87 protein-coding genes and 1 pseudogene (1 of these 88 running past the window's edge) are annotated in these 95,484 nt (G+C 61.7%); 46 read left to right on the forward strand and 42 right to left on the reverse strand.

Annotation, left to right across the window (positions count from 1 at the left end; genetic code table 11):
• Positions 1 to 66, reverse strand: partial view of a response regulator gene (locus BM321_RS05545; RefSeq protein ID WP_092441815.1) — the beginning only. It extends 3,417 nt beyond the left edge of the window; only the first 66 of its 3,483 coding nucleotides appear in the window; it begins with the start codon at positions 64 to 66; the stop codon falls past the left edge of the window.
• A gap of 260 nt (positions 67 to 326) precedes the next feature.
• On the opposite strand from BM321_RS05545, the gene BM321_RS05550 reads away from it, so the two are divergent.
• From BM321_RS05550 to BM321_RS05595, 10 genes are all read left to right on the forward strand, one after another.
• Positions 327 to 698: a response regulator gene (locus BM321_RS05550; RefSeq protein ID WP_092441816.1), complete on the forward strand. Its 372-nt coding sequence runs from the start codon at positions 327 to 329 to the stop codon at positions 696 to 698.
• Positions 699 to 775: 77 nt separating this feature from the next.
• Positions 776 to 2,059: a glycosyltransferase gene (locus BM321_RS05555; RefSeq protein WP_092441817.1), complete on the forward strand. Its 1,284-nt coding sequence runs from the start codon at positions 776 to 778 to the stop codon at positions 2,057 to 2,059.
• Positions 2,060 to 2,129: 70 nt separating this feature from the next.
• Complete coding sequence (locus BM321_RS05560; protein ID WP_060742529.1) at positions 2,130 to 3,035, forward strand: AraC family transcriptional regulator; 906 nt, start codon at positions 2,130 to 2,132, stop codon at positions 3,033 to 3,035.
• A 345-nt stretch (positions 3,036 to 3,380) separates the two neighbouring features.
• Complete coding sequence (locus BM321_RS05565) at positions 3,381 to 4,691, forward strand: ABC transporter substrate-binding protein (protein WP_092200812.1); 1,311 nt, start codon at positions 3,381 to 3,383, stop codon at positions 4,689 to 4,691.
• 157 nt (positions 4,692 to 4,848) lie between these two features.
• The gene (locus BM321_RS05570; RefSeq protein WP_092257530.1) at positions 4,849 to 5,784 is read left to right on the forward strand and encodes a carbohydrate ABC transporter permease; all 936 of its coding nucleotides are present in this window, start codon (positions 4,849 to 4,851) and stop codon (positions 5,782 to 5,784) included.
• Between the two features lie 10 nt (positions 5,785 to 5,794).
• Positions 5,795 to 6,625: a carbohydrate ABC transporter permease gene (locus tag BM321_RS05575; protein ID WP_092257533.1), complete on the forward strand. Its 831-nt coding sequence runs from the start codon at positions 5,795 to 5,797 to the stop codon at positions 6,623 to 6,625.
• 39 nt (positions 6,626 to 6,664) lie between these two features.
• Complete coding sequence (locus BM321_RS05580; RefSeq protein WP_092326393.1) at positions 6,665 to 7,768, forward strand: ABC transporter ATP-binding protein; 1,104 nt, start codon at positions 6,665 to 6,667, stop codon at positions 7,766 to 7,768.
• A gap of 15 nt (positions 7,769 to 7,783) precedes the next feature.
• Positions 7,784 to 9,265, forward strand: a complete 1,482-nt coding sequence (locus BM321_RS05585; RefSeq protein ID WP_092441818.1) for a mannitol dehydrogenase family protein — start codon at positions 7,784 to 7,786, stop codon at positions 9,263 to 9,265.
• Positions 9,266 to 9,472: 207 nt separating this feature from the next.
• The gene (gene xylB / locus BM321_RS05590) at positions 9,473 to 10,960 is read left to right on the forward strand and encodes a xylulokinase (protein WP_092441819.1); all 1,488 of its coding nucleotides are present in this window, start codon (positions 9,473 to 9,475) and stop codon (positions 10,958 to 10,960) included.
• Between the two features lie 12 nt (positions 10,961 to 10,972).
• Complete coding sequence (locus BM321_RS05595; protein WP_092441820.1) at positions 10,973 to 11,911, forward strand: carbohydrate kinase family protein; 939 nt, start codon at positions 10,973 to 10,975, stop codon at positions 11,909 to 11,911.
• An 84-nt stretch (positions 11,912 to 11,995) separates the two neighbouring features.
• Here BM321_RS05595 and BM321_RS05600 read toward each other — a convergent pair whose 3' ends face one another.
• From BM321_RS05600 to BM321_RS05615, 4 genes are all read right to left on the reverse strand, one after another.
• Positions 11,996 to 12,277, reverse strand: a complete 282-nt coding sequence (locus BM321_RS05600) for a DUF1652 domain-containing protein (protein WP_060742536.1) — start codon at positions 12,275 to 12,277, stop codon at positions 11,996 to 11,998.
• A 383-nt stretch (positions 12,278 to 12,660) separates the two neighbouring features.
• Positions 12,661 to 13,668, reverse strand: coding sequence for a threonine ammonia-lyase, biosynthetic (gene ilvA, locus BM321_RS05605; protein WP_092441821.1), 1,008 nt, complete (start codon positions 13,666 to 13,668; stop codon positions 12,661 to 12,663).
• Between the two features lie 344 nt (positions 13,669 to 14,012).
• Entirely contained in the window at positions 14,013 to 15,161 is a 1,149-nt protein-coding gene (locus BM321_RS05610) for a PQQ-dependent sugar dehydrogenase (protein ID WP_092441822.1), read from the reverse strand.
• Between the two features lie 47 nt (positions 15,162 to 15,208).
• Positions 15,209 to 15,550 carry a hypothetical protein gene (locus tag BM321_RS05615; RefSeq protein WP_092441823.1) on the reverse strand — a complete coding sequence of 114 codons (342 nt, stop codon included), beginning with the start codon at positions 15,548 to 15,550 and terminating at the stop codon, positions 15,209 to 15,211.
• 199 nt (positions 15,551 to 15,749) lie between these two features.
• Here BM321_RS05615 and BM321_RS05620 point away from each other — a divergent pair, with 199 nt between their 5' ends.
• Positions 15,750 to 16,640, forward strand: a complete 891-nt coding sequence (locus BM321_RS05620; protein ID WP_092441824.1) for a non-homologous end joining protein Ku — start codon at positions 15,750 to 15,752, stop codon at positions 16,638 to 16,640.
• 33 nt (positions 16,641 to 16,673) lie between these two features.
• A complete protein-coding gene (gene ligD, locus BM321_RS05625; protein WP_092441825.1) occupies positions 16,674 to 18,662 on the forward strand; it encodes a DNA ligase D in 1,989 nt (662 codons plus the stop codon).
• A 14-nt stretch (positions 18,663 to 18,676) separates the two neighbouring features.
• On the opposite strand, the gene lpxO is transcribed toward ligD, so the two are convergent.
• Complete coding sequence (lpxO, locus tag BM321_RS05630) at positions 18,677 to 19,576, reverse strand: lipid A hydroxylase LpxO (protein ID WP_092441826.1); 900 nt, start codon at positions 19,574 to 19,576, stop codon at positions 18,677 to 18,679.
• A gap of 405 nt (positions 19,577 to 19,981) precedes the next feature.
• Between lpxO and BM321_RS05635 the strand changes: the two genes are divergently transcribed.
• Together BM321_RS05635 and BM321_RS05640 are read left to right on the forward strand one after the other, a co-directional pair.
• On the forward strand, positions 19,982 to 21,571 hold the full coding sequence (locus BM321_RS05635; RefSeq protein ID WP_003181279.1) for an ABC-F family ATPase: 1,590 nt from the start codon (positions 19,982 to 19,984) through the stop codon (positions 21,569 to 21,571).
• 360 nt (positions 21,572 to 21,931) lie between these two features.
• Positions 21,932 to 23,125: an MFS transporter gene (locus tag BM321_RS05640; protein ID WP_092441827.1), complete on the forward strand. Its 1,194-nt coding sequence runs from the start codon at positions 21,932 to 21,934 to the stop codon at positions 23,123 to 23,125.
• On the opposite strand, the gene BM321_RS05645 is transcribed toward BM321_RS05640, so the two are convergent.
• Together BM321_RS05645 and BM321_RS05650 are read right to left on the reverse strand one after the other, a co-directional pair.
• Positions 23,119 to 24,156 (reverse strand): alpha/beta hydrolase family protein, encoded by a 1,038-nt coding sequence (locus tag BM321_RS05645; protein WP_092441828.1) that lies wholly within the window; start codon positions 24,154 to 24,156, stop codon positions 23,119 to 23,121. The two genes, BM321_RS05640 and BM321_RS05645, sit on opposite strands and share 7 nt — an antisense overlap.
• Before the next feature lie 184 nt (positions 24,157 to 24,340).
• Positions 24,341 to 24,949 carry an FMN-dependent NADH-azoreductase gene (locus BM321_RS05650; RefSeq protein ID WP_092441829.1) on the reverse strand — a complete coding sequence of 203 codons (609 nt, stop codon included), beginning with the start codon at positions 24,947 to 24,949 and terminating at the stop codon, positions 24,341 to 24,343.
• A 129-nt stretch (positions 24,950 to 25,078) separates the two neighbouring features.
• On the opposite strand from BM321_RS05650, the gene BM321_RS05655 reads away from it, so the two are divergent.
• Both BM321_RS05655 and BM321_RS05660 read left to right on the forward strand, forming a co-directional pair.
• Positions 25,079 to 25,987 (forward strand): LysR substrate-binding domain-containing protein, encoded by a 909-nt coding sequence (locus BM321_RS05655; RefSeq protein ID WP_092326373.1) that lies wholly within the window; start codon positions 25,079 to 25,081, stop codon positions 25,985 to 25,987.
• Positions 25,984 to 26,334 (forward strand): MmcQ/YjbR family DNA-binding protein, encoded by a 351-nt coding sequence (locus tag BM321_RS05660; RefSeq protein WP_060742546.1) that lies wholly within the window; start codon positions 25,984 to 25,986, stop codon positions 26,332 to 26,334. Before BM321_RS05655 ends, BM321_RS05660 begins: the two co-directional genes overlap by 4 nt.
• 4 nt (positions 26,335 to 26,338) lie before the next feature.
• Here BM321_RS05660 and BM321_RS05665 read toward each other — a convergent pair whose 3' ends face one another.
• Together BM321_RS05665 and BM321_RS05670 are read right to left on the reverse strand one after the other, a co-directional pair.
• A complete protein-coding gene (locus tag BM321_RS05665) occupies positions 26,339 to 26,758 on the reverse strand; it encodes a DUF1294 domain-containing protein (RefSeq protein ID WP_092441830.1) in 420 nt (139 codons plus the stop codon).
• Positions 26,755 to 27,585 (reverse strand): undecaprenyl-diphosphate phosphatase, encoded by an 831-nt coding sequence (locus BM321_RS05670; protein ID WP_092326370.1) that lies wholly within the window; start codon positions 27,583 to 27,585, stop codon positions 26,755 to 26,757. The genes BM321_RS05665 and BM321_RS05670 overlap by 4 nt, the downstream gene beginning before the upstream one ends.
• Before the next feature lie 272 nt (positions 27,586 to 27,857).
• Here BM321_RS05670 and BM321_RS05675 point away from each other — a divergent pair, with 272 nt between their 5' ends.
• The 9 genes from BM321_RS05675 (at position 27,858) to BM321_RS05715 (ending at position 36,212) form a co-directional block, all read left to right on the forward strand.
• Entirely contained in the window at positions 27,858 to 29,492 is a 1,635-nt protein-coding gene (locus BM321_RS05675) for a methyl-accepting chemotaxis protein (RefSeq protein ID WP_092441831.1), read from the forward strand.
• Positions 29,493 to 29,742: 250 nt separating this feature from the next.
• Positions 29,743 to 30,306, forward strand: a complete 564-nt coding sequence (pnuC, locus tag BM321_RS05680) for a nicotinamide riboside transporter PnuC (protein ID WP_092441832.1) — start codon at positions 29,743 to 29,745, stop codon at positions 30,304 to 30,306.
• Positions 30,303 to 30,827, forward strand: a complete 525-nt coding sequence (locus tag BM321_RS05685; RefSeq protein WP_092441885.1) for an AAA family ATPase — start codon at positions 30,303 to 30,305, stop codon at positions 30,825 to 30,827. Before pnuC ends, BM321_RS05685 begins: the two co-directional genes overlap by 4 nt.
• Before the next feature lie 321 nt (positions 30,828 to 31,148).
• Positions 31,149 to 31,595 carry a hypothetical protein gene (locus BM321_RS05690; protein ID WP_092326363.1) on the forward strand — a complete coding sequence of 149 codons (447 nt, stop codon included), beginning with the start codon at positions 31,149 to 31,151 and terminating at the stop codon, positions 31,593 to 31,595.
• Position 31,596: 1 nt separating this feature from the next.
• The gene (locus BM321_RS05695) at positions 31,597 to 32,190 is read left to right on the forward strand and encodes an adhesin (RefSeq protein ID WP_092441833.1); all 594 of its coding nucleotides are present in this window, start codon (positions 31,597 to 31,599) and stop codon (positions 32,188 to 32,190) included.
• Positions 32,191 to 32,249: 59 nt separating this feature from the next.
• Positions 32,250 to 33,227, forward strand: coding sequence for a heme utilization protein (locus tag BM321_RS05700; RefSeq protein ID WP_092441834.1), 978 nt, complete (start codon positions 32,250 to 32,252; stop codon positions 33,225 to 33,227).
• Between the two features lie 171 nt (positions 33,228 to 33,398).
• On the forward strand, positions 33,399 to 34,079 hold the full coding sequence (locus tag BM321_RS05705; RefSeq protein WP_092441835.1) for a C39 family peptidase: 681 nt from the start codon (positions 33,399 to 33,401) through the stop codon (positions 34,077 to 34,079).
• Between the two features lie 59 nt (positions 34,080 to 34,138).
• On the forward strand, positions 34,139 to 34,885 hold the full coding sequence (locus BM321_RS05710) for a hypothetical protein (protein WP_092441836.1): 747 nt from the start codon (positions 34,139 to 34,141) through the stop codon (positions 34,883 to 34,885).
• A 46-nt stretch (positions 34,886 to 34,931) separates the two neighbouring features.
• The gene (locus tag BM321_RS05715) at positions 34,932 to 36,212 is read left to right on the forward strand and encodes a transporter (protein WP_092441837.1); all 1,281 of its coding nucleotides are present in this window, start codon (positions 34,932 to 34,934) and stop codon (positions 36,210 to 36,212) included.
• A 161-nt stretch (positions 36,213 to 36,373) separates the two neighbouring features.
• On the opposite strand, the gene BM321_RS05720 is transcribed toward BM321_RS05715, so the two are convergent.
• Complete coding sequence (locus tag BM321_RS05720; protein WP_092441838.1) at positions 36,374 to 37,699, reverse strand: sigma-54 dependent transcriptional regulator; 1,326 nt, start codon at positions 37,697 to 37,699, stop codon at positions 36,374 to 36,376.
• A gap of 341 nt (positions 37,700 to 38,040) precedes the next feature.
• Here BM321_RS05720 and BM321_RS05725 point away from each other — a divergent pair, with 341 nt between their 5' ends.
• The 3 genes from BM321_RS05725 to nhaB all read left to right on the forward strand — a co-directional run bounded on the left by BM321_RS05725 (position 38,041) and on the right by nhaB (position 41,379).
• Positions 38,041 to 38,307: a hypothetical protein gene (locus BM321_RS05725; RefSeq protein WP_013693488.1), complete on the forward strand. Its 267-nt coding sequence runs from the start codon at positions 38,041 to 38,043 to the stop codon at positions 38,305 to 38,307.
• A gap of 184 nt (positions 38,308 to 38,491) precedes the next feature.
• Positions 38,492 to 39,781 carry a hypothetical protein gene (locus BM321_RS05730; RefSeq protein ID WP_092441839.1) on the forward strand — a complete coding sequence of 430 codons (1,290 nt, stop codon included), beginning with the start codon at positions 38,492 to 38,494 and terminating at the stop codon, positions 39,779 to 39,781.
• A 95-nt stretch (positions 39,782 to 39,876) separates the two neighbouring features.
• Positions 39,877 to 41,379 carry a sodium/proton antiporter NhaB gene (nhaB, locus tag BM321_RS05735; protein WP_092441840.1) on the forward strand — a complete coding sequence of 501 codons (1,503 nt, stop codon included), beginning with the start codon at positions 39,877 to 39,879 and terminating at the stop codon, positions 41,377 to 41,379.
• 105 nt (positions 41,380 to 41,484) lie between these two features.
• On the opposite strand, the gene BM321_RS05740 is transcribed toward nhaB, so the two are convergent.
• From BM321_RS05740 to gnd, 3 genes are read right to left on the reverse strand one after another with little or no spacing between them, the layout of a single operon-like run.
• Positions 41,485 to 42,306, reverse strand: a complete 822-nt coding sequence (locus BM321_RS05740) for an HAD family hydrolase (protein WP_092441841.1) — start codon at positions 42,304 to 42,306, stop codon at positions 41,485 to 41,487.
• Positions 42,303 to 43,823 carry a glucose-6-phosphate dehydrogenase gene (gene zwf, locus BM321_RS05745; protein ID WP_092441842.1) on the reverse strand — a complete coding sequence of 507 codons (1,521 nt, stop codon included), beginning with the start codon at positions 43,821 to 43,823 and terminating at the stop codon, positions 42,303 to 42,305. The genes BM321_RS05740 and zwf overlap by 4 nt, the downstream gene beginning before the upstream one ends.
• Entirely contained in the window at positions 43,820 to 44,824 is a 1,005-nt protein-coding gene (gene gnd / locus BM321_RS05750) for a phosphogluconate dehydrogenase (NAD(+)-dependent, decarboxylating) (protein ID WP_256573378.1), read from the reverse strand. Before gnd ends, zwf begins: the two co-directional genes overlap by 4 nt.
• 251 nt (positions 44,825 to 45,075) lie before the next feature.
• Between gnd and BM321_RS30445 the strand changes: the two genes are divergently transcribed.
• Positions 45,076 to 45,249, forward strand: coding sequence for a DUF6026 family protein (locus tag BM321_RS30445; protein WP_013693491.1), 174 nt, complete (start codon positions 45,076 to 45,078; stop codon positions 45,247 to 45,249).
• A 341-nt stretch (positions 45,250 to 45,590) separates the two neighbouring features.
• On the forward strand, positions 45,591 to 47,330 hold the full coding sequence (locus BM321_RS05755) for a phosphoethanolamine transferase CptA (protein ID WP_092441844.1): 1,740 nt from the start codon (positions 45,591 to 45,593) through the stop codon (positions 47,328 to 47,330).
• A 24-nt stretch (positions 47,331 to 47,354) separates the two neighbouring features.
• On the opposite strand, the gene BM321_RS05760 is transcribed toward BM321_RS05755, so the two are convergent.
• The 4 genes from BM321_RS05760 to BM321_RS05775 all read right to left on the reverse strand — a co-directional run bounded on the left by BM321_RS05760 (position 47,355) and on the right by BM321_RS05775 (position 50,338).
• Complete coding sequence (locus BM321_RS05760) at positions 47,355 to 47,849, reverse strand: GNAT family N-acetyltransferase (RefSeq protein WP_092441845.1); 495 nt, start codon at positions 47,847 to 47,849, stop codon at positions 47,355 to 47,357.
• A gap of 57 nt (positions 47,850 to 47,906) precedes the next feature.
• Positions 47,907 to 49,028, reverse strand: a complete 1,122-nt coding sequence (gene zapE, locus BM321_RS05765) for a cell division protein ZapE (RefSeq protein ID WP_092441846.1) — start codon at positions 49,026 to 49,028, stop codon at positions 47,907 to 47,909.
• A gap of 200 nt (positions 49,029 to 49,228) precedes the next feature.
• Positions 49,229 to 49,570: a nuclear transport factor 2 family protein gene (locus tag BM321_RS05770; protein ID WP_092441847.1), complete on the reverse strand. Its 342-nt coding sequence runs from the start codon at positions 49,568 to 49,570 to the stop codon at positions 49,229 to 49,231.
• Between the two features lie 51 nt (positions 49,571 to 49,621).
• On the reverse strand, positions 49,622 to 50,338 hold the full coding sequence (locus BM321_RS05775; protein ID WP_060742566.1) for a helix-turn-helix transcriptional regulator: 717 nt from the start codon (positions 50,336 to 50,338) through the stop codon (positions 49,622 to 49,624).
• A 164-nt stretch (positions 50,339 to 50,502) separates the two neighbouring features.
• Here BM321_RS05775 and BM321_RS05780 point away from each other — a divergent pair, with 164 nt between their 5' ends.
• A complete protein-coding gene (locus BM321_RS05780) occupies positions 50,503 to 50,973 on the forward strand; it encodes an LEA/WHy family protein (RefSeq protein WP_092441848.1) in 471 nt (156 codons plus the stop codon).
• Position 50,974: 1 nt separating this feature from the next.
• Here BM321_RS05780 and BM321_RS05785 read toward each other — a convergent pair whose 3' ends face one another.
• Positions 50,975 to 51,898 carry a carbon-nitrogen hydrolase family protein gene (locus tag BM321_RS05785; RefSeq protein ID WP_092441849.1) on the reverse strand — a complete coding sequence of 308 codons (924 nt, stop codon included), beginning with the start codon at positions 51,896 to 51,898 and terminating at the stop codon, positions 50,975 to 50,977.
• Between the two features lie 84 nt (positions 51,899 to 51,982).
• Between BM321_RS05785 and BM321_RS05790 the strand changes: the two genes are divergently transcribed.
• The gene (locus BM321_RS05790) at positions 51,983 to 52,891 is read left to right on the forward strand and encodes a LysR family transcriptional regulator (RefSeq protein ID WP_092441886.1); all 909 of its coding nucleotides are present in this window, start codon (positions 51,983 to 51,985) and stop codon (positions 52,889 to 52,891) included.
• Positions 52,892 to 52,894: 3 nt separating this feature from the next.
• On the opposite strand, the gene BM321_RS05795 is transcribed toward BM321_RS05790, so the two are convergent.
• Complete coding sequence (locus tag BM321_RS05795) at positions 52,895 to 53,149, reverse strand: hypothetical protein (protein WP_003181187.1); 255 nt, start codon at positions 53,147 to 53,149, stop codon at positions 52,895 to 52,897.
• 163 nt (positions 53,150 to 53,312) lie between these two features.
• Here BM321_RS05795 and BM321_RS05800 point away from each other — a divergent pair, with 163 nt between their 5' ends.
• Positions 53,313 to 53,630 carry an ElaB/YgaM/YqjD family protein gene (locus BM321_RS05800; RefSeq protein ID WP_092326335.1) on the forward strand — a complete coding sequence of 106 codons (318 nt, stop codon included), beginning with the start codon at positions 53,313 to 53,315 and terminating at the stop codon, positions 53,628 to 53,630.
• Positions 53,631 to 53,762: 132 nt separating this feature from the next.
• Here the strand turns inward: BM321_RS05800 and BM321_RS05805 are convergent, their stop codons facing one another.
• The 3 genes from BM321_RS05805 to BM321_RS05815 form a co-directional block, all read right to left on the reverse strand.
• Positions 53,763 to 55,640, reverse strand: coding sequence for a feruloyl-CoA synthase (locus BM321_RS05805; protein WP_092441887.1), 1,878 nt, complete (start codon positions 55,638 to 55,640; stop codon positions 53,763 to 53,765).
• A gap of 141 nt (positions 55,641 to 55,781) precedes the next feature.
• Positions 55,782 to 57,230, reverse strand: a complete 1,449-nt coding sequence (locus tag BM321_RS05810) for an aldehyde dehydrogenase (RefSeq protein WP_092441850.1) — start codon at positions 57,228 to 57,230, stop codon at positions 55,782 to 55,784.
• A gap of 105 nt (positions 57,231 to 57,335) precedes the next feature.
• Complete coding sequence (locus BM321_RS05815; protein ID WP_092200692.1) at positions 57,336 to 58,166, reverse strand: p-hydroxycinnamoyl CoA hydratase/lyase; 831 nt, start codon at positions 58,164 to 58,166, stop codon at positions 57,336 to 57,338.
• Positions 58,167 to 58,379: 213 nt separating this feature from the next.
• Here BM321_RS05815 and BM321_RS05820 point away from each other — a divergent pair, with 213 nt between their 5' ends.
• Positions 58,380 to 58,865 carry a MarR family winged helix-turn-helix transcriptional regulator gene (locus BM321_RS05820; RefSeq protein WP_092441851.1) on the forward strand — a complete coding sequence of 162 codons (486 nt, stop codon included), beginning with the start codon at positions 58,380 to 58,382 and terminating at the stop codon, positions 58,863 to 58,865.
• An 81-nt stretch (positions 58,866 to 58,946) separates the two neighbouring features.
• Here the strand turns inward: BM321_RS05820 and BM321_RS05825 are convergent, their stop codons facing one another.
• On the reverse strand, positions 58,947 to 60,254 hold the full coding sequence (locus BM321_RS05825) for an OprD family porin (protein WP_092441852.1): 1,308 nt from the start codon (positions 60,252 to 60,254) through the stop codon (positions 58,947 to 58,949).
• A gap of 311 nt (positions 60,255 to 60,565) precedes the next feature.
• Between BM321_RS05825 and mhpT the strand changes: the two genes are divergently transcribed.
• Complete coding sequence (gene mhpT / locus BM321_RS05830; protein WP_092441853.1) at positions 60,566 to 61,792, forward strand: 3-(3-hydroxy-phenyl)propionate transporter MhpT; 1,227 nt, start codon at positions 60,566 to 60,568, stop codon at positions 61,790 to 61,792.
• Between the two features lie 123 nt (positions 61,793 to 61,915).
• On the opposite strand, the gene BM321_RS05835 is transcribed toward mhpT, so the two are convergent.
• From BM321_RS05835 to BM321_RS05845, 3 genes are all read right to left on the reverse strand, one after another.
• Entirely contained in the window at positions 61,916 to 62,863 is a 948-nt protein-coding gene (locus BM321_RS05835) for a SphA family protein (protein ID WP_092441854.1), read from the reverse strand.
• Positions 62,864 to 62,942: 79 nt separating this feature from the next.
• Positions 62,943 to 63,710 carry a coniferyl-alcohol dehydrogenase gene (locus BM321_RS05840; protein ID WP_092441855.1) on the reverse strand — a complete coding sequence of 256 codons (768 nt, stop codon included), beginning with the start codon at positions 63,708 to 63,710 and terminating at the stop codon, positions 62,943 to 62,945.
• 45 nt (positions 63,711 to 63,755) lie between these two features.
• On the reverse strand, positions 63,756 to 65,228 hold the full coding sequence (locus BM321_RS05845; RefSeq protein WP_092441856.1) for a benzaldehyde dehydrogenase: 1,473 nt from the start codon (positions 65,226 to 65,228) through the stop codon (positions 63,756 to 63,758).
• A gap of 287 nt (positions 65,229 to 65,515) precedes the next feature.
• Here BM321_RS05845 and BM321_RS05850 point away from each other — a divergent pair, with 287 nt between their 5' ends.
• The gene (locus BM321_RS05850) at positions 65,516 to 67,291 is read left to right on the forward strand and encodes a sigma-54-dependent Fis family transcriptional regulator (protein ID WP_092441857.1); all 1,776 of its coding nucleotides are present in this window, start codon (positions 65,516 to 65,518) and stop codon (positions 67,289 to 67,291) included.
• A 611-nt stretch (positions 67,292 to 67,902) separates the two neighbouring features.
• On the opposite strand, the gene BM321_RS05860 is transcribed toward BM321_RS05850, so the two are convergent.
• Entirely contained in the window at positions 67,903 to 68,823 is a 921-nt protein-coding gene (locus tag BM321_RS05860) for an AraC family transcriptional regulator (protein ID WP_092441859.1), read from the reverse strand.
• Between the two features lie 254 nt (positions 68,824 to 69,077).
• On the opposite strand from BM321_RS05860, the gene BM321_RS05865 reads away from it, so the two are divergent.
• A complete protein-coding gene (locus BM321_RS05865) occupies positions 69,078 to 69,851 on the forward strand; it encodes an L-iditol 2-dehydrogenase (protein ID WP_092441860.1) in 774 nt (257 codons plus the stop codon).
• Positions 69,852 to 70,045: 194 nt separating this feature from the next.
• Positions 70,046 to 70,897 (forward strand): CAP domain-containing protein, encoded by an 852-nt coding sequence (locus tag BM321_RS05870; RefSeq protein ID WP_092441861.1) that lies wholly within the window; start codon positions 70,046 to 70,048, stop codon positions 70,895 to 70,897.
• A 242-nt stretch (positions 70,898 to 71,139) separates the two neighbouring features.
• On the opposite strand, the gene mqo is transcribed toward BM321_RS05870, so the two are convergent.
• The 11 genes from mqo to pedF form a co-directional block, all read right to left on the reverse strand.
• Positions 71,140 to 72,783, reverse strand: coding sequence for a malate dehydrogenase (quinone) (gene mqo, locus BM321_RS05875; protein ID WP_092441862.1), 1,644 nt, complete (start codon positions 72,781 to 72,783; stop codon positions 71,140 to 71,142).
• A 404-nt stretch (positions 72,784 to 73,187) separates the two neighbouring features.
• Entirely contained in the window at positions 73,188 to 74,579 is a 1,392-nt protein-coding gene (locus BM321_RS05880; protein ID WP_092326315.1) for a hybrid sensor histidine kinase/response regulator, read from the reverse strand.
• Positions 74,563 to 75,720, reverse strand: coding sequence for an alcohol dehydrogenase-like regulatory protein ErcA (gene ercA, locus BM321_RS05885; protein ID WP_092164851.1), 1,158 nt, complete (start codon positions 75,718 to 75,720; stop codon positions 74,563 to 74,565). The genes BM321_RS05880 and ercA overlap by 17 nt, the downstream gene beginning before the upstream one ends.
• 132 nt (positions 75,721 to 75,852) lie before the next feature.
• Complete coding sequence (gene pqqA / locus BM321_RS05890; RefSeq protein WP_003243383.1) at positions 75,853 to 75,924, reverse strand: pyrroloquinoline quinone precursor peptide PqqA; 72 nt, start codon at positions 75,922 to 75,924, stop codon at positions 75,853 to 75,855.
• Between the two features lie 256 nt (positions 75,925 to 76,180).
• Positions 76,181 to 77,701 (reverse strand): acetaldehyde dehydrogenase ExaC, encoded by a 1,521-nt coding sequence (locus BM321_RS05895; RefSeq protein WP_092441863.1) that lies wholly within the window; start codon positions 77,699 to 77,701, stop codon positions 76,181 to 76,183.
• A 268-nt stretch (positions 77,702 to 77,969) separates the two neighbouring features.
• Positions 77,970 to 79,745, reverse strand: coding sequence for a PQQ-dependent methanol/ethanol family dehydrogenase (locus BM321_RS05900; RefSeq protein WP_092200638.1), 1,776 nt, complete (start codon positions 79,743 to 79,745; stop codon positions 77,970 to 77,972).
• A 236-nt stretch (positions 79,746 to 79,981) separates the two neighbouring features.
• Positions 79,982 to 81,067: an RHS repeat-associated core domain-containing protein gene (locus tag BM321_RS05905; protein WP_092441864.1), complete on the reverse strand. Its 1,086-nt coding sequence runs from the start codon at positions 81,065 to 81,067 to the stop codon at positions 79,982 to 79,984.
• Positions 81,068 to 81,320: 253 nt separating this feature from the next.
• Positions 81,321 to 82,259, reverse strand: coding sequence for a quinoprotein relay system zinc metallohydrolase 1 (locus BM321_RS05910; RefSeq protein ID WP_092441865.1), 939 nt, complete (start codon positions 82,257 to 82,259; stop codon positions 81,321 to 81,323).
• Positions 82,260 to 82,275: 16 nt separating this feature from the next.
• Complete coding sequence (locus BM321_RS05915; protein WP_092441866.1) at positions 82,276 to 83,046, reverse strand: quinoprotein dehydrogenase-associated SoxYZ-like carrier; 771 nt, start codon at positions 83,044 to 83,046, stop codon at positions 82,276 to 82,278.
• A 10-nt stretch (positions 83,047 to 83,056) separates the two neighbouring features.
• Complete coding sequence (locus BM321_RS05920; RefSeq protein WP_092441867.1) at positions 83,057 to 83,932, reverse strand: substrate-binding periplasmic protein; 876 nt, start codon at positions 83,930 to 83,932, stop codon at positions 83,057 to 83,059.
• A gap of 5 nt (positions 83,933 to 83,937) precedes the next feature.
• A complete protein-coding gene (pedF, locus tag BM321_RS05925; RefSeq protein ID WP_092441868.1) occupies positions 83,938 to 84,399 on the reverse strand; it encodes a cytochrome c-550 PedF in 462 nt (153 codons plus the stop codon).
• 253 nt (positions 84,400 to 84,652) lie between these two features.
• Here pedF and exaA point away from each other — a divergent pair, with 253 nt between their 5' ends.
• Positions 84,653 to 86,518, forward strand: coding sequence for a quinoprotein ethanol dehydrogenase (gene exaA / locus BM321_RS05930; RefSeq protein WP_092441869.1), 1,866 nt, complete (start codon positions 84,653 to 84,655; stop codon positions 86,516 to 86,518).
• 243 nt (positions 86,519 to 86,761) lie between these two features.
• Positions 86,762 to 87,406, forward strand: coding sequence for a pentapeptide repeat-containing protein (locus BM321_RS05935; RefSeq protein WP_092441870.1), 645 nt, complete (start codon positions 86,762 to 86,764; stop codon positions 87,404 to 87,406).
• A gap of 182 nt (positions 87,407 to 87,588) precedes the next feature.
• On the opposite strand, the gene BM321_RS05940 is transcribed toward BM321_RS05935, so the two are convergent.
• Together BM321_RS05940 and BM321_RS05945 are read right to left on the reverse strand one after the other, a co-directional pair.
• Entirely contained in the window at positions 87,589 to 88,227 is a 639-nt protein-coding gene (locus tag BM321_RS05940; RefSeq protein ID WP_092441871.1) for a response regulator, read from the reverse strand.
• The gene (locus BM321_RS05945; RefSeq protein WP_092441872.1) at positions 88,205 to 89,479 is read right to left on the reverse strand and encodes a HAMP domain-containing sensor histidine kinase; all 1,275 of its coding nucleotides are present in this window, start codon (positions 89,477 to 89,479) and stop codon (positions 88,205 to 88,207) included. Before BM321_RS05945 ends, BM321_RS05940 begins: the two co-directional genes overlap by 23 nt.
• 377 nt (positions 89,480 to 89,856) lie before the next feature.
• On the opposite strand from BM321_RS05945, the gene BM321_RS05955 reads away from it, so the two are divergent.
• The 6 genes from BM321_RS05955 (at position 89,857) to BM321_RS05980 (ending at position 95,066) form a co-directional block, all read left to right on the forward strand.
• Positions 89,857 to 91,023, forward strand: a complete 1,167-nt coding sequence (locus BM321_RS05955; protein WP_092441874.1) for an ABC transporter substrate-binding protein — start codon at positions 89,857 to 89,859, stop codon at positions 91,021 to 91,023.
• 27 nt (positions 91,024 to 91,050) lie between these two features.
• On the forward strand, positions 91,051 to 92,040 hold the full coding sequence (locus BM321_RS05960) for a YVTN family beta-propeller repeat protein (RefSeq protein ID WP_092441875.1): 990 nt from the start codon (positions 91,051 to 91,053) through the stop codon (positions 92,038 to 92,040).
• Positions 92,037 to 92,768 (forward strand): ABC transporter ATP-binding protein, encoded by a 732-nt coding sequence (locus BM321_RS05965; protein ID WP_092441876.1) that lies wholly within the window; start codon positions 92,037 to 92,039, stop codon positions 92,766 to 92,768. Before BM321_RS05960 ends, BM321_RS05965 begins: the two co-directional genes overlap by 4 nt.
• On the forward strand, positions 92,765 to 93,556 hold the full coding sequence (locus BM321_RS05970; RefSeq protein ID WP_092441877.1) for an ABC transporter permease: 792 nt from the start codon (positions 92,765 to 92,767) through the stop codon (positions 93,554 to 93,556). Before BM321_RS05965 ends, BM321_RS05970 begins: the two co-directional genes overlap by 4 nt.
• Positions 93,557 to 93,806: 250 nt before the next feature.
• The gene (locus BM321_RS05975) at positions 93,807 to 94,340 is read left to right on the forward strand and encodes a PQQ-dependent catabolism-associated CXXCW motif protein (RefSeq protein WP_092441878.1); all 534 of its coding nucleotides are present in this window, start codon (positions 93,807 to 93,809) and stop codon (positions 94,338 to 94,340) included.
• A 60-nt stretch (positions 94,341 to 94,400) separates the two neighbouring features.
• Positions 94,401 to 95,066: a response regulator transcription factor gene (locus tag BM321_RS05980; RefSeq protein WP_072405723.1), complete on the forward strand. Its 666-nt coding sequence runs from the start codon at positions 94,401 to 94,403 to the stop codon at positions 95,064 to 95,066.
• Between the two features lie 137 nt (positions 95,067 to 95,203).
• Here the strand turns inward: BM321_RS05980 and BM321_RS30660 are convergent.
• Positions 95,204 to 95,484: pseudogene (locus BM321_RS30660) on the reverse strand (IS110 family transposase); the annotation flags it as partial.

Genomic DNA, 95,484 nt, shown 5'->3' on the forward strand with positions numbered 1-95,484 from the left:
CAGGCTGATGTTGCGGCTCAGGAGCTTGCGAAAACTTTGCTCGTCGACCGAAGACGAAGGAGTCATGGAAAGGGGCCTTGGTGGACAGTTGAAATCGGTGGAGTTTGCCCGAAAAACCGCGCTTGGATCCACATTTTCTGACAAGTCAACGAGGCAAATCCCACAACAATCCGTCTTATAGCAGGGAAGCGACTATCCTTGTCAGCTCTTGTACTATAGATCCTTTCTTGTACATCCCAGGGAACTTGTGCCGCCTTGGCACTTACTCATGAATGAGGCCATTTTTTCCGTGCCCCTCCCGCTCCCATCTTTCGAGAATGTCGATTATGCCCACCACCCCTGCCGCCACCCAGCCCACCATCCTGGTAGTCGAAGACGATGACATCGTGCGGATGTTGATCGTCGACGTGCTGGAGGAACTGGAGTACCAGGTGCTGGAGGCGGACGGTTGTGAGCAGGCGCTGAGTTTTTTGCGTGACCGCCAACAGGACATCGCCCTGATGATGACCGATGTCGGCCTGCCGGTAATGGACGGACGTGAATTGGCCAAGCAGGCTCGACTCGAGCGGCCACAGCTGCCGGTGCTGTTTGCCAGCGGATATGCCGAAAGTATCGATGTGCCTGAAGGCATGTCGGTAATCGGCAAACCCTTCTCCATCGATCAATTGCGGGACAAGGTCAAAAGCATTCTTGCTTGAGCCGGATCGCATTCTTGGTCACTATCGGCGCCCCGCGCGCCGGTAGCGCCTGATTCGCTCCGAGGAACCCCTTGCTCATGACTGCCACCAAAGTCCTGGTTATCGGCTATGTCTGGCCCGAGCCGCGCTCATCGGCTGCCAGTGGGCACGTCATGCAGATCCTCGATACCTTCCTGGGCCAAGGCTGGGACATCACCTTCAGCAGCCCGGCCGGCCCGGGCGAGCAACGCGCCGACCTGGTCGCGCTGGGTATCCGCGAAGTGCCCATCGAACTCAACAGCAGCAGTTTCGACACATTCATTCGTGAACTGGCGCCGGACATCGTGCTGTTCGACCAGTTCATGATGGAAGAACAGTTCGGCTGGCGCGTCGAAAAGCACTGCCCCGGCGCCCTGCGGGTGCTGGAAACCTCCGATCTGCAAAGCCTGCGTCACGCCCGGCATCAACGCTTGAAAGAGCGCCTGAAGCGCGATGAAGCAAGCGAGGACTTCAGCGATCTCTTCGCCCCGGCCCTGGGCGAGGAATTCCAAAGAATGGCCGACACCGACCTGGCCAAGCGGGAAATCGCCGCCCTGTACCGCTGCGACCTCAACCTGATGGTGTCCGAGGTTGAAATCGAACTGCTGGTGCAGCACTTCAAGCTGCCCCGCAACCTGCTGCACTGGTGCCCGTTGATGCTGGACCTGCCCAGTGAACCGTCGGTACCGTTCGAAGACCGGGCGCATTTCCTGAGTATCGGCAACTTTCGCCACGCGCCGAACTGGGACGCCGTGCTCTGGATGAAAAACGCCATCTGGCCACTGATCCGCCAGCAATTGCCCGGCGCGCAACTGCACCTGTACGGCGCCTATACCCCGCCCAAGGCCGCCGCACTGCACAATCCGGCCCAGGGCTTTCACATCATGAACTGGGCCGAGGACGCCTTGCAGGTCATGTCGGCGGCGCGCATCTGCCTGGCACCGTTGCGTTTCGGCGCCGGGATCAAGGGCAAGCTGATCGACGCCATGCTCTGCGGTACCCCCAACGTCACCACGCCCGTGGGAGCCGAAGCCATGCACGGCGACATGCCCTGGCCCGGGTCGATTGCCCAAAGCGCCGAAGGCATCGCCGGCGCGGCGGTGCAGTTGTATAGCGACCAGGCGCGCTGGACCCAGGCCCAGCACGCAGGCCTGGCGCTGCTGGCGAGCCGCTACCGGCAACAGGTGCATGGGCCGGCGCTGATCGACAGCATCAACGCTTGCCGAGCGGACCTGGCACAACGACGCCGGGACAATTTCACCGGCAGCATGCTGCGTCACCACCAGCACAAAAGCACCCAATACATGTCCCAGTGGATCGAAGAAAAAAACCGCAACAGTTAGACGTCAGGGTGGCACCTGCCTGGCGAAGGGGGCATTATCCAGTGGCGATAACAATAAAAGCGCCAGGCCCATGACCCGAACAGCCAGAGTCACCGACCCCTCCTACGAGTTGATGGACGACCATAACGGGCTGTCCATCATCTACCGCCAGCACGGTTTTCCCTGCCCGCTGGTGCGCTGGCATTTCCATAAGGAATACGAGCTGCACTTGATCGTCGCCAGTTCCGGCAAGGTGTTCATTGGCGACTACATCGGCAACTTCTACCCCCAGTCGCTGTTTCTCACCGGGCCCAACCTGCCCCACAACTGGATCAGCCAAGTGGCCGAGGACGAAGTGGTGCCCAAGCGCGACATGTTGGTGAACTTCACCGACGAGTTGTTCGAGAGCGGCCACCAGGTATTCGCCGAACTCAAGACGGTCGCACCGCTGCTCGAACGCGCCCAATACGGCATCGAGTTCCGTTGCAAGCGCACCATCCGCCAGGCCATGAGCCTGATGCAGCGCATCGCCGATTCCCAGGGCATGAGCCGCCTGGGACACTTTTTCATCCTGATGGAGCTGCTGGCCGCCACGGATGACTACCAGCTGCTGTCCGGCGCGACCGCCCCGCAAACGGCGGACGAACACAGCATCGACCGCACCAACCGCGCGGTGGACTACATCTTTGCCCATTACGCCCGGGAGCTGCCCCTGGAAGAAGTCGCCGAACACCTGGGCATGAAACCCACCTACTTCAGCCGGGTGTTCAAACAGGCCACTGGCCGCTGCTTCATCGAATTCGTCAATCGCCTGCGCATCAGCAAATCCTGCGAATTGCTGGCCGACGGCGACAAACCGGTGACGGACGTGTGTTTTGAGTCCGGCTTCAACAACATCTCCAATTTCAACCGGCGTTTCCAGCAGCTCAAGGGCATGACGCCTTCCCACTACCGGCGGCTGGCGGTGCAGCGGTTGACCGAGCAGAACCAGGGCTGAGACTTTTCGCCCTGACAGAGATTCCCTGTGGCGAGGGAGCTTGCTCCCGCTGGGCTGCGAAGCAGCCCCCTAGATCAGCCTTTCGCACCGAGTTGTCAGGGGAATTATTGAGGGCCGCTGCGCGCCCCAGCGGGAGCAAGCTCCCTCGCCACGGGTCCTGTGTTCGGCCTGAAGTGGCAGGCATTAATCCCTCCAGTGCAAAAAAGTATCAGTACAAGTGCGACGAATGATTTGTCACACCGTCCATTGAAGGCTGTAATCAGCGCACATTCTTCCCTTCATCCGGAAGACACAAAAACAATAACTGTCCTTCCGCAGCTTTCGGGCGCGGAAAAGGAGTGCGCGATGAAACCTTCGGTAAAAGCTCTGCTTGTCTCCACCTGCATGACCCTCAGTAGCGTCAGCTTCGGCGCACAGACCCTCACCATTGCCACCGTCAACAACAGCGACATGATCCGCATGCAAAAGCTCTCGAAAACCTTCGAGGCCGAGCACCCGGACATCAAGCTGAACTGGGTGGTGCTCGAAGAAAACGTCCTGCGCCAGCGCCTGACCACCGACATCGCCACCCAAGGCGGACAGTTCGACGTGCTGACCATTGGCATGTACGAAGCTGCACTCTGGGGCGCCAAGGGCTGGCTGGAGCCGATGAAGGATTTGCCGGCCTCCTACGACCTGGACGACGTCTTCCCTTCCGTGCGCGATGGCTTGTCGGTCAAAGGCTCGCTGTACGCCCTGCCGTTCTATGCCGAAAGCTCGATCACCTATTACCGCACGGACCTGTTCAAGGACGCCGGGCTGACCATGCCCGAACACCCGACCTGGACCCAGATCGGTGAGTTCGCGGAAAAACTCACCGACAAATCCAAGGAGCAATATGGCCTGTGCCTGCGGGGCAAGGCCGGTTGGGGCGAGAACATGGCGCTCATCACCACCCTGGCCAACGGCTATGGCGCGCGCTGGTTCGATGAGAAGTGGCAGCCGCAATTCAATGGCCCCGAGTGGAAAGACGCACTCAACTTCTATGTCGACAACATGAAGAAATCCGGCCCGCCGGGCGCCTCCAGCAACGGTTTCAACGAAAACCTGGCGCTGTTCAACAGCGGCAAATGCGCGATCTGGGTGGATGCCAGCGTCGCCGGCTCGTTCGTCACCGACAAGACCCAGAGCAAGGTGTCCGATCACGTTGGATTCACCTTCGCCCCCCACGAAAAAACCGACAAAGGCACCTCGTGGATGTACTCCTGGTCGCTGGCCATCCCGACCAGCTCCAAAGCCAAGGAAGCCGCCACGGTCTTTACCACGTGGGCGACGTCCAAGGAGTACAGCCAATTGGTCGCCAAGACCGACGGCATTGCCAACGTACCGCCAGGCACCCGCACCTCGACCTACAGCGACGAGTACATGAAGGCCGCGCCGTTTGCCAAGGTGACCCTGGAATCGTTGAAAGTCGCCGATCCGAAAGCGCCAACCCTCAAACCTGTGCCCTACATCGGTATCCAGCTGGTGACCATTCCTGAATTCCAGGCCATCGGCACCCAGGTGGGCAAGTTCTTTTCGGGCGCGCTGACCGGCCAGCAGACCGTGGACCAGGCGTTGACCGCCGCGCAGTCCACCACCGAACGCGAGATGAAGCGCGCTGGGTATCCCAAGTAGTCAGCTTATCGAGGCCCGCTCCCGATACCTGTGGGAGCGAGCTCGCTCGCGATGAGGGCCTCCCGGCCAATATCACGAGTGACTGACACGACGCCATCGCGAGCAAGCTCGCTCCCACAGTGGATCTTCATAGGCCCGCAAAAATCGGTTCAATGCCATGAATAGCTCAACTACAACCGCCAAAGCCCCCATCGAGATTGCCCCGCCGCCGGCGCGCAAGATCCGCCTGGCCAACCCCGGCTGGTTCCTGGTCAGCCCTTCGGTGGCCTTGTTGCTGCTGTGGATGATCGTGCCCCTGGGCATGACCGTCTACTTCTCGATGATCCGCTACAACCTGCTCTACCCCGGCGAAAACGAATTCGTCGGGCTGGAGAACTTCACCTATTTCCTGACCGACTCGGGTTTCATGCCCGGCGCCACCAATACCTTGTTGCTGGTGGGCAGCGTGCTGTTTATCAGTATCGTCCTCGGGGTATTGATCAGCGCGCTGCTGGAGGCCAGTGAGTTTTTCGGTCGCGGCATCGTCCGCGTGCTGCTGATCTCACCGTTCTTCATCATGCCCACCGTCGGTGCGCTGATCTGGAAGAACCTGATCTTCCACCCGGTCTCGGGCATCCTCGCCTCGGTGTGGAAGCTGTTCGGCGCCCAGCCGGTGGACTGGCTGGCCCACTACCCGCTGCTGTCGATCATCATCATCGTGAGCTGGCAATGGCTGCCCTTTGCGATTCTGATCCTGATGACCGCCATGCAGTCGCTGGACCAGGAACAGAAAGAAGCCGCTCGCCTGGACGGTGCCGGCCCCATTGCGATCTTCTGGCACCTGACCCTGCCGCACCTGGCCCGCCCGATTGCCGTGGTGCTGATGATCGAAACCATCTTCCTGCTGTCGGTGTTCGCCGAGATCTTCACCACCACCAACGGTGGCCCCGGCTATGCCTCCACCAACCTTGCCTACCTGATCTACAACCAGGCGCTGGTGCAGTTCGACGTCGGCATGGCTTCGGCCGGTGGCCTGATTGCCGTGGTCATTGCCAACATCGCCGCCATCATCCTGGTCCGGATGATCGGCAAAAACCTCACCGATAAGCAATGAGGCCGTCGCCATGACTCTTCAACAATCCCGTCGCCTGCAAAGCCTGCTGCTGGGCACGCTGGCCTGGGCCATCGCGATCCTGATCTTTTTCCCGATCTTCTGGATGGTGCTGACCAGCTTCAAGACCGAAATCGACGCGTTCGCCACGCCGCCGCAGTTCATCTTCACGCCGACCCTGGAGAACTACCTGCACATCAACGAGCGCAGCAACTACTTCAGCTTCGCCTGGAACTCGGTGGTGATTTCCTTCAGCGCCACCGCCCTGTGCCTACTGATTGCGGTACCGGCGGCCTACTCCATGGCGTTCTATGAAACCCAGCGCACCAAAGGCACGTTGTTGTGGATGCTCTCCACCAAAATGCTGCCACCGGTGGGCGTGCTGATGCCGATCTACCTGCTGGCCAAGCAATTTGGCCTGCTGGACACGCGTGTCGCGTTGATCATCATCTACACGCTGATCAACCTGCCCATCGTGGTCTGGATGATTTACACCTACTTCAAGGACATTCCTCGCGACATCCTCGAGGCCGCGCGCCTGGATGGCGCCACGCTCTGGCAGGAAATGGTCCGCGTGCTGCTGCCGATTGCCAAGGGCGGCCTGGCGTCCACCGTGCTGTTGTCGCTGATCCTGTGCTGGAACGAGGCGTTCTGGTCGCTGAACCTCACCTCCTCCAAGGCCGCGCCCCTGACGGCGTTGATCGCTTCCTACTCCAGCCCGGAAGGTTTGTTCTGGGCCAAATTGTCGGCCGTCTCGACCCTGGCCTGCGCGCCGATCCTGATCTTTGGCTGGATCAGCCAGAAACAGCTGGTGCGCGGTTTGTCCTTCGGCGCGGTGAAATAACGCGCCCTACACCATTATCCGAAGTGGAGGCCCATCATCATGGCCAACCTGAAAATAAAGAATTTGCAAAAGGGTTTCGAAGGCTTCTCCATCATCAAAGGCATCGACCTTGAGGTGAACGATCGCGAGTTCGTGGTCTTCGTCGGCCCGTCGGGCTGTGGCAAATCCACGCTGCTGCGACTGATCGCCGGTCTGGAAGAGGTCAGCGACGGCACCATCGAACTCGATGGCCGGGACATTACCGAAGTCAGCCCGGCCAAGCGCGACCTGGCCATGGTGTTCCAGACCTACGCCTTGTATCCGCACATGAGCGTGCGCAAGAACATGTCCTTCGCCCTCGACCTGGCCGGTGTGCCCAAGGCCGAAGTCGAGAAGAAGGTCAACGAAGCGGCGCGCATCCTTGAGCTGGGGCCGATGCTCGAGCGCAAGCCCAAGCAACTGTCCGGCGGCCAGCGCCAGCGCGTGGCGATCGGCCGGGCCATCGTGCGCAACCCGAAAATCTTCCTGTTCGACGAACCGCTGTCCAACCTCGACGCCGCCCTGCGGGTGCAGATGCGCCTGGAACTGGCACGCCTGCACAAGGAGCTGCAGGCGACCATGATCTATGTGACTCACGACCAGGTCGAAGCCATGACCCTGGCCGACAAGGTGGTGGTGCTCAATGGCGGGCGCATCGAACAGGTCGGCTCGCCACTGGAGCTGTATCACCAGCCGGCCAACCTGTTTGTCGCCGGGTTCCTCGGCACACCGAAAATGGGCTTCCTCAAAGGCAAGGTCACCGCCCTGGATAGCCAAGGCTGTGAGGTGCTGCTGGATGCCGGCACCCGTATCAGCCTGCCCTTGAGCGGTGCCAGCCTGAGCGTCGGCGGCGCGGTGACCCTGGGGATTCGTCCGGAACACCTGAACCTGGCGCAACCGGGCGATTGCACGTTGCAAGTCACCGCCGACGTCAGCGAGCGGCTGGGCAGCGACACCTTCTGCCATGTCGTCACGACATCCGGCGAAGCCTTGACCATGCGGGTTCGCGGCGACCTGGCGAGCCGTTTCGGCGAACAACTGAACCTGCACCTGGACGCCGAACACTGCCACTTATTCGATGCCGAGGGCGTGGCGGTGAGCCGCGCGCTGCGCGCCGCCGCCTGATTGCCGAGAATTGCGATGAAACTCAACCGACAAAACCTGCACAACCTCAACCCTGACGTAGCCCTGCCCGCCTACCCTTTGGGCGACATCCGCCAGGGCATCGCCCATATCGGTGTCGGCGGTTTCCACCGGGCTCACCAGGCCTACTACACCGACGCGCTGATGAACACCGGCGCCGACCTGGACTGGGCCATCTGCGGCGTGGGCCTGCGGGCCGAGGACCGCCGTGCCCGGGATGACTTGGCCAGCCAGGATTACCTGTTCACCCTGTACGAACTGGGCGACACCGATGACACCGAAGTGCGGGTGATTGGCGCGATCAATGACATGTTGCTGGCCGAAGACGGCGCCCAGGCGCTGATCGACAAGCTGGCAGATCCGCAGATCCGCATCGTTTCGCTGACCATTACCGAAGGTGGCTATTGCATCGACGACAGCAATGGCGAATTCATGGCTCACCTGCCGCAGATCCAGCACGACCTGACCCATCCCGAGACACCGAAAACCGTCTTCGGCTTCCTCTGCGCCGCCCTGGCCAAGCGTCGCGCGGCCGGTATCCCGGCGTTCACGTTGATGTCTTGCGATAACCTGCCCCACAACGGCGCCGTGACCCGCAAGGCGTTGCTGGCCTTCGCCGCGTTGCGCGACGCGGAACTGGGGCAGTGGATCGACCGCAACGTCAGCTTCCCCAACGCCATGGTCGATCGCATCACGCCCATGACCAGCGTGGCCCATCGCCTGCAACTGCATGACGAACACGGCATCGACGACGCTTGGCCGGTGGTCTGCGAACCGTTCGTGCAATGGGTGCTGGAAGACAAGTTCGTCAACGGTCGCCCGGCCTGGGAAAAGGTCGGCGTGCAGTTCACCGATGACGTTTCTCCCTATGAAGAGATGAAAATCAAGTTGCTCAACGGCAGCCATCTGGCGTTGACCTACCTGGGCTTTCTCAAGGGTTATCGCTTCGTCCACGAAACCATGAACGACCCGCTGTTCGTGCGTTACATACGCGCCTACATGGACCTGGACGTGACACCGCAACTGGCACCGGTACCGGGCATCGACCTGACCGACTACAAGAACACCCTGGTGGAACGCTTTTCCAACCAGGCGATTGCCGACCAGTTGGAGCGGGTCTGTTCGGACGGCTCGTCGAAGTTTCCAAAATTCACCGTCCCGACCCTCAACCGCTTGATTGCCGATGGCGGCGAAACCCGCCGTGCGGCACTGGTCGTGGCAGCCTGGGCCGTGTATCTGAAGGGCGTGGACGAGAATGGCGTGACGTATGCGATCCCGGACCCAAGGGCAGCGTTCTGCCAGGCATTGGTGGCTGACGATGCGCTGGTGACCCAGCGGATGCTGGAAGTCGAAGAAATCTTTGGCACGGCGATCCCCCGCTCGCCGGAGTTCGTGGCAGCATTCGAATGGTGCTGCAACAGCTTGCGCGAGCACGGGGTAACACGAACACTTGAGCGGGTATTGGCTGACGCTGACTAACGGTCCGCTTTTGTGGCGAGGGAGCTTGCTCCCGCTGGGCTGCGAAGCGGCCCCCAAGACAGGCGACGCGGTGAGCCTGTTAGACCGAGTGGCTGGTTTTGGGGCCGCTTCGCAGCCCAACGGGAGCAAGCTCCCTCGCCACGGGTGTATGTTTGCTGAGCGAGCGGCTATTCCCTGCGGATATTGATCTGACGACCAAGGATTTCTATGGCAAACCAACAACTGTTCCTGGGCATCGACTGTGGCACCCAAGGCACCAAGGCGCTGATCCTGGATGCAATCAGCGGCCAGGTACTCGGTCAGGGCGCCGCTGCCCACAGCATGATCAGCGGGGCCAACGGTCGTCGTGAACAAGACACCCAACAATGGCTCGATGCATTCACCCAGGCGACTCATCAGGCCTTGGCCGCCGCCGGGGTCGATGGCCAGGCGATCCTCGGCATCGGCGTGTCCGGCCAGCAGCACGGCTTGGTGCTGCTTGACGATCAGGGCCAAGTCTTGCGCCCGGCCAAGCTGTGGTGCGACACCGAGACGACGCCGGAAAACGATCGGCTCCTGGCGTACCTGGGCGGTGAAGGCGGTAGCCTCGAACGCCTCGGCGTGGTGATCGCGCCGGGCTACACGGTTTCCAAACTGCTCTGGACGCGTGAGCAGCATCCCCAGGTATTCGAACGCATCGCCAGCGTCCTGCTGCCCCACGATTTCCTCAACTACTGGCTCACCGGCCGCCATTGCAGCGAATATGGCGATGCCTCGGGGACCGGCTATTTCAACGTGCGCACCCGCCAATGGGACGTGCAACTATTGCAACACATCGATCCCAGCGCACGCTTGCAAACGGCGCTACCGGAACTGATCGAGGCCCATCAGCCCGTCGGACGCCTCCTGCCGGCCATTGCCGCGCACCTGGGCATCAACCCCGACGCGGTGGTGGCCAGTGGTGGCGGCGACAACATGATGGGCGCCATCGGTACCGGCAACATCCAGCCCGGCGTGATCACCATGAGTCTCGGTTCCTCCGGCACGGTCTATGCCTTTGCCGCCGAACCCGCGGTCAGCCCGCAACCGTCAGTGGCGACGTTCTGCTCCTCCAGCGGTGGCTGGCTGCCATTGATTTGCACCATGAACCTGACCAACGCCACCGGGGCGATTCGCGAGCTGCTGGACCTGGACATCGACGCCTTCAACGCCCTGGTCGTCCAGGCCCCGATTGGCGCCGAGGGGGTCTGTATGCTGCCGTTCCTCAATGGCGAGCGGGTGCCTGCCCTGCCCCATGCCACCGCTAGCCTGCTGGGCCTGACCACCACCAACCTGACCCGGGCCAACCTGTGCCGCGCCGTGGTCGAAGGCACGACCTTCGGTTTGCGCTATGGCTTGGACCTGTTGCGGGCCAACGGGCTCAAGGCCCAGAGCATTCGCCTGATCGGCGGCGGCTCGAAGAGCCCGGTGTGGCGGCAGATCGTCGCCGATATCATGGACACCACGGTCATTTGCACCGAACAAAGCGAAGCGGCTGCGTTGGGTGCGGCAATCCAGGCGGCGTGGTGCCATTCAGGCGCGCAAGACAGCCTCGCCGAACTGTGCGAGCGCTGCGTCAAGCTCGACCCGGCCAGCGAAACCCGGCCAGTCGCCGCACATGTCACGGCGTCCCAGCAGGCCTATGAACGTTATCGACAACACGTCGCAACCCTTTGAGAGCGGGCAACTATGTATCTGGTGTGTGGTGAAGCGCTGTTTGATTTCTTCAGTGAAACCGAGGCGGATGGCCCTGCCTCGCAGGTGAACTACAAGGCGATTGCCGGTGGCTCGCCATTCAACGTGGCGGTGGGATTGCGCCGCCTGGGTATCGAATCGGCGCTGTTCACCGGCTTGTCCACCGACTACCTGGGCCGTCGCTTGCAGCAGGTGCTGCTCAACGAAGGGGTCAGCCCTCGATACCTGCTGGACTTCGACGCGCCGACCACCCTGGCGATGGTCGCTGTAGGCGCCAATGGTTCGCCCCACTACAGCTTTCGCGGCGAAGGGTGTGCCGACCGGCAACTGAGCCTGGCCCATCTACCGGAGCTGGGCCCTGAAGTGCGTGGCTTGCATGTCGGCTCGTTCTCGCTGGTGGTCCAGCCCGTTGCCGACACGCTCCTGGCCCTGGTGCAACGGGAAAGCGGCCGGCGCCTGATCAGTCTCGACCCGAACGTGCGGCTTAACCCGCAGCCGGATATCGAACTATGGCGTTCGCGGATCGCGACACTGGTGCAATATGCCGACCTGATCAAGGTCAGTGACGAGGACCTGGGCCTGCTCTACCCAGGGATCGAGCCCCAGGCGGTCATCGAAGGTTGGCTGAAGCACCGTTGCCAAGTGGTCTTCCTGACCCGTGGCGGCCAGGGGGCTACGGTCTTCAGTCGCCAGCACGGCACATGGTCGCTGCCAGCGTGCCCGGTGAACATCGCCGACACCGTGGGTGCGGGCGATACCTTCCAGGCCGCGCTGATTGCGTGGCTGACTGAACAACAATTGGATTCGATCGAGGGCCTGCAGACACTGACCCTCGAGCAGGTCAATGCCATGCTTGAGTTCGCCATTCGCGCCGCGGCACTGACGTGCGGCAAAACCGGGCCGGATCTGCCCTATCGGCAGCAACTGGCCTGATTTTGCGCGTTACAACTGAAAAGCTGGACGCCGGGTTCGGACATCACCGGACCCGAGCGTCAGAGGAAAATGACAAGGCCGTAATCAGCGCCCGGTCATTCGATGGTGTTGCTGATGAAAGTGATTGCCAGCGGCGGGGTTGTGGTCAAGCTCCGTACGCAACTCGGCAATCAGGTCGTTGATGGCTCGGCACCCGGTGAGTTTCCTGGCATCGATGTTCGTTTTGAGCAAGGCCACATGGTCGGTCCTGTGGTCATCGAAGATCTTGATCGTCATCGTCAGTTCAGGTGACAACGTGCATTGCGAGCGCTTGGGCAGCAAGCTGCTTTCAATGATGTTTCGCATTTCGAGGGCAGATAAAAACATGGCGACTCTCTCCTGTTGAGGCGGCCAATTTATGTTCACGACGGCGGTACTTTCGTCCGTTTTCTTCCCTGCGGACTGGGACTCTGGATACCGTGCCGTTCGTTCTTTTCTTGGCGTTTTCAGTTAACGAGTTCGCTCAAGCGAACTCCTGAACCATCCCGCAAAAAATATGCCTGTGTTGACGAACTTCCAGATTGATATGAATCAAGCGCTTAGCTTCGTCCCGCGCCGGAGAGCTCGTGCAATATGCAAGAAAAGGTTGTTTTTTCCATGCAAACTGCAATCACTTTTATCCTGTTCGCAACCTAGATTAGTCCCTATTGCGAAGAAGGAAGTGGGCATCCGTCGCCTGGTATGAAAAAAGTGTGACGTAGCGTAAAAACTCAAAGAGCTGCCACCGCCGCCCGCTCCGCCACATGGCCCAAACTGTCGAAATTGATGTTGGCACCCGAATCGATCGCGACCAAGGTCTCGCCTCGCGCCCCCGTGTGCGCCACGTATTGCTTGATGCCCGCCACCGCCAAGGCCCCTGACGGTTCGGTGATCGAACGGGTGTCGTCATAGATGTCCTTGATCGCGGCGCACAGTTGGTCGTTGGTCACGGTCATCACCTCATCGACACAGAAACGGCAGATATCCAGGCCATGGGCGCCGATCTGCGCCACGGCCACGCCGTCGGCGAAGGTTCCCACCTCGGGCAAGGTCACCCGCTCTCCGGCGATCAACGCAGCCTGGAGACAGGCAGAGTGCTGCGACTCGACGCCAATGATACGAACTTCCGGGCGCAGGTACTTGACGTAGGCCGCGATCCCGGCAATCAACCCCCCGCCTCCCACCGGAACGAAAATCGCGTCCAGCCGGCCGGGGTGCTGGCGCAGGATTTCCATGGCAACGGTGCCTTGCCCGGCAATCACGTCCGGGTCGTCGAATGGCGAGACGAACTCCCGCCCGGTCTGCTCGGCCAATTCCAGCGCATGGGCCAAGGCAAACGGAAAACTGTCGCCATACAGCAGCGCCTCGACGCCGCGGTTGCGCACGCCCAGCACTTTCAGTTGCGGGGTGGTCACGGGCATGACGATGCTGGCCGAAATACCCAGTTCCCGTGCCGCCAGCGCAACGCCCTGGGCGTGATTGCCGGCTGACGCGGTGATGACGCCCCGGGCCCGCCGCTCTGGGGTCAGGTGCACGAGCTTGTTGTAGGCACCACGGATCTTGAAGGAAAAAGTCGGTTGCAAGTCTTCGCGCTTGAGCAGGATCCGGTTGCCCAGGGCCTCGGACAGCGCGGGCGCCACTTGCAGTGGCGTGCGCACGGCCAATTCGTAGACCGGCGCGGCGAGGATTTTCTTTACATAGTGCTCGAGCAGGGTTTGCTCGGTGTGGGCAGCGGTCATGGCGATCTCCTGGTTCGCTCGGAGCCCAGGAGACAGAAAGAAAAAACCCGCCTCGAGGGCGGGTTCGGTGCAGCCGTCAGCTAGCCCGCCAAATAAGGAATGGCGGTAATAATGCTTGGCTGGCTGCGCAATACGGGTGAGTTCATGCCTGGAAATTAGCGGTGCGTTGGTGGCAAGTCAATGGGCAATATCAAGTGCCAGCCGATATTCGCTGCAATGACCTTAAGTGAACAGCATCATTACCTGTGGGAGCGAGCTTGCTCGCGATAGCGGAGTATCAGTCAGCATCAATGTCAGCTGACCCATAGCAATCGCGAGCAAGCTCGCTCCCACAGTTTTTCCAATTATTTGAGGCCGACTTTGTACAAGGCTCCGTCGTCCTCATCCGTCAACACATAGAGATACCCATCCGGGCCCTGGCGGACATCCCGGATTCGCGCCTTGAGCTCGCCCAACAGGCGCTCTTCATGGACGACCTTGTCGCCTTGCAATTGCAGGCGGATCAGCTCCCCCGACACCAAGGCACCGATGAACACGTTGTGTTGCCAGGCCTTGAAACGCCCCTGGTCGTAGAACGCCATGCCGCTGAGCCCCGGTGAGACCTGCCAGACGTGGTGAGGGTCAAGGGCACCTTCGACGGTCTTGCCCTGGGCCTCGGGAATCGGAGCACCGGAGTAATTGATGCCGTGGGTCGCCAGTGGCCAGCCATAGTTCTTGCCGCGCTCGATGATGTTCAATTCATCGCCGCCCCGGGGCCCGTGCTCGTTCTCCCAGAGGGTGCCACTCCAAGGGTTCAGGGCGGCGCCCTGGGGGTTACGCATGCCGTAGGACCAGATCTCGGGACGCACGCCTTTCTGGCCGACGAAAGGGTTATCGTCGGGCACCTTGCCATCGGGGTAGATGCGCACGATCTTGCCTTGCAGTTTGTCCAGGTCCTGGGCGGTGGGCCGGTCGTTGTTTTCCCCCAGGGTAATGAACAGATAACCATCGCGGTCGAAGACCAGTCGCGAGCCAAAGTGGTTGCCCGTGGACAGCTTGGGTTGCTGGCGGAAGACCACGTCGAAGTTCTTCAGGCTCTTGAGGTCTTCGGCCAGTTGCCCCCGCCCCACGGCGGTGCCAGCCTTGCCATCTGCGCCCGCCTCGGCATAAGACAGGTAGACGGTGCGATCCTGCTTGAAGTCCGGCGACAGCACCACGTCCAGCAGGCCGCCCTGGCCCTTGGCCCACACTTCAGGCACGCCGCTCAAGGGGGCGGACAATTGGCCGTCGGGGCTGACCACCCGCAGGTTGCCCCCTCGCTCCGTCACCAGCATGCCCTGTTGGCCAGGCAGGAACGCAACGGACCAAGGGTGCTCCAGCCCCTTGACCACGGTGGTCACTTCCAGCGTGCCCTCCTCGCTCTTGAATGACTGGGTTGGCGCGGCACTGGCCGGGGTGGTGAGGGTCAGGACAGCGCTGGCGCAGAACGCGGCCAGAAGTGTTTTACGCAACATGCACATTTCCTTCTGCGGTGTTGAAAGAGAACAACGGGCGCCAGCGCCTAGCGGTTGCCATTCTGGCTGTTGCGCGATGGCGTAGGCGACTCGATGGTCGGTCGCGGCGAACCCGGCGGCTGGCCGGAACGGGGATAACCATTGCCGATGCCGCCATTTTCCAGGGTCGGTGGCCGTGGTACCGGCACTGTCGGGTTGTTATGAATCGTCGGCACGTTGGGCCGGGTGCCCTGCATGCTGTTGGGATTGGCCCGGCGCGTCGGGCTGTTATAGGGATTGTCGTTGCCCGGCAGGTTTTGGGCCAGGACCGTCGGGCCTGCGCTGGGCGTGGCGGCCTGGGCAGCGGCAGTCAGTAATAGCGTCATGATGACGAGCATCAGCCTGTTCATTGGGACACCTCTTGGGTTCAGGCATATCGAAAGCACGCTACGCCGCAGGTTCGCCCTTGTTAAGCGAAATATCCCGGTGAAGATGTAACGAAGCGTCTCCGAACACAGCTGGCAGCAAGCTTGCTCGCCCCACAGTGGAAACTTTTCCCGAGGCGCGAAGGTCACCAGAGAGACATCCACCGGCAAGGAAAACACCACCATGGCTCGGGCAATCTGGAAAGGCGCAATCAGTTTCGGGCTGGTCCACATCCCCGTCGCGCTGGTGTCGGCCACCTCTTCCCAGGGTGTGGATTTCGACTGGCTGGACAAACGCAGCATGGACCCGGTGGGCTACAAACGGATCAACAAGACCACGGGCAAGGAAGTGACCAAGGAAGACATCGTCAAGGGCGTCCAGTACCAGAAAGGCCAGTACGTGCTGCTCAGCGAAGAGGAAATCCGCTCCGCCCACCCCAAGTCCACCCAGACCATCGATATCTTTTCCTTTGTCGACAGCGAGAAGATCCCCCTGCAAAACATCGACACGCCCTACTTTCTCGCCCCCGACAAGCGTGGCGGCAAAGTCTACGCCCTGCTGCGCGAAACCCTGGTCAAGACCCACAAGGTGGCCCTGGCCCACGTCGTGCTGCATACCCGCCAGCACCTGGCCGCCCTCATGCCCCTTGAATCGGCCCTGGTACTGGTGCTGCTGCGCTGGCCCGCGGAGGTGCGCGAGCTGGATATCCTGGAATTGGGCGACGAGGTCACGAACCCGACCCTGGCCAAGGGCGAACTGGAAATGGCCAAGCGTCTTGTGGAAGACATGAGCGCCGACTGGGAGCCGCAAGAATACCGGGACAGTTTTGCAGACAAGATCATGGAGCTGGTGGAGAAAAAGGCCAACGAAGGCCGCCTCGAAGCCGTGGAGACCGATCCGGGCGAAGAACAACGCAAGACCGCCGATGTCATCGACCTGACCGAGTTGCTCAAGCGCAGCCTGGGCGGCAAGGGCAAGGCCACCGACAAATCCGCCGGCAAGCCCCCGGCAAAACCTGCGAAAACCAGTAAATCCGCTCCTGCCAAAAAAGCCACCAAGGCCTCCCGGGGCTAAAACCCTGGCGTGTGCAATACAAGGGAATCTGTCATGGCCAACGCCGAGAGTGAATCTGCTCGTTTGTCCAATGCCGAGTCGGGCGCAACGACGCCCCGCAACCCTGGCCAAGGGGGCAAGCCGGCCCCGGGCACCCGCCTGCCCGAGCGCCTGTCGCCGCAGTTGGCCACGCCCGTGGAGGAGCCACCCACCGGTGAATGGCGCTATGAAGTCCAGTTCCACGGTTATCGCCTGCTGACCCGCATCGAACACGGCGAAGTGCGGTTATACAACCGCAATCACCAGGACTGGACCGATCGGCTGAAGCTGCATGCCGACGCCCTGGCCGGGTTGGGCCTGGGAGACAGTTGGCTGGACGGCGAACTGGTCCTGCTCGATGAAACCGGCCACTCCGATTTCGCCGCCCTGCGCGAGGCCTTCGAAATCAGCCGCACCGTTGACATGGTGTATTTCCTGTTCGATGCGCCCTTTCTCAATGGCGTCGACCTGCGCCAGGCGCCCGTGGAAGAACGCCGTGCGGCGCTGAAAAAAGCCCTCGGCAACAACGCCAGCAAGCGCCTGCGCTTTTCCGAGTCGTTTTCCGCCAGCCAGCACGACATGTTCGAAAGCGCCATCGCGCTCTCACTGGACAGCGTGGTCGGCAAGCGCCTGGGCAGCCCTTATATGTCCCGCCGAAGCGCCGACTGGGTAAAACTCAAGTGCCGGTTGCGCCAGGCCTTCGTCATCGTCGGCTTCACCCGCCCCCAAGGCAAGCGCAGCGGTTTCGGCGCGCTGCTGCTGGCCGTCAACGGAGCAACGGGGCTGGTGTATGCCGGCCGGGTCGGCACAGGGTTCAGCCAAGTACAGATCAAGCAATTGCATGAGCAACTGTGTACCCAGCAACGCGAGACCTCGCCGCTGGCTGAGCCGCTCAACGGTACGCAGGGACGCGGCGTGCAATGGGTCGAGCCGACCCTGACCTGTGAAGTGGAATTCACCGAGTGGACCCGCGATAACCAGGTGCGGCAGGCTATTTTCCTGGGCTTGCCGCCCCATACGCTCGCCAGCACAGTGGTTCGGGAGCAGCCCCTGCCGATAAAGCCCTCCACGCCAAAACCCCAGCGTCGCAAAAAAGCCAGCACCGCCAAAGTCGACGGGGTGACGATCACCCACCCCGAGCGGGTCATCGACAGTGTCAGCGGCGTGCAAAAGGCCGAGCTGGCGCAGTATTACCTGGACATCGCCCCCTGGATCCTGCCGCACCTCAAGTTGCGCCCGGTCGCGCTGCTGCGGGCACCGGACGGTGTCGGCGAAGAACTGTTCTTTCAAAAACACGCCGATCGCCTGGAGATTCCCCACATCAAGCAGCTGGATCCGCAACTGGACCCGGGCCATGCCGCCCTGATGGAGATCGATGATATCCACGCGCTGGTCGGCGCGGCGCAGATGGGCACGGTGGAATTGCACACCTGGGCCGCGACCCACGACCGGATCGAGACGCCTGACCTGTTTGTCCTGGACTTGGACCCGGACCCGTCACTGCCTTGGAGCGCCATGATCGAGGCGACCCGCATGACCTTGGCGGTGCTCGACGAGCTGGGCTTGCAGGCCTTCCTCAAGACCAGCGGTGGCAAAGGCATGCATGTGATCGTGCCATTGGCGAGAAATGAAGGCTGGGACACCACCAAAGCGTTCGCCAAAGCCATCTCTCAGTTCCTGACCCGACAAATGCCCGAGCGCATCACCGCCACCATGGGACCGAAGAACCGCGTCGGGAAAATATTCGTCGACTACCTGCGCAACGCCCGTGGAGCCAGCACAGTAGCCGCCTATTCGGTACGTGCCAGGCCAGGCCTGCCGGTCTCGGTGCCGATTGCCCGGGCCGAGCTGTCGACCCTGCGCAACGCCCAGCAATGGGACATGTATACCGCGCTGGAGCGGGCCAGAGGCCTGGGCGCCGATCCTTGGGAGGGCTACAACCACCGCCAGCGGATCACCGCCAGGATGTGGGAGCAACTGGATGCGCAAAAACCCGAGGCATGAGGACAATCCAGCGTTCAAATCCAGACGAAGATCGCTAGTAAGCCACCGAAAAAAGCCCACTTCTGCAGGTAATACAGCGTGCGGTTGCGCTTCTTCAGGGCCTTGCCTTGCAACCGGATCTTGTAGAGCCTGGAGAACGCCCGGTTCAGGCCGCCCGTCTTGTCGCCCGCGTCGTTGGGCGCACCGGCGGCCGCCATCACGGTACGGCTGAACCAGCGGTTGAAGGCGGTGGCCCAGCGAAACCTCATCGGCCGTTCCACGTCGCAGAACAGGATGATGCGGTTATGGGCGGTGGTGTTCTCGGCGTAATGGATGAACGTTTCGTCGAAAACCACCGCTTCGCCATCACGCCAATGATAAGGCTCGCCATCGACATTGATGTAGCAGCCGGCATCGTTGGGCGTTTCCAGGCCCAGGTGATACCGATAGGACCCGGCGTAAGGGTCGCGGTGGCGGACCAGCTTCGACCCCGGCGGCAACTCGGCAAACATCGCCGCCTTGATCGAGCCGATGCTTTGCACCAGTTCAGTGGTGCGCGGGCACAGCTTCATGGCCGAGGGATGGCTGTCGCCGTACCACTTCAGGTAGAAACGCTTCCAGCCGGTCTTGAAGAATGAATTGAAGCCCACGTCGTCATACCGATTGGAACGCTTGATCTCCCCGGCGCGCAGCAGGCCCTGGCCTTCGGCCCGGATCTCCTCCCAATGGGCCTGCAACGGGCTCAGGTCGGGAAACTGCGCCGGGCTCAGGAAAGGCTTGTTCGGCAATTTCGAGCACAGGTAAAGCAGGCAATTGATCGGCGCCAGAAAAGACGAATGATCGCTCAACTGGCGCCCGATCTTATGCCGCACGCGTCCGCGCAGGTGAACGTAGCCAATGGAGAGGAGGTAAATCGCGACAATGATGAGCTTCACGAAAGTCCGTCACAATGCAGGAGTGAACAGGTTGCGTCTCCAGGCCAGCCAAGCGGCAAGGGAGATGGCATCGGGTGAGATGGCATTTTAGCCACAGGTTGTAAGCAAAAGTTATCCCAAAGTTGTGAAAAACTGTCTTGCCCGGGCAATCCCCTATCGTTTATGCGGCCAGATCAGTACAATCGCCGCCAATTATCACGCGCCCCCTTTGGCCGATACCGCAAACCGCGGCTTCGGCGTACGTCTACCCGGGCCAGGCGCTCCGTATGCTGCTGTCCTCTTATGCCGGATGGACCCTTGCGCTTGCGACCTCGACGCCTTTGCGCGGTCGGAACGTGCGCAAACAGGTACTGAACAGGTACTGCCGCACCCTTAGCTACTCTGAATGTTCCGCAGGATAAACCTTTGATCTCTACAGCTAACATCACGATGCAGTTCGGCGCCAAGCCACTGTTCGAAAACGTCTCTGTCAAGTTCGGCGCGGGTAACCGCTACGGCCTGATCGGTGCCAACGGTTGCGGCAAGTCGACCTTCATGAAAATCCTCGGTGGCGACCTCGAGCCGTCCGGCGGCCAGGTCATGCTCGAACCGAACGTGCGCCTGGGTAAACTTCGCCAGGATCAGTTCGCCTACGAAGAATTCACCGTGATCGACACCGTGATCATGGGTCACGAAGAGCTGTGGAAGGTCAAGGCCGAGCGCGACCGCATCTATTCGCTGCCGGAAATGACCGAAGAAGACGGCATGGCCGTGGCCGAGCTGGAAACCGAATTTGCCGAAATGGACGGCTACACCGCCGAATCCCGCGCCGGTGAACTGCTGTTGGGCCTGGGGATTGGCATCGAGCAGCATTTCGGCCCGATGAGCGAAGTGTCGCCAGGCTGGAAACTGCGTGTGCTGCTGGCCCAGGCGCTGTTCTCCGACCCGGAAGTGCTGCTGCTCGACGAGCCGACCAACCACCTGGACATCAACACCATCCGCTGGCTGGAAAACGTGCTGACCCAGCGTTCGAGCCTGATGATCATCATCTCCCACGACCGTCACTTCCTGAACAGTGTCTGCACCCACATGGCGGACCTGGACTACGGCGAACTGCGCCTGTTCCCGGGCAACTATGACGAGTACATGACCGTGGCGACCCAGTCCCGCGAGCAGTTGCTGTCGGACAACGCCAAGAAGAAAGCACAGATTTCCGAATTGCAGTCGTTCGTCAGCCGCTTCTCGGCCAACGCCTCGAAAGCCAAGCAGGCCACCTCCCGCGCCAAGCAGATCGACAAGATCCAGCTGGCCGAGGTCAAGCCATCGAGCCGCGTCAGCCCGTTCATCCGTTTCGAGCAGACCAAGAAGCTGCACCGCCAGGCGGTCATTGTCGAACGCATGGCCAAGGGCTTCGACGGCAAGCCGCTGTTCAAGGACTTCAGCTTCACCGTCGAAGCCGGTGAGCGCGTAGCGATCATTGGCCCGAACGGTATCGGCAAGACCACCTTGCTGCGCACCCTGGTCAATGAACTGGAACCGGATGCCGGTACCGTGAAGTGGACCGACGCCGCGGAACTGGGCTACTACGCCCAGGACCACGCCCATGACTTCGAAGACGACGTCAACCTGTTCGACTGGATGGGCCAGTGGACCCAGGGTGGCGAACAGCTGGTGCGTGGCACCTTGGGCCGCATGCTGTTTTCCAACGACGAGATCCTCAAGTCGGTCAAGGTCATTTCCGGTGGTGAACAGGGCCGGATGCTGTTCGGCAAGTTGATCCTGCAGAAGCCAAACGTGCTGGTCATGGACGAACCGACCAACCACTTGGACATGGAGTCCATCGAAGCGCTGAACCTGGCGCTGGAAAACTACCCGGGCACCTTGATCTTCGTCAGCCATGACCGGGAGTTCGTATCGTCCCTGGCCACCCGCATCATCGAACTGAGCGCCGACGGCGTGGTCGATTTCAGCGGCACCTATGACGACTACCTGCGTAGTCAGGGTGTAGTGTTCTAAGGCCAGCTCCGGGCTCTAAGCCTCAAGTGGCAAGTGAAAAGCCCTGTCCACTGTGACGGGGCTTTTCGTATTTCAGAGGTAAAAACCTGTGGGAGCGAGCTTGCTCGCGATGAGGCCCTGACAGTCGCATCGTATTACCTGATCCACCGCCATCGCGAGCAAGCTCGCTCCCACATTGGATCTGTGGCGCTCCTCCATTTATGTTCGAGCCCAACCTCCTTGCTCGCGATGGCGGCAGCACATGCCACATCAATCCAGTCTGGACGCCCAGCCTCCCAACACACTTAGTTAGCCTGCTTTCTTTTACGCCCACCTCGCGCCATGATGGGGCTCTCTTACCGCCGCCCGCGAACGAGCCCCATGCCCACGCCCTCCTCTGCCCCCAGTTCCCTGTCGATTACCCTGCAGATCGTCTCCATCGTGTTCTATACCTTCATCGCCTTCCTCTGCATCGGCCTGCCGATTGCCGTGCTGCCTGGGTATGTCCATGAACAGTTGGGCTTCAGCGCGGTGGTGGCCGGGCTGACCATCGGTTCACAGTATCTGGCGACCTTGCTCAGCCGCCCCATGGCCGGGCGGTTGTCGGACAGCGTCGGCACCAAGCGGGCGATCGTCTACGGGCTGTCGGGGATTGTGCTCAGCGGCGTGCTGACGCTGATTTCGACCTTGCTGCAGAGCTTTCCCCTACCCAGCCTGTTGATACTGATCGCCGGCCGCTTGCTGCTCGGCGTGGCCCAGGGGCTTATTGGCGTGGGCACCATCAGTTGGTGCATGGGCCAGGTGGGGGTGGAGCACACGGCCCGCTCGATTTCCTGGAACGGCATCGCTTCGTACGGGGCCATCGCTATTGGCGCGCCGTTGGGGGTGGTGATGGTCGATGGACTGGGTTTCGCCAGCCTGGGCATTGCATTGTCGTTGCTGGCGGGCGCTGCGCTGTTGATGATTCGCAACAAGCCGTCGGTGCCGGTCATTCGCGGCGAGCGCTTGCCATTCTGGGCGGTGTTCGCGCGCATTGCGCCGTACGGAGCGAGCCTGAGCCTGGCGTCGATCGGCTACGGCACGCTCACCACGTTCATCACCCTGTTTTACATCAGCCGCGGCTGGACCGGCGCGGCATGGTGCCTGACGGTATTCGGCGTCTGCTTCATCCTCGCGCGGTTACTGTTCATTTCCAGCATCGCCCGCTTCGGTGGCTTCAACTCGGCCATTGCCTGCATGAGCATCGAAACCCTCGGGCTGGCATTGCTGTGGCTCGCGCCGTCCACCCCGTTCGCCCTGGTCGGCGCCGGATTGGCCGGCGTCGGGTTGTCGCTGGTGTATCCGGCGCTGGGGGTGGAGGCCATCAAGCAAGTGCCCAACACCAGCCGTGGCGCGGGCCTGAGCGCCTACGCGGTGTTCTTTGACCTGGCACTGGCGATTGCCGGCCCGCTGATGGGCGCGGTGGCATTGAACCTGGGTTATTCGTCGATATTCTTCTGTGCCGCCTTGCTGTCGGTCACCGGCCTGGGCCTGACCCTGCTGCTGCGTCGCCGAGCGACAAACGCCCTTTATTGATCGGCCGTCTTCATCCCTGCCCGGGTCGGCTTGCCCAAGGCCTCGCCGAAGAAGCGGCTGGCCTCGGAAATCATGGTGCGGTGGATGTCCTTGCGATCGACACCGTCGGCATCCGTGCAGAGCGCTGGCATCGCGGCAATCTGCTCCTCGGTGCACGGCGCCAGGAAGACAAAATGGCCCGCGCCGGCCAAGGTCTTGAAATCCGGTGCGGTGGGCAGCTTACGGGCCAAGGCGGCGGCATTCTTGTCGAAAGCCACCAGTTTGTCGCCATCGCCGCTGTACAGCAGCACCGGCACATGGACATCGGCCAACGTATGACGACCGAATTTCAGGCTCAACGGCGCCATCAGCAGCAACGCTCGGACCCTGGGGTCGGCCACGGGTTGTAGGTCATCGCGGTCGGCGATCAGTTCGCCCTGGGTGTTACAGGCGTCATGGTCGTCCGGCCGCTCCACGCAGTAGCGGCGCAGACGATTGAGGTCCGGCGTCGCACCGGACAGGATCAGCGCGGTTTCGCCACCGGCCGAATAGCCGATCACCCCGACCTGCCCGGCGTTGACGAACGGCGACAGCATCGGATCATTGAGCGTTGCGGTGATGGCTTCGGAAATCTGGATCGGCCGCCCGTACAGGTTGCTCAGGGTGCCAAGCCGGCTGTGATCCTGGGCATTGTCGCCGGGATGAATCACCGCCACCACGACAAACCCCTTGCGCGCCAGCGAGGTGGCCAGGTCATGCAGGGCCAACGGCGTGCCGGTGTTGCCATGGGACAACATCAATAGCGGGAAGCGGCCGATGGCGATCTGGGCGTCCGGCGCGGCATCGATCTGGTAGCCGCCCAACAGGCTGGATTGTTCCCGGTCGGTGGACGGATAGAAGGCGATGGCGTGCATCGGCTGCCGGTCCAGCGGATCGAGAAAGCTCAGCTCATGGAAACCAGCGCTCCAATGCGGATGGGGCCCCGGTGCGGCCTGCACGGAACCGAGACTGGCTAACCAGCAAAGCAGCAGCGCTGCACCAAAACGTGTCATCGAATCTTCCACCTTCACCAGCGCCCGGGAAGGCCCCGTCGCTCGTACGCTTGGCCGTGCATAACCTGCGCCAGAATCCTCGGCGCCGAATGCAGCAAAACCCTGCATCCCAGCCATCCAATGACGACGAGAATACAGGGTTTTGCGAAGGTTGCCCGAAGCGCTTGCTGCCTTTACGCAGGTTTTACGCAGCGGCGAACTGCTGGCCGATCTGCAACGAGGCTTCGCTCATGGCTTTGGTCCGCATGTCGTCACCGTAGGCCAGACCTTCGGCACGGACGAATTCGATATCGGTGATGCCAAGGAAACCGAACACCAGCTTGAGATATTCCTCGTGGCCCACGCCGCTCGGTTGGCCGGCATGCAAGCCGCCCGCGGTGGAGACGATCACCAGTTTCTTGCCGCCACACAGGCCTTCCGGACCGGCTTCGGTGTAGCGGAACGTCTGGCCGGCGACGGCAATGCGGTCAATCCAGGCCTTGAGTTGGGTCGGAATGCTGAAGTTATACATTGGAGCGGCGATGACCACCGCATCAGCGGCCAGGAACTCGGCCATCGCCGACGCGCTGAGATCCGCCTCGTGCTTCAGGGCAGCATCACGCAGTTCGGCGCTGGTACCGGCGGCGATCAGGGTCTGGGCGGAAAAATGGCTGATGGCATCGGCGGCCAGGTCACGGTAAGTGACGGTGATGCCTGGCTCGGCGGCTTTCCAGGCTTCAACCACTTCACGGCTCAATTGGCGGGAAGCGGAGTTGTCACCGAGGATGCTCGAATCGATGTGCAATAGTTTCATATCAATGCTCTCCAAATGAGGACCGCGACCAGGCGATCAATTGGCGACCATCCTACAGATGAAGCCAATGATCGATAAGTCAGCATAAATGCGATAGTTTGTCCCACTCACAGGACAATCGAGCTCACCATGCAAGACCTCAATGACTTGTACTATTTCGCCAAAGTCGTCGAAGCCGGTGGTTTCGCGGCGGCCGGGCGCTTGCTGGGCATTCCCAAGTCGCGGTTGTCGCGGCGTATCGCCGAGCTGGAAGAGCGCCTGGGCGCCCGGCTGCTCCAGCGCACCACCCGCCAGTTGAAACTGACGGCGGTCGGGGAACGTTATCTGCGCCATTGCCAGGCCATGTTGCTGGAGGCCGAGATGGCCGACGAAGCGGTGGCGAGCATGTCCAGCGAGCCCCGCGGCCGGTTGCGGGTATCCAGCCCCATGGGCCTGGCCCACCAGTTCCTGCCGGTGGTGATCGAAACCTTCCTGGTGAAATACCCCTTGGTGCAACTGGACATGACCCTGCTCAACCGGCGGGTGGACCTGATCGGCGAAGGCATCGACGTGGCGTTGCGCGTGCGTGACCTGGGGGACGAAGACCCGCTGTTGATGACCCGGCGTTTGCGCCGGGCACGACTGATGCTGGTGGCCAGCCCGGCCTTCGTTGAAGGGCGGCGGATCGAGACCCCGGACGATCTGGAGGCGTTGCCGGTGCTGGGGGCCCTGGAAGCCGATCGCCTGGTGCATCTGCGCCTGGTCAAGACCGATGGACAGCGTGTGGAACTGAGCCTGGAGGCCCGCCTGGGTATCGATGACTTCATTGTGCGCCGGGCCTGCACCCTCGCCGGCCTGGGCTTCACTTTATTGCCGAGCATGTATTGCGAGCAGGAATTGCGGGACGGCACACTGGTGGAACTGCTGCCGGGATGGTCGTTGCCCGACGGCTGGCTACAGGCGGTCTACCCGCATCGGCGCGGCATGTTGCCAGCGGTGCGCGCCTGGATCGATCATTTGGTGGAAGCCTTCGAGGGCTGTGGAGATAGAACGCTATGAGTTTGAGCGAAGAGGATGTCGCGCAGTTTTGCCTGGGCTTGCCCGGTGCCAGGGAAGACTACAAATGGGGCGGCGTGCGGGTGTTTTCCATCGCCGGGAACAAGATGTTCGCCCTTCAGGGCCTGCGGGGCGACTCGTTGGCGTTCAAGGTCGACAAGGATCTGTTCCTGGGTCACTGCGATCGGCCAGGCATTCACCCCGCGCCTTACCTGGCACGGGCCCAGTGGGTCATCATGCAGGTGCCCTACCCGCTGGGGGCCGAAGAGCTGCGTGGCCTGCTGCAACGCTCGCACCAATTGGTGGTTGGCAAATTGCCCAAGCGCACCCAGGTGGGCTTGTTGCTCTAGTCATTCAGAACAGATAACTGCCCAGAAACAACTGGTCGATCCAGAACACCTGGTGCAACAGTACGATGAACCAGAACACCACTTGAAACGAGACTTTGCGGGTCTTGTGGCGAAACAGCTGCTGGGCCAGCAAGGCTCCAGGCCAACCGCCAGCCAGCTCCAGTGCATGCAGCACGTTCTCCGGGGTGCGCCAGGCGTCGGCGCGCGCCTTGCGCTTGTCGCTCCAGTACAGCAGGAACGCCACCACACTGACGACGCCGTAGGCTGCCATCGGCACCCACGACACTGCCCGCAGCCCGAACAGCAGCGAACCGAACAGCGGCAAGGCGCAGACCAGCGCAAAGACCATCAGCTTGAGCCGCAGGTGCTGCACGACGCCGCCGCCATTGCCCCCTGCGCGTTTACGGGCGCCTGAATCGTTCATGGCTTGGCGGCGGTCCAGTCCACCCAGCCGAACTGCCAGGTGGCCAGAATCAACAGGCCAAAGGCGATGCGATACCAGGCGAACACGGCGTAGCTGTGACTGGCGATGAACCGCAACAGGCCCTTGACCGCGATCATGGCGAAAATGAACGCCGTGACGAAACCAATGGCGAACACCGGGAAATCCGCCGGGACGAACAGTTCGCGGTACTTGTAGCCCGAGTAGACGGCCGCGCCGACCATGGTGGGCATCGCCAGGAAGAACGAGAACTCGGTAGCGGTCTTACGCGACAGGCCAAACAGCAAGCCACCGATGATGGTCGCACCGGAACGGGAGGTGCCCGGGATCATCGCAATGCATTGGGCCAGACCGACCTTCAACGCATCCTTCCAGGAGATCTCGTCCACCGTTTCGGCGTGCACCCGGTGCTGGCGCTTCTCGGCCCAGAGCATCACCACGCCGCCCACCACCAGCGCGGCAGCTACGGTGACCGGGTTGAATAGATAGTGATGGATCCAGTCGGCAAGCAGCACGCCCAGGACCACCGCGGGCAGGAAAGCGATCAGCAGGTTGGCGGTAAACCGGCGGGCGCCCGGTTGCGTCGGCAGGCCCAGCACCACGTCGAAGATCTTGCGCCGAAACTCCCAGACCACCGCGAGGATCGCGCCAAGCTGGATGATGATGTTGAATGCCATCGCTCGTTCGCCACCGAACTCGAGCAAGTCGGCGACAATGATCTGGTGCCCCGTGCTGGAAATCGGCAGAAATTCCGTCAAACCTTCCACTACACCAAGAATCAGTGCCGAAAAGGCGGTCCACAAATCCATTCATCCCCCAAAAAAGACGCTGTCATGCAGGTCTTATCAATATTCAAGTGTCATGCAGATACACGCAGCGGCTGCACGATAACCGCGACCTTTCAAAAAAAACCAATGAAAAATCAGAACAGGCTCAGGTTTTGCGCTGCGGGGCCGAAATCCTATCAGACAAGCCCTGATAACGCTGCCGCGTTATGACCCAGATCAATCATGGATAGCCGCCGGGCGCTAAAGTGCCGGCCGTCGTTGATGACAAGAATAAGAAACCGGAGTGACAGCGTATGAATAGCTTGCGCAGTGTGTCGATCAGCCGACGCTTGTGGCTCATCCTGATCGTGGCCATCGTGATGTTATTCACGCTCGGCGCGTTGATGCTCAAACAGATCCACACCGACCTCTATCAGGCAAAAGTGCAAAAAACCCAGCACGTGGTGCAGACCGCCAGCGGTGTGCTGACCTACTACCATGGCCTGGAAGCCGCTGGCACCTTGACCCGCGACGTCGCGCAGAAGCAGGCCCTCAGCGCCGTGCGTGGCCTGCGCTATAACCAGAGCGACTATTTCTGGATCAACGACCTGACACCGGTCATGGTCATGCACCCGACCAATCCGAAGCTTGAAGGCCAGAACCTCTCGGCCATCCGTGACCCGAACGGTTATGCGCTGTTCAACGAGATGGTTGCCATCGCCAAGTCCAAGGGCGCCGGCATGATCAACTATCTCTGGCCGAAACCGGGCGCCGATGCCCCGGTGGGCAAGACCTCCTACGTCCAATTGTTCGAGCCCTGGGGCTGGGTCATCGGATCGGGTGTGTACATCGATGACGTCCAGGCCGAGTTCCAATCCCAATTGATCAAGGCCTCGGTGGTCGGCCTGGTCATCACCCTGCTCATGGGCCTGCTGTTGACCCTGATCGTACGCAGCATCGTCGGGCCGTTGCAGGAAACGGTGAACGCCATGGCCAATATCGCCAGTGGCGAGAGCGACTTGACCCGCACTCTCGACACCCACGGCCAGGACGAAGTCACCCAACTGGCCCGGCACTTCAACGCCTTTACCGCCAAATTGCGCCAGGTAGTGAGCCAGTTGCAGGAGTCGGCCAGTGCACTGGGACAGTCTTCCAGCGAATTGGGCAACGACGCGGCTCAAGCCCAGGAACGCAGCCAACAGCAGTCGCAACAAATGGAACTGGTGGCCACCGCGATCAATGAAGTGACCTATGGCGTGCAGGATGTGGCCAAGAATGCCGAGCACGCGGCCAGTGAGATGCGCGACGCCGAATCCCAGGCCCAGCAAGGCCAGGTCAACATCGATGGCAGCTTGCAGCAGATCGACCGACTGTCCCAGACCATCGATCAAGCCGTGGAAGTGATTCGTACCCTGGCGAGTGAAAGCACCCAGATCGGCAGTGTACTGGAGGTGATTCGCTCCATCGCCGAACAAACCAACCTGTTGGCCCTCAACGCCGCGATCGAGGCCGCCCGCGCCGGCGAGCAAGGTCGAGGCTTTGCGGTGGTCGCCGATGAAGTGCGGCTGCTGGCCCAGCGTACACAGAAATCCACCGCTGAGATCCAGGCGATGATCGAGCGCCTGCAAACCCATTCCGAAGCCGCCGTGAAAGTCATCGGCGACAGCAGCCGTGCCTCGCAACTGACCATCGAACAGGCCGGCCTCGCCGGTGCCAGCCTCAACGCCATCGGCCAGGCCCTGCGCAACCTCAACAGCCTGAACGCCTCCATCGCCAGCGCCACCCTGCAACAGGCCCATGTGGTGGAAGACATCAACCAAAACGTCACCCAGGCCGCCGGACTGTCCCACAGCACCGCCATGGCCGCCGAACAATCCAGCCAGGCAAGCAGCCGCCTCAAGGCACTGAGTGAACAGTTGAACGGGTTGCTCAAGCAATTCCGAGTCTAAAGACCGGTGGATTATCCCTGTGGGAGCGGGCTTGCTCGCGAATGCGGTGTCTCAGTCGGCAGATGTATCACTGACAGATAGCATTCGCGAGCAAGCCCGCTCCCACATGGGTGTTGTGCTGGTCTCAGGTTGGGTGTGCACCGCAAATCCCTTGCTCGCGATGGCGGCAATCCATTCAACATTGCTATTGGAGCTCTCCACGCCATAGCGTTTACAATCGCCGCCCTCTCCTCTTTCCCAAGGAATTGCCATGTCCGGGCTTGAACTGTTTGCCGCAGCCCTCGGCGTGATCGCCGTCTGGTTGACCGTCAAGCAGAACCCCTGGTGCTGGCCGATCGGCCTGGTCATGGTGCTGCTGTACAGCTGGATTTTTTTCGAGGTGAAGTTGTACTCGGACATGCTGCTGCAGGTTGTCTACGCGGCGCTGCAACTCTACGGCTGGTGGCAATGGACCCGTGCCGGGCGCAATCATGATGGGCGCCAGGTCAGCCGCCTCGGTGGGCCATCGGTGTTGCTCGGCCTGGCCATCGGCGCGGCGGGCAGCTTGTTGTTGGGTGCCGCCATGGCCCACTGGACCGACGCCGCCCAGCCCTGGCTCGATGCCGCGCTCACGGGGTTCAGCCTCGTGGCCCAGTGGTGGATGGCGCAAAAACGCGTGCAATGCTGGCCGCTGTGGATCGCCCTGGACGTGATCTTCGTTGGCTTGTTCATCTACAAGGGCTTGCACCTGACCGCCGCACTCTACGCCCTGTTCACTCTGCTGGCCGTGCAAGGCTGGCGCGAATGGCGCGCCGACCCGGCCCTGCGCGCATGAAGGTGGTGGTCCTGACCGGCCCGGAATCCAGCGGCAAGAGCTGGCTGGCGGCGCAATTGCAGGAACACTTCGGTGGAATGCGGGTGGATGAGTACGTGCGCCATTTCATGGAGCAGACCCAACGCGATACCTGCCTGGCCGACATCACCGATATCGCCTCCGGCCAACTGGCCTGGGAAGACGAGGCGCGTGCCCATCGGCCGGCGCTGCTGATCCTCGACACTCACCTGTTGAGTAATATCCTCTGGAGCCAGACCCTGTTCGGCGATTGCCCGGAGTGGCTCGAACCGGCGCTGCTGGCCCGTCATTACGACCTGCACCTGTTGTTGAGCCCGGAGCAGGTCGAATGGACGGGCGACGGTTTGCGTTGCCAACCCGATCTGATGGAACGGCTGACGTTTTTCCAGGCGATCGAGACCTGGCTGAGCCGACATCGACAACCTTTCCAGGTCATTCAGGGCAACTGGATGCAACGCCGCCAGCACGTGTTTGCAGCCGTGACCCAACTGCTTGAAGCCTGAGCGCCGCTTGATTTGTTTCACTTTTGAAACAGCGTACTCGCACCAAACCCTGACTCAACCCCGTTTCATGCCCTTGTCATCAAGACTGTCAAGCTGCTGAAACACTCCCCTGAAAGCCTGGATCCAGAGCCCTGGAGCGGCTGATGGCCATTTGGCCGTCATGCACCTGTCTCAACGCTGAAACAGGATCCCTCCCCGAACCTCCATGCCTGAATCCAACCCATTGAATTGGCGGGCATTTCAAAACACGGCACAACACCTGCTCTTCCCCACTTCGCAACGCTGGACCAGGGCCAGCCCACCGAAGAAGGAATCGATGCCGTGGGGACTTTCGAAAGAAGTTTGACCTGTCTGCTAGTGATCGGCTGCGCCGCCAGCGCGACGCTCAGCCTGCCAGTACAGGCCGAGGGCAACGGCGTCATCGTGCTCAGCCGTGACGTACAACCCATCGCAATCGGTCGCAACGGCGGCAAAGATCCCTACCCGACCACCGTCAATGCCAACCCCTCCGCACGAATCAACCAAGCCACCGCCAGCACCGAGCTGAGCGATGGCGAGTTCGCCAGCGTGGCCAGCGGCTCGTCGATCCGCAACATTGTCACCCCCAATACCGGTGTGCAGGGTTTGAACGTGGTCACCAACCCCAACGGCATGCCGGGCATGAATGCCGGTCACGGTGGCGGCAGTGGTGGCGCGATCTCGGGCACCATCAACCGCTCGTTGAGTTCCGGCCTGGCCCCGCTGGGTCGGCTGGCGGGAGGGCAGTGACATGAAGCCCGTGCTGTTCCTACTCGCCCTGATCGTGCTTTCCCTGCTCAGCTCTTTCACCGTATTCGCCGATTCGGGTGCCGCGGTGGTCAGCAACGCCAACCTGCAGGACTCCGGCAGCCATTACACCGGCAACTTCAACGTCAACCAGGCGGCCGGCGACCAGATCCAGCAAACCAACACCCGGGCCATCGCCATTGGCAGCCACGCCCAGGCAAGCACCCACGTGCAGCAACGTGTCGACACCCAGGCCGCCCCTTCCATGAACGCCACCGCCCGCATCGGTGGCCACTCCTTCAGCAACGGCAACGGCGTGCTGGGTGTCAACCAGTCCGCCGGGGCCAACAACCAGATGGCCAATGTCATGCGAGTGGGCATCAGTGCTCATCCGCAGAGCATGGACGACAGCGCCCTGTCCCAACAGAACGTGGCGTTGTTACCGAACTCAGGAGCAACTGGCGCCCCAACCGGCAGTCGCCAGGTCGTTACCAGCGACCAGGCCTTCACCGGCAGCCGAGGGGTAATCCAGGTGAACCAGAGCGCCGGGGTGGGGAACCGCATGGCTAACACCCTGAGCATCCGGGTCGCTGATTGACCCGGGGGCTACATAAGAAAGTACCGACACTTAACCAACGACACGCAAGGAGAAACACCATGAAACCTACAATGGCACTCAAACCATTGGTTTTCGCTCTCGCCGCTGTCATGGCAATGGCCGCACAGGCTGGAGGAAACGATAACCATAATGGCCATGGCAATGGTCACGGGCATCAGCAAGGGCCGACGCTGGACCAGTTGCTCTCCATCAATGCCGGGGCTGGGGCCGCGGTGCTGGATGAGCAGAACAGCGACGGCAACGTGGTGACCAACCAGGCCACCAAAAACACCGCCGAAGCCAAAGACTCGCTCAATGGCAGCAACGGCAACATGGGCGCCAACATTGCCGGCGGCGACGGCAACCAGCAGGACAACGCCGCCGCCCTGGCCACCGCCGACGAAAGCTTCATCTTCGGCTCGGCGGTCGCCGCCTCCAGCGCCACCCAGGTCAATAACAACAACTACGTCAAGAACAACTCCACGCAAAACAACGCCTCGCTCACCAATGCGGGCAACAACGGCTCCGGCAACATCGGTATCAACGTGACCGCCGGGAATTTCAACCAGCAGAAAAACAACCTGGCCATCGCCGTATCCGGGGGCCGTGTCGCACAGGCCTCGGCCTCGGCCGACCAGTCCTCCACCGGCCTTGTGGTCGACAACAAAGGCGTGCGGACCTACAAGACCGACACGCTCACCAGCACCTACAGCGCCTCAGGCACATTCAAGGCCAAAGGTACCGGTACCGCCGAAGACAACGATCATGGCGGCTGGGACAACAGAGGCGGCTACGGCGGCGGTCACGATGACGACAAGTTCAAGTTCTCCGCCGTGGGGACTTTCGAACTGGCCGGCAGCAACACCCAGCAGGTGCTGACCCGCGACGGTTGGAAAAACCCTGTGATCAACAACGCCACCATGACCAACTCCATGAACGGCTTCTCCGGTAACGGCGGCGCCAACGTGTCGGCAGGCGTGGGCAACCAGCAAAGCAACTCGCTGTCCATCGCGGCCGGCTGCAAGGCTTGCATGTAAAAAAGTACCACTGTGGGGGTAGTAGTTCTGTGGGAGCACAGCTTGCTCACGATCGAGGTCGTCACGTACGGCCCCTCTGCTGGCTTTAAAACCGCTATCGCAAGCAAGCTTTGCTCCCACAGCTAGCCCCCACAGGGGCTTTTTCCTGGACGTCCACTAGGCGTATTGATCATGCGTGTCTCTGCCGTTTCCCTGCTGCTCTGCCTGGCTTGTATGGCCGAAGCGGCGCAGATGCCAGTCGCCGCCCTGCCTGGCGGCATGCTGGTCTACAAACCGGTGCAAAGCGTACGCGAACGTAAATTCAGCGACATCGTCGAGCAGAAAACCGATTTCAGTTGCGGCGCCGCCGCGCTGGCCACGGTGCTGCGCCAGGCCTATTGGCTTGACGTCGATGAAGAACACGTCATCAAAGGCATGCTGGTCAATGCCGACCAGAACCTGGTTCGCACCCAGGGGTTTTCCATGCTGGACATGAAGCGCTACGTGGAGACCATCGGCATGCGTGCCCGAGGCTACCGCATACCGCCAGAGAAACTCGAAGCGGTGACGATTCCGGTGGTCGTCCTGATGGAAATACGCGGCTACAAGCACTTCGTGGTGTTGCAGCGGGCCGATAAGCAATGGGTCTACATCGGCGACCCGGTGCTGGGGCACAAGCGCTACGCCCACGATGAGTTCGTCAAAGGCTGGAACGGCATCGTCTTTGCGATCGTCGGCCCGGGCTACGACAAGGCCAATGCACTGCGCAGCCCTCCTCAACCCCTGACAGCCCGTAACAAGCTGGACGGTTTCAACCCGGTCAGGGATGCGGAACTGATGGATTTCGGCTTCATACAGAGCGACTTTTTCTAATCGCCGACCACTGCCAACAATAAGTACAAAAAAGGAGCAGGACGCTCCGGGAGCAGCACATGAAAACGTCACACTGGCTGTCGCTGGCCTGCCTGCTCGCGACCGCCTCGGGCTATGCCCATGCCGGCTTCAAACCCATCGAAGTCAAGGACCAGGAGCTTGCCGAGCTACGCGGTCGTTATGTCATGCCCGGCCGAGTCATCAGTTTCGGCATCGTCATGAGCAGTACCTGGCGCAACGCCAGCGGCGACTTGATCGGTGCCACCAGCACCATGCAGATCCAGGCCGCCACCGTCAAACCCGAGTTCTATGTCTCCACCATCAAGCAGACCGGCAATGGCAGCGTCCCGGAACAGGGCAGCGGCAACATTACCGGCGGCGCCGGCCTTGGCACGGGCCAGGGCGTGACCCAGAGCGTACGTGCCGCCGGCGACGGCAACACGGCCTACAACAACGTCAACATCAATGTGAAAGAGAGCAACCAGGCACCGGCGCTCGTGCCTTCCCAGGGGCAACTGCTGACCAAGGGCCAGACCATCAGCGGCAGCAACGCCGCCGGCAGCGTCGCGGTCACCGCCACCGGCAACGGCGTGCAAATGGCGATCCAGGCCAGCCACAACCAGGGCGGCACCCTGCAACAGGTGGCCCAGGGCGGCTTGCTGCAAAACACTCGCCTGCTGGGCAATAGCAACCTGGTCAACAACATGACCCAGCTCAACGTGGTGCTGAACAATAACGGCCCCAGTGCCGGGGCACTGGACTGCAACCTGACCCAACTGCGCGGCCTCCGTAACCTCGGTTACTGAACTACGCTGTTTTCCGACCACTGGGCAAATAGGGACGGCATATTTCATGTATCGATCCGTATCGTTGCGCGCTGTGATGTGTTTAAGCACGTTGTTCCCGGCGGCCATGTTGCAGGCGGCCCCGGACGCCGACATCGAGGCCCTGAAACAGGAACTTCTTGAGCTCAAGCAACGATACGAGGTCCAGCAGAAGGCCCTGGCGGTGCTCGAACAGCGGGTCCGCCAAGTAGAGGACCAACCCACCACGCCGCAGCCCAAGCGCCTGGCCAAATCCCCGGCCGACATGAAAGGCAACCAGACCGTGGCCGGTGGCGCGACAACAGCCGGCGGCAGTGGCTATGGGCAATCCCTGGCCGATGATTCCCAGCCGGCCCAGAGTGTCTCCAATCTCTATGACGAGGCCAGCGGCTTCTTCGGCGGCGGCAAGTTCAGTTTCGAGACCGGCGTGACCTATTCGCGCTACGACACGCGGCAACTGATCCTCAATGGCTTCCTGGCCCTGGATTCGATTTTCCTGGGCAACATCAACCTCGACCGGATCAAGGCCGACACCTGGACGCTGGACCTCACCGGCCGCTATAACTTCGATAATCGCTGGCAGTTCGACCTTAACGTGCCAGTGGTCTACCGCGAATCCACGTATCAGTCAGGCGGCGCGAACAACGGCGCGGCCGGGGTCACCAGCGAAGAAACCGTAACCCGCGACCCGACCATCGGCGACGTCAACTTCGGCATCGCCTACAAGTTCATGGATGAATCGATCAACTCTCCGGACGCGGTGGTCACCCTGCGGGTCAAGGCGCCCACCGGCAAGGACCCGTTTGGCATCAAACTGCGCCAATCCCAGGCCAACACCAACCTGTTCGTACCTGACGACCTGCCCACCGGCAACGGCGTGTGGTCGATCACGCCCGGACTCTCGCTGGTCAAGACCTTCGACCCGGCGGTCTTGTTCGGCACCCTGTCCTACACCCACAACTTCGAAGAGTCGTTCGACGACATCAGCTCCACCGTCAACCAGAAGGTGCCGGGCAAAGTGCGGATCGGCGACAGCTTCCAGCTCGGTGCGGGCATTGCCTTCGCCTTGAACGAGAAGATGAGCATGTCGTTCTCGGTCTCTGACCTGATCCAAAAGAAAAGCAAGCTCAAACAGGACGGCGGCGACTGGGAGTCGGTGACCTCCAGCGACGCCAACGCCGGCTACTTCAATATCGGCATGACCGTCGCCGCGTCCGACAACCTGACCATCGTGCCCAACCTGTCCATCGGGCTGACCGACGATGCGCCGGATTTCACCTTCAGCCTGAAATTCCCGTATTACTTCTGATGCCCTCAGGGATATGTGATGGACACCTGTCCCAAGGGCATTGCAAAACTACTGTGGGAGCGGGCTTGCTCGCGAAGGCGGTGTGTCAGTGACATGAATCAACCTGACACACCGCCTTCGCGAGCAAGCCCGCTCCCACAATGGGCTCTATGTAGGCTGTTCTAGCGAATCTGATGCTTGTGCAGCAAACGATAGAACGTCGGTCGGGAGACGCCCAGTACCCGGGCGGCCACACTCAGGTTGTCGCTGTGACGGTTGAGCACATCGCTCAGGGCCTGGCGCTCGGCGCGGGTCTTGTAATCCTCCAGTGTGCCCATCGGCGCCGCGACGCCCTGGTGGCTGGCCAGCCCGAGGTCCCGGGCTTCGATTTGCCGCCCTTCGGCCAGGACCAACCCGCGACGGACGCGGTTGGCCAACTCCCGCACATTCCCGGGCCAGTCGTGCATGCCCATCGCCACCAATGCGTCCTCGCTGAAGCTGCGGGGGCGACGGCCGGTTTCCTGGCTGTAGAAATGGGAAAAGTGACTGGCGAGCATCGCCAGGTCGCCATGGCGTTCGCGCAAGGGCGCCATCGCCACTTGCAGCACGTTCAGGCGATAGTAGAGATCCTCGCGAAAACGCTTTTGCTCGATGGCCGCCTCGAGGTCCACATGGGTGGCCGCCAAGATCCGCACATCGACCGCAATCGGCTGGCTACCACCGACCCGTTCAATGTGTTTTTCCTGCAGGAAACGCAGCAGGTTGGCCTGCAGCTCCAACGGCAAGTCGCCAATTTCATCGAGAAACAGCGTGCCCCCGTGGGCCGCCTCGATCCGTCCGATCTTGCGTTGGTGAGCGCCGGTAAACGCGCCCTTTTCATGCCCGAACAGTTCGGATTGGATCAGGTGTTCCGGAATGGCGCCGCAGTTGATGGCGATGAACGGCTTGTTGCGCCGGTGGGACTGACAATGCAGGGTGCGCGCCACCAGTTCCTTGCCGGTGCCGCTCTCGCCACGAATCAACACCGGCGACTCGGCAGGCGCCAACTTGCTCAATAACTTGCGCAGTTCGCGGATCGGCTTGCTGTCGCCCAGCAGTTCATGTTCGGGCTGATCGATGTGAATCGAGCCCTGCCCCCGCAAGCGCGCCATGCCAAACGCCCGGCCCAGTGTCACCTGGACCCTGGACACGTCGAACGGCAAGGTATGAAAGTCAAAAAACCATTCGCAGACAAAATCACCGACGTTTTGCAGGCGCAATACTTCCTGGCTGAGCACGGCGATCCATTCGGTGCCGCTACGGCTGATCAATTCCTTGACCGCTTCCGGACGCTCCAGGTGAAAAGGCTGCAAGCGCAACAGGCCGACGTCACAGGTCCGATCGCCGGCATGTTCAAGGGCGCAACTGTCCACGTCCCAACCAATGCTGCGCAGACCTGGCAACAGGCGATGGCAATCGTCGCAGGGATCAACCACGAGCAGACGACGTGACGTACTGGCTTCGATCATGACTGATCCTTGGCGCCAAAATAAAGAAATATGATTAGAAACAGTCGTTTGGCAAACCTGCATGTAACAGTAGCAAGAACTTGACGCGCCCTTGTATCAATTGATTATCGAGAACACGTCAAAGTGGTTATAAGCGAGCGTTTCGTTAGTTATCGCGGGGGCTTTTCTTTCAGGGTGCTTTCAAACAAAAGACCAACAGCCTGGTCTGAAAGAAAATCGAAATTTATTTAAATAATGTGTGACCCGCCTACGGGTTCGGGACATCAGTACAAGTAACCAGCCGCACGGTACGCCCAACCGACGGCACATCATTTGTTTGGGCACACTTAAGAGAAAATGCCATGAACGCCCCGCTCCGTATCAACGAAGCTCTTTTGATTGCCGACCGCGCATTCCGTCCTTTCCAATGCGTGGCCTGGGCTCCACAAGACGGTAACGGCGAACTTAGCCTGACCGTCATCGACCGCACCAATACCCATATTGGCCGCACTCAGATCCCAAGCAGCGCCTATACCGACCCGGTCCAACTGGCCGATCTATTGAAACAGGCCCGTGCCGAGCTGAGCCAGGAAGGCTATACCTTGCAGTCCTGGTCGATGCCTGAATAAAACGCCGCTGGAGCCTGTTATCGATTGCAGGCTTGGCATTGGGTTGTAAAGCCATTGTTATGGCACGCATCGCCCCTGTAACTGTAGTACCTGACAGTTGTGCATTATCACATTCAGGGATTGAATGTTGCCCTCATGCAGTCATCGCCCGTTCGGGCCGGTCGACACGCAAGGAGAGGCAGGCATGCTCGATCAGTTCGCGGTTGAACTCCCCCCGGCCATGGCCCACGCCGGGAAACTTGACCCAGGCTTTGCCGCCAACGGCAAAGCCTGGGTTCATTTCGAAGGCAGCACTTCGAGCCTGATCACCGGATTGGCCCTCGACCGTGCCGACCGCATCCTGGTCGCGGCCAGGATCGAGACCGCCCATGGCAGCCGATTCGGGCTGGCGCGACTCAACCATGACGGTTCGACCGATCCGGGTTTCGGCAGCCATGGCTGCGTGATCGGTGCGTTCGAACAAGGCTTCGAAGCGACGGCGGGCAAAGTGATCGAGTTACCCGACGGGCATATCCTGCTGTCCGGCCTGCACTACGAAAACAACGAGCACACCCTGCCCGCACTGGCACTGTTTGATCAACAGGGCCATGCCGTCCAGAACTTCGGCAACGCTGGCCGACACATCATCCGGCTCTGCGGCCACCTCTCCCAAGGCCTGCGCGATCCCTGGCTGCCGCCCGGCGTGCCGGGGCTCGAGGCCTGCGACATGCAAGTACAGGCCGATGGCCGGATCCTCTTGCTCGCCAACCATCACTACCAATTGTCCGACCATGTCGGCGTACTGATCCGGCTCCTGCCGGACGGGGCCCTGGATACCTCGTTCAACGGGCGCGGTTTCGTGATGGTCCGACGCGCGCTGAAAAATACCTGGCTCGGCTGCCTGATGCTCCAGGCCGACGGCCATATTGTCGTCGGCGGCGCCATTGACTTGCCCCAGCATGGCTTGATCGCCCGTTATGACAGCAGCGGCAAGCTCGATGACAGCTTCGGCGAAGAGGGCTTCCTGTCCATCCTGGCGCAGGGTCATAGCGTGATGGTCAGCCAGATCGTTCAGGACGCGAACGGCGATCTACAAGCCTTCGGCAGCAGCCGCGATCCGATGCACAGCCTGTCCCTGAAAGTGCGCCTGGACGGCACGCCGGACCGTCATTGCAACCAGGGCCAGTGCCAACTCATGGCGATCGGGCGCAACGCCAGCCAGTGGACCGCGGCCCGGCTTCAACCGGATGGCAAGCTGGTGACCGCTGGCGCCACCATCGGCGGTATCGAAGCCGACTTCGTACTCGCCCGGCATTTGCCGGATGCCAGCCTCGATCCGGATTTCGGTGAAGGCAAAGGCTGGGTCCGTACTCGACTCGGCTACAGCCTGGACACCGCCACCACCCTTGCGGTGCAGTCTGACGGCAGAATTCTGGTGGGCGGCTACTCGCTCCAGGGGCATTATCGAGCGGTGGTTGCGCGGTATTGGGCCTGAGTCAGTTCGTCGTAGGCGAACGGTATTCATGCCTACGCTTGATATTCCCCATTTGTTACGGCAAGTTGCGCGCTTCTAATTAAAAGGAGCAGCCAATGTCCGGTTCGATGGCTCAAGCTTTCGCGCACAACTTTCTTGGGCAATCCCCGCGCTGGTACAAGGCGTGCATCATCACCTTCCTGATTCTCAATGCCGTGGTGCTGTGGACCCTCGGCCCGGTGGTCGCCGGCTGGATGCTGGTCGTGGAGTTCATCTTCACCCTCGCCATGGCCCTCAAATGCTACCCGCTGATGCCCGGTGGGCTGCTGCTGGTCGAAGCCCTGCTGTTGGGCATGACCACACCCAAGGCGCTGTACGATGAATTGCTGCATAACTTCCCGGTCATCCTGCTGCTGATGTTCATGGTAGCCGGAATCTACTTCATGAAGGACCTGCTGCTGTTCCTGTTCTCGCGCCTGCTCCTGGGTGTGCGCTCCAAGGCGCTGTTGGCCTTGATGTTCTGCTTTCTCTCGGCATTTCTGTCGGCGTTCCTCGATGCCTTGACCGTCACGGCGGTGATCATCAGCGCCGCGGTGGGCTTTTATTCGGTGTACCACCGCGTGGCATCGGGCAATGATCCACGCCAGGACAGCAGCATCGATGAAGACCACGACATGCCGTCACTGCACCATGGCGACCTGGACCAGTTCCGGGCATTCCTGCGCAGCCTGCTGATGCATGGTGCCGTCGGCACGGCGCTGGGCGGCGTCTGCACCCTGGTGGGCGAACCGCAGAACCTGCTGATCGGCCATGAGATGGGCTGGCATTTCGCTGATTTCTTCGTGAAAGTCGCTCCTGTGTCGCTGCCAGTGCTGGTGGCCGGGCTGCTGACCTGCGTGGCCCTGGAAAAGCTGCGCTGGTTCGGTTATGGCGCGCTGCTGCCGGACAACGTCCGCACCGTGCTGGCCGATTACGCTGAGCAGGACAATCGCGAACGCACCGCACGCCAGCGCGCAGCCCTGATCGTCCAGGGTCTTGCCGCACTTATCCTGATCGTCTGCCTGGCCTTGCACATTGCCGAAGTCGGCCTGATCGGCTTGATGGTCATCGTGTTGATTACCGCCTTCACCGGCATCACCGACGAGCATCGACTGGGCAATGCGTTCAAGGACGCCATGCCGTTCACGTCGTTGCTGGTGGTGTTCTTTGCAGTGGTGGCGGTCATTCACGACCAGCAGTTGTTCACGCCGCTGATCCAGTGGGTCCTGGCTCTGCCCGCCGATCAGCAGCCCGGCATGCTGTTCATTGCCAACGGCCTGCTCTCGGCCATCAGTGACAACGTGTTCGTGGCCACCATCTACATCACCGAGGTCAAGCAGGCCTTCATCTCCGGGCACATGAGCCGCGAACAGTTCGAGACCCTGGCGGTGGCCATCAACACCGGCACCAACCTGCCGAGCGTCGCGACGCCGAACGGCCAGGCTGCCTTCCTGTTCCTGCTGACCTCGGCGATCGCACCGCTGATACGCCTGTCTTATGGCCAGATGGTCTGGATGGCCCTGCCCTATACCGTGGTGATGGGCGGTTTGGGCTGGTATGCGGTGACTTACTGGCTGTAACCCTGGTGGGAGCGAGCTTGCTCGCGATGAGGTTTCAGCCAGCGTTCATGTTGAATGACAGACCGCTATCGCGAGCAAGCTCGCTCCCACAGAGATTTGGGCGGTCTATCGCGGCAGGATGTATCGCTCGATCGCCAGGGCTGCGCCGTCTTCGGTCACGGCGGCGGTCACCACATCCGCCTGGCGCCTGATCGCTTCCTCCGCCTGGCCCATGGCAATCGATAATCCCGCCCGGTGAAACATCGCCGGGTCGTTGCCGCCGTCGCCCATGGCCGCGGTCTGCTCCAGCGGCACGTCGAGGAAGGCGGCCAGGGTCGACAGCGCTTCCCCTTTGTTCGCCTTCATCGCCGTCACATCCAGGTAGATCGGTTGTGAACGCGACACCTGGGCCTGGCCCTTGAGCAGCGGATGCAGCCGAGCCTCCAGCTCCACCAGCAAGTCGGTGTTGGCACTGGTGGCGACAATCTTGTCGATCCGCTCCAGGTAAGGCTCGAAACTCTCGACTTCGACCGGCGGGTAGCCCAGGCCACGCGTCTCCACCGGCACCATCGGCCCGTGGGCGTCGCGCACCAGCCAGTCGCCATCGGCGAATACCCAGACTTCGATGCCCGGCTGATCGGCGTACAGCGCCAGGGTGGTCAGTGCAGCCTCGGGCGGCAGGTAATGGACAGCGAGGAAACTGCCGTCGGGATGAACCAGCGTGCCGCCATTGAACGCCGCCGTGGGCAGGTCGACGCCCAGGGCCTCGATCTGCTGCAACATCGCCCGCGGCGGCCGCCCGGTGGCGAGGCTGAACAGCACACCGGCCTCACGCAATGCGCGAACCGCGGCGATGGTGCGCTGGTTGATGCTGTGATCAGGCAGCAGCAGTGTGCCGTCCATGTCACTGAGTAAAAATCGGATGGGGCCCTTCACCAGATCGCTCATCCCAGGCCATGCCAGACGCGATTGTCGCGGGTCAGCAAGTCATCGGCGACCGCCGGGCCATCTTCGCCGGCCTTGTAGGGCTGGACCGTTGCGTCCTGCTGCCAGGCATCGAGGAACGGCTGCACGGCGCGCCAGCCGTTTTCGATGTTGTCGGCGCGCTGGAACAGAGTCTGGTCACCGGTCAGGCAATCGTAGATCAGGGTTTCGTAACCCGTGGACGGCTGCATTTCGAAGAAGTCCTTATAGGCAAAGCCCAATTCGATATTGGCCATGTCGAGCGCCGGCCCCGGCCGCTTGGCCAGCAGGTCGAACCACATGCCTTCATTGGGCTGAATCTGGATTCTCAAGTACGTGGGTTGCAGTTCGTCGACTTCAGTGTCGCGAAACTGCGCGTAAGGCGCCGGCTTGAAGCAGATGACGATCTCCGTGTCGCGCACGCTCATGCGCTTACCGGTACGCAAGTAGAACGGTACGCCCACCCAACGCCAGTTATCGATCATGACCTTGAGGGCCACGTACGTCTCGGTGGTGCTGTCGGCGGCGACGTTGGCTTCCTGGCGATAACCGGTCACCGCCTTGCCAGCGACTTCACCGGCGGTGTACTGGCCGCGGATCGAGTTGGCGCGGGCCTGTTCCACCGACCAGGGCCGGATCGCCCCGACGACCTTGGCCTTTTCCCCACGCACCGCGTCGGCCCCAAACGCTGCTGGCGGCTCCATGGCCACCATCGCCAGCAGTTGGAACAGGTGGTTGGGCACCATGTCCCGCAGGGCGCCGGTGTGTTCATAAAAACTGCCACGGGTTTCCACGCCAACGGTTTCGGCGGCGGTGATTTGTACGTGGTCGATGTAGTGGTTGTTCCAGAACGCCTCGAACAGACTGTTGGAAAAACGGCTGACCAGAATGTTCTGCACCGTCTCCTTGCCCAGGTAATGGTCAATGCGATAGATCTGTTTCTCGCTCATGACCTTGAGCAGGCAGGCGTTCAGCGCTTCGGCGGTTTGCAGGTCGGAACCGAACGGTTTTTCGATCACCACCCGCCGGAAAGCCCCCTCCTGCTCCTGAAGCAGCCCGGCCGCACCGAGGCGGCTGACCACTTCACTGAAAAAGCGCGGCGCGGTCGCCAGGTAGAAGACCGCGTTGCCGGTGCCGCTGGCGGCGATTTTCGCCGCCAGCGCCTGGTAGGTGTCGTCATCGAGGAAATCACCCTGGACGTAGCTGATGCCCTGGGCCAGCTTGGCCCACAGCGCCGGGTCGAGCGCGCGGTCGGCATCACCGCCCTTGCTCGCCGCTTCGTTACGGATGAAGTCTTCGAGTTTCTTGGCAAAATCCACATCGCTGATGGCGTTGTGGTCAACCCCGACGATGCGCAGCCCATCATCCAGCAGACCGTCGCGACTGAGGTGGTAAAGCGCCGGCATGAGCAGGCGCTTGACCAGATCGCCATGGGCGCCGAACAGGAACAACGTGGTCGGCGGCGCGGGTTCTGCCTTGGATTTGCTGGCGATCGAGGTCATTTTTTCGGCGTCTCCACGTGGCCGCCAAAGCCGAAGCGCATGGCCGAGAGCATTTTGTCGCCGTAGGTACTTTGCTGGCGCGAGCGGAAACGGGCGAACAGCGAACTGGACAGGACCGGAACCGGCACTGCTTGCTCGATGGCGGCCTCGATGGTCCAGCGCCCTTCCCCACTGTCGGCGACTTCACCGGAAAAGCCGTCCAGTTTCGGATCGCTGGCCAACGCGTCGGCGGTCAAGTCCAGCAACCAGGACGATACCACGCTGCCGCGACGCCAGACTTCGGCGATATCGGCCACGTTCAGGTCGAAACGTTCCTCCGGTGGCAGGCTTTCGCTGGATTTGGTCTTGAGGATATCGAAGCCCTCGGCGAAGGCCTGCATCATGCCGTATTCGATGCCGTTGTGGATCATCTTCACGAAATGCCCCGCACCGGCCGGGCCCGCGTGGATGTAGCCATGTTCGGCACGGTCATCGTCGGATTTGCGGTCACGGGTGCGCGGGATATCGCCCATGCCCGGCGCCAGGCTGTCGAACAGCGGGTCCAGGCGCTTCACCACCTCGGCCTCGCCGCCAATCATCATGCAGTAACCGCGCTCCAGGCCCCAAACACCGCCGGAGGTGCCGACATCGATGTAGCTCAGGCCTTTTTCCGACAGGGCCTGGGCGCGACGGATGTCGTCCTTGTAATACGTGTTACCGCCGTCAATGATCACGTCGCCCGGCTCGAGCAGTTCGCTGAGGACGTTGATGGTGTCTTCGGTGGGGGCGCCGGCCGGCAGCATGACCCAGACTGCCCGTGGTTTTTCCAGGCCGGCGACCAGCGCCGGCAGGTCCGCGACGCCCGTGGCGCCTTCCTGGCGCAGGTTTTCGACAAAAGCGGCATTGCGGTCATAGACGACGGTGGCGTGCCCATTGAGCATCAGGCGCCGCGCAATATTGCCGCCCATGCGGCCCAGTCCAATGATCCCGAGTTGCATGTGCTGATGCTCCCTACTACAAATAAAGGTGTGTCAAAGATTTAACACTATCGACTAATGGAGGTTAGTCCAGAGCATTGCTGCATAGTTTCCGGGTAATTCGAGCGACCACAAGGGATAACGCTCAAGATCCGCCCCAAGACACAGCCGACCATGAAAAATAAAAAAGTTCCAATCACAAGCAAAAGAAATCAGAATCGGCGCCGATAGTAGAGGTGTCGACCAATTCATGGCGACATCTCTATAGTTGATGTACGCCATTTGCGAGGTGAGCAATGGGCCCTGTCGTTACCGCACGTCCTCCCCAAACCCTTTATGTGACCATTCGTCGCGATGAATTGCGCCTACTCAAGGAAGAACGCGATCTGCTGCTCGATGAAGTGACGCAGTTGCGCATGCAGCTGCAACACGCACAGCTGTCCCACCAGAGCCAGTCCTTGGCTCGGTAACCGCTCCAGAGGCACAGTCGAAGAAGTGACGCTGGTCAAACAGTGTCACTTCCATGTAAGCCCTGCCGTGCCCACTTGCGGCGAGCATTCTATCTGTGGGAGCAAGGCTTGCCCGCGATGAACGATAACGCGGGCAAGCCATGCTCCCACAGGTCCCGCCTGTAGAGACAAATCCCCTTGCCACAAGTGTATTCGCACCTCACGTGCATTTTGTATCCGAAAAACTCACAAAGTTTTCACAACCGGCTCGTAATACTCCCCGCCTTTAGGGTTGCTCGGCGCAGGCCTGCGGTCACCCATCCGGTGCCGGCAGCTTCGTCGATACAAAGCTGGAGCGATTGATGAGCTTGTTCAAACGCAGCAAAACGACTGCGAAAGGTTTCGACTGGGCCGGACTCGGCTGGCTGTTTCTGTTCTTCTGGTACTTCTCGGGCATCACCCAACTGCTTATCCTGCTGAGCGACACCTCCGGTTTCACCGGCTTTCGCCAAGCGTTCGTGATGAGTGCGGTGTGGCTGGCCCCCCTGCTGCTCTTCCCCGCCCGTACGCGCTTGCTCGCGGCATTGATCGGCGTGGTGCTGTGGGCTTGCTCCATGGCCAGCCTGGGCTACTTCTTCATTTACCAGCAGGAATTTTCCCAGAGCGTCATTTTCATCATGTTCGAATCGAACGTGTCTGAAGCCGGCGAGTACCTGACCCAGTATTTTGCCTGGTGGATGGTGGCGGCGTTCCTGGCCCACACCGCCGTTGGCTATTGGCTCTGGACCCGCCTGCGTCCAGTGTACCTGCCCCGGGGACAAGCCTGGGTGGCGGCCGCGGTCATCGTGCTCGCGGTGGTCGGTTATCCGCTGGTCAAGCAGACCCAGCGCACCGGCAGTTTCGCCGGTGGCCTGGAGAAGTTCGAAGATCGCATCGAGCCGGCCGTGCCGTGGCAGATGCTGGTGGCCTATCGTCGCTACTGTGAACAGCTGGAAAACATGCAAGGCATGCTCCACAGCGCCAGCAAGATTGCGCCCCTGAGCAATCTCAAGGATGCCATGGCGGAACAGCCGGCTACCCTGGTGCTGGTGATCGGCGAATCCACCAACCGCCAGCGCATGAGCCTGTACGGTTACCCGCGGGAAACCACGCCGGAGCTGGACAAGCTCAAGGACCAGCTTTCGGTGTTCGACAATGTCATCACCCCGCGCCCCTACACCATCGAAGCGCTGCAGCAGGTACTGACGTTCGCCGACGAGGAGAATCCAGACCTGTACCTGAGTACGCCATCGTTGGTCAGCATGATGAAGCAGGCCGGCTACAAGACCTTCTGGATCACCAACCAGCAGACCATGACCAAGCGCAACACCATGCTCACGACCTTTTCCCAACAGGCCGACGAACAGGTGTACCTGAACAACAACCGCAACCAGAATGCCGCGCAATACGATGGCGACGTGATCGAGCCGTTCAACAAGGCCCTGGCCGACAGCGCCCCGCGCAAGTTGATTGTGGTGCACCTGCTCGGCACCCACATGAGCTATCAGTACCGCTATCCACCGACGTTCAATAAATTCACTGACCGCCAGGGCGTACCGGCGGGCCTGCGTGATGATCAGGTCCCGACCTACAACAGCTACGATAACGCCGTGCTGTACAACGACTTTGTCGTGTCCAGCCTGATCAAGGATTACGCCAAGACCGATCCCAACGGCTTCCTGCTGTACCTCTCGGACCACGGCGAAGACGTGTTCGATTCGCAGGGGCACGGCACGCTGGGTCGTAACGAAGGCAAACCGACCGCTCCGATGTACACCATCCCTTTCATGGCCTGGGCTTCGCCCAAGTGGCGCGAAAACCATGACTGGAACTTTGCCGGCGACCTGTCACGGCCCTACAGCAGTTCACACCTGATCCACACCTGGGCGGACCTGGCCGGCTTGAGTTTTGACGAGCTGGACCGCAGCAAGAGCCTGGTCAGCGATGACTTCAAGGCCCGCCCGCTGCTGATCGGCGACCCGTATCAAACCTCACGCAAGGCCCTAATCGACTTCAGCCTGATGCAGCCCAAGGCGCCACTGGCCGAAATCGTGCAGAAATAACCGAAACCGACCGGATGCCCGCTTTTACAGGGGCTTGATCCAGAACTGCATAGGGCCGTGGACGGGGTCGAACATGCCGGGGGCAAAGCCGAACTTGGCGTAGCTGCCCCGCGCCACGGCATTTTCCTGGAGCACTTCCAGGGTAATCTTGCAGCAACCGCGCTGGCGGGAAATATCCTCGACCTTCTGCAGCATCTTCTGGCTCAACCCGAGGCCGCGAAATTCCGGCATCACCGCCACGTCGTGGATATTCACCAAAGGCCGGCAGGCAAAGGTTGAAAAACCTTCGAAACAATTGACCAGCCCCGCCGGTTCGCCATTGACGAAAGCCAGCACGCTGAAAGCATGAGGACGCTTGGCCAGCTCCTCGGGCAGATGCAACAGCACTTCGGCCGGCAACGGATGTCCTCCGCCCATCGGGTCCTGCGCATAGCCGTTGAGCACATGACAGATCGCTTCGGCGTGGATCGGGTTGGTGTAGCTGGCTTGCAGGACAAGGATGTCCTTGGCTTCTTCCATGACCTTCCATCTCACTTCGGTAGTACCGGCGGCTCGACGCCGTCGGCGGGATACAGGTCAGGCTGGCTGACCAAAACGTTGCATTTGCATTTCCTGGAGGCGACTGAGCGTACGGCGAAACGGGAATTGCAGATAGCCCTCGGTGTACAACTCATCCATCGGCACCGCAGCCGAAAGGTACAACGGAACCTTGCGGTCGTAGCATTCGTCGACCAGGGCGATGAACCGTCGCACGCCGTCGTCGTGGACCGATAACTGCGGCAACTCACGGTCACCGGCCACGACCCGCTCGACGCCGTCCTCGGTGCCACGGGCAATGCGCCCCTCGCGCTGTTCGGCGCTCAGGCAGGGCACATCACTGAGCAGGATGACGCTGAAGCGGTCGCACAGCGCCATGAAATCCAGCGCCGAGAACGGTTGCTCACACAGGTCGGAGTAACGGCTCCAGAGCACCGTATCGCTGGCCTGGACCGGCTCAAGCAGACGATGGCCCACGTCAATCGGCGCATGGCTGGGCACCTGCCCGGCGGTCAACAGGTTGAAGACATCACCCAGCGGATCGGGTTGCCCGGGATCGCGCAGCCAGTAACGCTGCTGCAATTGGCCTGGGTGCTGGCGATGGTCTTGCCAGCCGTTCACCGGCACGATCTGCATGTGCTGCTTGATCGCGGCGATGGTCGGCAGGAAACGCTCACGGTTGTGGCCGTTGGCATAGAGTTCTTCCGGTGGCAGGTTGGAGGTGCTCACCATCACCATGCCCAGCTCGAACATCACCTGGAACAAGCGCCCGAGAATGATCGCGTCACCGATGTCGTTGACGAACAGCTCGTCGAAACACAGCACCCGCACTTCTGCGCTCAACTCCCGGGCCAGGGCCTGCAAAGGATCCGGCGTGCCGGTGAGCTGGAACGAACGCTGGTGCACCCACGCCATGAAATGATGGAAGTGCTGACGGCGGGCCGGCACCTTGAGGCTTTCATAAAAGCGGTCCATCAGCCAGGTCTTGCCACGCCCCACCGGGCCCCAGAGATAAACGCCCTTGATCGACTTGCGCCCTTCGTGCAACGCCTGGTGGCATTGCTCCAGCGCCATGATGGCCAATTCCTGGGCCTCGTCCTGGACGAAGCCGTGGTGTTCGATGGCATGCTGCCAGGCAGTCAAGGGGGAGTCGAAAGTCATACGGCCCGGGTCCGGAAAACGAAGGTGGGGAGTATGCCATGCGAAACGCTCAGAAGAACCGTGCAGACTGTGGCGAGGGGATATATCCCCGCTCGGCTGCGAAGCAGACGCCAGGCCTCAAACCGTATGTGCCTGCTTCGCAGTCCAGCGGGGATAAATCCCCTCGCCACAATAGTGTTCACATAACAGGGTGCAGACTGCTAAATCGAGATGTCCAGCCGACTGATCTTGCCCTGCTCATCGAGTCGAAAGGTATATCGCAACTCCAGCGGGCTGCCGGGGAATGTTCCGGAAATCAGGTTCTGCACCAGCACCTTGCCAGTGCGTTGCTGCACATTGAGGACTTCCACCCGCGGCTGGAATCGCTGAGCGGTGTCTTCCATCCATTGGGCGATGGCCTGGGTGCCAACGCGGTGCTGGCCTTCATCGAACACGTTGGCATCCTCGGTGAAAAAACGCGTCACCGCCGAACTGTCACGGGCATTGGCAGCCGCGATGTAGCCGGCGATGGCCGGGGCCAGGGAAGAGACGGGATTGGACATGGTACGGCTCCTTGTTTTATCGATCTGACACCATGCTAGAACAGCGTTGTGTCAGTTTTTGTCAGGAGTGAAACGCCCGGTTTCGTCCAACTTCATCAACGCAAACCAGTCCCGCAACAAATCGCTGCGCCGGCCCGGATACCGCTCGCCCTGCTCGGTGGCCGAGGCGATCCGGTCGGTGCGAAAGGTGCGGTAGGCGCCGCGCAATTCGCACCAGGCCACCACCACCCGCGCCTCGTTGAAAAAGCCTAGGGCCAGCGGCCAGATCAGGCGTTGGCTCGGGGTCTTGTTCACGTCGGCGTAGTCGATATGCAGCTTGGCCTGGGCACGAATGGCCTGGCGATAGACATTCAGCTCCACGGTGTTCTGCGGATAGCCATAACCCGGCGGGCCAGGCAGTACCGTAGGGTTGCGCAACGCGTCCCGCACATCCGGGGCCAGCACGGCGGCGACTTTCGCCAGGGCGTCGGCGGCCGCCTTGCCCAGCACCTCGTCGGCGCGCTGATCCACGTAGCGCAAGCCCAGCACGATGGCTTCGATTTCATCGGCGGTGAACATCAGTGGCGGCAGGAACAGGCCGCTGCGCAATACATAACCAATGCCCGCCTCGCCCTGGATCGGCGCGCCGAGGGCCGTGAGTTCAGCAATGTCGCGGTACAAGGTGCGCTCGGATACATTCAGTTCACCCGCCAACGTCGCAGCGGTGACCGGGCAACGCTTGCCCCGCAAGACTTGCAGCAAAGTGAGCAGCCGAGTGGTACGCGACACGATGGACTGTCCGCAAAGAAAAGATGGCGCAGATTAGCAGAGGCTGGTGTCAGAAACTGTCAGGAGCCTCTGTCTATGAGCCAGGGTTCGTTGGTTGCCGTGGGGCACCTGTGGGGTATCGTGCTCAATCGCTTCCGGTTTTTTCATTCTTTGAGAGTCAATCCATGCGCAGAATCCTCGGCCTTTCCGTATTCCTGATCCTGCTCAGCCTCAGCGCCTGCGCCCTCTTCCCGAACCGTGACCCGCTGAACATCAACGTGGTCGGCATCGAACCGTTGCTCAACCAGGGCCTGGAGGTGCGCTTCGCCGTGAAACTGCGCGTGCAGAACCCCAACGAAACCGCCATCGACTACAACGGCGTGGCGCTGGACCTGGAGGTCAATGGCCGTACGCTGGCGACAGGGGTCAGTGACCAGACCGGCTCGATCCCGCGCTTTTCCGAAGCGATCCTGAGCGTCCCGGTGAGCATTTCGGCGTTTTCCGTGCTGCGCCAGACTCTGGGCCTGAGCCAGACCCAAAGCCTGGACCACCTACCCTATGTGCTCAAGGGCAAACTCGCCGGCGGCGTGTTCGGCACCATGCGCTTCGTCGACCGCGGGACCCTCGAACTGCCGGGCTCCGCGGCGACGTGGTGAATCACGCCATGAAGCGCACGCCAGGCTTGGCGCGCTCGTCCACCACCAGTTCGAACACATCCGGCCTGGCGTAGTGCCCGACCACGTCATAGTCGTAGCGCGCCCGCACCAAGTCATCGGTATCGATTTCGGCGGTCAGTAGCCCGGCGGTGTCTTTCAGCGGCCCGGCGAGCACATCGCCCATGGGCCCGACAATCACGCTGCCACCGGCAATCAGCGGCCGCTCGGCCGGCCAGTGCGCGACATCGATACCCAGCGCCTGCGGCGAGGCCTGGACCTGACAGGCACTGACCACAAAACAACGCCCTTCGTGGGCGATATGCCGCATGGTCACTTGCCACATCTCCCGCTCATCCACCGTGGGCGCACACCAGACCTGCACCCCCTTGGCGTACATCGCGGTGCGCAACAGCGGCATCATGTTTTCCCAGCACACCGCCGCGCCGACCCGGCCAACCTGGCTGTCGATCACCGGCAAGGTCGAACCGTCGCCTTTGCCCCAGATCAGCCGCTCGGTACCGGTGGGCATCAACTTGCGGTGCCGGGCCACCAGGCCCGCATCGGGTTCGAAATACAGCGCGGTGCAATAGAGGGTGCTGCCGACACGCTCGATGACGCCCAGCACCAGGCTCGCCCCGGTACGCGCCGACAATCCGGCCAGCGCTTCGGTTTCCACGCTGGGCACATCAATGGCGTTGGCAAAATAGCGGGCGAACGCTTCACGCCCCTCCGGCAGCCGGTAACCCAGTTGCGTCCCGAACCCCTCGCCCTTGGGATAGCCACCGAGCAACGCTTCAGGCATCACCACCAGGCGTGCGCCGGCCTGGCGAATGGCGTCTTCGTAGGAAAGGATCTGCGCCAGGGTCTCGCCCTTGCCGCCAGGTAACGAACCGATCTGCAGGGCAGCCACAATGGATTTGGGCATGGTTTCAACTCCTTGATCATCAGGTGTTGCTGATTCTCAAGGAGCGGCCGATCATGAATAAAGCCCCGAATGCTGCTAAATGATATGAGCCTCATGAATATCGCCGACATCGACCTCAATCTGCTCAAGACTTTCGAAGCCCTGCATGACGAATCCAGCGCCAGCCGCGCCGCCGTGCGCCTGGGCGTGACCCAGTCGGCCATCAGCGCCGCATTGCGCAGGCTCCGGGGGTTGTATGACGATCAATTATTCGTGCGCACAGGCCGCGGTCTGGCACCGACGCTGCGGGCCAACCAACTGAAGCCGGTGATCAGCGAAGCCCTGGACAAATGTCGCCAGAGCCTGGCGATGGTCGACCCGGATGCCAGCCACTATGACGGCCGCTCGGTCATCATCGGCCTGTCGGACGATTTCGAGATTGCCCATGGGCGGCGCCTGATCGACGAAGTGGCCCGACGTGCGCCGGGCCTGCGCTTGATTTTCCGTCAGACCCACAGCCAGATCGTCGGCCGGGCCTTGATGGAGCGCGATCTCGACCTGGCGATCACGGCGGGTGGTTTCGCGCAGCGGTTGCTCAGCCGCCAGGTATTGGGTGAAGGCGATTACGCCTGCCTGTTGGACCCGGCGAGCCTGACGCATGGCCAACAATCCCTCAGTCTGGAGGCATTCGTGGCCCGCGAGCATCTGCTAGTGTCTTCGGGGGGTTTCATCGGCATCACCGACGAAGGATTGGCCGGGCTTGGCCTGAGTCGGCGAGTCTGTGCCTCGACCACCCACTTTGCCGCGCTGCCATTCCTGCTCAAGGGCAGCCAGGCCGTAGCGACGATTCCGGCCCACGCCGCCTGGGCCATCGCCGACCTCAGCGGCCTGGCCTTGCTGCCCTGCCCCCTGGCCTTGCCCCGCTACCCCATCGAACTGGGCTGGCGGACCCACACGCAAATGGATCCGGCAGTGCTCAAGGTGCGCGAGGCCATTAGCGCGACGTTTGCCTGAGGTTTACTTGTTGGCGGCCATCAGTCGATTGACTTCGCTGCGCACCATGTTGGCGTATTCCGGCGGCGACATGCCGTCCAGTTCGGCACGCACCCACTCGGCCCACTTGCCCTTGCGTTTGGAGCGCTCGCCGAACAGGCGGGCGGCATCGCCCTTGGCCTTGCCCAGGTTGTTTTGCCACAGTTCAAAGAGTCGGGATTTTTCGTCTTCCAGCGCAGCGCGCTCGGCCAGGGGCTTGTCAGCCAGATTGAAGCTCATGGGAATTACCTGTTGCGTAAATAGGCGCCATCTTACACCTTGCAGGGAAACGTCTTAACCACGATTTGCGATGGATTGCCCTGCCAAGGCCGAGCGCTGCAACTTTTTAACCCGCGCGGCACTCCACTGTTCAATGCCATTCATCCACACAAGGAGTACTTCCATGGCCCGTAAAGGCACCGTGCAAGCGAACGGAGAACAAATCAAGGATCAAGCCTTCAGCGAATTGACGGCGCTGATTGAAGAATCGGAAAAGCTGCTCAAAAGCAGCGCCTCGCTGGTAGGCGAAGAGGCCGAAAACCTGCGAGACCAGATAGCCCAGAAACTGCAACAGGCGCGCGACTCGGTCACCAGCGCCCGGGAACGTACCCGTCCCATAGTCGATGCCACTGAGGTCTATATTGGCGGCCACCCCTGGCAGACCGTGGCGATTTCCGCGGGGTTCGGGCTGGTGGTGGGTTTGCTGCTGGGTCGGCGTTAAACAATAGCAAGCAGCCCCTGGGCCTGATGTGGGAATGAGCCTGCTCGCGATAGCGGTGTGCCAGACAATATCTCTGCTGCCGGACCTTCGCCATCGCGAGCAAGCTCGCTCCCACAGGGGCTTTTGATTGCCTCAAGCGGCGGGGCCAGCCCGCAGGATCGACGCATCCTCCCCGCGATATAAAGCCTCCACCTTCCCCGCCCGCCACTGCAACACCGCCCGTTGGTTGATCGACCCCTTGTCGGTGATTTCACCACGGTCGATGGACGCCGGTTCATCGAGCAAGGCTATCCACTCCAAGCGACTGGCGTTGCCGCTGGCGTCGCGGTTCAGGCGTTGCAGCCAGTCGGCGAACCATTGGCGTACCGGCGGGCTGGCGAGTACCTGGGCGTCGCTGGCATCCGCGCCCAGGCCTGACAGGCGCCGGCATTCAGCAAGTCGTGGAAACACCAGCGCACCCAGGCACTCGCGATCCGGTGCGGTGATCACCAGGTCCTGGACGTAGGGTGTGCCTTCCAACACCGCCCGGTTACGCAACGGCCCGACGCTGACAAAGACACCGGAAGACAATTTGAAGTCCTCGGCGATCCGCCCGTCGAACATCAGCCCCAGTTGCGGATTGCTGGCATCGGCCAGTTTGATCGCATCCCCCGAGCAATAGAAACCGTCCTCGTCGAACACTTCGGCAGTCTGCTGCGGCGAACGCCAGTAGCCAGGCATGATGTGCGGCCCGCGAAAACGCCCTTCGAACTTGCCGTCCACCGGCACCAGCCGGACCTCGCAGCCGGGCGCCGGAAGACCGATGTAGCCGGCCATGGACAAGGGCCCGGTGGTGAAGGTGCAGGACGGCGACGCTTCGGTCATGCCCAGGCCCGCCATCATGCGGATACGTTCGCCACAATGCTGCTCGGCGACCTTGTCGAGCCGGTCCCAGGTACTTTGGGACAAGCCCGCCGCGGCAAAGAAGAACAGGCTGATGCGCTTGAAGAAACGCTCGCGCAATTCACCGTCCTGCTCCAAGGCGCTGACCAATTCTTCCCAGCCCTTGGGCACGGTCAGGTAGGCGGTGGGCGAAATTTCCTTGAGGTTGCGCAGGGTCTCGGCGAAGCCCTGGGCGGTGGGTTTGCCGTCGTCCAGGTAGAACGTGCCGCCGTTGTACAGCACGATGCCGAGGTTGTGGCTGCCGCCGAACGTGTGGTTCCACGGCAGCCAGTCCACCAGCACCGGCGGCGCCTCGCCGAACACCGGAAAGGTTTGCAGCAGCATCTGCTGATTGGCGCACAACATACGCTGGGTGGTGATCACGGCCTTGGGCAGCCTGGTGGAGCCCGAGGTGAACAGGAACTTGGCGATGCTGTCCGGGCCGGTGGCGGCGAACGCCTGCTCGGCCTCCGCGCCGCCGGGTTGAGCCAACAGGCTGGCGAAGCTGGTCCTGGACCGACCCGCCATCTCGCCGCGCACCGTGATCAAGGGAACGTTCGCCGGCAGTACGGCATTGACCGCACGCTCGAACGGGGCGGCTTCGCTGACAAACACCAACCCCGGCTGTAACAGATCGCAGACATGGCGCAGCTTGGCGAAATCCTGGGACAGCAATGAATAAGCCGGCGACACCGGGCAATAGGGAATGCCGGCGTACATCGCACCGAGGGCCATTTGCAGGTGTTCGATGTCGTTGCCGGAGAGCAGCGCCAAGGGTTTTTCCGCTGACAAACCGTAACCGAGCAGGCTTTGGGCGATGGCCCGGACACTGTCGAGCATCTGCGCATAGCTGACCCGACGCCAGTCGCCGCCCGCTTCACGGGCCGCGATAAACGTCTGCTGCGGGCGCACCTCGGCCCAGTGCACCAGGCGTTCGAGCAAACGCGCCGGCAGCGGAGCCAGGGGTTCCTGGGAGCGCATGTGCAAAATGCCGCGCTCTTCCCGAACTTCAACGGCAGGATGACCAATCGACACCTGGCGATAACGCCCGGCCTCGGGTCGGGAGGACGATCTGGACTCGGAACTCACGTACATTTCCTCCACCAAGGCACGCTCGGGTCGCGATGCGAGCGGAGCGTGGCAGCGCGGGGCTGCGGCCTTGTCATTGTTATTCTGGCCTGCATCCGGGCGGCAGCGTTCGAGGCTCGACCACCCATGATGCGATGGGTTTCAGATCGGGTAATGCCGGGGACCGTTCTGCAAGGTCACCCAGCGCAACTGGGTGAAATGCTCGATGGACGCCTTGCCGCCGAAGCTGCCGTAACCACTGGACTTGACCCCGCCGAAGGGCATCTGCGCCTCGTCGTGCACGGTCGGCCCGTTGATGTGGCAAATGCCCGACTCGACCCGCTGGGCCAAGGCCAACGCGCGGGCGGTATCGCGGCTGAAGATGGCAGCCGACAGGCCGAACTCGGAATCGTTGGCCAGGCGCAACAGCGCTTCATCGCCTTCACCGCGCAACAGCACCGCCACTGGCCCGAAGGACTCTTCGCGGTACAGGCGCATCTGCGCAGTGACGCCGTCGAGCAAGGTCGGCTGCAGGATGCTGCCTTCCAACTGGCCACCGGTGACCAGCGTTGCGCCTTTGGCCAAGGCATCGTCGATCAGTCCCTTGATGCGCTGGCCGGCACTGGCATCGACCAACGAGCCCAGCACCGAATCGCCAGCCGCCGGATCACCGGCACGCAAGGTGGCGATCTTGGCGGTCAGCTTGGCGATGAACGCATCCGCCACGCGGGCGTCGACGATCAATCGCTCGGTGGACATGCAGATCTGGCCCTGGTTGAAGTAGGCCCCGAAGGCCGCCGCTTGCACGGCGGCGTCCAGGTCGGCGTCGTCCAGTACCAGCAACGGCGCCTTGCCGCCCAGCTCCAGCAACGCTGGTTTGAGGTGGCGCGCCGACAGTTCGCCGACGATGCGTCCAACGTGGGTCGAACCGGTGAAATTGACCCGGCGCACCGCCGGGTTGGCGATCAACCGTTCGACAATGGCCGGCGCATCCGCTGGTGCGTTACAGATCACGTTGACCACACCGTCACCCAGCCCGGCGTCCTGCAATACCTGGCCGATCAGCCGGTGCACTGCCGGGCTGATCTCGGATGCCTTGAGCACCACGGTGTTGCCGCAAGCCAGGGGCATGGCGATGGCGCGGGTGGCGAGAATCACCGGGGCGTTCCAGGGCGCGATGCCCAGCACCACGCCGCAGGGCTGACGCAGGGCCATGGCGAAACTGCCTGGCACGTCGGAGGGAATGATTTCGCCATTGATCTGGGTGGTCATGGACGCGGCTTCGCGCAGCATGTTCGCCGCCAGGTGCACGTTGAAACCGTACCAGTTGGCCATGGCGCCAGTCTCGCCGGCCGCGGCGATGAACTCGCCACTGCGGGCCTGCAATTGCTCGGCTGCCCGCAGCAGACGCGTGCGGCGTTCGTTGGGTGCCAGCGCGGCCCAGGCGGGAAACGCCGCCTGGGCCGCGGCCACGGCGGCATCGGCATCTTCCAGGGTGGCGGCGGCCACGCGAGACACCACGTCACCGGTCACCGGGTTGCAGCGCTCGAAGGTCCGGCCGTCGCGGGCCGGGCACGACTGGCCGCCAATCAACAGGGGCACGTCCAGCATGGTGATTCCTCTTTATTGTCTTTATCGGGAACACGTTCACAGTAGCGCCGAGGGCCTGGGACGAACAGCCCGCGGGCGCACGATGGCGCCCGCCGCGCGGTTGGCTCAGCGCTTGTAGGTCTGCAGGCCCGGCTTGATGGTCTTGTCGTCCAGGAATTGCTTCATCCCCTGCTCGCGGCCACCCTCGGTATCGAGCAGGCGCGACTGGTCGAGCTTGGCGTACAGGTAATCTTCGTTCTGCTCCCAGGTCAGTTCGCGGCAACGCTTGAAGCCATGCTTGGCCGCCCGCAGCACCACCGGGTTCTTTTCCAACAGGTTGCGGGCCAGTTCCACAGTGACTTCACGCAACTGCGCCAAGGGCACGCTCTCATTGACCAGGCCCATTTCGGCCGCTTTCTGCCCACCGAAGGTCTTGCCGGTCATGATGTAGTACAGCGATTGGCGATGGCCCACGGTGTCGGCCATTGCCTTGCTGACGAGGTTGCCCGGCGGGATGCCCCAGTTGATCTCCGAGAGACCGAAAGTCGCTTCGTCGGCGCAGATCGCCAGGTCGCACGCCACCAGCGGGCTGAAACCGCCACCGAAACACCAGCCATTGACCATGGCGATGGTCGGCTTGGCGTACATGCGCAGTAATTTCCACTGCCATTGCGACGCTTCGCGACGGATTTTTTCCTGGAGGATTTCCGGCCCGGCATCCACTTCGCGAAAGTATTCCTTGAGGTCCATGCCAGCGGTCCAGGCGTCACCGGCCCCGGTCAGCACCAATACCCCTGCGGCCGGATCCTGCTCCAGGGTCTCGAGCACGTCGATCATCTCGCGGTTGAGGGTCGGGCTCATGGCGTTACGTTTTTCCGGGCGATTGAGGGTGACCCAGGCGATGCCTTCCTCGATGTCGACCTTGACCGTTTTCCAGCGACCTTCGTAATTGCTCATGATGCGTGCACTCTTGTTCTTGGCTGAAGATGATCAAAAACTAAACCGGAAATTTAGTTATGTCAATTAACTATTAACCGGTTTATCTGTATTTTTCAGAGGCTGGATCGAAGGTTTAAAAATTCGAATATGCACAAGCCCGTAGCCAGGGCGCTGCAACCCCGGCAAACTGGATAGCCTTGTTAATCACTTATCTTGAGGACACTCACTTCGATGGCCAAGTCTTCCAAGCTTGCCGAACCCGCCGAGCCCCTGGTCGCCTGTACCGACGCTCAGGTGCCGCTGGACTCCGCGTTGGATGACCTGATCGGTTATGCCCTGCGCCGCGCCCAGTTGAAACTGTTCCAGAACCTGATTGGCCGGCTCGCCGTCCATGATCTGCGGCCCGCCCAGTTCTCGGCCCTGGCAATCATCGACCAGAATCCAGGCCTGATGCAGGCCGACCTGGCCAAGGCCCTGGCGATCGAACCGCCGCAAGTGGTGCCGCTGCTCAATAAGCTGGAAAGCCGGGCTTTGGCGGTGCGCGTGCGCTGCAAGCCAGACAAGCGCTCCTATGGGATCTTCCTGAGCAAGACCGGCGAAACCCTGCTCAAGGAACTCAAGCAAATCGCCGCCCAGAGCGACCTTGACTCCACCACTGCCCTCTCGGGGACTGAGCGCGAGGAGTTGCTGCGGTTGTTGAAGAAGGTTTACCAGTAGCGAGCCTGGCGCGGGTCCCTGCGGCACCGCTATGTGGGAGCAAAGCTTGCTCCCACAAGCGCTAGCCAGCCGACTTGAAACTCACCAGATCGGCACGCTGTAAGTCACCAGGAACCGGGTCTGGTTCTCGTCGCGAAACGCCGCCGTACCCGGGAAGTTGTTGCGATAGATCGATTTGCGGGCCAGCAACCCGACATTCTTCAGTGGGCCGCCCTGGATCACGTATCCCAACTCCATCTGGAACTCACGCTCCTTGCGATCTTCGGCATTGAGGGCCGCCAGTTCGATGTGATCGCCACGCACATAACGCAGTCGAGTCCTCAGGCCCGGCACGCCCACGGCGGCGAAATCGTAGTCATGGATCGCCTGCCAGGTGCGTTCCTTGGCATTGAGGAAGTCCGAGCTCATGGTCATTTCACTCAAGCCCATCAACTCGGTGCCGGACACATAAGGCGTGGCCGTATCGCCACTGGCGTGCATGTAGCCCAGGCTCACGCGATGCCCGCCCAAGCGATAGCCGACCAGCGCCGAAACATTGCGGTTATCCACCTTTCCGGCCTTGGCCGCGCCGTCTTCGTCGCTGAAAAAACTGCGCAGGTCGGTGGTCAGGACACCATCGCCCAGGGGCAGGTTATGCAACAACGCCAGGGTGTCCTGCCGGTACAGGTCCGCCACTTCAGCGTGGTAGGCCCGCAGGCTGAGGTCTTTGTTGACCTGGTAGTCACCGCCCACATACGCCATATGGGAAGCGGTCGCCGCGCCGTTGAATCGGCGGTTGGGCGAAGCGATGCTCATCGGTTGGTAATCGGTGGAATCGCGGCGGGCGATGCGATCGATATACCCGGTGTTCAACGTCAAACCGTCGAGATCCTTGGAACTGAGCGTCGTCCCGCGAAAGGTCTGCGGCAGCAGCCTCGACGGGCTGGCAAAGGCAAACGGCAGGAAGATCGAGACATCGCTGGTCTTCACCGTGGTTTGAGCGAAACGCAGCTTGCCGGTCACGCCCAGGCGCGAATATTCGTCCGCCGCGCGCTTGTCGCTGGCGGACACCGGCAACAGCTCAGTGCCACTGCGATCCGGCGACGAATCAAGCTTGATGCCCAGCAACCCCCTGACATCCAGGCCGAACCCGACCGTGCCCGGGGTGAACCCCGACTCCATGTTCATGAACACACCCTGGGCCCATTCCCGCGCTGCGGTCTTGGCGCCGTCGTCCTTGTAGTCGCGGTCCATGTAGTAGTTGCGCAGGGTCAGCGTACCGTGGCTGTCCTCAATGAAGCCTTCCGCCCACGATACGGGAGAACCGAGGCTCAGCCCGAGACAGGCCAGCAGAGGGACGAGGGATGAAACAGGGCACGCCGTCAGCGTGTCCCGAGCAAGGTTTGGCATGTTCGGTGTCCATTTATTGTTGTTGTTTTGATCGGCCCGAGCCTGGCGACGGGGGCCGTGCGGACAAAGAATGGAAACGGCACGGGCGCTTCGTCAATCACCGACGTCCGATAATCGAACATTAATATAACTAACTAATTTACCCATTCGTCCATGAATCCTCTCCAAACCACTGATTTTCATACTGAACTGGCCGCTTATTGACGTCCTTCCGGCACCCTTCATTTTTTAGTTAGCTTTGTTAATCTTTATCCCATCCGCCGGTTTTCTTCGAGCGGTGTCCCTTCACAAAAACAATAAGAGGATTTGCCATGGACCGTCCGGCGCGTCGTGCGACGCTGACCATTGCCTTGTGTTTCATCGTTGCGTTGATCGAGGGTTTCGACCTGCAGTCAGCCGGTACCGCCGCCGCAGGCTTACGGCAGACGTTTGCCCTTGACCCGAAAATGATGGGCTGGGTGTTCAGCGCCGGGATCATCGGGTTGCTGCCGGGCGCCTTCTTCGGTGGCTGGATCGCTGATCGCATCGGTCGCAAGAAAATCCTCATCACCGCTGTCTTGCTCTTCGGCGTGTTTTCCCTCAGCACCGCTTATGTCGAACACTTCTCCAGCCTGTTGCTGGTGCGTTTCATGACCGGCCTGGGCCTGGGCGCCGCCCTGCCCAACCTCATAGCCCTGTGTGCCGAAGCCGTGGGTGAGCAGCGCCGAGGCACGGCCATCAGCGTGATGTATGCGGGGGTGCCGCTGGGCGGTGCATTGGCTGCCGTGGTCGCGATGCTGTTTGGCGAGCACTGGCAGATGACGTTTTTCATCGGTGGGTTGGCGCCGCTGCTGGTGGTGCCACTGATGCTTCTATGGCTTCCAGAATCCAGCGCCTTTCGCCAGGTGCAGGATGGCGGCCAACGGCGCGACTCCACCGTCCAGGCGCTGTTCGGTGAAGGTCGCGGCCGTACCACCTTGGCCCTGTGGCTGAGCTATTTCTTCACCCTGACGGTCATGTACATGTTGCTCAACTGGCTGCCGTCGCTGCTGCTGGAACAAGGCTTCAGCAAACCCCAGGCCGGCCTGGTGCAGATGTTGTTCAACATCGGCGGCGCCCTTGGCTCGTTGCTGGGCGGCCTGTTGCTGGACCGTTGCAATGGCATCAAGGTGGTGCTGTTCGTCTATGCCGGCCTGCTGAGTGCTCTGGCCGGAGTCGGTTTGTCGGTCGGCATCGTGCCGATGGGCATCGCCGGGTTTGCAGCCGGGTTATTCGTCATGGCCGCGCAACTGGTTCTCTATGCCTTGGCGCCGCCCTCCTACCCCACCACGGTGCGCGCGACGGGAGTCGGCGCGGCAGTGGCTATCGGTCGCCTGGGTTCGGTCGCAGGCCCCTTGGCTGCGGGCCAGATCCTGGCGGCAGGGGCAGGCACGACAGGCGTGTTGCTGGCGACGTCGCCCGGGTTGCTGATCGCGGCCGTGGCGGCGATCAGCGTGATGGCCCGGGCGGTGGCGGCGGAACAATCGCAAGTGGTGCATGGCGAGCCGCTTCGGCGCTAAGCGCTGTTGTAGAACTGGCGAAGCCTGCGATCCTGAATCTTTCGCGCTTTAATCGATGAGCGTGGAAAGATCGCAGCTTCGTTACCCATCACAGCGCCTGCAACCTCTCGCAGTTGTCCAGGCTCAGAACTGATGCAACCAGTTCAACACCAGCTTGTTCCCCTCGGTGCGGTTCTCGGCATCCTGCTCGAAGTAAGCGTTGACCGACAGCGTGTCCTCCTTGCGAAAGACATAGTTGAACCCCGGCCCGATCGCCCAGACTTTCTCCCGGCGCCCGTTGACATCGTGCCCATCGACCTGGGTGTCGGTGAACTGCTTGAGCCAGTAGCCGTTGAGTCCGACACTGAATCGGTCGGTCAAGGCATACTGCAACGTCAGGTTCGCGTGCAGGGCCTGGCCCGCCTGGGTATCGGAGACGTCGCCAAAACTGGCCGACGGGTCGTCGTTCTTGCCGTTCCACAAATACATGAAGCGCCCGCTGGCCGACCATTTGGGCGTGAACCAATAGGTGGCGGCGTAATACGGATTGAACGACCAGAAGTTGCTGCCCGGGTTGATCGACCGGTTGCGGTTGTAGGCCCCCACCGGCATCGACACGTCCAACTCGACACGCTGGGTCAGCAAAGGGCTACCGTCGGCGCGGGTCAGCGTGGGCAATTGCAGGAAAGCTCCGACGACCAGGTCGCCAAAGCCTTCCCGCGAACTCAGGGCTGCATTGTCCAGCCCATCGTCCACATCGGCGTGGACCAGGGAGGTGTTGATCAGCGTGAACCCTGGCATCGCGCCGTTGGCCCAGGGTTGCCCCACATAGATGATCTGGGTGGTCGGCGCGAAGACCTCTACGGTTTGCTTGGGCAACGGCAGTTTATCGCCGTGGGCATCGTTGAACCGGTCGGCCTTGGAGTACGTGAGGTATTCCTCCAGGTACCAACCTGGGCCGGCCGGCGCCGGGGAACCGTCATAGAAACTGGTGCTGCCCAGGTTGAGGCCGGGCAAGTCATAGGCATGAACGAGGGGCGACAGCGTCACCAGAATCGGGGCAGCAGCCATCCGCAAGATAGGCTTGAGCATCTTGTGAGTCCTGTATTTTTGTTGTTATCGCAGGCCCGGCACCGCACTCACGGGGCCGGGGTACATCACCGCGGCAGCGCTATACGTAGGTCGCCGCCAGCCCGCCGTCCACCGGCAGGTTGACGCCGTTGACCCAGCGCGCGGCGTCAGAACAGAGGAACGCGATCACTGCCGCCACCTCGTCGGCCAGGGCCGGGCGCTTCATGCGATGGCTGTCCTGCGCCACTCTTTCCTCGCCGAGCATGCTGACGAAATCCCCGAGGATCGGGGTGAAGACCGGCCCGGGTGCCACACAGTTGACCCGCACCGAATGCTCGGCAAACCATTGCTGCGACTTCTGATACGTCCAGACGATCAGCGCTTCCTTGAAGTACTGGTAACAGGTGGTCTGGTCCACCGGATTGGCCGCGAGCCACTGCTGCCCTGCCCCGTAGCTCTCGGCGGCGGCCAGCGCCTTGTGCAGCGCCAGCCGTTCCGGCCATTGCCCCCCCAGGATCGAGGCGACGTTGACGATGCTGCTGCCGGGCACCATGCGTGGCAGCACGGACTCGGTGAGATGGCGCAGCCCCAGGTAATTGACCTTCGCCACCGCTTGCACCGGCGCGGTTCCCGGTACGCCGGCGACGTTGCATAGCCCGTCGATCTGCTGCGGTAGTCGCGCCACCAAGGCATCGATGCTTTCCGGATCGCCAAGGTCGGCCTGGAAAAAGCCATCCACGGTCAGTTGCGGTTCATGGCGATCGACGCCAATCACCCGGGCGCCCTGGAAACGCGCCAGGCGCGCCAGTTCCGCACCGATGCCGGAGGCCACGCCTGTGACGACCAGGGTTTTGTTGTGCAGGTTCATGTTCAAGCCCTCTTATTGTTGTGTAGGCATATCGAAAGAACGACGTCAGAACGGATAGATCGGCGCAGTATTCTTCACGGTGACCCATTGCCACTGCGTGTATTCATCCCAATCCGCCGGGCCGCCAACGCTGCCGCCGTTACCCGAGGCGCCGCGCCCGCCGAACGGATTGACGCATTCATCGGCGACGGTCTGGTCATTGATGTGCAGCATGCCGCATTGCAACCGCTCACCGATGGCCATGGCCCGGCCCACGGACGGAGAAATGATCGCCGCCGCCAAACCGTATTCGGTGCGATTGGCCAATTCGATGGCTTCGTCATCGGTGGCGAAGCTGACCACCGTGGCCACCGGACCGAAGACCTCCTCGTCGAAGGCGCGCATGCCCGGCTTCACACCGCTGAGCACCGTGGCCTGGTAGAACAGCCGATCGTGATCGCCGCCGGTCTCCAGCCGGGCCCCGGCGAGCACGGTGTCGCTGACGATGTCGTGCACCCGTTGCAACTGCCGCTGATTGATCAGTGGCCCCATGGCGGCTTCTTCCCGAGCGGCGTTGCCGAGGGTCATGGCCTGGGCCTTTTCCACCAGTTTGCGGGTCAGCTCGGCGGCGATGGACTCATGGGCGAGGATCAATCCGGTGGCCATGCAAATCTGCCCTTGGTGCAGCCAGGCGCCCCAGGCCGCGTTCCGGGCCGCGAGGTCGAGATCGGCGTCTTCGAGAATGATCAGTGGGTTCTTGCCGCCCAGCTCCAGGGCGACCTTCTTCAGGTTGCGCCCGGCCACTTCAGCGACCTTGCGACCGGCGCCGGTGGAACCGGTGAAGGCGATCATGCGCACATTAGGGTCGCGGCACAGCGCTTCCCCGGCCTCCGCCGCGCCGGGCAACACGTGCAGCAAGCCCTTGGGCAGGCCTGCCACTTCGAACAACCGGGCGATGAGAAAACCGCCACTCACCGGGGTCTGCGGATCCGGCTTGAGCACCACCGCGTTGCCCGCCGCCAGGGCCGGCGCGACAGAGCGCATGGACAGCACCAGAGGGAAGTTGAAGGGCGAAATCACCCCGACCACGCCATGGGGCTGGCGCCGCGCATAGGACAAGCGCCCTGCCTCGCTGGGCAGCACCACCCCATGGGCCTGGGACAGCAGACCGGCGGCCTGATGCAACAGCACAATGGCTTCGCGCACTTCATGCTGCCCCTTGAACAGCGCGGCACCGGTCTCCCGGGCCACGTACAGCGCCAGTTCGTCGAAGGACTGCTCGGCCACGTCGGCGGCCTTGCGGAAAATCGCCGCCCGTTGCCGCGGGCCCAGCGCCGCCCACGCCGGCTGCGCCAGGGCGGCGTCGCGACTGGCCTTGGCGATGTCGGCGGCATCGGCCATGGCACAGCGCATCAGCCGTTCACCGGTGGCCGGCTCGATGATCGATTGCAGCGGGCCCGAGGCAGGCACCCAATCACCGTTGAAGACACATTCCGATTCGATCACCTGGGACAGCAGGTGGCTTTTGGGTGCAGACATTTAACACTCCCGGCTCTTTTGTTTTTGTCATCGTTTGCCGCACCTGGAAGGTATCGACGCAAACGCCGTGCAAGTGCTTGAGCAAGCGCTGTGCCGATTTTTGCCCGCGGGCCTTGATAAACCTGGCGCAAGGCTCTGGCTCAAGGCTCTTCGCCAGGAATGACGCACAGGGTGCCTCCACCGACCTGGCCGCTGGCCAGCTGTCGCTTGTTCATTTGATAAGGTTATGCTTAATAACCATCTCGTCAGGTGATCATTTCGATCACCCCGTCATCAGGGGCATAACAATGAATAATCCCCACTGCCAGTTGCCGGATCACCGGATCGCCACCGAGCATTTCCATCCACGGGGTGATAGCAACGAGTTGAGCGACAGCAGTTCGCCCACGCCGGCAGAGCTCACCGCCTGCCTGTTTTTCTCCCCCGACGATGGTCGCATCTGGCTCAACGACCAGCGCATGTTGCTGCTGCACGGTTCCTCCTTCGGTGCATTGCGCCGGGAAATCATCGAACGCCAGGGGCTGGAGCAGGCCCGAGGCATGCTCACCCGCACCGGTTATTCCTCCGGCGCCCGCGACGCCCGGCTGATTCGCGAGCGCTGGCCCCACGCCGATGCCGCGGCGGTGTTTCGCGCCGGCACGCATCTGCATACCCTCGAGGGCATGACCAAGGTCGAGCCGCTGCATTTCAAGTTCGACGCCGACTCGGGGTTCTATGAGGGGGAATTTCTCTGGCATCACTCCTGCGAGGCCGACGAGCATGTCGCCGCCTACGGCACTGGGCAGGATCCGGTGTGCTGGACCGAACTGGGCTACGCCATCGGTTTCGTCAGCGGGCTGTTCGGGCAACTGGTGGTCTTTCGCGAAGTGGAATGCCGGGGCATGGGCCACGAACGCTGCCGAGTCGTCGGCAAGACCGCTGAACAATGGGGTGACATCGAGCAGGACCTGAATTACCTCAACGCCTCACCGCCGACCGTCGTCGCCCGCGCCGACATTCAGTCCGACAGCGTGGCCGGAACGGTCCCGTTGCCGGACAGCGAACAGCCACTGATCGGTGCCAGCGCCGCCTTCAACGCCGCGACCCAGGCTTTGCAACGGGTGGCCTTGACCCCTGCCACCGTGCTGGTCAGCGGCGAATCCGGCGTGGGCAAGGAGATGTTCGCCCGCCAGTTGCACCAATTGAGTCGCCGACGCGAGGGGCCGTTCATCGCCCTCAACTGCGCGGCCATCCCCGACAACCTGATCGAGGCTGAACTGTTCGGCGTCGAGCGCGGAGCCTATACCGGCGCCACCCATTCACGCCCCGGACGTTTCGAGCGCGCCCACGGTGGCACGTTGTTCCTGGATGAGATCACCTGCCTGAGCCTGGCCGGGCAAAGCAAGTTGCTGCGCGCCTTGCAGGAGCGGGAAGTCGAACGGGTCGGCGGCGGCCATGGCATCAAGGTCGATGTGCGCGTCGTGGCGGCCACCAACATCGACTTGCGCAAGGCCGTGGCGGACGGCGCGTTCCGTGAAGACCTGTTCTACCGGCTCAACGTCTACCCCATCGCCCTGCCCCCCTTGCGCGAGCGCCGCGATGACATACCGTTGCTGATCAACGCCTTTCTCACGCGTTTTTGCCAGGAATACGGCCGCACGCCGATGGGCCTGACCATGCGCGCCTTGAAAGTGCTGTTGCGCTATGACTTTCCGGGCAACGTGCGGGAATTGCAGAACCTCATCGAACGGGGCCTGATCGCCAGCGAAGAAGGCCAGGCCATTGACCTGGTCCACCTGTTTCGCAATGAGCAATTGCCAATGGACGCCTACTCCGTGGACCACCTTGGCGGCCTCTCGCCGATGGGCCTGGCCGCCAACGATGCCGCGGAAAAACCGGCGCTGCTCCAGTCCCTCAGCCAACTGGACTCGGACTTCTCCATTGACGGCCTGGAATCACGCCTGATCAACGAAGCCCTGCAACTGAGCAGCGGCAACCTCGCAGCCGCCGCACGCTCGTTGGGGCTGAGCCGGGCGCAGTTCGCGTATCGCTTGAAGAAGCATCAAAAAGGTGTTCCGGGCTAAACACCGAACCTGGGAGATGCTGCAAAGGCTCGTCTTGGGCCGCTTCGCGACCCAGCGGGAGCAAGCTCCCTCGCCACGGGTGTGTCGACGGCCTTAAATAAACAACATTACCTGTGGGAGCGAGCTTGCTCGCGATGGCGGTGGGCCAGCGGCATTGAAGTTGAATGTGCCGTCGTCATCGCGAGCAAGCTCGCTCCCACAAGGATCCGTGGTGTTCCTTGCTCCACGCCCACCGTCAAACCCCCTGTGGGAGCAAGCTTGCTCGCGATGGCGGTGGATCAGCGGCATTGGAGTTGAATGTGCCGTCTTCATCGCGAGCAAGCTCGCTCCCACAATGGATCGGTGGTGTTCCTTGCTCCCACGCCCACCGTCAATCCCCCTGTGGGAGCTGGGCTTGCTCGCGATGGCGGTGGGTCAGCTGCATTAAAGTTGAATGTGCCGTCGTCATCGCGAGCAAGCTCGGCTCCCACAATGGATCGGTGGTGTTCCTTGCATCCGCGTCCACCGCCAATCCCCCTGTGGGAGCGAGCTTGCTCGCGATGGCGGTGGGTCAGTTGGCATTGATATTGGCTGTGTTGACGTCATCGCGAGCAAGCTCGCTCTCACAGGGGTTACCGGGTGGCGGCTCCGTCAAGCAGGGCTAAAGCGCCCCGTCGATACTCGCTGGGGGTCTGGTTCATCTCGATGCGGAAATGCCGGTTGAAGTTGGACAGGTTGTTATAGCCCACTTCAAAGCAGATGTCGGTTACCGGCATCTCACTCTGCAACAGCAAACGGCAGGCGCGCTGGACCCGCAGCTTGCGCATCAAGTCGATGAAGCCGTGTCCGGTGATGCGCTTGAAGAACCGCGAGAAGCCCGGCTCGCTCATGTCCAATTGGCGGGCGATCACCGACAGGCGCAGGTCGCCGGTGAGTTCAGCTTGCAGGTACTCGAAGGCTTTATGGATGCGCTCGGAACTGCGCGCATCCAGGGTCGGCGCATAGCAAGGGCTCGCCAGGCTCAGGGCCTCATCGCCAGGAGCTTGGTTGAGGATGTGGAGCAGCTCGAGGAACAGCGTCAATCGCGCCAGTCCCTGGGCCGGGCCGATGGCTTCCAGCAGGTGCGCGGCCTGCTGCGCCGTATTGCCACTGAAGGCCAGGCCACGGCGAGCGCGTTCGAACAGCCCTTGCAGGTCCCCCAGTTCAGGCAAGGTGCGACGCAAGGCCAGCAACGTGGCACCGTCGAATTGCAACACCACGTCGCGCCTGGCCAAATGCTCTTCCGGCGCCAGGTCGCCCATCCAATCGTGGGGCAAGTCCGGACCGATCATCGCCACATGGCCTGGGCCAAACGGGCCAATGTAATCGCCCGCCAACAGTTTGCCGCTGCCCTGGCGGATCAAATGGATTTCAAATTCAGGATGATGGTTCCAGCGCGCCAGCGGGTACGGGTAGTCATGCTCGTACCAGCGAAAACTGTGGTCGGGCTCGGGCAGGATGACTTCCAGTTCGGCCGGTCGCTGCTCGAACAGGGGCGTTCGGTGATCAGGCATGTCGCGCCTCTTTTATCGTTATAGCGGGCACCTTACGCCGAGTGTGCAGCGCTTCGCCAGCCTCGGCCCGCCCGTCCACCGATACTTTTTTAACCCGGGCTGGAGACACCGGCGCAGGTTAAAAAAGTACCACCTCACCATCCTGCGCGGGTTTGTCGGTTTCCAACGGCACTGCTGTAATCGACCTGCCATCGCCATTTGGCGAGTGCGACGCTGATTACCCTCTGATGCCATTGCAGCAAGGACCAAGCCCCATGAAACGACTGGAAGGAAAAAGTGCCCTGGTGACCGGCGCCGCCCGGGGTATCGGCAGGGCGTTTGCCCAGGCCTACATCGACGAAGGCGCCACGGTGGCGATTGCCGATATCGACCTTGAGCGCGCCCAAGCCACCGCCGCCGAATTGGGCGACAGCGCCTACGCGGTCAAAATGGACGTAACCGACCAAGCGTCCATCGACCAGGCCATCGCGGCCGTGGTGGCCCGGGCGGGCAAGCTGGATATCCTGATCAACAACGCCGCGCTGTTCGACCTGGCGCCCATCGTGGACATCACCCGTCAGAGCTACGAGCGGCTGTTTTCCATCAACGTCGCCGGCACGCTGTTCACGCTACAGGCGGCGGCGCGGCAGATGATCCGCCAGGGCCACGGCGGGCGGATCATCAACATGGCCAGCCAGGCCGGCCGACGTGGCGAGGCCCTGGTGGCGGTCTATTGCGCCACCAAGGCAGCGGTGATCAGCCTGACCCAGTCCGCCGGGCTGGATCTGATCAAACATCGGATCAACGTCAACGCCATCGCCCCCGGCGTGGTGGACGGCGAGCATTGGGATGGCGTGGACGCGCTGTTCGCCCATCACGAAAACCTGCCGCCGGGGGAAAAGAAGCGCCAGGTCGGGCAGCAGGTGCCCTATGGCCGGATGGGCACTGCGCAGGACCTCACCGGAATGGCGATTTTCCTGGCCTCGGCGGAGAGCGAATACGTGGTGGCGCAGACGTATAACGTCGATGGTGGTAACTGGATGAGCTAATAATCCGGGTTTTTATGGCCTTGAAACGACGCAAATGGACCTATTCGCTTAAAAATTGATCCCACTACTTGAGGATTGTCCCGAACGGTACCCGACGGTGCCGTTCCAAGGGATTTCAAGAGAGCGTGAATACCGTTGCCCCAGCGGGGCAAAAATTGCGCATCATAGGCGCCGTCCGCTCAAGGGAGATTTACATGCGTGCCATTTCATCCGTCATGGGTCTTGTCGTGCTGTCGCTGGGCCTGGTCTTCGCTACCAGCGCCACGGCCACCGAAGAGACACAACTGGTCGAGTCCATCAATCTTTACCGCAGCCAATCCCAAAGCTGTGCCGGCCAGGCCTCGCTGGAGTTGCCGCCGCTGGCCATGGACTCCCGGCTGATCCTGTCGGCCAATGGCATCGGCGATCTGCAACAGGCGCTGGCGCGGGCGGCCTATCCCATGGTCAATGTGCAAGCCATCAGCCTGTCCGGGCCGCGCGATGCACAATCGGCCATGAAAGCCGTGCAGGAAAGCTTCTGCCAGGTGGTGCTCGACCCGCAGTTCGTCGACATCGGCGTCAGCCGCCTGGATCGCGAATGGCGCATCGTGCTGGCGCGCCCGTTGCTGTCGGCGCGCCTGGGTGATTGGCAAGCCGAAGGCCAGAAACTGCTGAAACTGATCAACAGCGCCCGCGCCCAACCACGTCGCTGCGGCACCGAAGCCTTCGCCGCCACCACGCCCCTGGCCTGGAACACCACCTTGGCCCTGGCCGCCGTCACTCACACCCGGGCCATGGCCAACAACAATTTCTTCGACCATAAGGATCGTGACAACCGCATGCCGGGCGACCGCGCTGAACTGGCGGGTTATCAGGGCCAATTGATCGGCGAGAACATCGCGGCCGGACAAGACACCGCGCTCAAGGTCGTAGACGGCTGGCTGGCCAGCCCGGGGCACTGCGCCAACCTGATGAACCCGCAGTTCCGCGAATTGGGCGCCGGGTATGCGACCGATCCGAAAAGCGATGCGGGGATCTATTGGACGGCGATGTTTGGCACCCAGTAGTACCGGCGCCATCGCGAGCAGGCTCGCTCCCACAAGCGATGCGGCGAATACAACATTTTCGATCAATGATGGCCTATGTGGGAGCGAGCTTGCTCGCGATTAGCGGTGGCACATTCAACATTTTCTGTTCAGGTAAATCGCCATCGCGAGCAAGCTGCTCCCACAGGGTTAACCGAGCCCCCAAAAAAAAACGCCGCTCAAAATGAGCGGCGTTTTTTTTGCCTCACCAGACAGTGCCCGGTTTACAGCGCCATGTCAGCCGCTGGGTTGGCCTCACGGGCCTCAGCTGGCTTGGCCGGTGCCGCAGGGGCGCCTGGCTTGCCGATTGCCGGTGGCGGGTCCAGTTGCAGGACCTCGCTGGTGTAGGCCCATTCCTGGGCGACACGCTCTGGGCTATCGTTGAGCTTGGTGCCGTAACTCGGCACGATCTGGCGCAGTTTTTCCTGCCAGGCCGGGCTGGCGACCTTGTCCTTGAAGACCTTCTCAAGCACGGTCAGCATGATCGGTGCAGCGGTCGAGGCGCCAGGCGAAGCACCCAGCAGGCCGGCGATGCTGCCGTCCTGGGAGGCAACCACTTCGGTGCCGAGCTTCAGGACGCCGCCCTTCTCTTCGTCACGCTTGATGACCTGCACGCGCTGGCCGGCCTGCCACAGGCGCCAGTCTTCCTGCTTGGCTTCCGGGAAGTATTCTTTCAGGGCGTTGAAGCGATCTTCATCCGACAGCATCAGCTGGCCAGCCAGGTATTCGACCAGTGGATACTGTTCGATACCGACCTTGGTCATCGGCCACATGTTGTGGGTGGTGGTGCTGGTCAGCAGGTCGAAGTACGAGCCGTTCTTCAGGAACTTGGTGGAGAACGTTGCGAACGGGCCAAACAGGATCACGCGCTTGCCATCGAGCACACGGGTGTCCAGGTGTGGAACCGACATCGGCGGTGCGCCCACCGAAGCCTTGCCGTACGCCTTCGCCAAGTGCAGCTGGGCAACGGTCGGGTTTTCGGTGACCAGGAACGAACCACCCACCGGGAAACCTGCGTATTCACGGGCTTCCGGGATGTCGGACTTCTGCAGCAGGTGCAACGCACCGCCACCGGCGCCGATGAACACGAACTTGGCATCGGTCTCGGTTTCGGTACCGTCTTTCAGGTTCTTGTACGAAACGCGCCAGGTGCCGTCTTCGTTGCGGGTGATGTCTTCCACTTCGCTGGACAGCTTGAGGGAGAAGTTCGGCTTGGTTTGCAGGTAGGCCGCGAATTGACGAGTGATTTCGCCGAAGTTCACGTCAGTACCCAGGGGACTCCAGGTGGCCGCGACTTTCTGGCTCGGGTCACGCCCTTGCATCATCAGCGGAACCCACTTGCTGATCTGCTCGCGATCTTCGGAATACTGCATGCCGGCGAACAACGGGCTGGCCTGGAGGGCTTCGTAGCGCTTCTTCAGGAACGCGATGTTCTCGTCGCCCCACAAAAAACTCATGTGCGGCGTGGAGTTGATGAACGAGCGCGGGTTCTTCAGCACACCGTTCTTGACCTGCCAGGACCAGAACTGGCGGGAGATCTGGAAGGCTTCGTTGATTTCGATGGCCTTGGAGATATCGACCTTGCCGTTCTTGTCTTCCGGCGTGTAGTTCAGTTCAGCCAGCGCAGAGTGACCGGTACCGGCATTGTTCCAGCCGTTGGAACTCTCTTCGGCAACACCGTCCAGGCGCTCGACCATTTCCATGGTCCAGCCCGGCTCCAGCTCATTGAGCCAGACGCCGAGTGTCGAGCTCATGATGCCCCCGCCGATGAGCAAGACATCCACTTTTTTTGGCTCGGCGGCGTGCGTGGTCGCAAGACCCATCGCCATCGCCAGGCCCAGTAGCGCCGTGTGTGTTTTCTTCAACATGTGTGTATCCCTAGGATGGAACGCCATTCCGCCCTCCGGTTCTGTTCAAGGATAAACCACGCCCATGGCCAGCGACGCCAGCACGGTGGTTATCGAGAAAAACCGGAAGATGGACCTACAGGGCCGAGCAATGCGTCGGCCTCACATTTATGTCTCTCCGGCGCTGACTTCTTGTAGGTCTTGGCTTCAGCTGGGTGAGGGACACTGCAAAACGGTCGTCATCGGGCGCGGCGTGGCCGTGCCCGATTGTCGCAGCGGGGGGAGTTTACATAATGAAATAACTAGACCGAAGCCCCTTTTTTACATTCCTGACAAAAACACTGGGTAAACAAGGGCATTTTGATGGCTCCGCCTGACGTTTAACCGGCAACGGAGCCACAGCCACCTTGGTGTTCAGAGATATTTCAGGAAGCCGATGGAGATCGTTCCCCAAGCATCTGACTCAACACCGCCCGCAACTTGCCCGGCTTGACCGGTTTGTTGAGCAGCGGTGCATCCAGCTTGCGCAAGGCACGGCGGCACTGGTCGCTGCGGTCGGCGGTGATGATCACCGCCGGAATCGCCTGGCGGAAATGCTCGCGCAGGTGCTTGACCACTTCACAACCCACGACACCATGATCCAGGTGGAAATCCGCCAGGATCAGCTCCGGCGCACGGCCTTGCAGCACGTCAAGGGCCCCCGCCTCATCGGTGGCGGTCAACACGTCGCAGCCCCATTGTCCCAACAGCGCGGCCATGCTTTGCAGGATGCTCAGCTCATTGTCGATCACCAACAAGCGCCGCCCCGGCAGTGGGTTGCCGGCGACCGGCTGTACCGGGGCCAGCGACACGGGCAGTGGTTTTTCACTGGACAGCGGCACCTCGATACTGAACACCGAGCCGCGTCCCGGCCGCGAACGCACCTGCACCCGGTAGCCGAGGATATGGGCGATGCGTTCGACAATCGCCAACCCCAGGCCCACACCTTTGCGATCCGCCGCCCGGCCGACGTCCAGTTGGTTGAATTCGAGGAAAATCGACTCCAGGCAATCGGCGGCGATCCCCCGCCCTGTGTCCCAGACTTCCAGGCTCAGGCGCCCTCCCCGGCGTCGGGCCGCCAGGAGAATGCCGCCTTGGTCGGTGTAGCGGCAGGCGTTGCTCAGCAGGTTGCGCAGGATACGGCTGATCAATCGCAGGTCAGTCAGCACCGCTTCGTCGCCAAACCGCACTCGCAGCTCCAACCCGGCGGCATCGGCCACCGATTGAAACTCCGACACCAGCGGCCCCAGCAACTCATCCAGCCGATACGGCGCCAGGTCGGGTTTGACGGCGGCCTGATCCAGCCGGGAAATGTCCAGCAGGTCGGTGAGCAGGTCTTCGGCGCCTTCGAGTGCCTGGTGGGTGCGTTCGACCAGCACGTGCTCGGCGGCAGGCAGTTCGCGTTCACGCAACGTGGCGATCAACAGGCGGGCCGCGTTGAGAGGCTGCAACAGATCATGGCTGGCGGCGGCCAGGTATTTGTCCTTGCTGCGGTTGGCGGCCTGGGCGACGTCCCGGGCATCGCGCAATTGCTGTTCTACCCGTTCGCGCTGGGCAATCTGCTGCTGCAGGTTGTGGTTGGCCTCCAACAGCGCATCGGTGCGCTCGGCCACCCGCTGCTCCAGTTGGTCGTTGAGCTGTTGCAGGTGTCGCCGGGCCTGTTCCAGCTCGTCGAGGCGCGCCGTCAGTTCCGGATAATGACTCTTGCGCGTCGAGTGATTGCCCAGCCCCAGCAGCCCCTCCAAGGCTTTTTGCTGCTCGTCAGAGGGCTTCGCCATAGACGACCTCGACATCCCGCTGGCTCGACTCCCGAGGATTGGTGAGGATGCACGGATCGTGCATCGCATGTTGCGACAGGAACGGGATGTCCGAGGTGCTCACGCCGTGCAGGCCCAGGGTCTCGTGGAAACCGATGGTGTGCTTGAGGGCAATCAGGTGCTCCACCAGGCGGGTGCGGATCTGCCGGTGGTTGAGCCCCCGGCAATCGATGCCCAGGGTCTCGGCAATCACCTTGAAACGCTCCGGTGCCGAGTTGTAGTTGAACGCCACCACGTGCTCCACCAGTACCGCGTTGCACAGGCCATGGGGCAAATCGAGGAACCCGCCCAGGCTGTGGGACATCGCGTGCACGGCCCCGAGGATCGCGTTGGAGAACGCCAGCCCGGCCTGCATGCTGCCCAGCATGATTTTTTCCCGCAGGGCGATGTCCGCCGGGTTGGCGATCATCTGCACCAGGTTGCCATTGATCAGGCGCATGGCTTCCAGGGCATGGGGGTCGGTCAACGGGCCGTGACCGGTGGACACGAACGCCTCGATGGCATGCACCAGCGCATCGATGCCGGTACAGGCGGACAGGAACGGGTCCATGCTCAGGGTCGTTTCCGGGTCGATCAGCGACACGTCCGGTACCGCCGCCTTGCTGACGATGGAGAACTTCATGCGTTCTTGCTGGTTGGAGATGATCACGAATTGCGACACATCAGCCGACGTCCCCGCCGTGGTGGGGATCAGGATCAGCGGCGGGCTGGGCACGTTCAGGGTGTCGACGCCTTCGAACTCGAGGATATTGCGGCCGTGGGCAACGACGATGCCGATGCCTTTGCCGCAATCCATCGGGCTGCCACCGCCCACCGCGACGATGACATCGCAATGGTTTTCCCGGTACAGGTCGGCCCCGAGCATCACTTCCTCGACCCGTGGATTGGGCGAGACCGCGCTGTAGAGGCAGTAATCGATACCTTGGGCCTGGAGACTGGCTTCGACGTCCGCCACCCAACCGGCGGCGATGACCCCGGGATCGGTGACGATCAGCACTTTGCGTGCCCCGAAGGTCTTGGCGTAGTTGCCGACATTGTGCCGACAACCGGCACCGAACATGATTTCAGGAGAAACGAACTTGCGCAGCGGGCTGAGGCTCATCTTTTCAGTTACGTGGCTCATCGGTAAGCCTGTTGTTATTGTCAGGGGATACCTTGAGCCTAAAGCATCCCGCTGTGAATGCAATCAGACCAATGGGTAGCCCGGCCTGAATGTTCCAGGCCGGGCCAGTACTCATCGGTTGGCGAAGTACATCGTCACCTCAAAGCCGATACGCAGGTCGGTGTACGCGGGTTTAGTCCACATGGGTCTTTCCTCTTCTTGTACCGGGCCATTCCGGCAAGGTCATTAATGCACGCCACGCCTGGGGCTCGAATGCTACTTTCGAAGCGGTGGGTGGGGTGCGTTGGTAGCACAGGCCATTCGATCGTTCCCGCGCTCTGCGTGGGAATGCCTCAACGGACGCTCCGCGTTCGGCTTTTTGGGACGCGGAGCGTCCCGGGCTGCATGCCCACGCAGAGCGTGGGAACGATCAACTCTGCGTGGGACGATCCCCCGTAGGTTAGAAGAACCCCAACGGATTGATGTCGTAGCTCACCAGCAGGTTCTTGGTCTGCTGGTAATGGTCGAGCATCATCTTGTGGGTTTCACGCCCCACGCCGGACTTCTTGTAGCCACCGAACGCGGCATGGGCCGGGTACAGGTGGTAGCAGTTGGTCCAGACGCGACCGGCCTTGATCGCCCGGCCCATGCGGTAGGCGCGGTTGATGTCGCGGGTCCACAGGCCGGCGCCGAGGCCGAACTCGGTGTCGTTGGCGATCGCCAGGGCTTCGGCTTCATCCTTGAAGGTGGTCACGCCCACCACCGGGCCAAAGATCTCTTCCTGGAACACACGCATTTTGTTGTGCCCCTTGAGCAAGGTCGGCTGGATGTAGTAACCGCTCGACAAGTCACCTTCCAGGTGCTCGGCCGCACCACCGGTCAACAATTCGGCCCCCTCTTCCCGGGCGATCTCCAGGTAGGAAAGGATCTTGTCGTATTGCTGCTGCGAAGCCTGGGCACCGACCATGGTCTCGGTATCCAGTGGGTTGCCACGCTTGATCTTGGCGATTTTCTTCATCACCTCAGCCATGAATGGTACATAGATCGACTCCTGCACCAGCGCCCGCGACGGGCAGGTGCAGACTTCGCCCTGGTTGAAGAACGCCAGTACCAGGCCTTCGGCGGCCTTTTCGATGAAGGCCGGCTCGGCCTGCATGATGTCTTCGAAGAAGATGTTCGGCGACTTGCCGCCCAATTCCACAGTCGACGGGATGATGTTCTCGGCGGCGCATTTCATGATGTGCGAGCCCACCGGGGTGGAACCGGTGAAGGCGATCTTGGCGATGCGCTTGCTGGTGGCCAGGGCTTCGCCGGCTTCGCGACCGAAACCATGGACGATGTTCAACACACCGGCCGGCAGCAGATCAGCGATCAGTTCGATGAACACGGTGATCGACAGCGGCGTCTGCTCCGCCGGCTTGAGCACCACGCAGTTACCGGCGGCCAGGGCCGGGGCGAGTTTCCAGGCGGCCATCAGCAGCGGGAAGTTCCACGGGATGATCTGCCCGACCACGCCCAGCGGTTCATGGAAGTGATAGGCCGTGGTCAGTTCGTTGATCTCGGCGGCCCCGCCCTCCTGGGCGCGAATGCAGCCGGCGAAGTAACGGAAATGATCGGCCGACAGCGGCACGTCGGCATTGAGGGTTTCGCGTACAGCCTTGCCGTTGTCCCAGGTTTCTGCAACGGCGAGGACTTCCAGGTATTGCTCGATGCGGTCGGCGATTTTCAACAGCACCAGGGAGCGGTCCTGCACCGAGGTCTTGCCCCAGGCGTCGGCGGCGGCATGGGCGGCATCCAGGGCCTTGTCGATGTCGGCGGCGCTGGAGCGCGGGAATTCGGCAATGACTTCGCCATTGACCGGGGACGTGTTGGTGAAGTACTCGCCGTTGACCGGCGCGACGAACTCGCCGCCGATGAAATTGCCATAGCGCGGCTTGAAGGAAACGACGGCGCCTGGGGTTCCGGGTTGTGCATAGATCATGATGGGGCCTCTGCCTGGTCGATGCCTGTCACGGGACAAGCGATAGGCCGATGGTAGAGAGCCCCGCCGGCCGGACGAATGCGTCGTTGGCAGGGGGGACTCTCGTTATTTGGTCGTAGGTTTTGCTGCGATCCGAGGATAAGCCGGGCTTTTTTGTGGGAGCGAGCTTGCTCGCGATGAGGTCGGCATCTCCAGCATGGAGGGTGCCCGATTGACCGCTATCGCGAGCAAGCTCGCTCCCACAGGTTCGCTATTTGCCAAGGTTGGCTCAGCGCTTGGCGACAAGTTCTTTGGGCAACTTGAAGGTCCAGAGCATGCCGCCCTGGTTGAAGTCCTTCACACGCTTGGCCACTTCGCCGCCCCACAGCGGTACCGCGCCGCCCCAACCGGACACCACGGAGACGTATTGCTCGCCGTCCATTTCCCAGGTGATGGGCGAGCCAAGCACACCGGAGCCGGTCTGGAATTCCCAGACCTTTTCCCCGGTCTTGGCGTTGAAGGCCTGTAGGAAGCCTTCAGGCGTGCCGGTGAAGACCAGGTTGCCCTTGGTGGTCAGCACCCCGCCCCACAGTGGCGCATAGTTCGTGTGGCGCCAGACTTCCTTGCCGGTCTTCGGATCGATGGCCCGCAGCACGCCGATGTAATCCTCGTTCAGCGGCTTGATGGTGAAGCCGGCCCCGAGGAACGCCGCACCTTTCTTGTAGGCGATGCCTTCGTTCCAGATGTCCATGCCCCATTCGTTGGACGGCACGTAGAACAGGCCAGTGTCCTGGTTGTAGGCCATGGGCATCCAGTTTTTCGCGCCGAGGAACGCCGGTGCCACGAACACCGAACTGCCCTTGGCTTCGCTGCCCGGCGCACCCGGACGGCTGGCCTCGTTGTAGATCGGCCGGCCGTCCTTGTCCAGGCCGGTGGCCCAGGTGATCTTGTCGACAAACGGGAAGCCGCGGATGAATTTACCGTTGGTGCGGTCAAGCACGTAGAAGAAGCCGTTACGGTCGGCGGTGGCTGCGGCCTTGATGTCCTTGCCGCCTTCCTTGTAGTTGAACGAGATCAGCTCGTTGACGCCGTCATAGTCCCAACCGTCGTGCGGCGTGCTCTGGAAGTGCCATTTGATGGTGCCGTCGTCCGGGTTCAGGGCCAGGCGCGACGAAGAATAGAGGTTGTCGCCAGGACGTAGGTGGGAGTTCCACGGCGCCGGGTTGCCGGTGCCAAACAGCAACAGGTTGGTTTCCGGGTCGTAGTAGCCGCCCAGCCAGGGTGCGGCACCGCCGGTTTTCCACAGATCGCCCGGCCAGGTCTTGCCCGCCTCGCCGCCGGAGATACCGTTCTCGACCGCCTTGCCATCCTTGTAGACGTAGCCCATGTGGCCTTCCACGGTCGGACGGGTCCACAGCAGTTCGCCATTCTTCGGATCATAGGCACTGATCTGGCCCACCACGCCGAACTCGCCACCGGCCACGCCGGTGATCAGCTTGCCGTTGACGATCAGCGGAGCGGCACTGATGGAATAGCCTTCCTTGTGGTCGGCGACCTTCTTGCTCCACACCACTTTGCCGGTGTCCTTGTTCAAGGCCACCAGCTTGGCGTCGAGGGTGCCGAAGAACACCAGGTCCCCATACAAGGCCACGCCGCGGTTGATCACGTCGCAGCAAGGGCGGATGTCATCGGGCAAGCGGGCGTCGTACTGCCACAGTTTCTTACCGGTGCGCGCATCCACGGCAAACACCCGCGAGTAGGAACCGGTGAGGTACATCACCCCGTCCTTGATCATCGGCTGGGCCTGCTGGCCGCGCTGCTTTTCACCGCCGAAGGAGAACGCCCAGACCGGACGCAGGTCCTTGACGTTGCTGACGTTGAGCGTGTCGAGCGGGCTGTAGCGCTGGCCCTGGACGCCCAGGCCATTGGTCACAATCTGCTCGGGGTTCTTCGGATCCTGGAGAATTTCCTGATCGGTCACGGCTGCAAGGGCCGAACCGGACAGCAGCATGGCACTGAGCAGCAGGCTCACGGCGAAGGGTTGGCGACGTGCGGGATGACTCATGACGGCTACCTCTGCGGTTTTTGTTATACCCGGGAAATTTTCCCGGTCTGTCGCAGATTCTTAGGCTCTGGGCCGCTGGCAACAATTGCCCGCTGTGTTGAGTTTTCTAGTTCCTTGGTACATAGCGAACCTCGCCCAGTGACGAGGTGGATTATTCCGCCCGCATGGGAAATGTGCCTAGTCCTTAATAGCCGCAAACTGTACCGGCAGCATTTAATCCGGCCGCACGCCGAATATCAACGACCTGCTGAGTAGTCATTTTCATTACCGTACCTCATATATTTATTTCTGATTCGATCCCTTTTACTTATTAACAAAGACATCTCATCAGTACGAACTGACGCCAACCTTTTTCCATATGCAGACTTTAATTCCGGATCAAGGTGCCTACCCAAATGAGGAACTAAACGCTGAGAAGGTAATTCATGACTGGGTAATGCACCCAAGTATTCAAACAGGGGGCGATGTTTTGCTGGATCGAGCATCCTATCGTCAGTCATGAGTTTTGAAATATAGCCATCATCCGCATGGGAATTTTTAAAGCTATATTTATTTGCTGCTGCCATAGAGGGTTCCTGAAGATTATGACCTATAGACAGGGTAATTTCGTCCGCCCGCCAAAGTCCATTCTCAGCTCTAACAGCCAAATCAGCAATCTCACTGTTTAATTTTGCTACACGAGAATAGGCTTTCTTCCCCACTTGAGCCGGGACCCACCTTCTTGTCCATGCCTCATGACCTAAGTGCGTTGGTCTTAACCCGACTTGCCTAAGTATCCAGCCTATGATAGGAAACCCTCCTGTCGGATCGATTTTATTTATTGGATCACCCAAGCAATACATATAAGTATTCACGCCACCTCGTCCAAATGGACTCAACTTATCCGGACTGTTAAAACGCATCAACACTGGATTAAACGTCCGATATCCATTACCCAACAAGTAATGCCCGGTCACCAGATCCGCTCGCTCGCCGTTGAAACCCAGCAAATTGGTCAAACCATTTTCAGTAAGACGATGGCCGTAAGGTGAATAGGCGATGGGTTGTCGTTGATTGTTCTCACCGAGCGTGTGCAACACCGACCGCTGGCAATCGGTTATCAGCAGCCTTGTATCAAGCTTATCGCTGTGACTCTGTTGCGCGAGTAGCTGGTCATCGTGTTGGAATATTGAATTTTTTATCGTGCCTTGAATCTCTGTAACCAGGCGTTTTTTACAGTAGAAACGCTGAAATTCAGGCTCATCCGGTAGCGTATGGCCGATCAATCGGTCAAGCGGGTCATAATGATATCGACAGAGCAACGGTTCGTATCTGGTAGGCATGGGATGACACTCTCGTAAGCCTTGACTTGCACCAGAAGGGTATTCGATAGCGGCATCAGGCGACTACTAACAGAACTGTTAGGTGAGCGAATTGGAACACCGCGCTTTTGGATGCTTCAGGCAGTTGCGCAGCCCTGCGGGAGCAAGCCTTCATGAAAAAAATCACAACCTGCTGATTTTAAAAAAATTCTGCTAAACACAGTTCGGCAATGTGATCTCAGTTAGGCGAGCACCTCGCCACAGGGATGTGTCTTCAGCCTGGGTCATGGGCATCCACCCGCGTCATCACCGCCCGCTCATAACGTGGATAGAGATGACTGACACTACGGATCAACTCATACCGACTCAGGCTGATCCCGGCGAAGCGCTCGGGGATGGGGCTGCGGATCATCTCGGCCATGTCCTCGCCCCGGGCCGCGCCGTCGCGCATCAGTTGGTCGAGCCAGCCCAGGTAATCGCGCATCTGCGCAAAGGGTTGGGCGTCGTTCGCGACCGGGCCGTGGCCGGGCACGATCTGTTTCCAGGGCAAGGCCTGCAGGGTGTCGAGGTCCTGGAGCCAGACCTCCAGCCCTGGGCTGTTAGGGGTGGTCAGGGCCCGTTCGTAGAACACCAGGTCGCCGGCGAACAATACACCGGTGGTTTCGTCGAGGATTGCCAGGTCGGCCCCGGTATGCCCGGCCACTTGCAGCAGTCGCAACGCGTGATTGCCCACCTTGAGCACACCGGGCGTCAACATTTGGCTGGGCAGTACCACTTCGGTGCCGCGCATCCAGTCGCCCACCAGGCGGTACATGTTTTCCGCCATGGCATCGCCCTGCTGCCGCAACAAGTCCGTGGTCCCCGCCAAGGCACCGATGGGCACGTCGCTGAACGCCTGGTTGCCCAATACGTGGTCGGGGTGATGGTGGGTCAGCAGGACCTGGATGACCGGCTTGTCGGTGGTCGTCGCAATGGCCTGGCGCAGCGCCTCGCCGTAGCGTTTCGACGGCCCGGTGTCGATCACCACCACACCGGCATCGGTGACGATGAAGCCGGTATTGACGATGTTGCCGCCGTTGGCCTTGGCAAAGTTCTCGGTGCTGCCTTCCAGCAGCCAGGTGCCTTCGGCGATCTGCCGGGGCTTGAGTGAGTAGTCCGTACCGGCCCAGGCTGGCCCGTTCAGGCACATGACAATCAGCAGCAACCAACGCATGGCGCGCTCCTTGTGGTCAGGGGATCACCGCCTCGAACGCGTTGCCGCTGTTGTCGCGCAGTACCAGGCGGGTCTGTCCGGGGCCTTGGATATCGAAGCCCAGGTTGGGGTTTTCGCTGACCGCCGGAAACAGCTCCAGGCGCGCCAGCACTTGGCCGTCGGCGTCCAGCAGTTTGGCCTGGTTGAGGAAGAATTCGGGGATGCCACTCACCAGGCCGTTATCCATCGGATGGGCCACCTGCACGCGCAGGCGGCTGGTGTCACCACGAGGAAAACGCCGCCCCAGAACTTCGCCAAGGTGCTCTTCCCAGCCTGGCTGGGTGCGCACCACGCTGGGCGCGGTACAGCCACCCCCGGCCGCGTCGATCAGAGTCGAGCCGACGTGCCACAGACCGTCCCGGGTCTGCACGGCGGCCCGCAGTGGCGTGGCCTGTTCGATACGAATGCGGATCGACAACCACGGCAGCACCCGCTCCCCCGGTTGGAAGTCGACGATTTTCGGCAACGGATTCAATTCGGCCCAGGCCAGCACCCGCACGACGTCGCCGGCGAAGGCCCGGGCATCGATTTCCAGCGGCACCTGGCGTGCATCCTCGGCGAAGGGCGGCGCCAGCAACCGCACCCGGTCATCGAACACGAATGGCGCATCACCCAACAGTTGCTTGTGGTAGAAAGCCCACATCACCGAGGGCACCGGATCCTCGCCGGGCTCGACCGCCGCCTGGGCCATCAACGACAGGCCACACCACAGCAGACAACAGCCCAAGCGATAAGCACGCCATTTCATCCCTGTGCTCCTATTGGTACATCTCGGGCACTTCGTAACGCAGGCCGTAATGGGCGTAGACAGCCTTGACGCTGCCATCGCGGATCAAGCCTTCCAGCGCCTCTTCCACCGCATAGGCCAACTGACGGTTGCTTTCATGCACCGCCATGCCGATTTCCCAGCGTTGCTTGCCCATGTTCGGATAGGCATTCTCCGCCAGTGCCAGTTGCGGATCGGCCGCCTCATGCACTTGCCAGTCGATTTCCCCGCGCATGGCCATGACCGCGTCGACCTCGCCAGCCTGCATGGCCTTGAAGGCCTGGCTGACACCAGGGTAATGGCGGGTCTTGGCGCTGAGCATGCCGTTGAACACCGAAGTCAGGTAGAACGACGGCACGCTGTCGACTTCCACCCCGATAGGGTGCTGCTGGAACACCGCGACGCTGCCCACCGAATCCAGCCGGCGGCGGTCATACGCCACCTGCCAGCACTCCTGCTGATAAGGCCCGAACATCACCACCTGGGCGTTTTCCAGCTCACCGATGTCGTTGCGCTTTTGCACGTAGTCGTGATCGTACGGCACACGCATCATCAAGTCGGCCAATTGCCGGTCATGCAGCGGGCTGCTGCGCCAGATGTAATCACGCAGATCGTCATCGAGCTTCTCGCCGGGCGGCGCCCACATCAGCTTCAGGCGCACGCCCAGGGCCTTGGCCAAGGCCTGGGCCAGTTCGACGTCGACGCCCCTGGGCTGGCCCTGGTCTTCGAAGCTGTAGGGGGCGAAGTCCTTGTAGACCGCCACCTTCAGTTCCCCGGCGGCAATCATCTGGTCGTAACTGCGCACCTGGGCCTGAACTGCCTGGGCACCCAGCAACACGCAGCAGATGACCCAGGCGAACCAGCGCATGGCAATCACTCCTCGACGTGCACGCTGTCAAGATAAGTGCGCACCGCCCATAAGGCTTCCTGGCTCAGGTAATCGGCCATTTTTGGCATGTAGACCCGACCGTCGCGCACCGCGCCGTGGCGCACGCGCTCGACGAACCATTCGTCTCCGGCTTCAGCGGCGTCCAACATGCGCAGGTCCGGGGCGATCCCGCCGGACTTGGCTTCCAGGCCGTGGCACGCGGCGCAGTTCTGGTTGTAGGCCGAGGCGCCGATTTCCACGGCCCGATCATGCTCGGACGAGGTGCGATAGGGGTTTACCGTCGCCCAGCCGTCGCCGTCCACGGCCACCCCGGTGTCTTTGATCGGGGTCAGTCCCTTGGTTTCCACTGCCTGGGGCACTACGTTGCCGTGGGCCCACGCGGAGCCTGCGCCGATCAGCCCCATCAGCAATGCGGTAGCGATGATGGCGTTGCATTTTGTTGTCATTGTTATGCCCTCTGGATTGCACGCAAGACCTCTGTGAAGAAGCCGTGCCGTCATCTTAGGAACCCTGGGGCGCCACCCGAATGCTGCTTTGGTGGCCGGGGTCTAGTCCCTTGGTAGCAGGCCATCCGACGCAAGTCGCAAAGACAGGCGGTTCGGGAAGTCTTCCCGGCAAGAGCGGGACTTTTTCCGTATCGGCCAGGCACCGGCGCGACCCAACCTAGTCAGGCCAAAACCTTCACTGGGAACTGCCACCATGAGAATAAAAACGCTACCCGCCCTTTCCACCCTGACTGTTGCCTTGCTGCTGGCCGGCAGTCTGTCGCTGAGCCCCTTGGCCAACGCCGCGACGCCAGGGGTCAGTTGGGAAGACATTGCCAACGACCACCTGACCACTCAGGACGTGCTGCAGTACGGCATGGGCACCAACGCCCAACGCTGGAGCCCGCTGGCCCAGGTCAACGACAAGAACGTCTTCAAGCTGACCCCGGCCTGGTCCTACTCATTCGGTGACGAAAAGCAGCGCGGCCAGGAGTCCCAGGCCATCGTCAGCGACGGCGTGGTCTACGTCACCGGCTCGTATTCGCGGGTATTCGCCCTCGACGCCAGGACCGGCAAACGCCTGTGGACCTACAACCACCGGCTGCCGGACAACATTCGCCCATGCTGCGATGTGGTCAACCGCGGCGCGGCGATCTATGGCGACAAGATCTACTTCGGCACCCTGGACGCGCGCGTGGTCGCCCTGGATAAAAACACCGGCAAGGTGGTGTGGAACAAGAAGTTCGGCGACCACGCCGGCGGCTACACCATGACCGGCGCTCCGGTGCTGATCAAAGACAAGACCAGCGGCAAGGTGCTGCTGATCCACGGCAGCTCCGGCGACGAGTTCGGTGTGGTCGGGCAATTGTTCGCCCGCGACCCGGAAACCGGCGAAGAAGTCTGGATGCGCCCGTTCGTCGAAGGCCACATGGGCCGCCTCAACGGCAAGGACAGCACCCCGACCGGCGACGTCAAGGCGCCCTCCTGGCCCGACGACAAGACCACCGAAACCGGCAAGGTCGAAGCCTGGAGTCATGGCGGCGGCGCACCTTGGCAGAGCGCCAGTTTCGACGCCGAGACCAACACCATCATCGTCGGCGCGGGCAACCCGGGCCCTTGGAACACCTGGGCGCGCACAGCCAAGGACGGCAACCCCCACGATTACGACAGCCTCTACACCTCGGGCCAGGTCGGTGTCGACCCAAGCACGGGCGAAGTGAAGTGGTTCTACCAACACACGCCCAACGACGCCTGGGACTTCTCCGGCAACAACGAGCTGGTGCTGTTCGACTACAAGGACAAGGATGGCAAGGTGGTCAAGGCCACCGCCCACGCCGACCGCAACGGCTTCTTCTACGTGGTGGACCGCAACAACGGCAAGCTGCAGAACGCCTTCCCCTTCGTCGACAACATCACCTGGGCCAGCCACATCGACCTGAAAACCGGCCGCCCGGTGGAAAATCCGGGCCAGCGTCCGGCCAAGCCACTGCCCGGCGAAACCAAGGGCAAGCCGGTGGAAGTCTCGCCTCCGTTCCTCGGCGGCAAGAACTGGAACCCCATGGCCTACAGCCAGGACACTGGCCTGTTCTACGTCCCCGGCAACCAGTGGAAAGAGGAGTACTGGACCGAAGAAGTGAACTACAAGAAAGGCTCGGCCTACCTGGGCATGGGTTTCCGCATCAAGCGCATGTACGACGATCACGTTGGCAGCCTGCGGGCGATGAACCCCACCACCGGCAAGGTGGTCTGGGAGCACAAGGAAGCGCTGCCGCTGTGGGCCGGCGTGCTGGCAACCAAGGGCAACCTGGTGTTCACCGGCACTGGCGACGGATTCTTCAAGGCCTTTGATGCGAAAACCGGTAAGGAGCTGTGGAAGTTCCAGACCGGCAGCGGCATTGTCTCCCCGCCCATCACCTGGGAACAGGACGGCGAGCAGTACATCGGCGTGACCGTCGGTTACGGCGGCGCCGTACCGTTGTGGGGCGGCGACATGGCCGAACTGACCAAGCCCGTGGCCCAGGGCGGGTCGTTTTGGGTGTTCAAGATTCCGAGTTGGGATAACAAGGTGGCCCGCCAATAAACCTTGTGGGAGCGGGCTTGCTCGCGATGGCGGTGGTTCAGTTGGCAATGATGTTGGATGTGCCGACGCCTTCGCGAGCAAGCCCGCTCCCACAGGGGTTGTATGGCGTGCACAGCATTCGTGTCCAACGAGATCAAATGTGGGAGCGGGCTTGCTCGCGAAAGCGATGGACCAGTTAGCGGTGATGTTGAATGTCCCACCGCTATCGCGAGCAGGCTTCCACAGCCAACCGAGTTTACTGTCATGAGACTTCTGCCTCTGCTGCTTCTGTTCATCGGCGTCCATGCCAACGCCGACGAGACCGAAACACCGCTGACCATCAACGGCTGCATCATCGCCGAAGCCAGCCAATGCCCCGGCGCCAACCTGCGTGGCGCAAAACTGGCGAACCAGGACCTGCGCAAAATGAACCTCAGCGGTGCCGACCTGCGCGACGCCGATCTGCGGCACGCGCGGCTGGACCTGGCCAACCTTGAGAAAGCCCAGCTACAGGGCGCCAACCTGACCCGCGCCAGCCTGCAACAAAGCAACCTGCGCCTGGCGGACTTCAGCGGCGCCACGCTCAAGGCGATCCAGGGCTGGGGGCTGTTCGCCCAAGGCACGCAGTTCCAACGTGCCGACCTGACCGCCGCCTACCTTCAGTTCGCCCGCTTGTCCGGCGCGCGGCTGCAGGGTGCCAACCTGCAGGCCGCTGACCTGGAAATGGCCTGGCTGAGCAAGGCCGACCTCAAGGGCGCCGACCTGCGCGACGCCAACCTGCAGGAGGCCAAGCTCGGCGAAAGCAATCTGGAACAGGCCAACCTGAGCGGCTCCCGCCAGCACTATGGAAATTTCCAGGATGCGAATATGGAAGGCTGCACCGGCTGCCCGACGTCTTGGGATCAGTGAAGTCTGCGGACACACACAACCCTGTGGCGAGGGGATTTATCCCCGTTGGGCTGCGAAGCAGCCCCTGGAGCAGCTCACTCAGTGAATCTGACACACCGAGTTGTCAGGTTTGGGGGCTGCTTCGCAGCCCAGCGGGGATAAATCCTCTCACCACAGTTGACCATCGCAGTGGAACCTGGGATTCACCCCGCCACCCGCACCACCCCAAGGTCGATCCCCAAGTGCACCAGCTCGGCATGGGAGCTGACCTGCAACTTGCTCTTGAGCAATGTCAGGTGGTTGGACACGGTCTTGGCGCTGATGCACAGCTGTTCGGCAATGGTGCGCGCCGGTGTGCCCTTGGCGAGCATGACGAAGATCTCCAGCTCCCGCTGGGTCATGCATTGCAGGCGTGGGTCGGTGTCGTGCCGGGAGCTGGCGCAGGCCAGTTGCGTGGCCAGGGACTGTTCGATGTAGGCATGGCCGGCCAGCACCCGGCGTACCGCTTCCACCAGCACCTGAGGCGCCGAGTTCTTGGTCAGGTAGCCCGCCGCACCGGCGTCCAATGCCTGGCGCACCAGCGGCAATTCGTCGTGCATGCTGAAGAACAACACCCGCAATTGTGGCAGGCGCTGGCGCAACCGGCGGGTGGTTTCCAGACCACTGATACCGGGCAGGCCGAAGTCCATGATCACCAGGTGCGGCACCTGCTCCTGCACCAGGCTCAGCGCCTCTTCACCCGTCGCCGCTTCGCGGACCTGCAGGTCCGGCATCAACGCCCGTAGCAGGCTGGCATAGCCCTGCCGAACCACCGCATGGTCATCCACCAACAAAATGTTCATCACGCCTCCAAGGCATATTCAAGGCCAGCGCCCAACCGGCGCCAGGCTGGCTGATGATGCGCAACGCCCCGCCCAGGCTGCGCGCCCGCTCGGACATCGAGTGCAAGCCCACACCGGCGCGCAATGGTTGCGTCGCACCGCGGCCGTTGTCGCGCACCAGCAAACGCAGGCGTCCGGCACGATGTTGCAGACGAATCCTTACCTGCGTGGCACCGGCATGCCGGGCAACGTTGGTGAGTGCTTCCTGCAACAAGCGATACAGGTGGGTCTTGTCCGATCCGGACATGGGCGGCAAGGGTTCGTCGATCCGCAGTTGACAGGCGATGCCCTGGCTGGCCTGCCATTGCCCGGCCAATAGCCCGATGGCCTCGCATAACGGCAAGTGCTGCAACACCACCGGGTACAAGTCATGCACCAGCGCCCGGAAACCTTGTTGCAAATGCTCGCAATGGTCTTCGAGCTGGCTGACGGTCTGCTCCAGCGCCGGCGGCTGATCCATCACCAGGCGCAACAGGCAGGCGCGGGCACGAATGCCGGCCACGTATTGGCCCAAGTCGTCGTGCAGGGTCTGGGCCAGCCGGGTGCGCTCCTGCTCCTGCACGGCCAGCAAGGCCTGGGTGAGCCGGGCGTTATCGGCCTGGGCCTCGGCCAGGGCGGCGGTCATGCGATTGAAATGCCCCGCCAGTTGCTGCGCTTCCGGCACACCTTCAATGCCCAGGCGCACCTGCAGGTTCCCGGCAGACACCTGACGCAGTGCCTGGAGCAATTCATCGAGCAAACCCATGCCCCGGCGTACCGCCCAGCGGATCACCAACAGGCTGAGCGACAGTGCCAAGGCACAGACGTACAACAGTTGCACCAACGAATCGAGAATCTCGTCGATTTCGTCCCGCGGATCGACGGCAATCCAGGCCCGTCGACCGTCAGGCAATTCCACCACCTGGGCTGCGGGGCTGTCGTCCAGTAGCTGGCGGCCGAGCCAGGCTTTCATCCCGTTTTCATCCGCGGGGAACCGTTCCCCAGGGGCCAGCCAACGGACCCGCACATGACGCAGGCTGCCGGTCAACCGCGGCTGGAGACTGGCCGGGTCGCGCTCGGCGGTTTCACGCAGGTAATGCACCACCGACTCGGCCGATTGCAATTCTCGCTTCACATCGGCCATGGCCTGGTGCAACAGCAGGACGGCAGAGGCCAGAGTGACCAGGGCGAAGAAAGCTGACACCCAGAGGTTGATGCGCCAGAGGGCTGACATGGCTAGCGTTCCAACCTTGAATAGCCACCCACACCCTGTGGGAGCGAGCTTGCTCGCGATGACGGCGGCACAGCCGATACCGAGGCCGACTGAACCACCGCTATCGCGAGCAAGCTCGCTCCCACTGGAGGGCTTGGAGAGTTCCAGGCTTGGGGACGATTCACCCCGATCAAACTCAGGATCAGCAGCAACGTCAACAGCAGGGTCTTGAGAGTCCGCATGGTCTGTCCCATCCTGGGCAATGACGATGCCTTGCATCCTAAAACCCCGGCTTCCAACGCGAGTTACTACCTTGGTACTGCCCCGGCGGTACTTTCTGCATATTTCCCCAGGGCCACAGCCTTCCTATGCTGGCGCTACCCGCAATGGAGGACGTCATGCGCCGGCTCGTCAGTTACGCCCTGGTTTTTCTGCTGGCAGCGGCGACCGCTCACGCGGGCGATGCCACGCCGCTGCAAGTGCGCATCGGTTACCTGGGTTATCGCCCCGACCCGGGCCCGCTGCTGTCCAACGTCATTGCCGAACCGGCCGATGCCGGGTTGCGCGGTGCTGAGCTGGCGATCGTCGACAGCAACAGCACCGGGCGTTTCCTCCAGCACGGCTATCGCCTGGAAAGCGCCAGCGTCGACAGTCCCGAAGCCCTGCTCCAGGCCGCCCGCGCCCAACATGACCAAGGCCTGCGGCTGTTCGTGGTCAATGCACCGGCCACCAGCCTGCGCGATCTCAGCGCCGCCCTGCCCGACAGCCTGCTGTTCAACGCCGGCAGCCCCGACGACAGCCTGCGCACCACCGACTGCCTGGCCAACGTGCTGCACAGCCTGCCCGACCGCGCCATGCTCGCCGATGCCCTGGTGCAGTTCAGCGTGGTGCGCAAATGGCAGCGGGCCCTGCTGATCGTCGGCCAGACACCCGAGGACCAAGCCTATGCCGCCGCATTGCGCCGGGCCATGAAACGCTTCGGCATGAAGATCGTCGCCGAAAAAGCCTGGCAGTTCGACAACGACCAGCGCCGCAGCGCCCAGGCCGACATGCCGCTGTTCACCCAGACCGCCGAGTACGACGTGGTGCTGGTGGCCGACGAGCGCGGCGACTTCGGCGAATACCTGCCCTACCAGACCTGGTACCCACGCCCGGTGGCCGGCACCCAGGGACTGACGCCCACCGGCTGGCACAAGACCGTGGAAACCTATGGCGCGGCGCAGTTGCAAAAGCGCTTCGAAGCCCTCGCCGGGCGCTGGATGAACGACCGCGACTTCGCGGCCTGGATCGCCGTGCGCAGCATCGCCAGCGCGGTGAGCAAACTGCGTCAGACCGACCCGTTCGCCATCCGCCAACTGGCCCTCAGCGACCAATTGCCCCTGGACGGCTTCAAGGGACGCAAGCTCAGCTACCGACCGTGGAATGGCCAACTACGCCAACCGATTCCCCTGGTCCAGCCCCGTGCACTGGTCAGCACCTCGCCCCAGGACGGTTTTCTGCACCCCTCCAATGAAATGGACAGCCTGGGCTATGACCGGCCCGAAGTGAGCTGCCGTTACCCCTGATCGATAACAACAATAAGGAAAACCACCATGCGCCGCCCGCTGTTCAAACCGGCCCTGCTCTGCCAAGTCCTTGCCCTGGGTGCTGTTCTGCTGGCTGCCGGTCCCGCCGCTGCCAGCATCGCCTGGGTCTCCAACGAAAAAGACAACAGCCTGAGCCTGATCGACATGCAGAGCCTGGAAGTCATCGAGACCTTGCCCGTGGGCCAGCGCCCCCGCGGCCTGTTGCTGTCCCATGACAATCGCCTGCTCTACATCTGCGCCAGCGACTCGGACCGGGTCCAGGTGATGGACGTCGCCACCCGCAAGATCGTCAAGGAGTTGCCTTCGGGCAAGGATCCCGAGCAATTCGCCCTGCATCCCAACGACCGTTGGCTCTACGTGTCCAACGAAGACGATGCGCTGGTGACAGTGATCGACACCCAGACCTCCGAAGTGCTGGGCCAGATTGGCGTGGGTGTCGAGCCCGAAGGCATGGCCGTCAGCCCCGACGGCAAGTGGGCGGTCAACACCAGTGAAACCACGAACATGCTGCACTGGATCGACACCAGCACCCAGACCCTGGCCGACAACACCCTGGTGGACCAACGGCCACGTTTCGTCGAGTTCAATCGCGACGGAACGCAGCTCTGGGCCTCGGCGGAGATCGGCGGCACCCTGACCGTGCTCGACGTCGCCACGCGCCAGGTGCTCAAGACCCTGACGTTCCAGATCAAAGGCGTGCACCCGGACAAGGTACAGCCGGTGGGCATCAAGCTCAGCGCCGACGGCAAGCTGGCGTTCGTCGCCCTGGGCCCGGCCAACCATGTGGCGGTGATCGACGCCAAGACCTTCGAAGTGCTGGATTACCTGCTGGTGGGCCGCCGGGTCTGGCAACTGGCGTTCACCCCGGACCAGAAGCGACTGCTGGCGACCAATGGCGTCAGTGGCGATGTCTCGGTAATCGATGTAGAGAGCCGCAAAGTCCTGAAGTCGGTGAAAGTCGGGCGCTACCCTTGGGGCGTGGTGGTCACGCCATGAACGCCCTGGAAGTCAGCGACCTGAGCTTTGCCTACGGCGCGCGCGAAGCCCTCAAGCAGATGAATTTCATCCTGCCCGCCGGCCGTTTCGCCGCGCTGCTGGGGCCCAACGGCGCCGGCAAGTCGACACTGATCGCCCTGCTCACGCGCCTGTACGACCTGCAACGCGGCGATATCCGCGTCGGCGGCCACTCCCTGCACAAGTCACCACGACCGGCCTTGCGCCAGTTGGGCGTGGTGTTTCAACAGAGCACCCTGGACCTGGACCTGAGCATCGAACAGAACCTGCGCTATCACCTGGCGCTGCATGGTTTTTCGCGACGCCAAGGCAGCGCCCGCATCGATGCCGAACTGACCCGCCAGCACCTGACCGAGCGCCGCCACGAGCGGGTACGCGACCTCAATGGCGGCCATCGGCGCCGGGTGGAAATCGCCCGCGCCCTGCTCCATGAGCCGCGCCTGTTGTTACTGGACGAACCCAGCGTCGGCCTCGATCCGGCCAGCCGCCTTGCCCTCGGCCTGCACATTCGGCAACTGTGCAGCGAACAGGGCATCAGCGTGCTCTGGACCACTCACCTGCTGGACGAAGTGCAACCCAGCGACGACCTGTTGATCGTGCACCAGGGCCGCCTGGTCGCCAGCGGCCAGGCCGACGCGGTGAGCCTGGAACACGGTGGCTCCCTCGGTTCGGCCTTCAGCCATTTGACCGCCTCGGGAGCCCGGCCATGAACGCGTATTGGCACTGTTTCAGCGGCATCGTGGTGCGCGAATGGCTGCGCTTCGTGCTGCAACGCACCCGGCTGCTCAGCGCCCTGGTCAGGCCACTGCTGTGGCTGCTGGTGTTCGCCGCCGGCTTTCGCGCAGCGCTGGGCATCGCCATCATCGCGCCCTATAACACCTACATTCCCTATGAGGTATACATCGTGCCGGGGCTGGCCTGCATGATCCTGTTGTTCAACGGCATGCAGGGCTCGCTGTCGATGGTCTACGACCGGGAAATGGGCAGCATGCGCGTCCTGCTCACCAGCCCCCTGCCCCGGGCTTTCCTGCTGGCGAGCAAGTTGCTGGCGACCTCGCTGATCTCGCTGCTACAGGTCTATGCCTTTCTCGCCATCGCCTGGCTGTACGGCATCCAGCCACCGACCATGGGCCTGCTGCTGGCCTTGCCAGCCTTGCTGCTGGTGGCCCTGATGCTCAGCGCCCTGGGCTTGTTGCTGTCCAACGCCATCCGGCAACTGGAGAACTTTGCCGGGGTGATGAATTTCGTGATCTTCCCGATGTTCTTTCTGTCCTCGGCGCTGTACCCACTGTGGAAAATGCAGGAAGCCAGCCCCTGGCTGTACTGGCTCTGCGCGGTGAATCCGTTCACCCATGGCGTGGAGTTGGTGCGTTTTGCGCTGTATGAGCAGTTCAACCTGCTGGCGATGGCGGTGTGCCTGGGCTTGACCCTGGTGTTCGCGCTGCTGGCGGTATGGACATTCAATCCGCAGCATGCGGCGTTGCGCAAGGCCAGTTGATCCTGCCCTATCCCAATATCCCTATGGGTGGAAACCCTGTGGGAGCGAGCTTGCTCGCGATAGCGGCGGATCATTCAGCAATGATGTTGACTGACACACCGCTATCGCGAGCAAGCTCGCTCCCACAAGGGTTCTGAGCAGGGCCCCATGGCTGAAATTACTACTTTAGTACCGGTTTTCCTGTCTATGGTCGCATTCACAAGACCTCGACCCTGGCATGTAATGGGCGCATACAAAAAGGATAAATCCTATGCCCCGTTTGCTGGCGATCCTCTTGCTGGGCCTGGCGCTGAATGTCGCCCAGGCCGAGACCGCGCTGTTTTCAGCGCAGGGCTACCGCATCGCCCAATACCGCAGCCCGACGCCCGCCACCGTCGACGGTGCACAAACCCTGGACACCCAGGCGTTGCAACGGCTGCTCGGGCAAGCGTCGCCTCCGCTGCTGATTGACGTGTACCGCCGGCCCTGGGTCCAGGGGCAGTTCATCGACAACGAAGCCCATGTCAACCTTCCAGGCAGCCTGTGGCTGGCCAATACCGGCGACGGTGACCTCTCGCCGACCTGGCAGGACTATTTCGCCTATCACTTGCGCAAGGCCACCGCCGGGCAGACGGATCGACCACTGGTCTTTTATTGTCGCTCCGATTGCTGGTTGAGCTGGAACGCGGTAAAACGCGCCGCTGCCATGGGCTATAAGCAAGTGTACTGGTATCGCGATGGCCTCGATGCCTGGGAGGCGGCCAACCTGCCCCTGCAGGCCGCCCACCCCGAACCCTTTCCCTGATTTTGCAAAGAAATGCGCGCAACTGCCCTGCCCCATACGACAATAACGAGGTGAATGGCCATGTATAAAATCCTGATAGCCGACGATCACCCACTGTTTCGCGAAGCCATCCACAACGTCATCAGCGACGGTTTTCCTGGCAGCGAAGTCATGGAAACCGCCGACCTGGACAGTGCCCTGGCATTGACCGCCGAGCACGACGACCTGGACCTGATCCTGCTGGACCTGAACATGCCCGGCATGCACGGGCTCAATGGCCTGATCAACCTGCGCAACGAGGCACCGACCATTCCCGTGGTCATCGTCTCCGCCGAACAGGACAAGCAAGTGGTGCTGCAGGCCATCACCTATGGCGCGGTGGGCTTCATCACCAAATCCTCGCCGCGCTCTCAGATGACCGACGCCATCGAGCAGATCCTCAACGGCAACGTGTACCTGCCGCCGGACATCATCCGCACGCAAAAGAGCCCGGTGGGCCGGCGCCTGAACGAAACCCCGGCGTTCCCGCCGGAACTGCTCCAGGCCTTGACCCGCAAGCAACTGCTGGTGCTCGAACGCATGACCAAGGGCGAGTCGAACAAGCAGATCGCCTACACCCTGGACATCGCCGAAACCACGGTCAAGGCCCACGTCTCGGCGATCCTGCGCAAGCTCAATGTGCACAACCGGGTGCAGGCAATCCTCAGTGCCGGGGATATTGATTTCGGGGCTTATTTGCGGCGTTGAACAGGCGCCATGAATCCCTGTGGCGAGGGAGCTTGCTCCCGCTGGGCTGCACAGCAGCCCCGATCAGGTCGACTCAATGAGCCTGACACACTGAGGTGCCGGGCTTTTGGGGCTGCTTCACGCCCTGAGCTCTTCCGTCAACATGCTTTCGTTGCCTCCGGTGCTCTTATCAAAGGCGAGTCGTGGCGGGCCAAGGCTTGTAAATAGACGCTCTCGTCATACTGGGATCCAGCATTCCAGCACCGATAAACGATCCTGATCCATTTAAAAGCCAGTGCCCTCAGGGCTGCTTGATGAGAGCAGCCTTTGGCCTTCTGCTGGCGATAGTACGCCCCTGCCCATACCGATTGATTGATGCTGTGGGCAGCCCACTCGACAAATGTCTGGCGCAAAAAGGTTGAACATTGATAGCGCCAGC

This window comes from Pseudomonas sp. NFIX10, assembly GCF_900111955.1.
Classification (GTDB): Bacteria; Pseudomonadota; Gammaproteobacteria; order Pseudomonadales; family Pseudomonadaceae; genus Aquipseudomonas; species Aquipseudomonas fluorescens_AA.

Excerpts from the sequence above, each read along its gene's own strand:
- BM321_RS05550 (WP_092441816.1), top strand. The coding sequence starts at position 327 with ATGCCCACCACCCCTGCCGCCACCCAGCCCACCATCCTGGTAGTCGAA.
- BM321_RS05555 (WP_092441817.1), top strand. The coding sequence starts at position 776 with ATGACTGCCACCAAAGTCCTGGTTATCGGCTATGTCTGGCCCGAGCCG.
- BM321_RS05560 (WP_060742529.1), top strand. The coding sequence starts at position 2,130 with ATGACCCGAACAGCCAGAGTCACCGACCCCTCCTACGAGTTGATGGAC.
- BM321_RS05565 (WP_092200812.1), top strand. The coding sequence starts at position 3,381 with ATGAAACCTTCGGTAAAAGCTCTGCTTGTCTCCACCTGCATGACCCTC.
- BM321_RS05570 (WP_092257530.1), top strand. The coding sequence starts at position 4,849 with ATGAATAGCTCAACTACAACCGCCAAAGCCCCCATCGAGATTGCCCCG.
- BM321_RS05575 (WP_092257533.1), top strand. The coding sequence starts at position 5,795 with ATGACTCTTCAACAATCCCGTCGCCTGCAAAGCCTGCTGCTGGGCACG.
- BM321_RS05580 (WP_092326393.1), top strand. The coding sequence starts at position 6,665 with ATGGCCAACCTGAAAATAAAGAATTTGCAAAAGGGTTTCGAAGGCTTC.
- BM321_RS05585 (WP_092441818.1), top strand. The coding sequence starts at position 7,784 with ATGAAACTCAACCGACAAAACCTGCACAACCTCAACCCTGACGTAGCC.
- xylB (WP_092441819.1), top strand. The coding sequence starts at position 9,473 with ATGGCAAACCAACAACTGTTCCTGGGCATCGACTGTGGCACCCAAGGC.
- BM321_RS05595 (WP_092441820.1), top strand. The coding sequence starts at position 10,973 with ATGTATCTGGTGTGTGGTGAAGCGCTGTTTGATTTCTTCAGTGAAACC.
- BM321_RS05600 (WP_060742536.1), bottom strand. The coding sequence starts at position 12,277 with ATGTTTTTATCTGCCCTCGAAATGCGAAACATCATTGAAAGCAGCTTG.
- ilvA (WP_092441821.1), bottom strand. The coding sequence starts at position 13,668 with ATGACCGCTGCCCACACCGAGCAAACCCTGCTCGAGCACTATGTAAAG.
- BM321_RS05610 (WP_092441822.1), bottom strand. The coding sequence starts at position 15,161 with ATGTTGCGTAAAACACTTCTGGCCGCGTTCTGCGCCAGCGCTGTCCTG.
- BM321_RS05615 (WP_092441823.1), bottom strand. The coding sequence starts at position 15,550 with ATGAACAGGCTGATGCTCGTCATCATGACGCTATTACTGACTGCCGCT.
- BM321_RS05620 (WP_092441824.1), top strand. The coding sequence starts at position 15,750 with ATGGCTCGGGCAATCTGGAAAGGCGCAATCAGTTTCGGGCTGGTCCAC.
- ligD (WP_092441825.1), top strand. The coding sequence starts at position 16,674 with ATGGCCAACGCCGAGAGTGAATCTGCTCGTTTGTCCAATGCCGAGTCG.
- BM321_RS05640 (WP_092441827.1), top strand. The coding sequence starts at position 21,932 with ATGCCCACGCCCTCCTCTGCCCCCAGTTCCCTGTCGATTACCCTGCAG.
- BM321_RS05645 (WP_092441828.1), bottom strand. The coding sequence starts at position 24,156 with ATGACACGTTTTGGTGCAGCGCTGCTGCTTTGCTGGTTAGCCAGTCTC.
- BM321_RS05650 (WP_092441829.1), bottom strand. The coding sequence starts at position 24,949 with ATGAAACTATTGCACATCGATTCGAGCATCCTCGGTGACAACTCCGCT.
- BM321_RS05655 (WP_092326373.1), top strand. The coding sequence starts at position 25,079 with ATGCAAGACCTCAATGACTTGTACTATTTCGCCAAAGTCGTCGAAGCC.
- BM321_RS05660 (WP_060742546.1), top strand. The coding sequence starts at position 25,984 with ATGAGTTTGAGCGAAGAGGATGTCGCGCAGTTTTGCCTGGGCTTGCCC.
- BM321_RS05665 (WP_092441830.1), bottom strand. The coding sequence starts at position 26,758 with ATGAACGATTCAGGCGCCCGTAAACGCGCAGGGGGCAATGGCGGCGGC.
- BM321_RS05670 (WP_092326370.1), bottom strand. The coding sequence starts at position 27,585 with ATGGATTTGTGGACCGCCTTTTCGGCACTGATTCTTGGTGTAGTGGAA.
- BM321_RS05675 (WP_092441831.1), top strand. The coding sequence starts at position 27,858 with ATGAATAGCTTGCGCAGTGTGTCGATCAGCCGACGCTTGTGGCTCATC.
- pnuC (WP_092441832.1), top strand. The coding sequence starts at position 29,743 with ATGTCCGGGCTTGAACTGTTTGCCGCAGCCCTCGGCGTGATCGCCGTC.
- BM321_RS05685 (WP_092441885.1), top strand. The coding sequence starts at position 30,303 with ATGAAGGTGGTGGTCCTGACCGGCCCGGAATCCAGCGGCAAGAGCTGG.
- BM321_RS05695 (WP_092441833.1), top strand. The coding sequence starts at position 31,597 with ATGAAGCCCGTGCTGTTCCTACTCGCCCTGATCGTGCTTTCCCTGCTC.
- BM321_RS05700 (WP_092441834.1), top strand. The coding sequence starts at position 32,250 with ATGAAACCTACAATGGCACTCAAACCATTGGTTTTCGCTCTCGCCGCT.
- BM321_RS05705 (WP_092441835.1), top strand. The coding sequence starts at position 33,399 with ATGCGTGTCTCTGCCGTTTCCCTGCTGCTCTGCCTGGCTTGTATGGCC.
- BM321_RS05710 (WP_092441836.1), top strand. The coding sequence starts at position 34,139 with ATGAAAACGTCACACTGGCTGTCGCTGGCCTGCCTGCTCGCGACCGCC.
- BM321_RS05715 (WP_092441837.1), top strand. The coding sequence starts at position 34,932 with ATGTATCGATCCGTATCGTTGCGCGCTGTGATGTGTTTAAGCACGTTG.
- BM321_RS05720 (WP_092441838.1), bottom strand. The coding sequence starts at position 37,699 with ATGATCGAAGCCAGTACGTCACGTCGTCTGCTCGTGGTTGATCCCTGC.
- BM321_RS05725 (WP_013693488.1), top strand. The coding sequence starts at position 38,041 with ATGAACGCCCCGCTCCGTATCAACGAAGCTCTTTTGATTGCCGACCGC.
- BM321_RS05730 (WP_092441839.1), top strand. The coding sequence starts at position 38,492 with ATGCTCGATCAGTTCGCGGTTGAACTCCCCCCGGCCATGGCCCACGCC.
- nhaB (WP_092441840.1), top strand. The coding sequence starts at position 39,877 with ATGTCCGGTTCGATGGCTCAAGCTTTCGCGCACAACTTTCTTGGGCAA.
- BM321_RS05740 (WP_092441841.1), bottom strand. The coding sequence starts at position 42,306 with ATGAGCGATCTGGTGAAGGGCCCCATCCGATTTTTACTCAGTGACATG.
- zwf (WP_092441842.1), bottom strand. The coding sequence starts at position 43,823 with ATGACCTCGATCGCCAGCAAATCCAAGGCAGAACCCGCGCCGCCGACC.
- BM321_RS30445 (WP_013693491.1), top strand. The coding sequence starts at position 45,076 with ATGGGCCCTGTCGTTACCGCACGTCCTCCCCAAACCCTTTATGTGACC.
- BM321_RS05755 (WP_092441844.1), top strand. The coding sequence starts at position 45,591 with ATGAGCTTGTTCAAACGCAGCAAAACGACTGCGAAAGGTTTCGACTGG.
- BM321_RS05760 (WP_092441845.1), bottom strand. The coding sequence starts at position 47,849 with ATGGAAGAAGCCAAGGACATCCTTGTCCTGCAAGCCAGCTACACCAAC.
- zapE (WP_092441846.1), bottom strand. The coding sequence starts at position 49,028 with ATGACTTTCGACTCCCCCTTGACTGCCTGGCAGCATGCCATCGAACAC.
- BM321_RS05770 (WP_092441847.1), bottom strand. The coding sequence starts at position 49,570 with ATGTCCAATCCCGTCTCTTCCCTGGCCCCGGCCATCGCCGGCTACATC.
- BM321_RS05780 (WP_092441848.1), top strand. The coding sequence starts at position 50,503 with ATGCGCAGAATCCTCGGCCTTTCCGTATTCCTGATCCTGCTCAGCCTC.
- BM321_RS05785 (WP_092441849.1), bottom strand. The coding sequence starts at position 51,898 with ATGCCCAAATCCATTGTGGCTGCCCTGCAGATCGGTTCGTTACCTGGC.
- BM321_RS05790 (WP_092441886.1), top strand. The coding sequence starts at position 51,983 with ATGAGCCTCATGAATATCGCCGACATCGACCTCAATCTGCTCAAGACT.
- BM321_RS05795 (WP_003181187.1), bottom strand. The coding sequence starts at position 53,149 with ATGAGCTTCAATCTGGCTGACAAGCCCCTGGCCGAGCGCGCTGCGCTG.
- BM321_RS05800 (WP_092326335.1), top strand. The coding sequence starts at position 53,313 with ATGGCCCGTAAAGGCACCGTGCAAGCGAACGGAGAACAAATCAAGGAT.
- BM321_RS05810 (WP_092441850.1), bottom strand. The coding sequence starts at position 57,230 with ATGCTGGACGTGCCCCTGTTGATTGGCGGCCAGTCGTGCCCGGCCCGC.
- BM321_RS05815 (WP_092200692.1), bottom strand. The coding sequence starts at position 58,166 with ATGAGCAATTACGAAGGTCGCTGGAAAACGGTCAAGGTCGACATCGAG.
- BM321_RS05820 (WP_092441851.1), top strand. The coding sequence starts at position 58,380 with ATGGCCAAGTCTTCCAAGCTTGCCGAACCCGCCGAGCCCCTGGTCGCC.
- BM321_RS05825 (WP_092441852.1), bottom strand. The coding sequence starts at position 60,254 with ATGCCAAACCTTGCTCGGGACACGCTGACGGCGTGCCCTGTTTCATCC.
- mhpT (WP_092441853.1), top strand. The coding sequence starts at position 60,566 with ATGGACCGTCCGGCGCGTCGTGCGACGCTGACCATTGCCTTGTGTTTC.
- BM321_RS05835 (WP_092441854.1), bottom strand. The coding sequence starts at position 62,863 with ATGCTCAAGCCTATCTTGCGGATGGCTGCTGCCCCGATTCTGGTGACG.
- BM321_RS05840 (WP_092441855.1), bottom strand. The coding sequence starts at position 63,710 with ATGAACCTGCACAACAAAACCCTGGTCGTCACAGGCGTGGCCTCCGGC.
- BM321_RS05845 (WP_092441856.1), bottom strand. The coding sequence starts at position 65,228 with ATGTCTGCACCCAAAAGCCACCTGCTGTCCCAGGTGATCGAATCGGAA.
- BM321_RS05850 (WP_092441857.1), top strand. The coding sequence starts at position 65,516 with ATGAATAATCCCCACTGCCAGTTGCCGGATCACCGGATCGCCACCGAG.
- BM321_RS05860 (WP_092441859.1), bottom strand. The coding sequence starts at position 68,823 with ATGCCTGATCACCGAACGCCCCTGTTCGAGCAGCGACCGGCCGAACTG.
- BM321_RS05865 (WP_092441860.1), top strand. The coding sequence starts at position 69,078 with ATGAAACGACTGGAAGGAAAAAGTGCCCTGGTGACCGGCGCCGCCCGG.
- BM321_RS05870 (WP_092441861.1), top strand. The coding sequence starts at position 70,046 with ATGCGTGCCATTTCATCCGTCATGGGTCTTGTCGTGCTGTCGCTGGGC.
- mqo (WP_092441862.1), bottom strand. The coding sequence starts at position 72,783 with ATGTTGAAGAAAACACACACGGCGCTACTGGGCCTGGCGATGGCGATG.
- BM321_RS05880 (WP_092326315.1), bottom strand. The coding sequence starts at position 74,579 with ATGGCGAAGCCCTCTGACGAGCAGCAAAAAGCCTTGGAGGGGCTGCTG.
- ercA (WP_092164851.1), bottom strand. The coding sequence starts at position 75,720 with ATGAGCCTCAGCCCGCTGCGCAAGTTCGTTTCTCCTGAAATCATGTTC.
- BM321_RS05895 (WP_092441863.1), bottom strand. The coding sequence starts at position 77,701 with ATGATCTATGCACAACCCGGAACCCCAGGCGCCGTCGTTTCCTTCAAG.
- BM321_RS05900 (WP_092200638.1), bottom strand. The coding sequence starts at position 79,745 with ATGAGTCATCCCGCACGTCGCCAACCCTTCGCCGTGAGCCTGCTGCTC.
- BM321_RS05905 (WP_092441864.1), bottom strand. The coding sequence starts at position 81,067 with ATGCCTACCAGATACGAACCGTTGCTCTGTCGATATCATTATGACCCG.
- BM321_RS05910 (WP_092441865.1), bottom strand. The coding sequence starts at position 82,259 with ATGCGTTGGTTGCTGCTGATTGTCATGTGCCTGAACGGGCCAGCCTGG.
- BM321_RS05915 (WP_092441866.1), bottom strand. The coding sequence starts at position 83,046 with ATGAAATGGCGTGCTTATCGCTTGGGCTGTTGTCTGCTGTGGTGTGGC.
- BM321_RS05920 (WP_092441867.1), bottom strand. The coding sequence starts at position 83,932 with ATGCGCTGGTTCGCCTGGGTCATCTGCTGCGTGTTGCTGGGTGCCCAG.
- pedF (WP_092441868.1), bottom strand. The coding sequence starts at position 84,399 with ATGACAACAAAATGCAACGCCATCATCGCTACCGCATTGCTGATGGGG.
- exaA (WP_092441869.1), top strand. The coding sequence starts at position 84,653 with ATGAGAATAAAAACGCTACCCGCCCTTTCCACCCTGACTGTTGCCTTG.
- BM321_RS05935 (WP_092441870.1), top strand. The coding sequence starts at position 86,762 with ATGAGACTTCTGCCTCTGCTGCTTCTGTTCATCGGCGTCCATGCCAAC.
- BM321_RS05940 (WP_092441871.1), bottom strand. The coding sequence starts at position 88,227 with ATGAACATTTTGTTGGTGGATGACCATGCGGTGGTTCGGCAGGGCTAT.
- BM321_RS05945 (WP_092441872.1), bottom strand. The coding sequence starts at position 89,479 with ATGTCAGCCCTCTGGCGCATCAACCTCTGGGTGTCAGCTTTCTTCGCC.
- BM321_RS05955 (WP_092441874.1), top strand. The coding sequence starts at position 89,857 with ATGCGCCGGCTCGTCAGTTACGCCCTGGTTTTTCTGCTGGCAGCGGCG.
- BM321_RS05960 (WP_092441875.1), top strand. The coding sequence starts at position 91,051 with ATGCGCCGCCCGCTGTTCAAACCGGCCCTGCTCTGCCAAGTCCTTGCC.
- BM321_RS05965 (WP_092441876.1), top strand. The coding sequence starts at position 92,037 with ATGAACGCCCTGGAAGTCAGCGACCTGAGCTTTGCCTACGGCGCGCGC.
- BM321_RS05970 (WP_092441877.1), top strand. The coding sequence starts at position 92,765 with ATGAACGCGTATTGGCACTGTTTCAGCGGCATCGTGGTGCGCGAATGG.
- BM321_RS05975 (WP_092441878.1), top strand. The coding sequence starts at position 93,807 with ATGCCCCGTTTGCTGGCGATCCTCTTGCTGGGCCTGGCGCTGAATGTC.
- BM321_RS05980 (WP_072405723.1), top strand. The coding sequence starts at position 94,401 with ATGTATAAAATCCTGATAGCCGACGATCACCCACTGTTTCGCGAAGCC.